This window comes from Synechococcus sp. C9 (genome assembly GCF_022984075.1).
GTDB lineage: Bacteria > Cyanobacteriota > Cyanobacteriia > Gloeomargaritales > Gloeomargaritaceae > Gloeomargarita.
Genome location: NZ_JALAAD010000002.1, coordinates 1 through 86,895, shown reverse-complemented (window position 1 = coordinate 86,895; position 86,895 = coordinate 1). Strand labels below are relative to the sequence as shown.

Below are 86,895 nucleotides of genomic sequence, written 5' to 3'. Positions count from 1 at the left end.
CACTGCCCAGTTGCAGGGCTTTCGGGAGCAATTCGGCACCTACGGACCCACCCACTCAATCTGGATGTCCGCTACGCTTGACCCCAAGTTTTTAGATACCCCTGATTTCCGGCAGAATAACCGCAATCCCAATGTGTTGACTCTGACCGAAACGGACGAGCAGTCCCCTGTGGTGAAACAACGGTTAGGGGCAGTGAAAACGTTAAGGAAGCTAGCAACCACTCTGAGTCAGCGGCAGGATGCGAAGGGGAAACCTTTACCTGCTCCTAAGCAGGAAGCGGCCTACGCCAAAGCACTGGCAGCGGAAGTTGCAGAAATTCATGAACCAGGAACCTTGACACTTATCATATGTAATCGGGTTTCTCGCGCACAGGCTGTTTATCAGGTATTAAAAAAATTAATCCCAGAAACGGAATCTATCACGTTGATTCACTCCCGGTTTCGTTTGGCTGAGCGGCGCATACAAAACTCTAAAATTAACGAGTATCGTAGCGGCAAAAGCGGCATATTGGTCACGACCCAAGCGGTGGAGGCAGGGGTTGATATTTCTGCAAAAAACCTCATCACAGAGTTGGCTCCTTGGTCTGCCTTAGTGCAACGGTTTGGGCGGTGCAATCGCAAAGGAGAATACGCAACGGCATTCGTGTATTGGGTGGATATTCCCGACTTGAATTGGAGAGGTATCGCCCAGCCGTACACCGTTGAAGAACTGAAGATTGCCCGGGAACAGTTAGAAAAACTGGAAGATGTGGGGTTGAATCGTATTAGAGAGATGCAGATAGTAACCCCAGAGATTGAGGGACTGATTCCACGGAAAACCGATATTTTGGAGCTTTTCGATACCTCAGTGGATTTAGCGGGTCATGATATTGATGTTTCACGGTTTATCCGTAATGCGGAAGACCTGGATGTGCAGGTAGCATGGCGTGAATGGGAAGGGACAGTTCCCCCCCAGACCCCCGAAGATGCTGGTTACAAAGGGGCATTACAAAAAGAGGAGCTTTGCTCAGTTCGTGTTTATCGAATCAAGGAGTTTCTGGAGAAGGTGCAAGGGATTGCCTGGGTTTGGGATGGGGAATGGACCCGGGCGCAATCATTTTATCCCGGCCAAAGGTTGCTCTTGCACTGTAGCTTGGGGGGATATAGTGCGGAGCTTGGGTTTACCGGGAACCCCAAAGACAAACCAGCACCAGTAGAACTCGAGGACAACAGCTTGATTGAACCGGATGGCGACGGGAGAGACCCGCTCAGCTTCTCCGCCCAGTGGGAATCTTTGCAAGAGCACTCCATCAAAACGGCACAGGTAATGGATGAACTTTGCCAAAAATTACATGGGGTTTGGGGGCAATCGCCGTTGCCGAAAACGCTACTGTGCAGAGCCGCCCAATGGCATGATGCGGGAAAAGCTCATGAAGAATTCCAGAAGATGTTGCGCTGGGAACAGAATCCTCCCGTACCTACGGATCAGCTCTGGGCTAAGGCACCGCCAAGGGATAGACAAAAGCAATACATCTGGCCACACGACCGCCGGGGGTTTCGGCATGAATTGGTCAGTGCCTTAATGGCGCTACAGAACAATGAGGATTTTTTGCTGGCTTACCTGGTCGTTTGTCACCACGGAAAAGTCCGTATGAATATTCAGCCCCGTCCCCATGAAATTAAACCTCAAGGCAAAGAGTTGTACGCCCTGGGTGTCCATGAGGGAGACTGCGTGTCTGAAGTGGATTTGGGGGGCGGCGTGACCATCCCTTCTCTGCAACTCACCCTCAAGTGTATGCAGTTGGGGGCAGATTCTTGGACCGAGCGGGCTTATGCCCTGCTGGAACAATACGGCCCTTTCAAGTTGGCCTTTTTGGAGATGCTGGTTCGTATAACAGACTGGCGAGCCTCTACCCCTACATCCACGATGGAGTGATGTTTATGAGCAATGTCCTGGCTTTGCCTGGTTGTCAGACTCAACCTTTGGCGAGTTATCTCAAAGCCCTTGGGGTGTTCCGCTTGGTGGCCGAGCAGAAAGACCCGCAAGCCCGGTGCTATTGGCAAGAGAATGGATTTTATCTGGTTTCCAGCCTCGATGCACCGGCTCTGGAGCAGTTTTTCCTACGGGAGTATCAGCCGACGCCCATCCTGGCTCCGTGGAATGGACAAACTGGCTTTTTCCCAAAAGACAAAGGGAATACCCTTACCCAGGTTCGAAATTCCACTACTGTGCGATTTCAGTCCTATCGGGAAGCTATTGAAATTGCCTTGACAATCGTCCACGAGATGGGGTTGCAAAAACAACCCTCGGAGAAGGGAAAGAAGCGACTGTTGGTCAAACTGCGTAACCAATTGCCCGACCCGGCACTCCCTTGGTTGGATACGTGCTCCCTCATTGCTGATGAAGAAATTAAATTTCCTCCCTTGACGGGTTCCGGTGGTAATGATGGCAATTTAGAATTCAGCCGCACCTTTATGCAACGTTTGTTAGACCTCATTAAGAAAGACCAAGGAACTCCCCAACCTGAAGCCGATGTATTGTTACAGGCTTCCTTATTTGGCGAGATTCTTCCAGGTTTATCATTTAAGGGTTCGATTGGACAGTTTCATCCCCTAGCGGCGGGGGGGGTGAATGCTCATCCCGGCTTTCAGGCCGATTCACGGGTCAATGCCTGGGATTTCGTCTTGATGATGGAGGGGCTGATTCTATTTCGGGCGGGGAGTACCCGGCGTTATGAGCACACCGCACCGGGGGAACTAGCCTATCCATTTACGGTACGGGCTTCTGCTGTGGGCTATGGCAGTGCCAGTGCGACGGATCGGGCTAGGGCGGAACTTTGGGTTCCTGTATGGACAACGCCTGTCGGGCTAAAAGGACTGCAATCCCTGTTCTCGGAAGGCCGAGCCAAGGTGAAAAAACGGACAGCGCAGACGGGGGTTGATTTCGCCCGGGGGTTGTCCAACTTGGCACGCCAACGGGGTATCCACGCTTTTGTCCGGTACAGCTTCTTGGAGCGTAATGGCTTATCCTATTTTGCGATTCCCCTTGGTCAATTTGCACCCCAGCAACAGCCGCAAGTAGACCTGCTGGCCGATATTGATTCTTGGTTGATGTCTTTGAGAAGAACCAATTCCGAAACGTCCCCGGCTTCCGTGCGCAATGCCTATCGGTATTTGGAGGAGAGTATTTTTCAACTGGCTTGTGGGAAGGAGTCTCTCCTGGAGGTACTGATAGCACTTGGGGCGATGGAAGCGGCCTTGAGTCGGTCGCTCAAATTTACCCTGGAAAAGGGCATAAAACCTTTTCCTACCATTTGGGGGAAGGCTTACGAACGAGCAAAGCAGTGGCTGGTAGCCCTAGCTACGGATGAACCTGAATTCCGGTTGGCTTTGGCACTGGCAGGCAGGCCATTGATGCGCCAACGCTTGGTCAAAGTCCGCGAAAAAAGACGCGGTAAAACCATTCGTCTGGAATGGGCTGAAGAAAATGACCCTATCACCACCTGGCAACAAGGGTCGCTGACCACCAATCTATTGCACTTGCTCCAACGGGAAGCAATTGAGCAACAACAGCAGAGTAAAGCCGAATCCTCCCAATCCTCAGAGGAGCAGGCGGATATGGCTTCTCAAGCTCAGGAAAGCTCACAGGCTTCGATGAGACCGAAAGCTTATGCGTCTTTGAGCGATGTTGCCGCTTGGATCAATGGGAACGTGGATGAAGTGCGGTTGGAGGCAATTTTGCGGGGGCTATGCCTGCTGAAGATTCCTGACCAACCTGTACCTTTCGAACCCCACCTGCCGCCGGATTTGCCCCCAGCCTTTGGGGTCTTGGTCAATGTCCACAGTGGCTTGGTCAAATGGGGGGAGCAGAAGGTAGAGGTGAAGCGTGTTCCCAATTTGCTCGGACAACTCACAGCCGGTGATTGCTTTTCCGCAATGACGCTTGTCCTCCATCGCCTCCGTGCCGATGGTTTGCCCATCGGTTTGCATGAAGGGATTCACGAACCGCCTGAGCGAACCCGACGAATGGGGGCAGCCCTGGCGTTCCCCCTTACTCTTGGGCAAAGGGAAAAATTAATTCTTCCCTTGCTTAAGGCGAATCATGACCTTTCCCCTGCCAATTGTTCTTTTGCCAATTGTTCTTTTTTGTAAAGGAGATACCTTGATGTTTACTGAGATGTTTACTGACCTCAAATCCGCCTCTCGTTTGTTGCTCGAAGCAAAACTGGCTCCAGTACAAGGAACTCGCTTCCAACCCACTGGGTTCCCTGATTTAGGAGCCGCAGAATATCGTCTCCCAGATGGTACCGTGATGCTCCTTGTCGAGTCCCCCCAAAGTGTGGCCAATCGCCTGGAAGCAACTATTTGGGATACAGCCAACAAAACGGTGGTTAAGGAGTTGCAAGGCATCCCCTACGTGGAAGTGTATGACCAAAGTGGTGACTTCTTAACCAATTCTCTCTTGGAAGCTCATCGTCTTAATTCCAACTATATCTTGGAAAGCAAAGATGATAGCTTTCTAAATATACTCAAACAGGAACTAGAAATTGCGCCCGATAAGCCCCTAAAGTTTGAGTGCTTTGCTAAGCTACTAGTTAAGTATGATCTGAATTGCTTGTTACATGGGCTGTTTCTAGCCAAGAGTGAAATCGCTGGAGGACGTTATAAAATGCCCCGGGCACTTTCGGGATTTATTGAAGCGCACGGGGTTGAGAAAGTGGTCTCAGGGGGTGTAAAACTTGACCGGATTAATGCCAAAGGAGATGCGGAACAGGGGGCTGGCAATATCCCCTATCATCGGGTTGAATACACGGCCAGGGAAATCAAGGCTTATTTCAGCTTAGATTTAGCGCAAATTTATGGGTATAGCTTGGGGGATGACGTAGAGAATTTGTTGATTGCCATAGCCCTATGGAAGATACAAAAGTTTTTGGAAAATGGACTACGACTCCGTACCGCCTGTGACTTGGAAGTGGTTGCATTAAACGTGAAGAAGCCCGCAGGGTTTGAACTCCCCAGTATTGAGGTTTTATCTGAAGCGTTGCCAAAGTTAATAGAAACTGCCCAGCCAGCTTTTGCAAACCCTGCAATTACTAAGGTGACATACATACCAAAACCAAAGAAGAAGAAAGGGAATGGGGCAACGGGTAATGCCCCCGATACGGAAGCAGTGGAGGGATAAAACGATGACCCTAAACTTGAAAATTTGGTTTTTAGCCGGGCGCTATCATGCCACGGATTGGAATCACCAAGTGAATGAGGGGGTGTTGGAGTGGCCCCCCTCGCCCTGGCGCCTGTACCGAACGTTTGTCTTTAGCTACTACCGCCTCCCGGAACGCCCTGACCGTTCGGTTTTATTGGGGTTGTTGGAGCGTTTATCCAGTGTTTTACCCCATTACTATCTCCCACCCACTGCTCAGGGGCATACCCGCCACTATATGCCTGTATGGAAGGAAGGCGAAAATTGCAAGACCTTAGTGTTCGATACATTTCTGGCGTTGGGAAACGGGGCTGGCTCTGAGGATGCTGTGATTTGGATGACCTGGCCGGGACTGGTGTTGTCCGAGTCACACCGCAGGCTCCTTGCCCAACTGTGTGAACGTATCAGCTACCTGGGGCGTGCCGAATCCTGGGCGGAACTCTCTATCCAGGATCAACCTTCCCTCGGGGGACAGAAGGCTTTCCCTTTATTAGAAGCAGTGGGCGGAACGGGCACCCACACGGTCAAGGTTTTGGTGCCGATGCAAGAAGAGTTAGCAAAACTCAAGTCGCAGACGCTTCCGCCCCCGAAACGAGGGAAAGCCAGATACAAAATACCGCAGGACATTCTATCTGCTTTGGAGCTGGATATTGGCGACTGGCACCGCCAGGGGTGGAGTGGCATTCCAGGGGCGCGGTGGGTTGCTTATATCTTGAATGACCCCCCCAAACAGAGCGAATCTAGCCCTCGCAAGGGCTTTTCCCTCGCAGGCGAACAACAGAGCGAATCTAGCCCTCGCAAGGGCTTTTCCCTCGCAGGCGAACCTGCTTTCGCACGCTTTGCTTTATCTGGTAATGTACTGCCGAAATTGACTCGTGCCTTGTCCATCGGGGAACGCTTCAGAGAGGCTTTGATGTCCTGGAGCAAAGGTCATGTTCTATTTTCTGGTCGGGACCCGGAAAATTTAGATGATACGGGCAATCCACTGCCTGTCCAAGGCCATCCCCATTGCTGGTATTTATCGGAAGATGTGGATGGGGATGGGTTTATTGACCATGTTTTGGTTTATGCGGCTAAGGGGTTTGATGAAAAAGCCCTCAAGGCTTTGCGTGACTTAAAGAAGGTCTGGAGCAACGAAACCAGTGAGGGGGAACTCCAAACCATTTTGATTCAACTAGGGCGGGTCAAGGACTACGCCACAACCCTGGAAAGCCGCATTCCGGGGGTATCGCCTCTGATAGCCAAGGCAACCACTTGGCGTTCGCTGACCCCGATGGTTTTGCCACGCCATTTTAAGAGAAATCCCAAATTAGACCCAGCCTCACAACTGCTAATTGACAGCCCGGAACACCAGGTATTATCCCAAATTCGTTGTTTGCGGAAACATGACTTGCTGAAATTCTCGGAACCACCAGGCTGGACTTGGAAAAACCATATCCTTGTCACCCAGGAAGGTTTTGATGGGCTATATCCCTGGTATGCCTACCAGCGGCTACGTCAGAAGGGAAATGGCTCCCATGCGGGCAATAAAGCCTACTGGGTCGAGATAACTTTTCCAGAAGCGATTGTCGGCCCGTTAGCGCTGGGCTATGCGGCGCACTTTGGTTTAGGTGTTTTCATGCCCTGCCTGAAAAAATGGCAAACCACCAGCGAGGTTTTGAGTGCAGACGAAAAAATTGGCTGAAAGCCTCATGTCCACGCTTTTTCGAGGAATGCCCCTGAAAACCAGGTTTGCCAACCCCTCAAACCCCTATGGCTCAAGGATTTTTGCTCAAACCCTGCTAGAGAAAAGGAGAAAAATCGCTACAATAGGTCAGGTTTGCCAATTTGCCCCCGCTAATGCCCATCCCATCAGCATCCTAACCCCATGCCCTCTCACTGTGGTTTTCCCCCACAGCCCCTTTGAAGGTTCGGGCAGGTTCATCACGCTGTGCACCTCGTTTAGGGCCTCTCACTGTGGTTTTCCCCCACAGCCCCTTTGAAGGAATTATGATCAAATTGAACTTGTCCGGGCACCCGACTCTCACTGTGGTTTTCCCCCACAGCCCCTTTGAAGGAGTCCATCCGGCGGCAATAAATCGGGAATTTCTATAGGGACTCTCACTGTGGTTTTCCCCCACAGCCCCTTTGAAGGAAGGCTTCCAGAAGATGGAAGAAAATCAACCGGAGAGCTCTCACTGTGGTTTTCCCCCACAGCCCCTTTGAAGGCTTAGAGCATCTTTACCGTTCGCACCGGTTCCGTACTCTCACTGTGGTTTTCCCCCACAGCCCCTTTGAAGGCGTTCATCTAAGCTACGGCTGGAGAGCACTTCCGACACTCTCACTGTGGTTTTCCCCCACAGCCCCTTTGAAGGTCGTCCTCCCCGTATAGGTTGGTTTCCGGAAACAGCTCTCACTGTGGTTTTCCCCCACAGCCCCTTTGAAGGATTTCTAGGGATTTAGAGTTCGGGGAGTTCCAGGGCTCTCACTGTGGTTTTCCCCCACAGCCCCTTTGAAGGCAAACAATTTCCCCCATAACCGCTCCAAATTTCCGTACTCTCACTGTGGTTTTCCCCCACAGCCCCTTTGAAGGACCTATCCTGAATGTCTGTTCTTACTGGTTAGATTTGAGCTCTCACTGTGGTTTTCCCCCACAGCCCCTTTGAAGCTATTTGCCAGCATCTGAGAGCAAACAGGTTGGTTTCTCTCACTGTGGTTTTCCCCCACAGCCCCTTTGAAGGATGATTGGATCGATAATGATGTACTCCACGGTTGCCCGCTCTCACTGTGGTTTTCCCCCACAGCCCCTTTGAAGACGCCCCCGTAAAGTCCGCTCCCATCATATCGAGCCAGGCTCTCACTGTGGTTTTCCCCCACAGCCCCTTTGAAGGTGCCATGCTTCCATTTCCAACTCCCCCCCAGCTTGCACTCTCACTGTGGTTTTCCCCCACAGCCCCTTTGAAGGCAAACAATTTCCCCCATAACCGCTCCAAATTTCCGTACTCTCACTGTGGTTTTCCCCCACAGCCCCTTTGAAGGTGTTGCCCAGGCTCCAGCCAATCCAGATATGAAGCACTCTCACTGTGGTTTTCCCCCACAGCCCCTTTGAAGGTCCAGATGGCTAGGCTCTACTCCCACAAGCCCCTACTCTCACTGTGGTTTTCCCCCACAGCCCCTTTGAAGGACCTATCCTGAATGTCTGTTCTTACTGGTTAGATTTGAGCTCTCACTGTGGTTTTCCCCCACAGCCCCTTTGAAGACGCCCCCGTAAAGTCCGCTCCCATCATATCGAGCCAGGCTCTCACTGTGGTTTTCCCCCACAGCCCCTTTGAAGGTGTTGCCCAGGCTCCAGCCAATCCAGATATGAAGCACTCTCACTGTGGTTTTCCCCCACAGCCCCTTTGAAGGTCCAGATGGCTAGGCTCTACTCCCACAAGCCCCTACTCTCACTGTGGTTTTCCCCCACAGCCCCTTTGAAGGTGTTGCCCAGGCTCCAGCCAATCCAGATATGAAGCACTCTCACTGTGGTTTTCCCCCACAGCCCCTTTGAAGCTATTTGCCAGCATCTGAGAGCAAACAGGTTGGTTTCTCTCACTGTGGTTTTCCCCCACAGCCCCTTTGAAGGCAAACAATTTCCCCCATAACCGCTCCAAATTTCCGTACTCTCACTGTGGTTTTCCCCCACAGCCCCTTTGAAGGATGATTGGATCGATAATGATGTACTCCACGGTTGCCCGCTCTCACTGTGGTTTTCCCCCACAGCCCCTTTGAAGACGCCCCCGTAAAGTCCGCTCCCATCATATCGAGCCAGGCTCTCACTGTGGTTTTCCCCCACAGCCCCTTTGCGATTTAGGAAGCACTGTTTTCAGTGAGCAGTTCCATACCACTCCAACGCAATACTAAGTTCATCGTTGCTCGCACATCTGCTTCACAGTAGCGAGCAATTTTTTCATAATTATCTCCACTCCAGTACAAATCTCCCACATGGCTACCGTCCATATCCATTTTCGGGCTAGGAATATCAAATAACTTAGTTAAAAGTACCAGCTTAGTATAGTTTTTGAAATCACCAAATCTCCATAATTCCATTGTGTCTTTAAAGGGTATTTCCCAGGGTTTTTTGTCATAAACATGAAGAATTTTTGGTAAGGGTAAGACCTGATTGATGAGCATTCGACGAGCCAATACCGGAATATCAAAACCTTTAATATTATGACCGCATAAGGTATATCCAAGAAGCTTGGGACTACTCAATAAACTAGCTGTTTCAATAGTATAGCCTTTTCATCAGAACCATAGAATGACCTAGTACGACCTACCGCTTTACCATCATCAGACCAGCGGATATATCCAGTCGACACACATACCACTCGGTTAAATTCGGCAAAAAGTCCTGCTTTTTCTTTATAAGAATAAGGGGTATCAAAATCTGGATCATCCTCTGCTTTATAGTATTGTCGAGCTTTATCTTCCCAAAAGCCCTGCATATCTGCATCTAGTTCCTCAAATTTATCCTGATTACGAGCTGTTTCTACGTCAAGGAACAGCAATTTTTCAATTTCTGCACGAGTGAACATGATGACCTCCTTTCACAATTCTGCTGAAAATAATTGACAGAAAAAACGTGCAAACATTAGTTTCGACTTAGTTATTTTAGCTTTTGAATATAGTTTAGCACTTTGATAGCTGTAGTTTAGAGCCACAGAAATAGTTTGCTCTTTCACTTTCAATAGAAGTGCAGATACAGCTTCAATGGAGCTATGGCTCAGAACTACAGGCGATTTTTATGGTATCACATCTTCGCTAATTCATTTTTCAATGTATGTTAATGTACTAACGCTCGACCTGTGTTTACCAGCATTTCAGAGTTACTTTCGGGACTGATTGCCTGCAATCCCCTCAGATTTAATCACAAGCTCTCCGGCAGTTGCCCCTCACCGGTACTGTATTCCCTCAGTACTGGCAACCCCCGGAACCCAGTATGTCTGAAACCGAGAGACAACTACTTTTGTCCGCCCCTACGTTCCCCCTTCTGAAAAATTCTCACCCAGACCGCCGGGTAGTGCTATCCAAGTAATTGTTTGTTATTATAAAATAACTACAAATGACACGCTAGGTTGCCAACGAAGTCCCTGCCGTTGACGAGGGCGGGCGGTCTAACTCCCTAGGCAAATTAGGGGAGCAATTCCCAAAAAACTTTATCTCATGGGCATGGGAGCAATCCACCATCCCCCGTTGCCCTCCCGCTGGCTCCTCGTTGGTTGCCTTAAATACCACACGACTCATCCCCCTAAAAATCCTTGTGACTCTTTTTTGAGCATTACAAAGATAGCACTACCGACCGCCGGGAACACTGCCCCTGTCCGTTGCACCCATTCCCGAAAATCCTCACCAATCCGAGGCTCACGCTCTCAGGTATAGTTTGATTACTTTAAATCAAACATTTCGAGACTATATCTTTAAATTATTCCTCTAAGATATTTTCCATTTGCAGAATTGACATAACTTTGTAGTGACAGTTTGCCGGATTATCACCCTTATCAACAAGCTGTTTTCAGGCTTTTATTAATGCAATACTCATTGCTTAAAATAGGGTCACAATATTACCGACTGACACGCCTGCCAAGGAGCTTAACGCCAGTAAATGCGACACTTTATGACTAAAATAGAGTTACACATTTTTAGGGGATAAACCGAGGTGAAAAGGGGCAGGGGCAACCCGAACTGGGTTGAGGGGGGATGGGGGGAAGAAACCAGAACCTACCGGCTACCCGTGAGAATTGGCGAGCGCATCCAACAGTTGCGGAAAGAGGGGAACCATGTCGAGGACATCCTAATACTTCTAAATATTAAAAAATTTGACTTTAGACCCTACTTTAATGAATACCTGTACCAAATCGAGCGTGGAACCATCAAGCTACCACTCAGGCTTAAAGAAACCGCCAAACGTGTTTTGTATGCCTTCCTTGACTACTGGAATAATCCGCCGTCTTAACTTATTCAACTTTAAGGAGCAGTGGCAGAAGCGGAACCAAGGTTGCCCCGTTTTAGTTGAGCGCACCACTATCGTATCCCCAAAACTAAACCCGGTGAGTGGATACATATAGAACCCATTTGACATCTTATAGAATACAGAGAAATTGCATGGACACAGTGGAGATAGTATGGCGTATTCCAGCGACCTTAGTGATGCAGAATGGGAGATTGTTGAACCGCTGTTATTGGAATTACTACCCAAGAAGAAAAAAACTCGTCCCCCCAAATGGACAAATAGACAAATCATTAATGGCATCTTGTATCAACTCAAAAACGGTTGTAATTGGTGTGACCTACCTAGAGATTTACCCCCTTATTCAACGGTTTACTGGCACTATAAACAATGGCGAGATGCTGGAGCATTGACTCAATTGATGCACCGATTACACCAACAAGTACGAGAACAGGTAAAAAAAATCCCAATGGACAACCCTAATCATCATTGACTCCCAAGCGGTAAAAAATACTTGTAATGCGAGTATTGATTCTAAAGGATATTGTTTCTACAAAGCCACTAATGGTATCAAGCGACATCTAGCTGTAGATACCCTTGGGTTTCCTTTTTTCACTCATTGTACGCCTGCCCATGTATCGGATGATGTGGGATTAGTGGAAATGCTGACCCTAAATATGGATTATTTTAGAGCCAAGCCGGTGACGATTCCCAAAATTACGATTTTGTTAGACCGGGGGTATCATATTAACTTTTTAATCAAAGAATTGGAGCAGATTTATCCAGAAATTATGACTATAGCTAAGCATACAAAGGTTGACATGATATGGGTCGCTGGGCGTAGCCCCACATTGGTTCCCCAGAATCTTAAGGCGACAACCTTAACCTACCTAGCTATAAAATCCGCTTTGAATTGTCAACGAAGCCGTCAAAACAAAAGAAATCAGGCTTTGTGCCTGTGACAGCCAGGTGGGTAATTGAGCGGTCGAATGCTTGGATGGAGCGGTGCAAGAGTCTGGTCAAGAACTTTGAACGAACTCTGACCCATGCCGTCACCAAAATAAACCTATGTTTTATTCGCCTTATGTTGAAGCGTCTCGCATCTCCTCCTTGAAATCTCAAATGGGTTCTATATCATCCTACAAACTATTTTATTATCCCTAACTCTTCCTAAGTAGCTTTACCGCTCCCTAACATATTTCATTTCCACCTGCTTTTCATCTCTATCCAATTACTACTACTCACTAATTTCTAAACTATATGCTCACTTACTGTAATTCTATTGTTACTTCTTGTGCCACTCATACTGTCATTTTTAACTTCAATCTTTGACCACTTATTAGTCTTGAACATATTTTGTTGTAGTTCCTAATAAGTTGCATCTCTAAGTATCTCTTTATGCCTAAGTATAATTAAATTTGCTTGATACTATAATTTACTCTATATTTTTAGCATACTTACATAATATGCCCACTTAACAGTTCACTTTAGTGTATTTCTGAATTCCTCTATGGTTTCTGGTATATGCTGACAATATGCTTAAGTTTGTGCAATCTATTACTTTCAGTATATATCCTATCAATGTTTCATGTTTAGGCTTAAAGCTTGTTTATTAAAATGCTAACTTGTTCATTAACATAAGCACCAATGCAACTATGCCCTGTCTAGTGTGTCAGTATCCTCATCTGGTATTGCTCCTAGAGTGCATATACTAGTTATCTCTGTCTTTGAATGTTCAGGAAACTTCTAATTTCATTATCCAGTATCATTCCTAAAGTCTACGTGTTAGTCATCTCTTTGCTTCACCTCCTGATCATCCTCTAAACTCATTTCGATGTCACTCTCTCAGGAGTTATAGATTCAGTATGATATGTTGAAGTCTATTTAAATTTTACAGGTGGGTCAAAAGTCAGGCATTGCGCAGGATCAATAAGCGACCGGACAGTTGTCATACGAGCGACCATACGAGCAATCTTAGAGTAGGATTTGCTAGTCTACCATTGCAACTATCAGACTAGCTGCGAAGCTTCTACATCTTAATGTAACATACAGTTAGCAATGTAGAAGGAAATTAGATGGATAAGCAATTGTCATATAATTGAAATATACTTTAATAACAACGCAACCATAAAAACTAGTCAATCTCTGCACATTAATTTAGATACTTATCAGTGAGTTACTAGACATATAAGTGACAGCTAAACAACCAAAAGTATAACATATACAGAAAAAGACATTAGCAAGTTTTTCAACAAAACATAAGGCATTAAGAATGCTAACAGTAGAGCAAAGTAAGGCACCATAATTAAGGAAGAAGCGACAATTGCAATACAAATAGATACAACAAGTGACCAAGATAAGACAGAATAAATTATAGGATATTGGAAGGGCAATAGTTTACTATTAAGGCGAACAATAGTTAAGGATTAACTAAAATAGAGATAATGACAAGAGTAGGATAGTCAATTAACCATTGATAGGTTTAGTGAAGAGCAAATTAGCAATCATTGAATTAAGTATAGATCGGATAAGAGTAGGTACATACAAAATAGATACAGATGAAGTTACAAAAGGTCAAACGGGATGAAGTAGAGTTAAATTGCTAAAAGTCAATCAAATAGAGAGAGAGGTGGAGGGAAGAGAGGGTAGTAAAGTTTCTAGGTAGGGAGTTGTTATAGAGGGGGTAAGACTATAAGGGGGTGGAGGGAGAGAGACAATTGACTTAGAGATCGAACCCCTATAGAACCCATTTGAGATTTCAAGGAGGAGATGCGAGACGCTTCAACATAAGGCGAATAAAACATAGGTTTATTTTGGTGACGGCATGGGTCAGAGTTCGTTCAAAGTTCTTGACCAGACTCTTGCACCGCTCCATCCAAGCATTCGACCGCTCAATTACCCACCTGGCTGTCACAGGCACAAAGCCTGATTTCTTTTGTTTTGACGGCTTCGTTGACAATTCAAAGCGGATTTTATAGCTAGGTAGGTTAAGGTTGTCGCCTTAAGATTCTGGGGAACCAATGTGGGGCTACGCCCAGCGACCCATATCATGTCAACCTTTGTATGCTTAGCTATAGTCATAATTTCTGGATAAATCTGCTCCAATTCTTTGATTAAAAAGTTAATATGATACCCCCGGTCTAACAAAATCGTAATTTTGGGAATCGTCACCGGCTTGGCTCTAAAATAATCCATATTTAGGGTCAGCATTTCCACTAATCCCACATCATCCGATACATGGGCAGGCGTACAATGAGTGAAAAAAGGAAACCCAAGGGTATCTACAGCTAGATGTCGCTTGATACCATTAGTGGCTTTGTAGAAACAATATCCTTTAGAATCAATACTCGCATTACAAGTATTTTTTACCGCTTGGGAGTCAATGATGATTAGGGTTGTCCATTGGGATTTTTTTTTACCTGTTCTCGTACTTGTTGGTGTAATCGGTGCATCAATTGAGTCAATGCTCCAGCATCTCGCCATTGTTTATAGTGCCAGTAAACCGTTGAATAAGGGGGTAAATCTCTAGGTAGGTCACACCAATTACAACCGTTTTTGAGTTGATACAAGATGCCATTAATGATTTGTCTATTTGTCCATTTGGGGGGACGAGTTTTTTTCTTCTTGGGTAGTAATTCCAATAACAGCGGTTCAACAATCTCCCATTCTGCATCACTAAGGTCGCTGGAATACGCCATACTATCTCCACTGTGTCCATGCAATTTCTCTGTATTCTATAAGATGTCAAATGGGTTCTATAAAATTAAAACAAATTTGAGTCATTTTGCTAAAGCATTAACTTTCTGCTAACAAATGGTGGGGTAGATCAACTTACAAAGTCTCTCAATTATCCTTGTAATGGTCATACTATATCCAATCATTTCGGAGAATATGCACTTGGGTGCCTGGTCTAAACTGGATGCCTGGTATATCCTGAGATTAGAAACTGTTTAATGCTCTTGCTTCTTACGAATTGCTATATGGTTCTCAATCCTGCTGGTTTTGCAAACGCTACTGCCGATAGGGATTCTCTTAGTAGCAGATTAGGAAGTATTCCAGAGCAGGGTCAGCTTGTGGAAGTGAGAGGTCAGCGTTTCGTGGTCAACAACGTCAAAGTGTCCGCCTTAACCACGAATTATCTGTTGCCCCTTCACAAGCAACCGATTCAACATTTAGTGAGCCTTTCATCTGTTGAAGATGATGCTTTGGGAGAGGAACTAGAAATTATCTGGGAACTTGAACCGGGAGCCGTGCTATTTGAATCCAGAAAATTGCCTTATCCAGATGGGTTCGACCCACCGGAGCGACTTGATGCTTTTTTGGATGCGGTGGGATGGGGGGCGGCTTCCAGTGCTGATATGAGAAATGTGCAGTCACCGTTTCGTAGTGGGATTGATATTGAAGACTACCAACTGGATCCGGTGGTACGGGCGGTTCGGATGCCGCGGGTAAATTTGTTGATCGCCGATGACGTGGGGTTGGGAAAAACCATTGAAGCGGGTCTGGTGATCCAGGAACTGATCCTGCGGCACCGTGCCCGCCGGATTTTGGTCATTTGTCCCTCCTCGCTCCAGGTACAGTGGCATGACCAGATGCGGGACAAGTTTGGTCTGGAGTTCCGGATCGTGGATAGTGAGTTATTGCGTCAACTCCGGCGTAGTCGGGGTTTACATATCAATCCCTGGACTCATTTTCCCCGCTTAATTACCTCAATTGATTTTCTAAAACGAGACCGCCCCTTGCGGCTGATGCGGGAGGTGCTACCCGCTGAAGGAGAGTCCATCTACCCACGGCGCTTTGACCTCATGATCCTGGATGAAGCTCATCATGTGGCTCCCGCAGGGGGTGGCAACTATGCGATTGACTCGCAAAGAACGGCAACCATCCGTCTTTTGGCACCCCACTTCGAGCACAAACTGTTTTTGACCGCCACTCCCCATAACGGTTACCCAGAAAGCTTCACCGCTTTATTGGAACTTTTGGATTCCCAGCGGTTTGCCCGGGGTGTCCCGCCCGACCGTAACCAACTGCAGGTGGTCATGATCCGGCGGCTCAAGCAGGAACTTCCCCCTCGCTGGGATGGCACGCCCCGTTTCCCATCCCGTAAGCTGGAAGCCATTGAAGTATCCTACCCCCAAGCAGAGCGGCAGGTTCATCATGCCCTGAAGCGTTATATGGAACTGCGTCGGGAAGGTGCTAGGGACAAAGTTGAACAGACTGCTACTGAATTTGTCCTCAAATTGCTCAAAAAACGTTTATTCTCGTCACCCCAGGCGTTTTTGACCACGCTGGAGAAGCATGAGCAGACCATTCAAACGGCACAATACCGCCAAATTCGCCCTTTTGCCCAACCCAAAGTTGAAGTTTTACGTCGTCGTTTGGCAGAGGTTGAGGAAGATAGCGATGACGATGATTTCATCGAAGCAATGGAGAATGATACGGTCACGGAAACTTCGACTTTGTTGCGAGCATTAAGCCCTGAGGAGCAAGCCCTACTAACGTTTATGAGGGAGTGGGGGACCCAGGCGGTCTGTCGTCCAGACGCAAAGGCACAAGAACTCTTGAATTGGATTAATCATCACATTCGCCCCCAAGGGCAATGGTCAGACCAGCGGGTGATTATTTTTACGGAGTACCGAACAACTCAAAAATGGCTCTATGAGCTTCTTGCGGGTCAGGGGTTAGCTCAAAATGACCGCTTGATGATGCTCTATGGGGGGATGAATTCTGATGAACGGGAAAAAGTAAAGGCCGCATTTCAAGCGAGGCCAGATGTAGCAGATGTCCGCATCTTGTTGGCGACGGATGCCGCATCGGAGGGTTTGGATTTACAAAACTACTGCGCCAACCTCATCCACTATGAAATTCCGTGGAATCCCAATCGGATGGAACAGCGCAACGGTCGCATTGACCGCCACGGGCAAAAGGCATCCGAGGTGATGATTTATCACTTCGTCGGCAAGGGCTATTCTACTCAGGGGATGGGCCGGCCCGGTGACCTGGAAGGGGATTTGGAGTTTTTGATGCGAGCCGCCCTTAAGGTCAACACCATCCGAGAAGACCTCGGGAAAGTCGGCCCGGTGATTGCCAGCCAAGTGGAAGAGGCCATGTTGGGTAAAAGGGTCACGCTGGAAACCCGCGAGGCGGAACAGGAAAGCGAGCCGGTGCGCCGCCTACTGAAATTTGAGCGTAAAGTCAGAGAACAAATCGAGCAACTCAGACAACAACTGCAAGAGACCCGCACAAACTTGAGGTTAACACCCGAAAATATCGAGTCGGTCGTGCGGGTGGGTCTTGATGTCGCCCAGCAACCGGCACTGCAACCCATTCCGGGAGCACAAGGGCTGTTTCACCTGCCTGCTTTGCGAGGGAGTTGGTCGGCCTGTAGCCAAGGGTTGGCACACCCCCACACCGGGGAAATCCGGCCTGTTACTTTTGACCCAGACCTTGCTCACGGGCGAGATGATGTGGTGTTGGTTCATCTGAACCACCGACTGGTACAAATGTGCTTGCGCTTGTTGCGGGCTGAGGTCTGGGCCAGTGGTGCAAACAAGTCCCTCCATCGGGTCACCGCCCGCTTGGTACCTAGTTCGGCATTGGACGTTCCGGCGGTGGTCGCTTTCGGTCGGCTGGTCATCCTCGGCGGCGACCACCAGCGGCTCCACGAGGAGGTCATCACCGCCGGGGGGAGGATTCGCGAGGGGCGCTTTCGGCGTTTCGACAGTCTCTTGGAAATGCGTCAGGCTCTCAATTCAGCATTGCCCGACCCGGTTCCCGATGCCACCAAGGAACACTTGGCCTCCCTCTGGGATATTTATTCCGAGCCGCTCATGCAAAGCTTGGATGTCCGCAAAGAGGAGCGGGCGGTTTCTTTGAAAAACACCTTGAGTGAACGTTGCGAGAAAGAGGTGGCCGACATCACCGCCATCCTGAACGAACTCAAAAACAGCATTCTGCGGGAGCTAGAGGAGGTGAAACCCCCATTGATGCAACTGTCGCTGTTTAATGAAAATGAGCGGGAGCAATTTGAACGCAACCGTCGGAGTTTGGAGGAGCGACTCCAACAGATTCCCATCGAAATTGAGCAGGAATCGAACCTGATCCGCAAACGCTTTAGCGACCCCACGCCCCGGCTATTCCCGCTGGCAATCACGTTCCTGGTTCCCAAAAAGTTTGCCCATCCCTAGGTCTGTCCCATGTCAATCGCCCGCCACCACGCCGAATGGCTCTCACTGGTCGAAGCGTCGGGGCCATTCCTGAGCCTCCAGGTGCTCATGGATGCCTTTCCCCAGGGGCTGGAACCCCATGACTCGGAACGGTTCAGGGTTTTGAGGCTGGCTTATGAGGAATGGTTGGCGAACCATCACGATCCCGGCATTCACCGCACCTGGGTCGAGTGGGTGCTTTCGGAGGTGCTGGGTTTTCCCGCAGAGATACTGTACCAGGGACAGGCCATCCCCACCAGCCTGCACGTCAGGCTCAGCGAACACCAGGTCACCCTGCGCCCCGATTGGGTGGTGGTGGAACCGGAAACGAACCAACCCCGCTTGCTGATCCAGGCGATGCCACCGGGGCAGGGACTGGAGCAAACCTTGAAGGATTCTCGCTGGAAGGCTTCTCCCGCCACCGGGATGATGGAGTTACTCCACGCTACGGGCGTGCGGCTGGGTCTTTTGACCAACGGCGAACAATGGATGCTGGTAAACGCCCCCCGGGGCGAGTCCACGGGGTACATCTCCTGGTACGCCAACCTGTGGCTTGAGGAGAAAATCACCCTGCGGGCTTTTTGCACGCTCCTTGGTGTGCGGCGATTCTTTGGGGTAGAACCCCATGAGACACCGGAAGAGTTGCTGAGCCGGAGTAAGGATGACCAAAAGGAAGTCACCGACCAGTTGGGTTTGCAGGTGCGTAAGGCGGTCGAGGTGCTGGTGCAGGCGTTCGACCGGATTGACCAGGATCGCCAGCGGGAGCTTCTCCGGGGCATTTCCGAAACCGCACTCTACCAGGCCGCTTTGACGGTGATGATGCGGTTGGTTTTTCTGTTCTCGGCGGAGGAACGGGGGTTGCTGTTGCTGGGCGACCCGCTCTATGACCAGTTCTATGCCGTATCCACCCTGCGGGCGCAACTGCGGGAGATGGCTGACCAACACGGGGAAGAATTGCTGGAGCGGCGCTGGGATGCTTGGGTACGGTTGCTGGCAACATTCCGGGCGGTTTTTGGGGGCATTCACCACGAAGCACTGCGACTGCCTGCCTATGGGGGCGAGCTGTTTGACCCGGATCGGTTTCCCTTTTTGGAAGGGCGGGCTATGGGCACCCATTGGCTGGACACCCCGGCGAGACCCATCCCCGTCAACAACCGCACGGTGTTGCACCTACTGGAAGCCTTGCAAATTCTTCAGGTCAAGGTGCCCGGTGGCAGGGTGGAACCCCGCAAGCTCTCGTTTCGGGCGTTGGACATCGAGCAGATCGGCCATGTGTACGAGGAGTTGTTGGATCACACGGCGGCCAGGGCGCAGGTGACCTATCTGGGATTGGTAGGCACGAAAAACAAAGAACCGGAAGTCCCCCTCGATGAGTTGGAGTCATGGCAGGCCAAGGGAACCGATGACCTGGTGCAATTTCTCCGTGAGCAAACCGGGCGTTCCGAATCGGCACTGCGTAAGGCACTCACCAACGGTGGCGGCGACCGGGCAACTCCAGAAAGCCAGAAACTGCTGATCGCCTGTGGCAATGACCGGGCGTTGTGGGAGCGGGTAGTCCCCTGGGCAAATCTTCTGCGACAGGACACCTTTGGCTATCCGGTGGTCATCCCGGCGGGCGGTGTTTTTGTCACCGAAGGAGTCAATCGGCGGGAGACGGGCACCCATTACACGCCCCGTTCTCTGACTGAAGAGATTGTCAAGTACACCCTGGAACCCCTGGTTTATGGCGGCGTGGTAGAGGGGGAACCGAGGGAGGCGTGGCGGCTGAAAGCGGCGGCGGAATTGCTCCGACTCAAGGTGTGCGATATGGCGATGGGGAGTGGGGCGTTTTTGGTGCAAACCTGTCGCTACCTGGCTGAACGGCTGGTGGAGGCATGGGCAGAGGCGGAACGCTCGCATCCGGGGCAGGTGGTGGTGGCTCCCGATGGCACCTTGTCCGATTCCCGACCGGAGGAATGCCCGATACCCAAGGATGCGGATGAACGATTGACCGTCGCCCGGCGGATTGTGGCCGACCGTTGCCTATACGGGGTGGACAAAAACCCGATGGCGGTGGAGATGGCGAAATTGTCCCTGTGGCTGATCACCTTGCAAAAAAATCGACCGTTTACGTTTCTGGATCATGCCCTGCGCTGTGGGGATTCGTTGCTGGGGGTGACCCGTGCCGAGCAGATTTATTTTCTGAACCTGAACCCGGACAATCAAGCCGTGCAACTGCGGACGGTATCGGAGATTTGGCGACCCCTTTTGGAGCAAGCCATTGCCAAACGGAGAGAACTGGAGAGTTTCACGGTCAACGACATTTACGACCTGACCCGCAAGTCAGCCCTGCAAGCGGAAGCGGAAGAACTGACTGGGAATATCAAAATTGCGGCGGATTATCTGATCGGGGAGGCGTTGGCGCAAGCTGGGAGTACGGGAAACCTGAAAGCGGCGGAACTGAGCGTCCTGTCGGGGCTGGTGACGGATGCACTGGGGGAAGCGGACGGGCGGGAGCGGGAAAACAAACTGCGGCAGATTCGGGAAAAGGCTCGGGGGATGCTGAATGCGGGCAAACCGGAAGGACAGCCGCCAAGACAGCCGTTTCATTGGGCATTGGAGTTTCCTGAGGTGTTTTTGGCAGGGGATGCACCCCAGGGGTTTAGCGCAATTGTGGGCAATCCGCCGTTTCAAGGGGGACAAAAAATCACCGGCACGGTGGGGAAGGACTATCGGGAATTTCTGGTGCAATACCTTGCCGGGGGGCAACGGGGCAGTGCCGACCTGTGTGCCTATTTTTTTCTAAATGCGGGGAATTTGCTGGCCGGGGGCGGCAATGTTGGACTGGTGGCGACGAATACGATTGCCCAGGGCGATACCCGTGAGGTGGGGTTAGATCAACTCACTGCCCAAGCTTACACGATTTTCCGTGCGGTGCCCAGTCGTCCTTGGCCGGGAACGGCGGCGCTGGAGGTGGCGTATGTGTGGCTACACAAAGGAAAATGGCAGCAAAATTATGCGCTGAATGATATGTCAGTCTCAGGGATTACGGCATTTTTGACAGTGCCAGGGAAATCAGCGGGTAAGCCTTTTCGACTGGTGGCAAATGAGGGCAAGTCTTTTATCGGCTCTTATGTCTTAGGAATGGGTTTTGTCCTGGATCCCGCAGAAGCCCAGGCATTGATCGATAAGGATCCAAAGAATAAAGATGTGCTGTTTCCCTATCTGAATGGCGACGACCTCAACTCCCGCCCCGACCAATCCCCCAGCCGTTGGGTGATCAATTTCTTTGATTGGCCGTTGGATGCAGACCACGACGATCCCAAAAATCCCAAAGGTGCGCCCTATGCCGCCGATTATCCCGATTGTTTGGCAATTGTGGAAGAGAAAGTTAAACCGGAGCGAACACGGCGCAAAGAAAATGGTCAGTTTGCCCTACGAAAGCCCTTACCACAAAAATGGTGGATATATGCGGAAAAGCGACCAGCACTTTACTCAGCAATCGCGGGGTGTGAGCGGGTTTTATTGACATCTCGTCACAACAAGATGCTGATTTTTGAATTTGTCATTGCACGACAAGTTTTTAGTGAAGCTCTAGTCATTTTTACATTTGACAAAGCCATTGACCTTGTTGTGCTGCAATCCTCAATACATGATCTTTGGGCATGGCATAACTGCTCAACAATTAGAGACGCTGGGATTCGGTATTCCCCAACAGATGGCTTTGAAACCTTCCCCTTCCCCGAACGCACCGACACCCTCGAAGCCATAGGAGAGGCATACTACACCCATCGCCAAGCCATCATGCTTGCCCGCCAAGAAGGGCTGACCAAAACCTACAACCGCTTCCACCACCCCGACGAAACCGACCCCGACATTCAAACCCTCCGCCAGCTACACATCCAAATGGACAACGCCGTTGCCGCCGCCTACGGTTGGCAGGATTTAGACCTCGCACATGGCTTTCACCAGACCAAACAGGGGTTACGCTTCACCCTCAGCGAACCTGCCCGTCGGGAAATCCTAGACCGATTGCTTACCCTCAATCACCGTCGTTATGCCATCGAAGTTGCCCAGGGACTTCATGATAACAAGAACAAAAAGAACAGCAAATCTAAAAAAAAAGACAGCCAAAAAACTCCTGAAATTCAGATAGGACGCTACATTTCTCAGGGCGTTCTTTTGGGCGATCCCGACCCCACCCAGGGCGAGTTGTTTTGAAAACCACCCGTTACTTTGCAACCCCTACCTCAAGCGAAAATGGTGTGAAGCCGCCATCCAAAACCCCCATTATCGCCAGGTGCAACCCGATGGACGTATCCGTCACTGGCTATAATTTCCGAGTCGTTACCCTAGAAGATGGAGAAACCATGCACAACGCCTTTCCAGACCGCAGCTTCAAACCAGATCAATCATGAAATTGCATTACTACCCCGAAACGGACTCCCAAGCAATTAGCGAGGGTATTGTTCTCGATTTTGACGACCAGGGCAAACTCATCGGTATTGACATTGACCACGCCAGCCAAACCGTTGACCTCACCCGCCTAGATGCCCAATCCCTGCCCCTGACCAGCCCCATCCCCAGTTAGGATAAATAGCAATACCCCGGAATACCGCAAGGCGATCCCGACCCCACCCAGGGGCAATGGTTTGGAAAACTACCTATTAAGTTCCCCACCATGAAAAGCTTAGAAGTAATTGTTACAGTTTCCAATGATGGGCAGCTTTCCATCAATCCCCCTCTCGACATTCCCACAGGAGCTTACAAAGCGATCCTGGTGATCGATGAGCAACCCCTACTGTCCGCTCCAAGTTCTGTCGAAAGTGCCCAAGCCATTGTTAGACAATACATTTCAGCCAATCGCAACCTTTCCCAAGAACTGATCCAAGAACGCCGCCAGGAAGCCAGCCATGAGTAGGGTGGTTCTCGATGCCTCCGCCGTCTTAGTCTTACTCAATCAGGAAGCAGGCAGTGATGGGATTGCACCCCTCATTCCCCAGTCCGTTATCAGTGCTGTGAATTTATCCGAAGTAATTGCCAAACTAGCAGACGCAGGTATCCCTGAAGCCAGCATTCACCAAATTCTTAAACACTTAAATTTAGAAGTCATTGCCTTTAACGATCAACAAGCACTGACCACTGGTCTGTTACGACCACTCACCAAATCCCAAGGGCTTTCCCTCGGCGACCGAGCTTGCCTTGCTTTAGGGATGAGCCTAAATTTGCCCGTCATAACCAGTGATCAGACGTGGAGCAGGCTGTCCTTAGCAATAGAAATTCGAGTAATTCGGTAGCCTTAGCAATTTCATTAAGTCAACTCAAACCAAAAACCTCACCCTAGAAGAAAGCTCGAAAAACGCTCCCCCTGACCAGCCCCATCCCCAGTTAGGATAAATAGCAATACCCCAGAATATCGCCTTGGGTTGATTAATTTCATAAATTCAACCGAAAGTCTTGATATGACAACCACATCCCTAGAACAAGCCATCCTCACCCACCTGCGCCAACTACCCCCGGAAAAACAGCAAGAAGTTTTAGACTTTGTGGAATTTCTCCGAAAAAAAGTCTCCCCGTCACCCCCACGACCCATTCAGCCCTCTCTCCAGCAGATAGCGAGACTACCCCTATCCCAACGCCATCAGGCATTAGCTCCCTTTATCGCCGATACTGCCACAGACTTCCAAACCGATCCAGCCCTCACCGAATTTGCTGTCTTAGATAGCGAAGACTGGGAGTTTCCTGGTGTTGAACCCTAAGCGTGGCGAAATCTAGCTCGTCAATCTCGACCCCGCCCGTGGTCAAGAAATCCAGAAAACCCGTCCTGTCCTGGTCATTAGTACCGATCTCTTTGCCCCAATTCCCCTTCGCATCGTCATTCCGGTCACCACCCGGCAAGATAAATTTGCTCATCGGGACATATCCCCCCAGGCAGACCCAGGATAAGTTGGCTATCATACCGTTAAGTTAAAGATGCCGCCAGCCCCATTTCCCCAGCATGGAACGGATCAAACTCCCACCCATTCTCCCCGGCGACCTTGACCTCAATGAGGTAAACCAAAAACTCCTGTCCGGGTCTGCCCGTTTGGATTGGGGGTCAGTGATCTCCGCTCCCGACCATGCCCTTGCCCAACTGCTTAACGGTATTCGCCCCGATGATTCCTGTTTAGGAATTGAGGAACATCCCCCCGCCGAATACATTATTAATGCCATCGCCCAATACTACCAAAGACACAGCGAGCCATTGCCATCCGACCCACTCATTCAAGACCTTAACATTCCCGAACCGAGTGAAGAAATAGAAGAAATAGAAACAGATGATACCCTAGACGAACATTTTGAACCGGCACCGATGCCAGATCAGCTACCTTCAAAAATCCTCAACCCCCCCACCCCGAGTGAACTGAGAGCCGAGCTAGAATCTGCCATCATCAAAGACCTGTATGGTCCCGCCGGTGGTGAAGAAGAGGAAGTGAACGAGGCGCGGATGACCGAACGGTACCTCCTTGGGGTGATCGCCCCCCAAAAACGTAACCAGACTGGGGATGGGGAGCCGGAACAGCTTGATGACATTGCCATCGCCGACAAGGAAAACCCCGAAGAGGGTGCTACCGATGCCCTTGTGTCCACCAGTAGCATCTTCCCGTCCTCACTGGGGATGACCTTCTGTGTGGATAAACGAGCTAAAGCCCTCTGCATCACTGCTTCCTGGGGGCGGTACGAGCGGCAAACCAGCGAGCAATTCCTCACCGACAAGGGCAATCCCAAAACCGTCTGGAAGCGTTATCCCATCAGCGGCACCATCGTTCAACCCCTGGTCGAGGGAGATACGGCTACCCCCCCTGCGCCAGATCAAGCCCCTGCCGTTGTTTTGCGAACCCGGATGCGCCCACTGGCAGATGGGGATTGGATCGTCACCATCTTTTTAGTCAATGAGCAAACCGAACCTAATGAGTCCAAAGATACGGCTTGGCTGTTCCAACCGGAAATTTCCGTCAGTTCGGCAGATGCCAATGTCGCAGACATTTTTCAAAAAAAGCCCCTGGACGACCGTGCTTCCGTCCTTGATCCGGTGATCCGTGACGAAAATCGGGCGATGGCGATGCTCTACCGCCACCATGTAGAATTTGCCGTCGGTCATGGGGTTGGGGTTCATGCTGAGGTCGCCCCTGGCAACCCCTGCCGAGCCGTCCGGCTATCCACCAGAGTCGTTCCCACCTACGAAGTACCAGCCACCAAACCCCCCACAGTACGGGAAATTCCCGGATTAGCGGGTCTGGTCTTGGACATGAAGCACCTTTCTGAGATTGCCAGCCCCACAGACCTCCGCACCGTCCTGCAACCCCTAGCCGCCGCCTACGACACCTGGATCACCCAACAGGAAAGCCGCCTTAGTGATCCCGATGAGGGACTGTCACCCTACCAGGATGTGGCGCAGAAGGCACTCGACCGTTGTCGTCACACCCTCCGCCGTATCCAAGAGGGTATCACCACCCTGGAGAACAACATCCATGCCTTTAGGGCGTTTCGCTTCATGAATCGGGCAATGTACCTCCAGCGCATCCACACCCTTTATGCGGAGCAACGGCGGCGGGGTGAAAATGTATCCCTTAACGACCTTGACCGACCCGAAAACCGGAGTTGGTATCCCTTCCAACTGGCATTTATCCTGCTCAATGTGCCGTCTATCACGGATGTACACCACCCTGACCGTTCCCACCCAACCGAAGCGGTGGCTGATTTGCTGTGGTTTCCCACCGGTGGGGGCAAAACCGAGGCCTATCTGGGATTGACCGCCTACACTATCGGTCTCCGTCGCCTCCAGGGGCGGGTGGCGGGTCGAGATGGGGAACACGGGGTGGCGGTTCTCATGCGCTATACCCTGCGACTGCTCACCCTCCAGCAATTCCAACGGGCGACCGCCCTGATCTGTGCCTGTGAAGTGATCCGTCGGGAAGACGAAGCCCAGTGGGGGCAAGAACCCTTTCGCATTGGGCTATGGGTGGGGCAGAAAAACACCCCCAACAAGACCGCCGACAGCGATGAGGCGATCAAACAACATCGGGAATCCCGACCCCGTGGCCGGGGAACCCCCCATCAACTCACCAACTGTCCCTGGTGTGGTGCCAAGATTCATCCCGGTTGCCATATTCAGGTCGAGCTTTTTGAAAGAGGTCGGGGGCGCACATTTATTAAATGCGGGGACGATCTAGGGAAATGCCCCTTTTCCAAGGGTGAAGGACTGCCTGTGATTGTTGTGGATGAGGAAATTTATCGCCGCTTGCCCACCTTAGTGATCGCAACGGTAGATAAATTTGCCCAAATGCCCTGGAAAGGGGAAGTGCAAATGGTGTTTGGTCAGGTCAACGGCTACTGCGAACGGCACGGGTTTCGTTCTCCTGACATTGAAGATAGTGACCGACACAACCGGGTGGGTAATTTCCCTGCCGCCAAGACTATCCCTCACCCTAAACTGCGTCCTCCAGACCTGATTATCCAGGACGAGTTGCACCTGATCAGCGGCCCGCTCGGCACCTTAGTTGGGCTGTACGAGACTGCGGTGGATTACCTTTGCACCTGGGACGTGGATGGGCAGCCCGTGCGTCCCAAAGTGATTGCTTCCACTGCCACCATTCGCCAAGCGGAGGCGCAGGTCAACAACCTGTTCGTGAGAAAACTGGCCGTATTTCCCCCCCAGGGACTCGACATCAGGGATAACTTTTTCTCTCGACAACGGGACAACGACCCTACTTCCGCACGCTATAGTCCTGGGCGACGCTATGTCGGTATCTGTGCCCCCGGGCGTCGGCTGAAAGCCACCATGATTCGGGTCTATTTGGCTGTGCTCTCCGCCGCACAAATGCTTTACAACAAGTACGGGATTGCCGCTGACCCCTGGATGACCCTGGTGGGTTATTTCAACTCGGTGCGGGAATTGGGAGGCACCCGTCGGCTGGTGGAAGATGATATTCGCACCCGCTTGACCAAGATGCACCAACGGGGCTTGGCTAACCGTCGTCTGCAGGCAACGGATGTGGATGAACTCACCGCCCGCAAAGACTCTACGGAAATTCCGGGGATTCTTGACCGCCTGGAAACCCCGTTTGACCCTGAATTACTCCAGAGAAATCAAGCCAGGCGCAAGGCGGGGCAACGACTGGAACAACCTGACCCTCTGGATGTCCTCCTGGCTACCAACATGATCTCGGTGGGCGTTGACGTGCGCCGTCTTGGGGTGATGGTGGTCTGTGGGCAACCGAAAAACACCGCCGAGTACATCCAGGCGACCTCACGGGTGGGGAGAAGCCATCCTGGACTGGTTCTCACCGTTTACAACTGGGCACGCCCGCGGGATCTCTCCCATTACGAGCGGTTTGCCCACTACCATGCCACCTTCTATCAAAATGTGGAGGCTTTGTCCGTGACGCCCTTTTCGTCGGGTGCCCTTTACCGGGGTCTCAGTGCCATCCTCGTTGCTCTAGTGCGCCTCGCCAGTGAGGAACTGAATGGCAACGAGCAGGCGGGGGCGATTGAGCGGAACCATCCCTACGTGCGGGCGGCGGTGGATGCCATTGTGCGCCGTGCAGAACTGGTGGGCAATGCCCAAACTGCACAACGCCTTCGCAGTGAATTGGAGGGGAAAATTGATCGCTGGCTGGCGTGCGTGCAAAGGGTTGTCGGCGGTGCACAATTGAAGTATCAGGTCACCGCCAGAGATGGCATTTCGGTCAGCTTACTCACCTCTGCGGGTAGAAGAGACTGGGAAGAATTTACTTGCCTCAACTCCCTTCGCAACGTCGAACCCACAGTCAATTTAGTGCTGACGGATCAGCCCCCTGACGATGACTTTGCCCGGATTCCCCAGCCCTACATCGCCAAACCATGACCGGCTCCCCGTACCGCTATAAGGTGGGAGAACTCCGCCCCAGCCAGATTCTTTACACCTTTGGGATTGGCTCGATTGCCGATCTGCCCCACCTCTCGGTGATGGTCATGGGACTTGATGGATGGGATAAAAACCCCGCCACCACCACCCTACTGAGCGAACCCCGCCTGCTCGCGGCAGTGCGAAGAGAGTTAGGTACCCAAGTCAAGGAACTCTGTTCTCCCCCAATCCCGCAGGAGGATGAAGAATCTGCCAATCCTTTTGACGAAGCCGCTCGTATCGGCGTACCCGTATCCCCATTTCCGACCTGGATGGTTTGTCCCCAGTGTCGCTTACTCGCTCCCCTCCAATCGGGATTATTTGAACTGAAGTCTTCGCCCTACCGCATCAATGAGACTCGCTATGTTCACAAAAACTGCCCAAAATCTCGCAAACCTCCAGCAGTCGTTCCCGCCCGTTTTTTAGTGGCGTGCCAACATGGACACCTAGATGACTTCCCTTGGCATTACTTTGTCCATCAGGGGGCATCCGATTGCCAGGGGGTACTGCGGTTTGAAGAGTACGGGGTGACCGGCGCCGCTTCAGACATTGTGGTCCGCTGTGAGGGCTGTCAAAGGTCACGCCGATTATCTGACGCATTTGGGGAAAACGGCAAACAAAATATGCCCAAATGTCGCGGGCGGCATCCCCATCTCCGGGATTTTGATGATGAGTGTGACCAACAGATGGAGGCGATGCTCCTGGGGGCTTCCAATAGCTGGTTTCCCATCACCCTCTCAGCCCTGTCTATCCCGCTTCATGCCAGTCCTTTAGCCCAGTTGGTTCAAAAACATTGGGACATTCTGGGGGACGCTCCAGACCCACAGACCCTCGCTTTTTCCCTGGGGATGGCACAGAGAACGGGTCAGTTACTAGAATTTCTCAAATACACGCACGAGGAAATTTGGGCAAGCATCGAGCAATTCCGTCAGGGGCAAAATAAGCAGGATCATGCCCAAGACCTAAAAACGCCGGAGTGGCAAGTGTTATCTCTCTCGGTACCCACCCCCACGAGCCAGGAATTCCAGTTACGTCCGGTCAGCTCTCCCAAGGGCTACGAACAATTCTTCACTCGCACCGTTCTTGTGGAGCGCATTCGGGAAGTACGCGCCCTGATTGGATTCACCCGCATCCAATCCCCTGGCGACTTCGATGATACTGGGGAAATTCCCTCGGAATATCGAGTTCGCATCAGTCGCAACGCCCCCTCCTGGGTACCTGCCTCGGAAGTCAAAGGAGAGGGGATTTTTCTCCAGTTCAATGAATCCCAACTCCAAGCATGGGAGACCTCTCCCGCAGTGCTCAAGCGCGCCCAACTGACCCTCGAGGCGCAGAAACGATGGCTACGGATTCGGAACCTTGACCCCGCCAAGATCCCAGTGCCATCCATGCGATATGTGCTGATTCATTCGTTTTCCCATGCCTTGATGCGCCAACTTGCCATTGAATGTGGATACAATGCCGCCAGTTTGCGTGAACGTCTCTTTGCCAAATCACCCCACGAGGAACATGGTCCACAGGCAGGATTATTGATCTATACTGCCGCCCCTGATAGCGAGGGAACCCTGGGCGGGCTGGTCAATCTGGGCGAACCCGACACCCTGGGGTACCACATCTCCCAAGCCCTGACAAGCATCCGCCTCTGTGCCTCCGACCCACTCTGTGCGGATCATGATCCCAATCAAGGCATTCCCTCCCTCCACTGGGCAGCTTGTCATGCGTGCCTATTCAGCCCTGAAACATCCTGTGAGCGGGGCAATAAATACCTCGACCGCTCCACCTTAATACCAACCTTTGCATCAGATAACCTTCACTTCTTCGCCCTCCCAGATGGTGAATTCTAAACTACTTGCTGAAATTTATCGAATTACCGATTTACTTCCACCTTCTATTTTGAGCCAAGTTGTAAAAATATTGGCTGAAAATGATGAATTTTATAATGAAGCTTTAACCAAGCGTGTACTCAATTCACTGGTCAATTTACAGTTTAGACGAGCTGTTGTTGATATGTTCAATGTCTGGAAAAATGAACAACCAGAATCCACTAGCAGAGCAGTTGCAATGGCTTTGGAAAGTGCCTCATATACAAGAAACTCAATTCAAAAAGACCTGGCCATTGAACTTGTCTGGACTGGTCCTGAATTTGCCAATGTTACCATCCGAAGGACGGAGCAGGTTTTATTACAACTAATTGAAGAATGCCATCAGCATATGACCTTGATCAGTTTTGCGTTTTATAAAATTCCTGAAATTACCAAAGCTCTGTTGAAAGCCTTGGAGCGCGGTATCCACTTGCGGATTATTGCGGAAACCCCTGCATCAGGGGACAACAAAATTAAATTCGGAATTGAATCTACCCTAGGAAGTGATGTTCTTAATCAATCCGAAGTTTTCATTTGGCCCAAGGAGCGGCGTTTATTGGATAGAGAAGGACGTTATGGTTCATTGCATATAAAAGGGGCAATAGTTGACCAAAAAAAACTTTTTATCACTAGCGCAAATTTGACTGATTATGCTCTCTCTCTGAATATGGAATTGGGTGTTTTGATACAAAGTGAAAAACTAAGTAAACAAATGATTGATTATATTGACTTATTGATCTATCAGGGGATTTTAGTGATTTGGACAGAATGATACCATATAAGGTACCTCTATTTATTGTTTTCTGGGTAATGCTATCTTTATAATACTCAAAAATAGGGCAACAAGGACTGTCAGAGAGTTAGGTTGTTCCGTACATCTAAGTAACCCACCAGAAGTAACCATATGTGAACCATAGGGTTAGATATTGCTCAAATGTGTACGGGATGAAGGTTTCCGGGAATTGAACCCCTCGTTTTACTAAGAGATTGAGAAAGTCTACCCCATGCAACATACCCACTCTGTTAACAACGTATAGTGCTATGTATCAGATATATGTGGGTACCTCTACTTATTGATTTTTGTACTTACACGGCAGGCTCGGAAGCCCCATTCTCTCGTTGGTAATTATCAATAACACAGGGGTCATTCTCAATAATCATGAATTATGTAGAGGTACCCATCATTATTTACTTGAAATTCTCAATGCTTGAACGCAGATTGTACCAACGGCGTAAATGTCGCTACTTAGTTGTGGGTAACCGGCTAGTTGTTCGCTTGGCATATAGCCTGGAGAACCAACCGCTACAGTAAGTGCAGTCGTGTCGGGACAGTCACTGTCCACTGCCCGCAATGCCTTCACTGCGCCAAAATCAATCAACACAATTTTACTGTCACAATTGCGCCAAATTAGATTTGCTGGTTTGATGTCACGGTGAATTACCCGGGCTTGATGTACCACTGACAAAGGCTCTAAAATTTTTCCTAAAAGTTCCATGACTTTGCTTTCCGAGAACCGTTCGCCTGGGAGGATGATGCTGTCCAAGGTTCTACCCTGAATGTATTCTTGCACTAAATAAAACTCGCCACCTTCATCAAAGTGAGCCAACAAGCGAGGAATAGCATCACAGCGATCCCCCAAAATATAAAGCATTTTTGCTTCTCGTTCAAACAATTGTTTTGCTACTTCAAGTATTCGAGGATCATTCGAGCGGGGCTTGAGTTGCTTGACGACACAAAGGGGTTGCTCAGGCAGATAGCGATCCTTTGCAAGGTAAGTTTGTCCAAATCCCCCGCCTCCAAGAGGCTTCACAATTTCATAACGTCCACTTAGTACAAGTTCATTCATAGGGTCTAAATTTGTATATCTTAGTAGATTGAGTCGAGGTGCCTTGAAAAGTGAATAGAAGATTAACTTTTGTTGTGGATTGAATGGAAACATATTTTAGCATTAGACTAGAATCACTACCAATGCTTAGTTGGTTCCAATTCCTCACCCGTGGGGGTGAACCGATGCTACCATGAAAGGCCTGCTATGGCTCTGAGCGTTGTCTCCACACCCGTGGGGGTGAACCGACTAAATAACAGCTATGGAAACCAAGACGATCACAATTCGCGTTAATGCTGAGGTCGCCCGTATTTTTGAGGCGGCATCTGAAGAGGAACGTCGCAAATTAGAAGCATTACTCAGCCTCAAACTTGGGGATGTAACGCGACGCAAAAGACTTCTGGAAGAAGTGATGAGTGACATTAGTCGAAATGCTCAAGCACGAGGGTTAACCCCAGAAATCTTGCACTCAATTCTAGATCAAGAATGAAGTGCGCTGCGTTTTTGATACAAATGTGCTGATCAGTGCGCTTTTGTTGGAGAACAGCAAACCTGCTCAAGCATTTCGATATGCTCTAGCGAATGGAGAAGTATTACTATCACTTGACCTATTGGAGGAGTTGGATGAAGTTCTTGGGCGCAAAAGACTTAATCGGTATTTAACTACGGAAGAGCGGGAGGAATTTTTAGAAGCTTCAATAGAGCGAGCCGTTTTGGTCGAAATAACCGAAAAGGTGCAAGAATGTCGTGACCCGAAAGATGATTTGGAGTTAGGGTTGAATGGGCAAGCCCAGTCCATCATCAGTGGCGATCAGGACTTGCTGGTATTGCATCCATTCCGTGAAGTGGTAGTGATTAGCCCAGATGAGTTCTTGAAGACGATTGAGTTCAAGTAGCTGACCACCATTATCTCTAACAACAAGAGTCTCCTACCCCACTACCGGTCTGCCCACACTAGAACAGTTAACGAGTACGCAAAAGTTCAGGTACTCATCATGCTGAGTTTTTCCATACGCAAATATTTGGTAACATAACGGCATGATTATCACGCTAGCGGGTTTCAAGGGTGGCGTCGGCAAGACCACCACAGCCATCCACCTGGCGGGGCTACTGCATCGGCGCGGCAAAACCTTGCTTGTGGATGGGGACCCAAACCGTTCCGCCCTGCGTTGGGCGCAACGGGGACAACTCCCCTTCTTGGTCGTGACGGAGAATCAAGCTCCCAAACGAATGCGCGAACACGAATATATTGTGATTGATACCCCGGCACGTCCCTCAATGGAAGAATTAAAAGACCTGAGCGAAGGATGCGACCTGTTGATTCTGCCAACCACCCCCGATGCCTTGGCTCTGGATGCCCTGCTGATGACCATCACCACCCTGCGACAACTGGCGACGGAACGCTACAAAGTCTTGCTGACGGTGGTGCCCCCCTATCCCAGCCAAGCGGGAGCCGAAGCCCAGCAAACCCTCAAAAGACAAAAAATACCAGTTTTTGAACAAGTCATCCGCCGCTACGTTGCCTTTCAGAAGGCGGGATTAGAGGGCTGTCTGGTATGCGACGTGGCGGATGGGAATGCCATCAACGCCTGGTGGGACTATCAACAACTGATGAAGGAGATTAACCTATGAGCCGGTTTGGGAAACTGTTTGAGACCTCAGAGCATCCACAATCTCCAGGAGATGGAGACATTGCCCCTGTTGAAGATGCACCAACTCAAACATCCAAAGGTGCGACAACGCAACAATACAGCAAGGCGAGTAGGCGAAAGGGCAAAAGTCCAGATATACGGCATGACGAACATTCGAGTACGCAAACATCTGATGGGGTGAAAACGCAAATATACACAAGTCCGACATTGCAGACAGATGACAATGCAAGTAGTCAACCTGCTGAACGTTCAGATATGCAAATATCTGATGGGGTGAAAGAGCAAATACGCAAAAGTTCAACATTGCAAACATCTGACAACGGGAGTAGTCAACCTTCTGAAAGTTCAGATACGCAAATATCTGACAGTATGGAAACTCAAAAGTGGAACAAGGCGAGTACGCAAAAAGATGAAAGTCCGGTTTATCGGGTAGCTGACAACTCGGATGTACCGGGTGGCGGGAGAGCGAAAAGGGGGAAACGTTCTGACCCGGCTTATGAGCAAGTGACGGCTTACATCCGCAAGGAGACCTACCGGCGGGTCAAAATGCGCTTGTTGGCACAGGACGGGGGTGACTTTTCCACGCTGATGCAAGAGTTGCTCGAAGGCTGGCTCACCAGGGAATAGAAACCGCCTCTTATTCACAAGGTTGAGGATTTCTACTCATCAGCAGGCGCAGGGTCATGCAGGGGTTGGGTGATATTAGGAACCGGCTCTAACTCAATCCCACTATAAATGTCTGCCAGGGAAAAGGTGACATTCAGAGATGGCAGTGCAACCGTGTCATCCAGGGCGTGATAGTCCCTAAATATCCACTCGACATTCCCCTGGCGGCGATAGTGCTCTACCCGAAGTTGGGATTGGTCAACCAGTAAATACTCCTGTAAAGTCGGGATAGAGCGATAAGCCGCAAACTTCGCCCCCCGGTCGTAGCTTTCTGTAGCAGGAGACAGCACTTCCATAATCAAGATGGGATTGATAACCGTATCTTTGCGCCCTTCTTTGAGCTGTATCGGATTTTGGATCACCATGCCATCGGGATAGACATACTGCTCAAAAGCCGGTATGTAAAGCCTGAGATCAGGAAAAAAGACCGAGAAACCCGTGCCCCTGAGTTTGAACCAAAGTAGGGCATTAATACTGGTAATTAGTTGGCTGTGAACGGGTGTTCCTCCAGTCATTTCGATAATTACTCCATTGTAAAATTCACGGCGGATGCCCCCGGTGCGTTCTGATTCAGCTTCCAGGGCAAAGTATTCCTCTAGGGTGTAGGTTTTGCGTAGGGTAAGTGTCGTAGTCATCGCATCTCCTTAGGCAACAGTATGGAGTAGTTGGTCAATCAAAGCCTTGAAGTCATCATCAATATCAAACACCCCTTGGGTTGATGCGGACGGAAGTGCCTTGACCGTGCTAGGCTCCAGCTTGAAAAACCTGCTCTGCCGTGAGGTTTAATTCCGGGAAAACTTTAGAGCGAATCCGGTCATGACCCCGAAATAATTGCGTTTGATATTCTTCATTGACCAATTGAAAAACCGAAATTGTGGGGACTTTCGGCTCACCAATGTACCGACGACCCCCCAACGCTTGGTAGTCAACAATCCAGTATTCGGCAATGCCTAACGTCTCGTAGTCACTGAGTTTATGCCAGTAGTCATCTCGCCAGTTGTTGCTGGTGATTTCAATGACAAGAGGAATGGAGGTGCCGTGGATGAGCGTCGAGGATTTCTGCCACAGGGGTTCCCGCGCCAAGGCGGTACGGTCAATCACCACTCCATCAGGAGCGTAGGCGCTATCCCCTTCCGGTGCTTTGATTAAGGTGTCCCGACCTAGAAAATAAGGGAGGTTGCACCTGCGGATTTCTAATGCTAATTCGCTGGCAAGAAAACCACTGATTTCATCATGTTTCCCGGTGGGTTGTAGCTCAACCGCAACTCCGTTGTGTAGTTCGTAGCGTCTGTTGGGCTTCCACGCTAAGAACTCGGCAAACGTCATTGGCTGAGAAGACACAGCAGCAGTCATAGTTTTTCTTCCCTTGAATTAGCTAGACCGCCGAGAAGCCCCGCCCTGTACCCGCAGGGTCAGAGTCGGGATGAGAGGCGGGGATGTTTTGGTTCTCAATATACTGACGCAACACCGAAACTGTCACGCCTCCGCATGAAGTGATGAAGTACGACTCATTCCACAAAGCATCTTTCCAGTCAATTTTGTCGAGGTACTCCTTGAACTCACCTCTAATCCTGCGACTATAAAAATACCGTGATAGCCCTTGGTGTCTCATCTATTTCTGCAAATAGCAATTACTCTATACACCGCAGATAGCCTTTTCCTAGACACTAATCAAGAACCATCACCCTTGCTCATCGCTAGTTAACCATACTTCATGTCTAGGAAAGACTATTGGAACAGTTCTCTGTTACTTGCCCTTTCCTAGAACATCACAGGTAACCTTTTCCTAGACACCAATAGAGAGCCATCACCGTTGTATAGGTCTTTCAGAGCGGGTACCGAAGGTGCGTAGCAGGGACAGTGCGGCGGGTTCGATTTGATAAACCACTGTCAGTTTCAAAAATTAATGCGACGGCACTATCGGTTGCTCTAGGGTGGTAGCACTGCGGAGCAGAAATAAGTGCGACTCCATCGCCTATTTACTTGAAATAAATGCAACGCTCGCAAGTGTTTCTGCCGATAATACCGAAGTTCTAGCCCTTGGTGTCTCATTTATTTCTGCAAAGTCGCATTTATTTCCGCAAATGACAATGGAGGTCAAGCCTTGGAAACACAATTTTTTGTATCCTTTAATTTGTGAACAGGCTGTATGCTACAATGATATTAATCGCACTAGTAAATACCTAGATTTTCTCAGGAATCAAAATAATTCTGGGTACAGTTGGATGAAGCACAGACATTTAGAATTAAACGAAAAAAATAGATGGTGTTTGGCGGCTATAGATGATGTGATTAGTCGGGGTTCTTTAAGTGATTGGATAGAATTATTACGGGCACTGCAATCCCAAGCAATGGTTCGTAATAAACTGAAGCAGGTCATTCGCAATTATCCTAGTGAAAGTGAACAATCCTATCGTTTTTTTGAGCGAGTTCTTGAGGGGGAACCCCGTGGAAAACCACCTGAATTAGAATGGAATTGGTTAGCTACCATTTTACATTTAACAATGACCGACTTTACTTGGGAAGACTTATTATCAGTGGCTTCTCGCTTGCAAGGTGTTCTTCCCGATGCAGTTCTAGTAGGTGGTACAGCAAGTGCTCTGTATGCCCAGCATCGTATCTCTTTTGATACTGACCATATTCTCCCTAATTTGCAGAGTATTTTTGATGAAGTTCTCAGCGATTTGGAAAGTGTATCGGGATGGCAGACCGCACGATGCAGGCGACCCGTTCTCATCCTCGGTTCTTTGGATGGCATTGAAACAGGCATTCGACAATTAATACGTTCCCGACCTTTAGAAACCCAAGTCATGGACACGCCAGGGGGTATGGTTAGGGTGCCAACCCTACCGGAAATGTTGCGTATCAAGAGCTTTTTGGTCATCCGCCGTAATGCGACGCGGGATTATCTGGATACGGTTGCTCTGGCGAATCTATTGGGAACACACCAAAGTTATCTAGCATTACAACAACTTGATGAATACTATCCACAGCCGAATCATCAATCAGTTTTACAGCAATTATTACGTCAGCTTGCCCAGCCATTACCTTTTGATTTGGATAGTACAGATTTGTCAACCTATAAACAACTTATTCCCTACTGGCAAGACTGGAAAAATGTGGAAAAACATTGTCACGAATTGGTGCAATTTTTTGCCAAAGAACTCAGTGAGTTTGAGCATGATTGCCCCTAGGGTAGTGCTATAGCAATCCTAACGGCTGGTAGCTTTGGCGGAGGGATTTACTCTGATAATGATGTCACCCTCACCAACGCCACCGTGTCGGGCAATACGGCTAGTTTCAGTGGCGGGGGGATTTGGACTAATAATGGCGGCACAATTCGCAATAGCATCATAGCTTTTAATACCGCTGGCAATGGTGGTGTCATTTCCAGAAATAGAAGCGACATTGCAGAAATAAAAGCGACAGAGGTGAAGGATAGGTTGGTATGAAGGGCATCCAGTTTGAGTTTTGTCGCATTTATTTCGGAAGATATAGCTAGGTAGGTTAAGGTTGTCGCCTTAAGATTCTGGGAAACCAATGTGGGGCTACGCCCTGCGACCCATATCATGTCAACCTTTGTATGTTTAGCTATACCTACTGAAATCGAAGCCGGATGGGGCAACCTGTCGCATTAATTTCCAAAACTGACATGGGTATTAAAACCTTTGCTGTTGCGAGCAACGGAGTTAAGTACCACAGCCCTAACTACGAGCCTTTGTACCAGCGCATAGCCCGGTTGCAGAAGCAACTGGCTAGGCGGGTGAAGGGGTCCAAGCGGTGGGAGCGAACCCGGTTCAGGATTGCCAAGCTGCACGCTCGCATTGCCGACATGCGGTTAGACTTCCTGCACAAGGTCTCAACCAAGCTCGCGGTCGAAAACCAAGTCGTGTGTTTGGAAGACCTCAATGTGAGAAGGATGTTGAAAAACCGCAAATTGTCGAAGGCAATTAGTCGGCAAGGGTGGGCAGCGTTTCGTGCTTTGTGCCATGCCAAAGGCAACAAGTACGGCAGAGAAGTACGGGTCATTGATCGTTGGGTAGCGACAAGCCAAACCTGCTCGAAGTGTGGTTGGCACTGGGGCAAGCTCGATCTGGCTACCCGTGTTGTGGTTTGTGACGGATGCGGGGCCGTCCATGACAGGGATGAGAACTCCTCGGAACATAGAACAAGTCGGGATGGGGCAAAGCGCTCCGCGCCGCCAGAGGCGAACGCCCGACTCTAAAACGGACGTGGAGACTGAGTCAGACTGGCTTGCCAGCGTCGGTCTGCGAAGCGTCAAGAATCCCTGTCCTTTAGGACAGGCGAGTATGTCAAACAGATCAATCCTGCAACAGTAGACAAGAGCTTTAAGGCAGAATGGATTGAGTACATCGATATTTCTAGCGTTGGTGAAGGTGGAATTACGGAAAGTCGGTAGTGCTATCCAAGTAATTGTTTGTTATTACAATAATACCACAATCAGCACCATGCCTTCCCAAGGGAGTGGATACCATTCCAGACGGTAGGCTCTCTAAGTTCTAGGGAGTTAATTCCCGCAAAGCCTTATCTCATGGATATTTGAGCAATGTCTAACCCTACCCCGTGATGCTTCTCCCTGGAGAAGTAAAGCTACCTACCCGCTACAGAGTCCTTGTCACCATTTCTTGAGCATTACAAAGAGAGTACTACCCCTTTTCAATAACAACAGCGAGTTGGTGCATCGTTGCCTCCTTATTTACGTGAATCAATGAGTTGTGGGTCTTGCAATCATGTAGCTGACAGTTTGGGGGTCATCAATACGTTTAGAAGCATCTAACACTTCCAATCCAATTACATTACCCTGGTCATCAAAGTCAAAAATGATACCAGTTTCATCTTCGTCACTGTCACTAATGGGTATGTCTTGAAATAAAATTCTCAACACATCCACTTCTGGGTCGTAAATGATTTTCATGGCATCCTCCAATACTTTTGAATTTTGCTGGTGCGGTAAACGGTAATTACCAGACTTGGGGACTCCCTTTCATCTACGAATACTCGCAGTAAATAGGGTTTGCCACTGCCCCATTCCATCTTTGACTGATAGATCATGCGTTGATTTCGTCCTGGTAAGATTTGTCCCGGACTGGCAAGAACCGCTTTTACCTGTTCTTGAGTGATACCCCGACGGCGCATTTCTTCCAAGGCATGAGTTGTAAATCGGATTTGATTCATACTTCTTCCTCTGTTTCTTCAACCGGTATGTCTGGAGATGATGCCACTCCCCAGAAAGTTTTAGCCCACTTGTCTTGGATAAATTGATCAGGAGGATCCCAATTTCTCAAATCGGCGATGAGTTCGGGATAATAAACCTCTATTTTTCTATCCTTTTTGCTCTTGATTTGTCGTACTAGAGCCGTGATCGGTGATTGAATATCCACCAAGTCAGTATCGAGTAGCGAGCGGAACCGTCGTTCTGGTCCCTTGGAGTCACCGCTGTTGTGTAAATCTAAGCAACTCTGGGCAAAGTTACGGGGAGCAGGCTCTTTTTTTTGGTCATGGTAATTAGTATCACGATAATCCAAGTAATGTTTCAAGGCAAAATATTCTCCAAGAATTATATAATTAGACTCAGAATGTTGCGTAAGTACATTAAGAATACCTAGAGCAATTGGGTCAAGATTTTGGGGGATAAATGGTTGCATGAATTTAGATCATATGTTCACAAGGGTCAGGATAACATCTACCATCAATGTTATCTACCTCTTTCCAATAATCTTTCAATCCGTAATACACATTGGTATCCTCCAATAATTCCCAACCAAAGTATTCTTGAAATGCTTGGTAAGCTGGGGAGCCATAACAAGGATATTTGCGGAAAATATGCTCCCAATTCGCAAATAATTTGAAGGTATCCTCTGTAGGCAAAATACCAAAGTCCCAAGCGGCACAAATCCGGTGCAGGTAATCCGCCTTGTCCTCGTCCGTATCTAAACTAACCAATTCCTGATCTGGATATACAGAGTAATCTATATTCATCTCCCTAATTCACCTTCCTGATATACGACTTACAACTTGAGATTTTCCAACTCCTCCAGGGAAGAGATGTCAATGATGGCTTCCGCAAATGCCCCCAGTTGCTCTAAGGATAACTGTTCTAGTTTAGTGCTGATGCTATCTGGCACCCTGCCAAACTTGCGGGCGATTTGGCGGTAAAGGGTTTCCCGTAATGCTATGGTTCTACCCCTCTGCTCCCCTGCGTGCCACCCTTCCTTCCACCCTTCTTTCCAGCCTTCTTGGTGTCCTTCTTGCTTGGCTTCTTGATACACCCGCGTCTGCCGTAAATCTCCTAGGGTAAACATCCGCTCTATCTCCTCTCGGCTCAAGGTCTTTAACTTGTAAATCAATATCGTCTCCACAAATTCTAGCAAACCATCCACCCCCTGCCCCATTGCCACCAACGCCTGTGCCGCTTTAATAACTTCCGTTTCTGGGGTAACGACTAATTTCACCAGCCCCAATATCACCGATGTCCCCGGTTCTAATTCATTCAGATAAATAGCCCGCACTCTCCCCTGCAATTCCCGATATTGCTTACTTAGAGCTGGTTCCGCCTGCCGGTCTGGAAACAACACCAACACCCCCCAATCCTGCACCGGGCGGTACTGTTGCAAAAATAGAAATATCTCGCTAAATAACTGGCTGTAAAATTCATTCACCTTTTGGAACTGCACTTCTACAAACCAAATAGTTTTATCCTCACTTTGGGGCAGGAATATCCCATCGAAGCGAAAGGCTTTTTCCTTCACTTCTACCGAGGTGAACTGATAGCTGGCGATGCTGGCAGGGTCTTCCCCCAATAGCTCCATCAATAGGGTGGGAAAGGTCTGAGACAGTTGATAGAAAATCGTGTCAGTACGCAACGGATTTGTTTAAGTTGTTAGGTTTAATCCCCAAAGTCAATGCCTGCATAAATTTCAGCAATAGGAATCTCCAGATTGATGCTCTGTAGTTGAATGGTTTCCCCTGTAGTGTAGGTTTGCAGAAGCCATAGTTTGCTATTGTAACGGCGAAAGACTTCTATTCGTTGTGCTGATTGACTGATGAGAACATATTCTTGTAAAGATTCAATGGTTTGATAGTGGGCAAATTTCACACCCCGGTCCCGTGCTTCTGTGGATTCCGATAGTACTTCCATAATCAGGCAAGGATAGCTTTTGTGATTTCTATGCAGGCGGTCCCGCTCGTCACAGGTAATTAGCAGGTCGGGATAGTAATAGATGTTTTCGGTTATGTTAACCCGCATATCTGAGGAAAAGGAGCGACACGGACCACTTCGCAGTTTCGGGACAAGGAAGGCGGTGCAGTTATCGGTGATAATGATGTGATTTTCGCTGGCTCCCGCCATGGCATAAATTCTGCCGTCTTCGTATTCATGTTTCTCTTCTTGTTGCTCCTCCCATGCCAAGTATTCGGCGGTGGAAAGATGTTGGGTGAGTACTTCCTGCATGGATATTTATTAATCCCAGCCAAGTATGTTTTGACATAAATTAGCATATTCTCTGTGGACATTTTCGAACTTCCACATCCTTGCGCCCTTCTTTAAGCCGCCATCTCACACCTCCACCCTCACTCCTCTATTCTGACTACTTCCATGAGAGAAAACCCCATGTTTTGCCGATGGGGATTGCCCGTTGCTCCCCCAACCTAGGTGAACAGATGCACCGGTGACGACATACATCCTTGAACAGGGACCCAACCCACACATTCCCCTGGTCCCCTCAGCTATCCAGCAGGGGGAAATCCCTTCAAATTCCCTTGTTTGGGGTCTCAACAGGGAGAAATGTCTTCCCTCCCCGGCGGTGGATTGGGCTGTTGTACTGCATTTTCCGTTCCCCCACCCGGATGTGGGAGTTCTGTACTGACACCCCGTCCACGATTTAGGTTTACCTCCAGATTATTGGATGAAAACGGTGGACGTAGGCTGGACAACCGACTGCGGTAGGCGGACAACAAGGCACGCCGCAATTCGCTCCCTACCACTTGGTAATGCCGTTCCCGCTCTTTGGTGCCCGGGCGGGCAATCGCTTTTGGCTCTAACCCCAAACGTCTCAGGAGTTTATTGACGATATGCACCCCGGTTTGCTCTGGCTTGATGTGCAAATGCAGGTATCGCTCAATCAAGCGCCGGTGATGCAACGCCAGTGCCTTTATCTCCTGCACCAGGGCACTCTGGTTGCTGTACGTCTTGTCCAACAGTTCCAAGACCCGCAAGGTGTTAATGAGCAGGGCGCAGATGGTGCCCTTGGGCAGTTTGTGGATGCCCTTGAGGGTTTGGTTGTGCAAAATCTCCCGCACTTTGTAGGCATCCTGGAGTTTCACCAGTTCCGGGTTTTCGGCGTGCACCTGCAACTTCACCCCCTTGAGGAGGGCACTGTAGTCCTCCACCACCGCTTGCAGGCAGATACCCACATCGTTGAAATCCACCCCGGGAAAGTCCTGTTGCAACAACACCTTTTGGGCACGGTAGCGGTCCGCCAAACTGCACTGGGATTGGAGCGTTTGCTGTGCCCAGTCCACCGTGTGTTCTGGCTCCAGGTGGGCGTTTGCCAGGTTTTCCGCTTTCTGGTACTCGATGGCACGGTGCACGGTGCCCATCAATTCCCTGATTGGGGCAGACAGTTGCAGGGCTTGGTAGGTGATTTGATGTCCGTCCTGTTGCAATCGCTGAACCAGGTAGTCCAAACTCGCCCGCCGCATGGCACCGTGAACCGCATGGGATTGGGCGTAAAACTCAAACAGGGCATTTTGGATGCGCTCGGTTGCTTCATCCGGGATGTCCAGTAAATGACTCAAACCCAGCCATTGGGTGAGTGCCTGGGCTGTCTTGCGTAATTCCCGCCCAATCACCTGGGCAGACAGGCTACTCTCATCCGAGTCGGAGAACACCACCGGCGGACAATAAATATGACGAGGCACGGCAGGACGGAATCGCCCCAACAATTGCAGATGAATATCGGTGGTGCCCGAGGGGAAATAACCCCACACCGAATGGAAGTAGGCTTGTTCTGGCGGCAGACCCCCCTGGATACTCACCCCCGATTTCACCGACGGGGAACAGATGAGTATATCGGGTTGCTGGTCTTCCAGCCATTGGTCGGGTTGCTCAAAAAAGTCCGTGAAGGCACTGCCCTCATTAGTATCCGAATCAATCCGCACCACCTTCAGCTGGGGGAGTACCGCCTGCACCATCCCCTCGAGCCTCTGCCCCGCAAATTTCGAGCTACTCACAAACATCAGCTTGTGACCCGCTTGCAATTGCGCCAGCAATTCGGCAAAGAACCCAGAGTTGTGCTGACTACAGCCGGTATAAAAGGTGATTTGCCAGGGTTGTTGGTGTTTCCTATGCGTAAACAGCCGCACCGTCTCTTTTTTGCTCAGCACTTTGAGCAGGTCGAGGGCACGGTCGGGCAAATTGGCTTCGGAAGCGACGATGGCTTGGGCACTCTGCGCTAGTTGGACAAACCGACAATTAATCCACGACCAACGCTTGCCCAAGGTTTGCCCCCGCACCAGGTGTTCCAAAACCTGGTTGGCCTCATCCAGCACCAGCAAGATTTGCTGACTCCACACCCACTCCGGGAGCCGGTGCAGGGAATCGGGGCACAACACCAACCCCCCTGCATGGCGCATACAGGCTTCCAACCCTTTTTGCCCCGCCTCGCTGTTGGGGAAGCTGTGGATGTGGGGCAAGCCCCAGTGCTGTGCCGTCTGTTCCCCCAAACTGTTCAAGGGAGTCAGCACAATCACAAAATGCTCCCGTTGGGCTTTCCAAGCCGACACCCAATCCTGCCCAATCCGATAGGTTTTGCCGCTGTTCATGGGGGCGCATAACCCGTGAATGGCATGGGCAGACAAAGCAGGCAATTCCGGCAGATAGGCTGACTCCGTATGCCGTTCCACCGGGTAGGTTAATTTTTGTGAAGATTCCAGGCGGGTCAGAGCCGTTTCCACCGCCTGTTCCCGGTTGAGTTGGCGGATGTTGCGGGTGTTGTCCAACAGGGTGCCCAACCACTCCCAGCGGTGTTCCGGGGCAATCGTGAACAGTACATCATCAATGCCTTTGCCGAGGGTCGGTTCCCAGGTGACGGCACGGAAATCACAACCGTGGCGGGTGAAGGCTTGCCCCAGTTTCACCGCCTGCTTGAACACATTTCTACGGGTCTTGGGGGCGCTGTCCTGGTCAAAAAACAGGAAAATCCGGCGTCCCTTCTGGGCAAAGGTTTCCAATTCATCGCTAAGGAAATCCGTGCCTTTCAACCGCCACATGGTCACCCCCCGGATGGCAATGGCAGGCAGACCCTGGGCAATGGCGGTTAGGGCTTTTTTGGGTCCCTCGTGAATGGACAAGGGGATGGCGGGATTGGCTAAAACTGCCTGCCAGAAGGGTATCTCCCGGGGAATCCTCACCCCAAATCGCTGTTCAATGAGTTGAATATATTTCTCTGGGACAACGGGTAGGATGGGCGTGCCTTTGGCACCGACGGGCGTTTCATACTTGATGACCTTCTGTTTTTGGGTGATGCCGGTGCCCTGGGTGACCCTGCGGGGGCGAAAGGGTTTGATGACCGGGATGCTCCCCTTCTCCCCGTCGAGCGTCTGCCCGTAACAGACCCAGGCTCCCCCTGCCGCTACCGTTTCATATTTGGCGAGGATTTTCTTGACTGCCTGGGTGCAGTACTGCTGGCTGTGACCGCCCAACTCGCCGAGCGCACTCCCGGTCAACTCCTCGAGTAAAGGCTCCCCGGTGAGGATTGCGATATTGGCGAGGGTCAGGTCATCGGGGATGGCGGATGCCCGAAACTCCCGCAGTACCGGCTCGGGTAGGGCAGGTGCGACAACACTCTCTATGGTTTGGGGAACAATTCTGGGAAGCATCACTGGTGACTGGTCAGGATTTTTGCCTGCGTCACGCCACCACTACGAAAAGATGCTTGCTTATGCTATAGTGCAAATAACACCTAAATCCCCTGGCAAAGAGATTGGTGTTTTTTTGCAAGCCCTTTCACTGGTGGGCGCAACCTAATCGGGAGAGAGTGTCTGAACCAGACCTAATCTCTTCCCCCTATTTCAAAAGAATTTTTCAATCTACCCGCTCATCGCCTCGCTCCTTGTTGATACGAAATGCTAAATACTCTTTGACAAAGACTACCACATCCTCCCGGTTCACCGCAAAGAGGCTACCACCTTTTTCATAACGAGCTGACAAAACCTTCGCTTCCCCAAAGGTTTCATACAATTCCTCCCGATGTTGTGCTAAACGGCTGGGCTTCCAGATCACCAGGATGCGGGGCAAAGGTCGTTTGGCAGCGCGGGAAGTCCCGCCGAAAAATGGGCGGTAGTGTTTTTGCAACCAGACAACGTGTTGCATTAAAGTGTCAACCGGGTCTAAAAGAATTGAGCGTAAACCCTTGTCATCGGGCTTTTTTTGGAAGAATCTTTGCCGCTTTTCATTAAAAACCACCTCCGCATCCCCATAAGAACGGATGCAAAGCAAAAAGAAATGCTTGCCGGGAAACCTCAGCAAAAGGTCCACAGGCTCGTTGGTCGGATGTTCCACCAGGGCGGTCATTTCTATCCCTTGTTCTTTGAACGCCTCATCCAACTCCTTCATCAACGCCACAAGTCGCCGCACCTTCTCATAGCGCACCCCCTGTCGCCAACCCAACAGCAAAAACAGTAGGGATAGAGGTGTACTAAAGGGGAGGGAGGCTACCCCCGCCGCTTCTAGGACTGCAAAAATGCGTTCCTCTCTGAGTTTTGCATCTTCAATCTCACGGATGGCGAGATGCGTTTCCTTGGGAATGGTAACATCCCCTATTTTCTCCAAATCCTGCAGCGCTTGCTCCAGGGTGCGGATGACCTGCTGGTTATCAATCGGTTCCGGGTACTCCCGCCACTCCGTTGGTGGCTTGGTTTTTCCAAGTTGCGATGCGCTCATGGATGATGGTGAAAATTAAAGTAACATTTTTCCTATCAATTTTATCGAAAAACTATCATAGGCTTTGATAGCAAGGTTACATGGCTACGCCACACAAGCCATCAAAATAGGGCAACGCCTTGCAACATACGCTCTGAGCATAAAAGTTTTATTCACAATTTAAGTGAGATTGCTACAAGCTTTCTGCACTATCCCGGCTGAAGGGACGAGGCTAAAGCAAACCTATCGGAGATTGAAACAGTAACCACATGGGAAGCGCGCCGGAACCTGATTTCTGTGAGTACCTGTTATCAAAGAATTGGGTCTAAAATCCCGTCCAATGCCTCCGGCACGGCTACGCCTAGCAGGACGGCTTTTCTTGATTTTGGATGTAAGCAATCAGAACATGGAGAGGAGCGCCACCAACACTAGAAGCGAAATAGCTAGGACTCCACAGAGCTGTTTTGCCATAGGGTTTTGGTAACTTAGCCTGTCCGTATTTCCTACTAGAAACTCCTTTCAAGGCATTCACTATTTGGGAAATAGACCACTTAGGTGGGTAGGCAATCAGAAGGTGGATATGGTCTGTTTCCCCGTTGCACTCCAATACCGCAAAATCCATCTTTTTTGCCACACCTTGGAAGGATTCCTCTATCAGTCTCAAACTTTCTTAAGTAAGTACTTTCCTTCTGTACTTGGTGACGAATACCAGGTGAGCTTGCAGGCTAGATATGCTGTTGCGGTTTCTTCTAAATTCCATGTGCTACAATAGACATACCGACTCAATTTTAGCGTATGGTAGCCCGATATAAATACCGGTTCTATCCTACAGACCAACAGAAAAACAGCCTAGCTAAACTATTTGGTTGTGCTCGGTATGTTTGGAATGAGGCTTTAGCTCATTGCCAGGCTGTTGGAAAGTATTTAGGGTACAACCAGCTATCGAGTCGGCTAACTAAGCTAAAAGAGTCGGTGCAGTGGTTGAAAGAGGTGTCGAGTGTGGCACTTCAACAATCATTGAGGCATTTAGAGGAAGCGTACCAAAAGTTTTTCAACAAGGAAGGAGGGGCACCACGATACAAGAAGAGAAAGACTAACCAATCCGCAACCTTAATGAGTAATGCGTTTTCCCTGCAGGGGGAAGGCGTGTACCTTGCCAAGATAGGGGTCGTTAAGCCTATCTGGAGCCGACCATTACCCAGCAAGCCAAGCTCTGTTACGGTCATCAAAGACAGTGCGGAGCGGTATTTTCTGAGTTTTGTCGTGGAGGTAGAACTGGAGAACATTGAGGCTAAATCTCCCAGCATTGGAGTAGATTTAGGCATCAAAACCTTTGCTGCTTGTAGCGACGAGACTAAATACCATAGCCCGGACTATGCTCCTTTGTACGACCGGATTGCTCAACTGCAAAAGCAGTTAGCCCGCCGGGTCAAAGGGTCAAATCGGTGGGAGCGTACTAGGTTGCGAATTGCTAAACTGCATTGTCGTATTGACGATATGCGGACGGATTTCTTGCACAAATTGTCAACCAAACTCACGAGCGAAAACCAAGTTATTTGTTTGGAAGACTTGAATGTGCGGGGAATGATGAAGAACCGCAAGTTGTCTAAAGCAATCAGCAGACAGGGATGGCGTAGGTTTCGTGAGTTGTGCAAGGCAAAAAGTGAAAAGTTCCAGCGGGAACTTCGCATTCTCGACCGATGGGAGGCAACGAGCCAACATTGTTCTAAGTGCAACTGGCACTGGGGAAAACTAGACCTTTCCACCCGCATAGTGGTATGCGATGGATGTGGTGCAGTACATTGTCGGGACGAGAATGCTTATGTATACTCCATATCGTGAAAGTCTTGTGTAGCCAAAAGAATAGTCTCTATTTTCCACGATGTAGCCCCTTCTGATGTAGCTTTCCTCTAGAGCATGGACTGATAACCCTCAGAATGGCTCTTATCCAGTTGCCAATGCTAATAAACGCCCTGTGATAGAAAATATAGTAATTTCAAACAAGTTTGCGACATTCGCCTTTACCTGCAAACCCTTTCCTAGAAGGGGATACAGTGATTACCAGTGCTTCAAAGTGTTGCATTTTCTTGTGAAACGACTATAACCCTCGATTATCGGTACACCTGAAGAACTTTTAGGAGATGACCATGTGGAATGATCCAATTATCGAGGAACTACATAAAATCCGAGCCGATCGAGATGCTCAATTTAACGGTGATCTAACTGCAATGCTGGAATCTCTTAAAACGATCGAGCAGGAATGGCTATTAAAATTTCCCAAGCTAATGTCAGGGGAGATTCGGGTAGCAGAGCAACCGGTGAAGGATGTGCTGTAGTGCCAACCGTTCTATATTTGCGTGGCTGGAGATTTCATTTCTATTCCAACGAAGGAGCAGAACCAATCCACATCCACGCCCAAAAGGGAGAAGCTGAATGCAAATATTGGCTCGATTTGGAACTATAGCAGTCCTAAATGAGAATGGAATAGGGGTCGCAGGGGCACCGCCCCCGTCCTTGGTTCTGGGGAATCTCTGTTCACTAATCAAGTAGGATTGCTATATATGACATTCGAGAAGCCTATGCTTATAATATGACTAAGCGAGATACTAGAGAGGTGCGTAAAATTATTCTACAAAATTTTGATGAAATTGTGGAAGCTTGGAACACTTATTTTGGAGATCAGCTATGAGTAAACATCACATAGTGCAAAGCCTCACTTTTGACCAAGAGAATATGATTTTAACGGTGGATGGCTCGACCTATCACATTCCTATTGATCGAACATCCAAACGGCTAGCTCAAGCTACCGAAGCAGAACGAAACCTCTATAAAATTTCCCCATCTGGCTATGGTATCCACTGGTTCACCATTGATGAAGACCTATCCATTGACGGTTTGATTCGCTTAGCTAATAACCTACAACCGCAAAACATATCCCAATGGTGAAAGATATTACTGCCGTAAAACCAATAAAAGACTATCAACTGCATCTTACCTTTGAAGATGGTATAGAGGGCATTGTTGATCTAGCAGAAATTATTAAATTTAGCGGCATCTTTGAACCACTACAAGACTCAGTATATTTTGCTACTGTTAGAGTCAATCCAGATTTAGGAACAATTTGCTAGGAGAATGGCGCAGACCTCGATCCTGTTGTGCTTTATGCAAAAATCGCTAACCATAACTACCAATAGAGGAAATAAGCGATCGCCTGTTACCCAAGCTGATGTCAGGGGAGATACGGATAAAAGATACAGAGAAAATGGCGGAGGATGTGATGGGTTACAGTCACACTTATTATACGTCATAGAATCTAAGATTCCTATATCTTAACATCTAAAACTTTGTTGTTGGTGTTCTTTTTTCCTTGTCATGTAGTAAGACATTGGGGTCTTCAGAAAAATTCAGCGAAATATATAGAACAAGTCGGGATGGGGCATCGCCCGACTCAAAAACGGACGTGGAGATTGAGTAAGACCACTGAGCCGAAAGGTTCGGTGGCGTCGGTCTGTGAAGCGTCAAGAATCCCCTGTCTTTAGGCAGGGGGGTATGTCAACTGAGGATGTCATTAACCTACTCAAGCAACAAGCTGGGGAAGACTGATGCTGTCGAGTTCTGTCGAAAGTGCCCAAGTCATTGTTAGACAGACACTTACAGAAACCAGCTGACAGCATACCTCTCATGCAATTACTGTTGTACTCTCCAATAGGATTGCTATACAATCTTTTAAGTAATTATAGGATACATTGGTCAATCATGCTAATTTTATTAGAATTAGAATAATCAAGGCTTTTTGTATCCTTTAATTGACAAATAAACTGTATATCCTTCAAGCGATTCTACTCCACTCTAAAGACTTTCAAGACTTCATCGCCCAGGTGGTTGATGACTTTCACAGCGATATTACCCGATGTGGGTTTGGGGAAGGGGCGGGAGGTGTCGCTTCTCAGTGTGTCCCAGGTGGCTTCGTCTATTTCGGCTCTGAGGGAGTTTTTCAGGGCTTTGTAGGGGTCGCTACTGGCTCCAATAAAATAGGCATGACGGACAAAAAAGCTCTCATGGTTGTAGTTGGTGTCTAGGAACCAACAGGCAATCTCATCCCCATTGCTGGAGCGTACTTCCCCAGTTTGGGGGTGAAAGACATCCACGCCACGAATTTGCACTTGATAAAATTTTTTAGGACTGACCATATCATCTCAATTGGATTAAATTCTGGTGAGTAAACAGGGAGAGACAGCCTTTTAAGTGGTTACAGGATACGGCTGTAAACCTCTTTTCCCAGATAGAAATAGACGAATGCCTGCGAGACGACAGACTAAGTATGGCGCAAAAGCATCCTCCGCCTTACCAGGGGCTACCAATCATACTAAACCCAGACCAGAAGTAGGGGTGGGCAAAGTCTAGTCCTTTCACTTGAGCCAGTTCTGGGGGCAAAGGAATGCTCTGTCCTCTCTGGGTCACCAAACGCAGTTGACCGCCTTCCACTTTGGTTTGACCCCGTAGTAATGCCAGTTGGGCTTGCCGTAGAGCTTCTGCTTTAATCGGGGTACTCTGGAGGTTGGTGTAAAATTCTGCCATCAAAGCAAAAGTAGAGGTATCATCCACATTCCATAGCGAGGCCACTGCGGTTTGCACACCGGTTTTCACCGCCAAACCCGCAAAGCCAAATTCTACCGTTGGGTCAGTTATGTCTCCGATCAGTGTGCGACACGCCCCCAAGGTCAGTAATTCTACCCCCTGTAGGGAGAGTTGGGGCAATTGGGTGACGGGCAGGTTCTGATTGTTGCCAAATACGATGTAAGAATCACGCAAATCCCCAGGTTTGAAGGTGGCGTGGGTGGCCAAATGCACCATCCGAAATTGCCCCGACTTGCGCTCTTGGATCAACCGCTCTGGGGTAAAGTCTTGGTTGAGGAAATAGCGACCCGGCCAGACGCTGGTAATGGTCTTCAATTCTGTGGGCACGGAGGGCAGGGGGCTTTCATTTGTAAAGGTGGAGGCTCCCATTGCCAGCACCTGCGCCCCCTGGAGAGGACGATACTGGGTCGAAATGAGGTTGATACTGGGGGTGATTGCCAGATTGTACTTCTCAATTAAGAATTGCTTACCGTCATGGAGAGCGGCCAACGGCAGGAGGCGAATCCCCCTATCCGGTACCACCAGTAGGCTATCAATCCCTTGCGCTTGCAATTCTGGCTCAATCGGCTCAATTAGCCAGCGGTAGAGGGTTTGCGCATCTTGGAGGTATTTTTTGCCCCCTACCCAGCGACGGTCTGCCACTTGATTGCGGAAGCGACTGATCACCCTGAGAACTTCATCCCGGCGGGCACTGGGCACCCCCCGATAGACAAGCGGTGCAGTTTTCGGTTGCTGAACCAGACCTGTTGCCAAATCAACCGAGGCCACCGTGACGCCCTGGTTTTGGGCAACGCCTTGGGGAATGCCTGGGGTGAGCATTACGATACTTAGGTTGATCTGATCCAACACCCAATAGACAATAGCCGTTTTGCGCCCCGTTTGTTTGTAGATGTTCTGTAGAAGTGCCTGGACATCCGCAGCGGAACGCAGGGTGTTGGCGGCTTTCACCCCCAAATAGTTGGCAAACTCCGCACCGAAGGCCACATCCAGGGAGAAAATCCCCTCCTCGGTTGCCACGTCCAGTTCTGTCCTGAGAACTTTGGTACTTTTATCGGTGACATCACTCAAAGTGATGGTATTGCCAATGAAAGCGAGAAGATTATTCTTGTCCTCACCATTGCTGACGAACGTGGAACCAAATTCAGAAATACGGAGAACCCCCGGCGCACTTCCAGCTCCCGTGCCATAGAATCAGCAATGCCGGAAAATGACTACTAACACTCCATAGAAACTGTTTTCCCCTGTAGCTTGATCGGTAAAACAGGCACCTCAACTGCAATAAAAGCTGTAGGTGTAGTGGGAGATTGGGTAACTAGGCAATTTCTACCAGGCACCAACTCCGTGTAATGTAGTATCCAGGAATCACCCTCAGCACTTGTTACAACTTCAATTTTATCAATGCGTAGGGCATAACCTCCTGTTGAACGGGAGCCAGATGTCAGTCCAATAAGAGTTTGTCGCTTAAAATCAAACTGAGGAGCTGGTGGTTTTTGTAAATTGAGGTCTAAAATTTTACTACTTTGCCACAACTGCTCCCATGTTACATGGTTCGTAAAAATAAACACTTGTGGTTGGGGGATAAATTGCTCTTCCAGGGGTGTGTAACCGAAATCAATCGTTTGAAAAGGAATTGTTGCAGACATAGAAACCTCAGCAGAAGAAAAATGCGATCCGAGACTTGGAAACTTTCTCAAAAAAGATGGATGACAGCTACTTAAAGAGACTGTAATTCCAATGATGGAAATAAATCTCAAAATTTTTGCAAGAAGTGAATAGCTCTCCTGTAATTTGAGACTAAACCTCTTCCTCTCGATAATCTTTTGGGCATTCCTTGGTTGAGACATTGGCTCGATCAGCTTTGGAGTTTTACGTTCACAATTTAGGGAGGAATAGAGCAGGGGTGAACAGTGGTGCCCACCCCATTTTGTAGCTAAGCAGTGAAGGTTAAACTAGGCAGACCCACGAGCCATTGCCATCGCCCTCCGCACAGCAGCATCAGCATTGACTACCCCTTCCCCATAGTAGCGTTTGCTATAGTCAGGAACACCCTTATAGGCAGTGTCCGACATGATGGTTTTGAGTTGAGCGGCTGTGAGATTGGGGTTGACGCTCCAAATGAGGGAAGCTACACCAGTCACATGAGGTGCCGCCGCTGATGTGCCATTAAATTTTTCGTCGTAACTAAAGCTGACAGAACCCGTAGGATTACGAGTAGCCTTCGTGGTATAGACTTCCGAGGGAGCCATTAGGGTTAACCCAGTGCCGTACTGGGAACCCCACCACCCAGAGTATTCAATACGAGTACCTGGAGTGGTTGCCTGACCATAGGCGTTTTTCGTCCCGTGAACTGCTCCCACTGCCATCACATTGTTGTACTTACTAGCCAAGAAGGCGGGGTAACCGATACCTTCTCTTTTGTGCCCATCATTACCAGAGGATATGACAAACAACACATCCTGATTATTCTTCACAACATCTCCTATTCGCCAACCCAAGTCCTCTCCAAAAGTAGTAGGATTAGCACCCAAACTCATGTTGATGACCAACTTCTGACCTGAATTTTTGGCACTGTTAATCATCCGTTGTGCCGCATCGTGGAGGGATAAATCGTTGCCATCATTATCCAGCACATCAATGTGGAACACATTAGAGTTCCAGTTGATTCCAGCTATCCCGCTACCATTGTTACTTTTTGCGGCGATAATCCCCTGAACGGCTGTTCCGTGAGAACTTGGCTTCCCAAACTCATCCCGATAGTTAGAAGGAAGAAAGGTTGTCCTTCTTATATCTATCTCTTGGTGAACTTTGTCCTGATCCTGACTATCAACTCCCAAGCCACTGTCTTGGATGCCAATCAGTACATTACTGGAGCCAGTGGTAAAGCGCCAGGCGTGGTGCACCCCGATCATGTGCAGGTTCCACTGCTGGTTAAAGTGCGGGTCGTTGGGTGTCACAGATAGGTCAAGGGTTCGATCAGCAAATCGGATGCGCTCGATGCCCTCAAACAGAATTTCTTTGCCGTCATTGAGCGTGAGTGCATCGAAAATGCGATTGCCATTCCCTGGATTGAACACTACGCCCCCTCCATTCGTGTTGGCAAGGTTAAAGGTGACTGTTCCGTAGGACACTGTACTCAGGTCTATTTCATCCCGTCTTCCAGCGCCGTAGTCCACATTGCCATTCCCGATGAAAACGGTGCGGGCATGGGTTGGAGTATAGGTGAAGGTATCAGCTCTAAGTGTCCCTCGAATGATATTGGGGGAAATAATCACGGTGGGGACATCATTATCCAGGATGGTCACCGTGGCAGTCTTACTGGTGCCAATTTGGTAGGTAGAACTGCCCAGAAGGGTGAGAATAACCGTCTCCGAGGGTTCAACCAGAGTGTCATCAATGGGGTTGATGTCAATGACCGCCGTGCTAGAGCCTGCGGCAAAGGTGACCGTCCCAGTTCGGTTAATGAAGTTTACGCTGGTGGACGTACCCCCGATGGTGTAGTCTGCGTTGTTACCTGTACCCCCAGTAGCCGTCCCACCGATGGAGTAGTTCACCGTCAGCGCATGGGTGGTACTCCCCGTGCGGGTCAAGGTAAAGCGACCAGGGTTGGGGGTTTGCCCAGGGTTAGTTTCTGCCGCTTCCGCATCCGTCGCCGCAATGGTTACCGTTGGCAGGTCATTATCCAGGATGGTCACCGTCGCCCTGTTGCTTGTCCCAACTAGGTAATTCGAGCTATTGACAAGGGTGAGGATGACGGTTTCCGGGTCTTCAAACTCACTGTCATTGATGGGATTAATGTCAATGAACGCCGTACTTGCACCTGCGGCAAAGGTGACCGTCCCGGTCAAACGGTTGAAGTCACTGCCATTGGTCGCCGTCCCACCGATGGAGTAGTTCACCGTCAGCGCAGAGCTGGTACTCCCCGTGCGGGTCAAGGTAAAGCGACCAGGGTTGGGGGTTTGCCCAGGGTTAGTTTCTGCCGCTTCCGCATCCGTCGCCGCAATGGTTACCGTTGGCAATACATCATTATCCAGGATGGTCACCGTCGCCCTGTTGCTTGTCCCAACTAGGTAATTCGAGCTATTAACAAGGGTGAGAATAACCGTCTCCGAGGGTTCAACCAGAGTGTCATTGACGGGATTGATATCAATGAACGCCGTACTTGCACCTGCGGCAAACGTGACCGTCCCGGTCAAACGGTTGAAGTCACTGCCATTGGTCGCCGTCCCACCGATGGAGTAGTTCACCGTCAGCGCATGGGTGGTACTCCCCGTGCGGGTCAAGGTAAAGCGACCAGGGTTGGGGGTTTGCCCAGGGTTAGTTTCTGCCGCTTCCGCATCCGTCGCCGCAATGGTTACCGTTGGCAGGTCATTATCCAGGATGGTCACCGTCGCCCTGTTGCTTGTCCCAACTAGGTAATTCGAGCTATTGACAAGGGTGAGGATGACGGTTTCCGGGTCTTCAAACTCACTGTCATTGATGGGATTAATGTCAATGAACGCCGTACTTGCACCTGCGGCAAAGGTGACCGTCCCGGTCAAACGGTTGAAGTCACTGCCATTGGTCGCCGTCCCACCGATGGAGTAGTTCACCGTCAGCGCATGGGTGGTACTCCCCGTGCGGGTCAAGGTAAAGCGACCAGGGTTGGGGGTTTGCCCAGGGTTAGTTTCTGCCGCTTCCGCATCCGTCGCCGCAATGGTTACCGTTGGCAGAGTTGGGGTTGCCGAAGCAGTGAGGTTGTAGTTGGTAAACCCGCTCCATTGCCGCACCTCAATAAAGTAGGTACCCGCATTCAAATCCTGAGTAATTCTTTCCGACTCAGTTCCTGACCGCCAATCCCACGCCAGCCAACGCCCGTTAGCATCGAGTAAACCCAACTGGGCATCGGCACTCAAACCCGTCAAGGAGAGATTGACAGTGCTGGTCTGATTTAGGGTGAACCGATAGTAATCCAGCATATCCGTACTGCCCACCCAATCTCTGAAGGTCGTGGGGGGCGAACCTAAGGTAATATTGCGGGCGGTCGCAAAGGTATTTCCGGCCAAGTCAGCAGGCAGTGGGTCAGCTGAAGCAGTGAGGGTGTAGGAGGTGTCCCCACTCCCTTGTTGTACCTCAATAAAGTAGGTACCCGCATTCAAATCCTGAGTAATTCTTTCCGACTCAGTTCCTGACCGCCAATCCCACGCCAGCCAACGCCCGTTAGCATCGAGTAAACCCAACTGGGCATTAGCACTCAAGCCCGTCAGGAAGAGATTGACCGTGCTGGTCTGATTTAGGGTGAACCGATAGTAGTCCAGCGTATCCGTACTGCCCACCCAATCTCTGAAGGTCCTAGGGGTCGAACCCAAAGTGATATTCCGGGCAGTTGCAAAGGTGTTGCCAGCGAAATCACTTGAAAGTTCCACAGGCGTAGCTTGCCCGTTCAGCCAGAGAAGCCCTTGGTCTTGCTCTTGACCAATTCGGGCTAATTCTTCCCCACTAGGTGTGACCCCAAAGATGAGATGACGAGCCAGTTCGCCCTCATCCCCAGGGGTATCGTCTCCCACTAAACTATCCAACCAGTGGAAGGTCTCCTCAATCAAAACCCCGGTCGCCCCAAACATACAGTCATCTGCCTCACTCGCCAGGAGCGCAGAAGACAAATAAATCGTTTGAGTGGTCTCACTGTAGGCACCAAAAGCCTCTCCGAGCACCGCCGCATCTAAAATTTGGAGCTTGGGAAAGACCGAAAAATCACCAACCGCCCATTGGGAACGAATCGCCTGGATTTCCGCAGTATTGGTTTTTTCACCAAGTACCCGAGTAAAGAAATCATCACTGCTGGCAATCGCTTGCAAACGTGTTTGGACAGGACTCAACAAATCACTATTCAGTACCCCAAGAGCCACATTGAAGCTATTGCTAGTAATAGTATTTGGATTCGGCTCTAAGGGCAAAACCGTATTTTGGGCGGTGGACAGCATAACCGATTTACTCCTTTGGTAGGACTGTGTTTTTTTCAGGGGTAAAACCCTACTACGCCTAATCTAAAGCCATCTATTTGCGGGATAAGTGATCCAGCCAAGCGACAACCGGTGATGAGGATCACCAAGGATAAGTTTTAGGGTTGAATTAGTGGGATTGCTATTGCTCTTGCCTGACCTCTAGGAGCGCAATAAAATGGGAGAATCGGTCATCGATGGATGTGGTCACAAAAACAGCGGTTTTACGGGTTGGGGAACAAGTTTTCACACCGGCAGAATTAATTATTGCGGGCACTAGCGGAACATCAGTTGTTTATACCACTTCCAGGGGATTGTGACGGAGCAAGCGGTGCGGGAAATACCCTGCACACCGGAAGAAGAGGCACACTGTATTCAGAAACGGAAATTTTTCAGAACCCAGTACCGGGGGCGGGGCCCCTGCGACCCCTGTTCCATTCTCATTTAGGATTGCTATAGAGGTACCCAGAATACATTGGTTGCCCCGGACTAAAATGGTATTTTAATTTACAGTCTTTTGAGTGGATATGAAATACATTTGCACCCCACTTATCGCAGGTTAATCATGTTGAGCCATTGGGATAATCAAGGTTTGTTGTATCCTTTTAATTAATAAAATTAATAAATAGACTGCAGATGCTTAATGCAATAATGCGCCTATGTATGTATATTGTCCAACGTGGGTTCGAGGTGACAGTGCCCCATACAACGTAGAGAAACACTTAAGTAAATTGATCACTCGCCTGGAGAGGGGAGATCGCATCCTGTTAAGTCAGTTATTTGACATCCGCTATCCCTATTGGAAGTACAACCTCCGCAAAAATATTCGTTTGTTGGGTCAGTTGCGCTATCTCGGAGAGGTACCGGTTTTGGTCTTGTTTGCACTCTGGCTAAGAGGTAGTCATGAGTACCACTACTTCCTCAAGCAACGGCAGAATCCTGATTATCAAAAGTGGGTGAAAGACTTGGTGCCCGATGATGTGTTGCAGGTTTGGTTGGCGCAACGGCAACAAGAACATTCGCAAAACCTACTACCTGCTCTGCCGGAAGCACTTTTTGCATGGACACAGTTTTTGAATGCTCCCCATTCCAAAGAGCGGCTAGTGTTGGAAAGCGGGGAATGGGTTCGGCAAGGACAAGCGCTGACGGTGGTACAACGGCGTCAGGCTTATCAGGCGGTGATACAGTTGGTTGACGAGGAGGAGGGTAGGTTATACCAGCAACTCCCCAGCTTTTATCAAGGGGCGGAAATCAGATGTTGGCAGGCGGGGTCGCTCCATCTAGCGGTCAGTTTGGTGCAGGTGCGTGAGTACCAGGGGAAACGGTTTCCGTTCCTCATTGGAATTTATGACCACGCTCCAGAACAAAAGGAACGATTTGCTTTGGGGCGCCAAACCCGTCTATTTGGGATCGGAGCTGACCAGCCCGATATACTTCGGCATCCTCAACCGTTGGAAGTGTGGAAACAGTATAGCTATCGTGCCTACCCAGATTACATGGTGGCGGATGAGACCATTTGGTTGGAGATGCAAGAGACTAAGGAGGGAAACTTAGCTTTGTCTATGGAGGAGGAAGCAGTCCTCCAGAGCCGCTCCATGCCCTTGCTCATCAACGGGCGGGCTGGTAGCGGTAAATCCCTGATGTTGTACTATTGCTTTGCCGAATATTGCAGTCACTACCTGAAAACTGCAAGACAGGAATCGCCCCAGTACTACCCTCTGTTTTTGACCTACAGCCCGGCTTTAGTCCAACAAGCCTGGGAGAAGGTGAGTGTAATTTTGCGCGTCAGCCACCGCTATCGTCAAGATGAACGTAGTTTCTCACCAGCAGAGATTCAGCAGTGTCGCGCTTTTTTCAGCACGTTTCAGGATTATCTGTTCAGGTGTCTCCCAACCGAGCGGCAAGAGCACTATCAACCGGATAAGTATGTCAATTTTTACCAATTTCAGAGCTGGTACCGCGGTCGCCGTGATGTAGAACTCGCTTGGCATACCCTACGCACGTTGATCAAAGGTTATGAGGTCAGCGATTATCTGGACCCCGATAGCTACCGGGAATTGCCCGAAGCGGATCGCAGTGTCGATATAGCCGTTTTCGACCAAATTTACAGCGAATTGTGGCCAGGTTATCTGGAACGAACTACCCACGAGGGTTATTGGGATGACCAAGATTTGGTTAGAGATGTGCTGAAAAATGGCACAATCAACCCGATTCATCCGGTCATTTTTTGTGACGAAGTTCAAGACTTTACTCAGATTGAACTGAATGTCATTTTTTGCCTATCTCCCTGGGGAAAATACAAGCTAGACTGGGCAATCGAGCGGTTGCCTTATGCGTTTGCTGGAGACCCTTTGCAAACGATTAATCCTACAGGCTTCCGTTGGGCCGCCCTAAAAAAATATCTCCATGAGCATATTCATGCGTACTTGCTACCGAGCCACCACTTTGAGATTCAAGATCCCCAGGAATTAAAAAATAACTATCGCTCTGGCTCCCAGATTACTCGTTTCAGTAATGTAGTTAACCTCTGGCGACGTATTCTTAGCAACAATCGGGAAATTGGTCCACAATTGCCCTGGCGTCCGCAAGAACAGAGCAGGTCAGTACAAAAATTTGTACTGGATGGGCAGGGCAAAAACTTAACTGATGGGGAACTGAAAAATATGCTCAGCAAAAGCACTGGTACGGTGTGTATCTTACCCTGTTGTGTGGGAGAGGAGCTAAGTTATGTGGCGCAGGACCGAGAACTTCAGAAGATATTTGCTGAAGAATTGGCACAGAATCTGAAGCCAGCACAGCTACAAACCGTTACGGCTGTCAAGGGGATGGAGTTCAAAAAAATAATCCTCTACAAGTTTGGGGACTACTATAAGCACAGTTTCAAAAAACAGCTTAAGCATTATGCCAAAGGGACTGAAAACGAGGTGTCCCTGCAATTACAGTATTTTCTCAACCAGTTGTATGTTGGGATTACGCGCCCTATAGAAGCTTTGGCGATTATGGATACCTTTTGTGGTTGGCAAGAGTTCTGGGAGCCGAATTTGGCAACCGACTTTTGGCTCAATCATCCTTCTCTGAAACAGGACCAATCCCAATGGCAAACCCATCCCCCTGTATTGAATAGCACCACCCAAAGCATGGGTATCCAGTATTGGACAGATACCAATCTGCAAGAGGTACTGAGTTTGGCTGTGGAGTTCCTTAAGCGTGGTGTGGCGGAGGGAAACCTAAATTTTTTGGAAGATGCACGCACATTTGCACGGCAGGCAGAGGATTGGCGCTTGGAACAAGAATGTCAGACTTGGCTCCTCAAGCTCCAGCGGGACTACATATCGGCAGGGTATCAGTTTGTGAAGTTAGAGAAGTCAGCTCTACCTGATAAAAATCTTAAGCGAGAAGCCTGGGAGTGCTTCTGGAGAGCGGAAGCTTGGTCGGAGCTACAACAGTACCGTGAAACCTTCGCTAGTTGCCCGGATATTCCTGACTATAGTCCCTTAGTGGCGCTGATGTTGGACATCCGCAATGAAGCTACCAAGCCGTCACGCTTTGACAAACTGGTACGGGTACGAGATTGGTTGCGTGTTGAAATCAGTCCCAAAAATGCGGATGGTACATGGAAAACATGGAAAACCTGTGTGCAGGAATTTTTGACAGAGTTCCAGCACGTGCTAAACAATTTGGAGGCTTACTGTCCTGAGGAAGAGGCACGCAAGCGATTTTTGCAGGAGACTTATGAGGCTTGGATGGGACATCTGGCTTTTCTCGGACAGCGGCAACCGTTTGCGGAGCAGTTTCACATGAGCTTGGTACCGCTAGGGCGTGAGTTGTTGAAGTTGGCGGAATCAGCTCCGCCCGATAAAAATCTTAAGATGATCTTGGTATCGGTAGGGCGTGAGTTCTTGAAGTTAGAGAAGTCAGCTCTGCCCGATAAAAATCGTAAGCGAGTCGCTTGGGAGTGCTTCTGGAGAACGGAAGCTTGGTCGGAGCTACAACAGTACCGTGAAACCTTTAATGGTTGCCGAGATATTCCTGACTATAGTCCCTTAGTGGCGCTGATGTTGGACATCCGCAATGAAGCTGCCAAGCCGTCACGCTTTGACAAACTGGTACAGGTACGAAATTGGTTGAGCGTTAAAATCAGTCCCAAAAGTGCGGATGGTACATGGAAAACATGGAAAACCTGTGTGCAGGAATTTTTGACAGAGTTCCAGCGCGCGTTGAATGATTTGGAGGCTTACTGTCCTAAGGAAAAGGAACGCAAGCGATTTTTGCTAAAGACCTATAAGGCTTGGGTGGGAGATTTGGCTTTTCTCGGACAGCAAGAGCCGTTTGCGGAGCAGTATCGTATGATCTTTGGCAACTTGTCACAGAGAAGAAATTCGCCAGGCACTTGAACGGCTCAACGGAGCACAGCTACAACGAATTGATAGACTCATACAGGATTTCCATAGTTAAAAGGCTAACAGTAGGTTTTTATCGCGCACTGGGTCAAGAACGGCACTCCTCATGGATAAATCCAAGGGGTTCCGCACCGCAAAAAGTCGGTGAAATATAGTCGTTTCACAAGAAAATGCAACACTTTGAGGCACTGGTAATCACTGTATCCCCTTCTAGGACAAGGTTTGCAGGTAAAGGCGAATGTCGCAAATTTGTTTGAAATTACCATACACATGGAATTACGGTTAAACACCCCGACACCCATCGCTCTACCCAGATTAGCTCCCGACCAAACATCCCCAAAAACCAACCTACTTCCCCCAAGTGCAGTACCCAATCTCCAGCTTTGTAGCATTTCCCCTTAGGTGCATCGCTCACTAGTCTGCCCATTCCTAGACAGTTAACGAGTACGCAAAAGTGCAAATATTCATCATGCCGAGTGAAGGAATACAATGAGGTTATCGTGGCACCAAATAAGCAATGCTATGGATGGTAAAACAAACCAGATTGTTGTGGATAGTCACATCCAACATGGTCAAGCGGTCATCAAAGGTACTCGTCTGTCTGTCGCTGTCGTCATTGGCTCGCTCGCCGGTGGCATGACCTATGAAGAAGTTATGCACGAATACGGCATCACCCATCAACAAATTCTGGATGCACTGGCTTATTGTGGTGAACTCCTGAGGATGGAGCAAGCTAGTTGAAATTTCTAGTCGATGAAGATTGTCCCCTCAGTTTAGCAAGGTTACTTATCGATAAAGGCCATTCAGCAATTTATGTTAAAATATCAGGATTAAGTGGTCTAAAAGATAGGGATTTATTCATATCTGCCCAAAAAGAACAGTGCATTATTATTAGTCGTGACCTTGGTTGGGCGAATATATTGACCTATCCGCCAAACACCCATTGCGGACTGGTGATACTGAGAATGCCGTTTAGAGCAGTTGCCACTGAAATTTACCTAGCCCTGGAACAGTTTCTTGACCAGGTTGATGTATCGGAAATCCTTGGCGCAATCGTCATCATCGAACCCAATAAATTCAGGATTAGAAGCAACTGACCCTGACACCAAAACAGATTTCACTGAATGAAACAACCATAAAACCTAACTACTGGTCAAGTTTTCTCTGAGAATTGTCCAAAGCCTTGCGCTTTCCCTCCAACAACCGGGAGTGGCGGATTTTGCGAGCTTCCTCCACCTGGGCTGGGGTGGGGGTATCCTGCCCCCGGATGAGCACATCCACCAGAATTTCGTAGGGCAACCCCGTCTGTAACCGCCACCGCTTCAACCTTTGCACCGCTTCCGCACTCAAGCGCATCGCCACCTTGGCATAAGCATCTTGTTTACCAGAATCTATCATACTGGCATCCTGTTTTATAGAATCTACTTTAGATGAGTCTAGTTTACTTGAATCTGTGATACTTGCTTCTTGTTTTACAGAATCTAGCATCAAAGAATCTTGTTTACTAGAATCTATTATAAATGAATCTGTTTTGCTTGAATCTAAGATGCTTGTTTGATGTTTATTAGAATCTGTTATTGAAGAATCTTGATTACTGACATCTTCTAAACTAGATTCCATTTTTCTAGTTTCTATCTCCTCCGTCCCGCCCGTGCTTGCCCTCGCCTTGCGGATTAAGTCCCCATACTTAGCCATCTGCCAGTACCTCCAGAATTTCTTTACCTAACGCTTGATAGTCTTGCCAGGGGAGCCGGTCACGCCCGGTCATCTCTCGGATGGAAACCCCAGCGAGAGCCGCCTTGCCAAACCCCGCCGCCCGACGAATCATGGTCTGGAATACGGGAATGCCGGATGCCTGCAAGTCGGTCTGCATCTGTTGACCCTCTCGACTGGGGGGCGGGGGCACAATGGTGAGCAAAACTCGGTAGGTAGCTTCCCCCAACGCCTGGGCGGTCGCCAGCATCGGTTCCAGGGAAACCACATCGGGCAGGGTGGGTAAAATCAGCAGGTCACAGCCCTTGGCAAGTTCCTGTAGGTCGCTGGAGTCCGGGCGTGCCGGGGTATCAATCACCAAAAAGTCATTGCCTGCCACCCACTTGAAGCTCTGCCGCTCATCCGCCACCCGATAGGGCAAGGCTCCCCGTTGGCTCCAACTGAGGGCGGTACGGTTGGGGTCCCCATCCACCAGCAGGACTTTGCCCCGCTCGCTCAAGAACGTCGCCAGGTTGATGGCGGTGGTGGATTTGCCACAGCCCCCTTTGAAGCCTGTGACGGTGATGACTTTCATGGGGTTATCCTAGCCTACTGTCAGATTATAGTAAACCATCCTATGGATTACAAGAATCAAGATAGATGGAAAAATAGAAACTAGATTTCTAGTAAAAATGCTGGTTGGGAACCTTAGCAGAATCAGTAGGAAACCTTTGTTTATTGATTTTTGTACTTACATAGTAGGTCTAGACATGAATTAATGGAGGTGACCTAAAGATAGCAATGCCGCAATCAGACTGAGTCAATTTCATGAACAAGCTGTAAAACCCTGTTGTATAAAGGTTCTGCAACCCAAAATCCTGCCTCGTTGACTAGAGCATCCAATAAAGGCTTTACCTTGGCAACCAAACCTCGATTCTTCGCTTCGACCAAGATTCCTAAAATGCCCGTGGGTCGCAGGTTTAGTCTTGTTGCCACTAGCCGCCCCCGACGTTCATCCATCAAAATCTGCTCAGCTTGAACCTCGACTGCCAGAGCAATGGCTTCTGCTTCTCCAATATCCAGTTCGTTGCTCAGGGCTTCAACCAGTGTGCGGTTACTCACAGCACGAGTTTGAATCCAGACCAAGGTTCGTACTTCAGCCGCACCAGCGACGGGAAAACTTGGGTCCGTTAGCTCTCGATAAACAGCTTCAGGAATCAGAACCGTTCCGTAGAGTTGATGGAGAAGATGCAGATGACCAATCGCACTAAGATTATTGATAGGCGATGTGTCACTGACAATAATCACAGTCTGCCCATCTGCCTGAGGGTTTGAATGTCCTGTTCAAAATCTTCTATCCCATAGTGCATTGGGATACGGCGACTGGCAAGGAGGTGCTGAAAGGCAACGGGATGCATCCTCGCAAATCGGCTCGCTTGTGCAAGGGTAAGTTTTTCTCGCTCGAAGAGCATGACAGCAATTTCTTGCCGCATTTCAGCCTCAGTCATGCGAGTTGTCGTTAAAATTTCATCAGGAATAGTAACACTCATAGCTAAAGCCCTTACTACCTTCACTATTTTACGCCGATGAACCCTATAGCAATCCTAAAGGACTACTTGACATACCCCCCTGCCTAAAGACAGGGGATTCTTGACGCTTCACAGACCGACGCCACCGAACCTTTCGGCTCAGTGGTCTTACTCAATCTCCACGTCCGTTTTTGAGTCGGGCGATGCCCCATCCCGACTTGTTCTATATATTTCGCTGAATTTTCGTCCCGACAATGTACTGCACCACATCCATCGCATACCACTATGCGGGTGGAAAGGTCTAGTTTTCCCCAGTGCCAGTTGCACTTAGAACAATGTTGGCTCGTTGCCTCCCATCGGTCGAGAATGCGAAGTTCCCGCTGGAACTTTTCACTTTTTGCCTTGCACAACTCACGAAACCTACGCCATCCCTGTCTGCTGATTGCTTTAGACAACTTGCGGTTCTTCATCATTCCCCGCACATTCAAGTCTTCCAAACAAATAACTTGGTTTTCGCTCGTGAGTTTGGTTGACAATTTGTGCAAGAAATCCGTCCGCATATCGTCAATACGACAATGCAGTTTAGCAATTCGCAACCTGGTACGCTCCCACCGATTTGACCCTTTGACCCGGCGGGCTAACTGCTTTTGCAGTTGAGCAATCCGGTCGTACAAAGGAGCATAGTCTGGGCTGTGGTACTTAGTCCCGTCGCTACAAGCAGCAAAGGTTTTGATGCCTAAATCTACTCCAATGCTAACAGATTTAGCCTCAATTTTCTCCGGTTCTACCTCCACGACAAAACTCAGAAAATACCGCTCCGCACTGTCTTTGATGACCGTAACAGAGCTTGGTTTGCTGGGTAATGGTCGACTCCAGATAGGCTTAACGACCCCTATCTTGGCAAGGTACACGCCTTCCCCCTGCAGGGAAAACGCATTACTCATTAAGGTTGCGGATTGGTTAGTCTTTCTCTTCTTGTATCGTGGTGCCCCTCCTTCCTTGTTGAAAAACTTTTGGTACGCTTCCTCTAAATGCCTCAATGATTGTTGAAGTGCCACACTCGACACCTCTTTCAACCACTGCACCGACTCTTTTAGCTTAGTTAGCCGACTCGATAGCTGGTTGTACCCTAAATACTTTCCAACAGCCTGGCAATGAGCTAAAGCCTCATTCCAAACATACCGAGCACAACCAAATAGTTTAGCTAGGCTGTTTTTCTGTTGGTCTGTAGGATAGAACCGGTATTTATATCGGGCTACCATACGCTAAAATTGAGTCGGTATGTCTATTGTAGCACATGGAATTTAGAAGAAACCGCAACAGCATATCTAGCCTGCAAGCTCACCTGGTATTCGTCACCAAGTACAGAAGGAAAGTACTTACTTAAGAAAGTTTGAGACTGATAGAGGAATCCTTCCAAGGTGTGGCAAAAAAGATGGATTTTGCGGTATTGGAGTGCAACGGGGAAACAGACCATATCCACCTTCTGATTGCCTACCCACCTAAGTGGTCTATTTCCCAAATAGTGAATGCCTTGAAAGGAGTTTCTAGTAGGAAATACGGACAGGCTAAGTTACCAAAACCCTATGGCAAAACAGCTCTGTGGAGTCCTAGCTATTTCGCTTCTAGTGTTGGTGGCGCTCCTCTCCATGTTCTGATTGCTTACATCCAAAATCAAGAAAAGCCGTCCTGCTAGGCGTAGCCGTGCCGGAGGCATTGGACGGGGTTTTAGACCCAATTCTTTGATAACCATAGTCCTGCATTCTGCAAGCGCCGTAGCCCCTCGGTTACAGATGGGATCAAGCCACGCCGTTTTGCCAACACAATCGCACCACCAGTCCCCAAAGTTGCAATGCCTAAGGCACGAGTACAGCGTCTGGCAGCGGCATCATCTATCATGGCACGATAGCCGGGATTCACCAAGGCAAAGCTGAGTACGGCAGACTCCCCGTTACCCAAGTCCCAGGGGAGGATTGCCGGGTTAATCGGGACAGCGGTGCAGTGAGACCAGGGTACGGCTGGGAGTTGGGTGGCGGCGGCATCGGTCTTGACAGCGGTGATTTCGTCATAGACGGCTTGGGGAACGATGATTTGCTCAAAAAGTTGGGGGAGTAAATCGGCTTGACCGCTCTTGAACAGGACAATCAAGGGGGAAGCGTTGATGACGACGTGACTAATCGGCATCAGCGAGTTCTTCAGCCAGTTCGGCGGGGGTGTACTGGAGTACCGAGACCCGATAGCGGGGAAGGGTGTTGATGAAGTCGGCTCGGTGCAGTCCGGCGATTTCGGCGGCTTTTTCCTGAGAGATTTCCCCCAGTTCGTACCATTTAACGGCAGCGGCAATCCGCATTTCCTGGACAAATTCGTTAGGGGATTTACGCAGGGCTGAAAATATCGTGTCTGGTAGCTCGATGTGAATGGTTTGCATCATGGTTTTTGGGTGGAGTGGGTTTTAGCTCTCATTCTATGTGATAAAGGCTTATGACTACACCACATTTTACTAGCGAAGAACTGCATTGTTTGACCATTTGGAAACCGTTCCCCTTATGCCCCTTATGAAGTAGGAATAGAGCGAATTTTGAGAAGTTCCAATTCCTTTGATGCCGTAAGGCGTTGAGCACTTTACCTTGGGAGATTTACGGCAGACGCGGGTGTATCAGGAAGCCAAGCAAGAAGGACACCAAGAAGGCTGGAAAGAAGGGTGGAAGGAAGGGTGGCAGGCAGGGGAGCAGAGGGGTAGAACCATAGCATTACGGGAAACCCTTTACCGCCAAATCGCCCGCAAGTTCGGCGGTGTGCCAGATAGCATCAGCACAAAACTGGAACAGTTATCCTTAGAGCAACTGGGGGTAGTTGCGGAAGCCATCATTGACGTTTCTTCCCTGGAGGAGTTGGAAAATTTGCTGACCTAATTAAACAAAGCCGTTGCGTACCGACACAATTTTCTATCAACTGTTTCAGACCTTTCCTACCCTATTGATAGCGGAGCGTGGCGTTAGCCATTGGAGCTGTTGGGGGAAGACCCTACTAGCATCGCCAGTTATCAATTCACCTCGGTAGAAGTGAAGGAAAAAGCCTTTCGCTTCGATGGTGTATTCCTGCCCCAAAGTGAGGATAAAACTATTTTGATCGGTATGAATCAGCAAGACATCCTCTCTGGTTAAAAATTTAGGACTCAGCAAGGCGATGATAAACCTCCCCTCGTTCCTGCTTGGATTCTTGGTAGGCTCGCCACACTGGGCTATCCATCTCCTCCTCCAGCAAAGTTACGATCGCCCTAGTCGCAACCTTAACTTGCAAAGGCTCTAATGGGCGAATAGTACCGTCTGGTTCAACGATCGCTTCCACAGCTCTTAACATCATGATTTAATCCTCCTTCAAAGAAACCCAACAGCTAGATAAAATTCAGCTAATCCGATCATAGTCACATTAGAACTTGAAACTCAAACGCCAGAGAGTTTCAAGTAAATAATGATGTCGTATGGTGATCAACGCCCAAAATCCTTTCAGGGAGAGAGGTTTGCTAAGATTATGTCCCATGCCAACATTAGTAAAATGAAACTCCCCTACTTAAATTCTAAACTCGGATGATATGGGTTGTCCTTCCATAGTCTGTAATTCTTTCTTGCTGTTCTTTTAACTCTTTCTGGAAGATATTGAAATAGCTCTATAAAATCTGGATTTATCTCCGACTTCATAGATCATCAAATCCCATTTCTTTGGTCTGTCCTTTTTCTGAGTCTGAAATGGCTTTATCAGCAAGCTTTTTGATAATTAAACTATTCTGCGGCTTAGATAATGTTTCTTGCCATTTAATCTCATTCTCTATGTCTTCAATAAATTGCTCTGCTAGTTCATCTTGAACTGCTCTTGGAAGAGTCTGTGCTTTTTGCAATGCGCTAGTTAGAAGTGGGGACATCATATCTTTCTACCTCTCCTCAAAACATAACGGCTGAACTCACCCGCCGTCAATAACTTTGGATGATAAAAACAGTCTAGCATACGGTCGGGTGCAGTGATTTGTTATACCTCATTCACTGCTGTATGCGAATAATAAAGTCGTATACTCAGAAAGCTGGAAATGCCGATTCTGTCGTCCAATTTTCCGTGACTTGCAAAAATAAAGTCGGATACTGGAAGCACCTCTATCCTCTTGAACAAATTAGTTCTAGGAAAATAAAGTCTTATACTGACAGGAATAGTCCACCTAACCAAGCTATCGGTTCTCAGTTTCTGAGAGTTTCAAGTAAATAATGATGTCGTATGGTGATCAACGCCCAAAATCCTTTCAGGGAGAGAGGTTTGCTAAAATTATGCATTCTGATTCTGCCAGAGCAGGGGCAACAGTATCTTCTAAAATCTCTCCAGTTCCTTCCATAGGGGGCACGCTTTTGGGAATTGGTAAGCGATTGAGACAATGCGTTAATTAACTGGCGACGCTCCGCTTCGGTTAAGGTTAGGGCTTGTTTTTGCAGTTCGTCTAGGGTCATGGTATTTTTCTCCGTAAGTGATTGTAGTTTCTTAGTGTAGTCTAATCCGCCCCGTAAGAAGTGCTTGCATCATGCCCTGCTTGAGTGCCTTTGTCTTGTCTCGCCGTTGCTCTAAGGCAGTAATCTCGCTATCCATATCTGAAAGAACTTGAGCGATCGCTTGTTGTTCTTGTGAATCTGGAATTGCAATCTCAAGATTTTGATATTCACTAATCCAATGTCGTTTGTGATCTGCAACTGTGAAATCAATCAATTGCATTAGTTCATAAACTAACCTAAGATTTACTTCCTTACTTTTTGCTTTTAACATCTTCATCGCAGATGATTTTACTTTGAATGGAAAATCTATGAATCTACTAGCTGTCGTAAAATCGTCAAATATAATCACAGGTAAATCTTGAAATACTCCAAAATTCTCATCTGTATAACCAAGAATAAATGTTTTACCAGCAGTCAATACATAGAGCATTCCTCTAAAAAGGATTAACGATTTGAACTCGTTTATCTTGATAAACAATAACTTGCTGGTCTTGTAAATCTTCAGTAATTACCCTATAGCAATCAGCACTCAGGGCAGTAGAAATAATTAAAGAATCTTAGTATCAACAAAAGATTTACCTTGCATTTCGTTCTTCTCTACTTGGCAGATTAAGGTCATCTACTAACACTTTGTGACGATCGCACCAATCTAATAGCTTCTTTATACCTTCATTATTCTTTGGCTCTGACTGATGGTTGGGTCTGCCTGCTATTTCAATAGAGTGAGCCACTGCCTCCAGTTGGTTCTTAATCTTGGCAATGATGCTATCCAACTCTTCAGGGGAGAGGGGATCAGTTATGTCAATCAATATCTGCATAGAGCTAATCCAGATCATCAAAGAGAGTTGATTAGATTATATCAAACTTCAACCCTGACCTAGTTGAGCCATCTATTAAACAGCCTCCAACATGATTTTTTTCAAGGTATCAGGGCTTCGCTGACTCAAAAAAAGTATTTCAATCCCAATAACTTTCCCATCACTGTTAAAGTCTAAGATGATACCTTCACTCACCTCTTCAGACTCGACAATTTCGCCATCATCAAGACGAATATAAAGAGCATCATCTTCCTTATGAACCACGATTTTCATTAGACAGTAACACCGCATCATAGAGTAATGCTGAAGCCGCAACGATCGCATCAGGAAGTCTTAATTTATGACTGCGCCTTAACTCTATAGCTAATTCTTTTACTTCCTTGGTCAAACCAATAAACCTATGTAGCCAGTTTATATCCTCATCGCTCAACATTGGATAAGACAGTAGTTCCATCTCCGTAATTATAGAAATACTATAGAATGCTGGTGGTAGAGATTCGTTCAGAACGCCTTTTTGTAAGTAAATTACAACATTTGTGTCTAGCAAAAATCTCATCGACACGATAGCCTTATATACCCCAGCTTCCTGCTCCTAGATATAAATAAAGAGGGTGATTGCCTAGAGTGATTATCCATTAGTCGCCCCTGTCTAGGAAACGCTAATAAGATGGTTATGTGTTCTTGCTCCTTTCCTAGACACGATAACCTTATATACCCCAGGTTCCTGCTCCTAGATGTACGCAGAAAATTAATTAAAATATTTTGACCACCTGACGAAAGCTGAATCGCCTGACCATCGGGCAAGGTTATAGGAATCATGGACAAATTTTGATTTCTGGCTAGCAACAATTAGTAACTGAAACCGCGTAATTTCTGCGAGCTTCTTCCCACTGCTCAGAGCCATAAACTTGAAGTAGTGATAATGCTTGCTGATGACGAACCCCCAAAAGAAAGGTTTTTACGGCGTTGCTGAACAGAGGTGTCAGTTTTGGAAATTAATGCGACAGGTTGCCCCATCCGGCTTCGATTTCAGTAGGTATCTTCTGAAATACATGCGACAAAATTACTACAAATAGATGCGACATCTCATTCATCTACCATAAATAAATGCGACAAAACTCAAACTGGATGCCCTTCATACCAACCTATCCTTCACCTCTGTCGCTTTTATTTCTGCAATGTCGCTTCTATTTCTGGAAATGACATTAAGCTCACCAATGTACCCTTAGAGCTTTATGATCATCTTTTGACTCATGTCCAAAAAGACAATAGTGATGGCTTGATTTATGTTTGACTTGGTAAACTTCGCAGGGAACTTAATAGCCTTTTGATTTTAATTAATCTTTCCCCCGCCGATTATCACCAACTGGGTCGTTTTCTTACCCAAAAAACTGACTTACACTCGTTTATGATGGCGCATGGGAGGGATTTGCACCTGGATCAGCGGATTTTAGATTTTTTTGAACAAATCCGAGAGCGTGATACTCAAAAAGGATCGCATATTGAGCCACCCATTCTCTATGAACCCTACATCCGCATACTCCCGGAGAAACTACCACGGATTTTTGGCTGTCCGGTTTTCTGCCTTGGTGATAGCGTGTTCAATGGACATCCCAAGGTAGGGAATGGTTTGGGATCGCATTTGAATATCGTTGGTAAATTTCATGACGCTATCCTGGCATTAAGTTAATTAAATTGAACTGCTTTGAAAGGCGCTAAAGATGCACTTAAATTTGGATAAAGGGCATCTCTAAAAATATAGTCATTTCGGTTTAGAATGCGACACTAACTTGTGCAATAATTATGGATGACTTCATCAATGGTGGTGTCAGGGGGAGCGTACATCCTCAATTTTTTTAATGCGCTGAAGTCATGCTCAATATCATTGAGGTCTGGGGAATAAGTTGGCAAAAATAATACGATATGCCCCGCCGCTGTCACTAATTCTCGAATGCGTTTCTTACGATGAATCGGTGCATTGTCCAAAATTATAGGCATTTTGATTTAGAATGCGACATTTTTATATATTTGCAATCGTTCTATCCCCTCCTAAGACAAGGTTTGCGGGTAAAGGCGAATGTCGCAAGCTTGTTTGAAATTAATATGAAGCTACTGAAGCCTTGCTTTGCTTTGAGGGAATTTGAGTACCCTAGCAGTACAGCGGTTGAACTCACCCGCTGTCAGTAACTTTGGATAATGTGGAAAGTCTAGCATACGAGCAGGTGCAGTGATTTGTTATGTGTTCCTTATTTGGGAAATTATCTCATCTAATGAAATATCTCTAAATAACTCTTCTCTTTCTTCTGTATAGTTGCCGTAACCTGTAGAAAACTGACTAATAAACCTTAGGGTATCAGCGACTCCAACTTCTTTGACAAGAATATGGATTGCTTGTTGGGTTAATTGATACAAGGAAGTTGTCTGAATTGTCATAGATTTAACTCCAAAGCAAGCTCTAAGGGACTAAATACTTTGGTTGGTTCTGTGTCAAGAAGTTTTGCCCTTTTTAGAAACCTATCATCACAGGTACAAAAATAGTCTGCTTTTGCTTCTATTGCAGATGCTAAATGTAGCGAATCCATCGGCTTGACTCCCATATCAACAAATTTCCTTGAGCGATTTTCTATTTGATCACTCAAGTCAATAAATTGATCTACCTTTTGCAGTATTTCTAGGGTGTAAGATTTTCTCACGGGATTTGTATTTTGGTTTGCTTCAAATAACAGAGACTGAGAGGCAACAAGCTCTAGTTGTCTTAGTTCCCATAATTTTATTATACCCAAAACTGCTTCTGCTTCCATAGCTATCCTGATCTGGGTCCTAGTATTAAGTGGTCTTTGAAGACTACAGAGGTCTAAATAAACTTTCTGCACAACTTTATATATGTACTTATGTTGAACTACTTAAATTTATTCTGACACATAACGGTTGAACTCACGCGCCACCAGTAGTTTTGGGTAATGACTAAAGTGTAGCGTAGCTCCAAGTCGGGTGCAGTGATTTGTTATGTTGTGTAAATTTTTCACTGATCGCCTGCACTACCCACCAACCCCAGCGCCCCTTCACCAATAACCCTGACTAAGCACAACTCTGGCTCTGGCAACATAACGGTGAAGCTCAACGGCGGCAAATTACCCTTGGGACTCAACCGGGATTTCTGTTCCGTCCGTTGCAGCGCAGTGTTAGGCGGCTGGCAGCTTCAATTACTTGCGACTTTTCCAGTACCCAGGCTTACGGCTGCAATGCATGATCGCCAGAATCAGAATGTAATCTTGCTCAATTGTGTAGAGAACACCATAAGGAAACTTGCGCGCCATACATCGTCGAACATCTTCATCAATTGCCGCATAACGGGTTGGAGACTCCCTGATCCGATAAACTGCATTCTCAATTGCGTTTATGAACGCTTGAGCAACCTCAACTCTCTGCTCTGTGTAGTACTGAACTGCTTCGGCATATTCATTCAACGCTTCAGGATGAAATACATACCTCATCGCTCAATCAGCCGTCTGACTTGCGCTAAAGCATCTTCGCCTGAAATTGGTTGAACAGAACCATTTCGCACCTCATCTCTCCGACGCTTGGCTTCAGTTACCCAAACTGCCTGAATCGTTGGGTCGGTATCGAACTCCAAGCTTTCCACTAACTTGTCAGCCAAGAGCGCTCTTAACTCGCTAGGCAGGGACAGTATTTCTTCAGTTAGTTGCTCGATTGAACGCATAGTCCCTCGCAGAAAACAAAACTCTTTCCACAATTTTAGCAAAATCAGGAGGAGTAGATAAAGCATGAACCTGTTTCAAAGGTTGCGCCAGAAAAGGCAACTACAAAACTTCTGAACAAAAAGTTTGAAGTGATACTCTAAAGATTTGTAAGAAGTTGGCTAAATTTTCAATAGTAAATCCAACATCAAATGATTAATCAGCCTCAAGAACAATAGATCAATCCGATTCAACATAGCATCGAGTGAAACGCTTTGTCTCGTTCCACTCATTAGCTTTACTAAGTTAATGATTGCCATTAAAAGCGGCTCTCAATTGTAAGGACGAGCCATTATTTACTAGCAATACTTTCACATCATCAATAACAAAGATATAGGTGCGGTTCCCAATCTCCTTATAGAACCCATTTGACATCTTATAGAATATAGAGAAATTGCATGGACTTAGTGGAGATAGTTATGGCGTATTCCAGCGACCTTAGTGATGCAGAATGGGAGATTGTTGAACCGCTGTTATTGGAATTGCTACCTAACAAGAAAAAAACTCGTCCCCCAAAATGGACAAATAGACAAATCATTAATGGCATCTTGTATCAACTCAAAAATGGTTGTAATTGGTGCGACTTACCTAGAGACTTACCCCCTTATTCAACTGTTTACTGGCACTATAAACAATGGCGAGCCGCTGGAGTATTGACCGAGTTGATACACCGATTACACCAACAAGTACGAGAACAGGTAAAAAAAAATCCCAATGGACAACCCTAATCATCATTGACTCCCAAGCGGTAAAAAATACTTGTAATGCGAGTATTGATTCTAAAGGATATTGTTTCTACAAAGCCACTAATGGTATCAAGCGACATCTAGCTGTAGATACCCTTGGGTTTCCTTTTTTCACTCATTGTACGCCTGCCCATGTATCGGATGATGTGGGATTAGTGGAAATGCTGACCCTAAATATGGATTATTTTAGAGCCAAGCCGGTGACGATTCCCAAAATTACGATTTTGTTAGACCGGGGGTATCATATTAACTTTTTAATCAAAGAATTGGAGCAGATTTATCCAGAAATTATGACTAAAATCCGCTTTGAATTGTCAACGAAGCCGTCAAAACAAAAGAAATCAGGCTTTGTGCCTGTGACAGCCAGGTGGGTAATTGAGCGGTCGAATGCTTGGATGGAGCGGTGCAAGAGTCTGGTCAAGAACTTTGAACGAACTCTGACCCATGCCGTCACCAAAATAAACCTATGTTTTATTCGCCTTATGGTGAAGCGTCTCGCATCTCCTCCTTGAAATCTCAAATGGGTTCTATATACCCCAGGTTCCTGCTCCTATAGCTAAGCAGGCAAAGGTTGGCATGATATGGGTCGCTGGGCGTAGCCCCACATTGGTTTCCCAGAATCTTAAGGCGACAACCTTAACCTACCTGGCTATAGATATAAATAAAGAGGGTGATTGCCTAGAGTGATTATCCATTAGTCGCCCCTGTCTAGGAAACGCTAATAAGATGGTTATGTGTTCTTGCTCCTTTCCTAGACACGATAACCTTATATACCCCAGGTTCCTGCTCCTAGATATAAATAAAGAGGGTGATTGCCTAAAGTGATTATCCATTAGTCGCCCCTGTCTAGGAAACGCTAATAAGATGGTTATGTGTTCTTGCTCCTTTCCTAGACACGATAGCCTTATATACCCCAGGTTCCTGCTCCTAGATATAAATAAAGAGGGTGATTGCCTAGAGTGATTATCCATTAGTCGCCCCTGTCTAGGAAACGCTAATAAGATGGTTATGTGTTCTTGCTCCTTTCCTAGACACGATAACCTTATATACCCCAGGTTCCTGCTCCTAGATATAAATAAAGAGGGTGATTGCCTAGAGTGATTATCCATTAGTCGCCCCTGTCTAGGAAACGCTAATAAGATGGTTATGTGTTCTTGCTCCTTTCCTAGACACGATAACCTTATATACCCCAGGTTCCTGCTCCTAGATGTACGCAGAAAATTAATTAAAATATTTTGACCACCTGACGAAAGCTGAATCGCCTGACCATCGGGCAAGGTTATAGGAATCATGGACAAATTTTGATTTCTGGCTAGCAACAATTAGTAACTGAAACCGCGTAATTTCTGCGAGCTTCTTCCCACTGCTCAGAGCCATAAACTTGAAGTAGTGATAATGCTTGCTGATGACGAACCCCCAAAAGAAAGGTTTTTACGGCGTTGCTGAACAGAGGTGTCAGTTTTGGAAATTAATGCGACAGGTTGCCCCATCCGGCTTCGATTTCAGTAGGTATCTTCTGAAATACATGCGACAAAATTACTACAAATAGATGCGACATCTCATTCATCTACCATAAATAAATGCGACAAAACTCAAACTGGATGCCCTTCATACCAACCTATCCTTCACCTCTGTCGCTTTTATTTCTGCAATGTCGCTTCTATTTCTGGAAATGACAAGAGGTATGAATTTTACATTTGCCCTTACTCTAACCCTTTTCTAAGGGGCGAGGGAACTAGATTCTGGCTGCTTTCTCTTTAGAGAAAAAGATGGGGATAAGGGAAATCATATATGCCCATCAGCTTACTCTTGGGGATTGTAGAGAACATTTGCCTCTACTGGCAGACAATAGTATAGATTTATTTTTATCAGATATACCTTACGGAATTAATCTAAATAATTGGGATCAGAAGTGTTGAACGATAGGTAAAGAGAGAAAAAATGGGGTCAGAATATGGTATCCTTACCCCTGTAAATTTAAAAATCAATTAACTATGAAATTAAACTCTTTTCCGGGGATTGTCAACTTTTTACTCAAAGACTTGCCGACTAATGATTATCCAGTTCTAAATTCTCGTTTATTTTGTTCAATCTGGTTTACTGGTATTTTAGACAAAGGAATCAACAGTTTAAGGGACTTATTTTACCAATTGAATCATACAGGCACTCAGGTTGACTTATCTACATTTTCTAAGGCCAACAAGACAAGAGACCCACAAATTATTCTTGGTCTTTACCATAAATTATTACATTACATTGAGAAGGCTCACCCTGAGAAGAAACTAGTTTTATGTCCTTTTGATGCTACCGTAATACCACTGATGAGCAAGTTATTTTGGCTCCAAGGCCATCGTCAAGTAAAGCTAATAACTACTTTGAATCAAGACACGAAATCCACTGGTCATTTAATCATTAGTCCTGGGCAGAAACATGAGATTAACTTTGGTGAAGAGATTATGAGAATGTTGCCGGAAAATGGAGTTGCAGTCGGGGATAGAGGGTTTTGCAGTCGCAAATTATTTGATAAATTTATCGAAAATAATACTCTTTTCATTATCCGTATTAAATCTAATTGGAAATGGGATGAAAACTATCATATCGCTACAGGAAAAGACAAGGTAAGAGTGATTTGTTTTGGGAATGTTCAACAGAAGATAGAATATTATTTAGCTACCAATGTTCCCGAGGAAATAATGAGTAATGAAGAGATAGGAGAAGCCTACAAACAACGCTGGGCAATAGAAGTATTATGGAAGTTTCTTAAGATGCACTTGAAGTTAGATAAAATGATGAGTAAAAATTTGAATGGGATTACCATTCAAATTTATGTAATTTTAATAGTCTATTTGATATTGCAACTGTTAAAAGTTCCACAGATGTACGGGAGTAAATTAGTAGGCAAGTTGAGATATATACAAATTGTAATACGGCAGGAGTTGAATTTTGTCAATTGGCTAAATCGGGTCATTCCCCGTCTTAATATGTAAAGTTTTGTTGCAGGATTCAACACTTGTGATACTTGACATCTGTTCTACTCATGGCTAAAGTACAATTTTTAATTAATATCACTCCTTTTGGACTTTGATAAAATAGCTCTCCTAAATTTGTAATTCATATTGTATATGAAAATACATTTTTTGCTTCTAGGGAAGCTGAAACCCTTACCGGGCTTAAATATAAACTCTGCTTACCACCAAATACTCAGGAGGATTGATAGAATTTACTTTAGAAAATGTAATTACAAGGAGCAACTTAATGTTTATCAAAGTTGGTAGCAAATTTATTAACCTTAGTGAAATCTTATTCTTTGAACAAATTGATAATAAGGAACAGGGTTCTTTTACAATAAAGTTATTTTTTTCTGATTCATTAGAAAATTGTGTTTTGCTTGAATCACAGGAAGCGCAAAACTTTCTTAATTATTTAAATGAGCTTGGTGATATTTATCCAACTGAATCTAGTCGCCAAGTAGAGTACTATAGTAATCATAATTCCACTAATCATAGTAAAGAGTTAAGTACAATTGAAGAATCAAGTGATGTTCCACCTCCACCTATTTTAGAAACATTGAAAAAACAAATTCAATCTATAAAAATGCGAATGGAACAAAATTTAGAAATCAAGCCTTGGGATGTAACAAGATTACGAGAATCTGCAGAAAACATTCACGGTAGACATTTCGGTTTCTTTCGAAAGGGACTAGAGAAATACTCGGAAGAGATTAACGAGGTGCAGTCCCAGGCTTTTCTTCTTGCCGACGAAGCTGAAGTTTATATCCATTGCTATAAAATTGATCAATTACTCATGCAAACGGCTATTAACGTACGAGCCAGTGAACAGCGTAAGAAAATTTTAATCCAAGCCCATAGTGAGTTAGAAAAGCGTGGTAAACTAACTGAAGAGTACAAACAAAAAATAAAGCGTATCAAAGAACAAGATGCTTGGTTTAGAGCTAAAAAGAAAATAAGTGAAGCTGAAGTGATGATTAGTGTGGGTAATACTAAGAAGGCACAAAATCTTTATAAAGAAGCTAACGCAGTCCTCAAGCAAGATTGGTCTGTATTCTTCCCCGGTGAGGAACCACCGATTATAGATCAACCTTTTTCAAAGCAACTGGAGTTCTAGTTAGTCGATGGTAAGGAATTACAACACTGCCTATCTGACGTGAGAGCTATAAATACTTTTACATAATAATGTGTGATCCCTGAGAATCGTCGGGTTCTAGTCCTGCGGATGGGTGTGATGTCGTGATGAGGTTCACCCATGCGTTATCCTTTGCAAAAAGAAAGAATTGCCCACCTAAACGACCAGCATAGACAGTATATTCCCATAACAGAAACGGTGTTGACCCAGACCGTATCAAAATTGAAAGTAGAGCATGGGAGGGCTGGAACTCTTTTTTGGGTTTGACTGGCTCCTGTGGTTTGGGCTTGCGTTTCTCCGGTTGGGGCAGAAGGTGCTGGTAAGTGTCCCGGTACTTGGCAATGGCTTTGGCGTTGGCTTGCCCCTCTGTCCACTGGGGTTCTGGCAGGAGGTCGGGCACCCCTGCAAAAGGTTCGAGGGGCGTGGAAGCCAGAGTGATTTCCGCCAGCACCCCGGCGATGACCTTACAACAGCTTTCCGGTTGGCGAATGACCTGCTCCTCGGTGAAGCGGATGACCACCCACCCATATCGCTCGGAAATATGCCGGTTGCGCTCATCGTCACTGCCGATGAAATGGGTGGGCTTGCCCCGCTTGTATTCGTAGGGTTCGTCAATCTCGATGTCCATGAACAGGCGGTACTCCGGCTCAATGAAGGTGAAATCCGGGGTGTAGTAGCGGTCAGAGGGCGGTGGCGAGTTGATGTACCTGCGGGTGAACACCTTACCGGGGAAGTACCGCTCCAGCACAGTCAGGAAGAACCGCTCCGCATTGCCGAGGGGTGCATCGCTGTTATCCCCATCGGGCAGACGGGTGTTGCCGAGAGCCTTCTTGACCTGCTCACGGCGGTATTCAAGAATCCCTTCGGGGGTTTTGAGCCGAGCCATGCGCTCCGCATGGGCTTTCTTCTTCTGTTCCGCCACCCGCATCTCATATTCGTAGCCCCGCACCTTCTCCTCCCAAATCCTGAGCTTGCGGGGGTATTCGACCCGCTGGTTGTTGACCTGTGCCAGGATGACCCCGACCGTCGCCGCCAACAGCACCGCCGCCAGGATGAACTCCCCGAAAAACGCTGGCACCAGGGCGATGACCGTGAAAACCACCCCCTGCGCCACCAGCAAACCTGTCTTGAACCGTTTGGGTTTGGCACCGGGGGAGGGTATCACCGGCGGCTGGTACGGCTCCGACTTGGGCGTAGCCGTAAGTGCCTGCTCCAGCAGGGAAGGCTTGATGATAATAGGGAATTGGGACATGGTGAAACCCGAAGCGTTTGCATCCAGTATGGATTTAGTTGGTTAATAGTAGGTTAAGTGCTTTTTTCTATCAAAACCCTTGAGCATTGGAGAGGCAGTTCATTTAGTGAGTACTTCTGGTATTTAGGTATTCGGAAATTGTTTCATAATTTCTACACAGTCTTTCCACATTTGAATTTTGCCACTAGAATAAATCTTGGCAATAAAAGGGGGCTTATTACCTATACAAAAGTTATTCATCTTAGGAAAGTCTTTAACAAAAGTGTCTGCCATCTGCTGACGTGTTAAATTTCCTGAAACCAAAACAAACATCCTAATTTTGAATTGAGCTACGGCTCTAAGCTCCAGATAGTTTCTGCCAATATTTTTATCCTTGGTAAGAACAACCCAACCGCTTTCAGCAACTTTAGATAACCATTCTATATCAGGAGCATCTGGGGCAAAGTGATCCATGTGTATTTCGACGTTCGCACCTGTCAACTTGAGGGCACTAGGAACGGCACTTCGCCCTAATGCTCTATCAACAAATAGTACAAAACTAAACTTAGATGATCCCATCTAAAAATAAAGTTTTTCAGGCTACTAATAATTCAGCTTCATAATGAATAGCCGCTTTTACTTGCTCTATGCCACAGCTAAATTCATCGGCAATATCTTCAATTTCATCACCAGCATTATAAAGGCTGACAATGGAACTTGTAGGTACACCTGTTCCCACTACAACCGGTTTGCCAAAAGATATAGTAGGGTCTATGACAATAGATTTAATTACAGGATAAAACCTAATCGCCTCTTGAGCGTTATATTCCACCTGGGTTAGTAAGCCTTCCAAGGCAGAACGCATTGCCAATTGACCGGAGCGGGATACATTCAACAACTGATTTAGTGACTCAACAAATAAATCTACCCCGTCGGTCCTAAACTTAACAGTAGCTAAGGGATGAGAAACTCCAAACTCCTGCTCCAAATAATCCAGGGCAGTACGCACTTTGTCTAACCTCACCCCATGTACCTTACGAATAACCCTCAATACATGAACCTCTATCAAATTGGTAAAGGATAGCAATGAACTACCTGCCCCCAAAATCAGCGGTTTGGAAAAATACTCTCCTGCCATGCTGGAATATTTTCTGCCCTTAACCCATGTCCTCACTGTGGCTGGTGGGATGCCTAAAAACTTGGCGACTTCGGTAATAGTATAGGCCGGGAAATAGTTGAGGGAATCATTCATTGGGGCAGTGAAAGGATTCGAGCCTCAAAATTAGGGAAGGATAACCGCCACGGCATTTAACTTCGCCATGGTGGACAGAGATATGATACGTGATGGCAATACTAAAAATCTACCTGTAATTTGAACTCAGGTTTGATTAATCCGAGGTTAAGCCCCTCAGCTTTATTTACCCGGTAAATAGAGGGGTTGCGCTAGGCGGGTGAACTGAGGTAATGCCGCTCACTTTGGGTCTCGGAACTGCGGGTTTAGAATAGGGGCAAGTCAGCAAGGAACAGCGAACGATGAATAGTAGGCATCTTGCGGGATGGGCGTTGGCGGCGAGTGTAATAGTCGGAGTGTCGGTAGGTGTATATCCGTCCCTGCCGGTACTAGCTCAGTCTGGAGTGCTGCAAGAAGCCGACCGGCTGAATCAATTGTGAATTGAGCAATCCCAAAAAGCTCAATATGCTCAAGCTCTGGAGTCATTTCAGCGCAGTTTGGCGATTTGGGAACAAGCCCTGGGTGCCAACCACCCGGATGTGGCTACATCCCTCAACAACTTGGCGGGGTTGTATTGGAGCCAAAATCAAACGGAACCAGCCTTAACCCGTTTGGTGCGGACGTTAGACATCGGAGACATTAACCTAGCACAGAATCTGGTCATTGGCTCGGAAGCGGACAAACGTGCTTACCTCAAGACTTTTGCCAGCTCAACTGATACAGCCATCTCCTTTCACCTGCAATTTGCTCCGACCAACCTCCAATCGGCTCGTCTGGCACTGACCACGATTCTACGACGCAAAGGACGGGTACTCGACACCCTCAGCCAATCCCTCATCCGGCTACGGCAACAACTCAGCCCCGCCGACCAGCAACGTCAGCAATTGCAACTTTTGAACACCCAAGCGGAACAAATTGAAGCGGAACTCAACCGGAGCAGTAGCGCCTTTGCCCAAACCACCCCAAAAGTCACCCTGGAAGCCGTCCAAAAAGCTATTCCTGCCAACGCTGCTTTGGTCGAGTTTATCCAGTACGAACCCTTCAACCCCAAAGCCCCTCAGGGTCAAGGTTTTGGCGCACCTCGCTATGCGGTGTATGTCCTGACTTCCAGTGGGGAACCCCGGTTTGCGGATTTGGGCAGTGCCAGCGAGATAGATGCCTTGGTGGCTCAGTATCGCAGTGCCACCCTTGACCCCAGACGCCCTCTCAGCGAAGCCCAAGCCGCCGCCCGTACCCTCTCAGCCAAAATCATGGCACCGGTACGGCAATTCGTCAGCACTGCTAACCACCTACTCATCGCCCCTGACGGGTAACTCAACCTGGTGGCTTTTGCCGGTTTGGTGGATGAAAAAAACCAATATCTCATTGAAAACTATCTAATTACCTACCTGACTTCCGGGCGGGATTTACTGCGCTTGCAGACCACGCCCCCCAAAGCCAATCCCCCCTTAATTGTTGCCAACCCCACCTTTGACAAACCCGGCAGTAATCCCGTGCAAATTGCCAGTGCCGACCGGAGCAATCCCCGTTCGATAGATTTAGCCACCCTGAAATTTGGTTCCCTGCCCGCCACCGCCATCGAGGGGGAAACCATTGCCAAACTATTACCCAATAGTCGGTTATTCACCCAGACCCAGGCAACGGAAGCAGTGGTGAAAAGCAGTAACAACCCCCGCATCTTGCACCTAGCCACCCACGGCTTTTTCTTGCAATCTGCCCCCACCACCCAAGCCCAAGATGGCAGTCGCAACCTCCCCAGTGAGAACCCGTTGGTGCGCTCCGGGTTAGCCTTTTCCGGGTTCAACGTGCGGCAAGGGGGCGGAGACGACGGCGTATTGACCGCCTTGGAAATCACCGGGATGGACTTGCGGGGCACCCAGTTGGTGGTGCTGTCCGCCTGTGAGACGGGTTTAGGGGACGTGCAGAGCGGGGAAGGGGTGTATGGGTTACGGCGGGCATTTACCCTAGCCGGGGCGCAGTCCCAGGTGATGAGCCTGTGGCGGGTGGATGACAACGCCACCAAGGACTTGATGGTGAACTATTACCAGCGGCTGAGCAAAGGGGAAGGGCGAGGGGAAGCCCTGCGGCAAGCCCAATTGACCATGCTGAGAAGCCCGAATTATGCCCATCCCAAATACTGGTCAGGGATGATCCCCGCCGGGGATTGGCGGGGGATGAGTCCGTGATGAACTTTTGAGAATAAACCTTCTCGTTGAATGTTTTTGTACTGATAGTTAATCGTTATTTTATCCAATTTTAATAGTTGTTGTAGCAGTTTCAAGGATGTAGATTTTTACAAAGTTGATCTGAACCCAGTTGCGCAGGTGCTGACACCAGGCAGACCCCTCCCGGCAACTAAAAAGCTAACGCCAAACTGCTAAGATAATTCGATAAGCGGCTTTAAGGAGTGCGACTAGAACCTGCAAAACCCAGGTGATAATGAACTGTAACAAAAAGAAACTAATAAAAACGGTGCCGACGATCAAGACTCCAATCAACTCCCCGTAACCTTCGTAATTCATGGCAAACTCCCCAGGAAATACGATATTACTATAGTTACTAAACGAATAAGGAGAAAAGCGATGACTGCTAAAGAAAGACTAATCCAAGAGATCGAGCAAACCCCAGAGCCAATTATTCAAGAAGTGCTAGATTTTTTATATCACATCAGAGAAAAGTATAAAAGCAACAACATGGACACAGTGTTAGTCGAAGGCAAGTACCCCTTCCCCGTTTTTAGTCTAGAAATGGATGAACAGTATTTAAGCAGAGAAAATATGTATGAGCTTGATTAAAGTTTTATTTGATACTAATGTTCTAGCCTATGCTCACAATCAAGCCTCCAGTAATCATATTCCCTCATTAAGACTACTTGAAATGGTTTTCCAAAATAAAATTCATGGAATTATTGCTGAGCAAAATATAATTAATCGAACTTTATCGATTGCTTACAAATCAAGTAGTAATGAAAGGAAAAGCTTTAAGGCCTCAAGATGCACAAAAACTAATATTTGACACCTATCTCAATCATTATTTTGATCTACTATTTCCCGATCCGCAAAACTTAGAGCAAACTCTAGTATTAGCAGTTAGCAATAATGTATCTTCTGCAAGAATATTTGACATTCGATTAGCATCACTTGCCACCAGAGCCAAGGTTGATTATTTAGTGACCTATAATATCAAAGACTTTTTAGGCATTGCCAGCTTAAATTGTGCAGTTCCAGAGAAAATTTTAGAGATGTTAGCTTAAGCTATGGCTAAAAATCAGTAGTGCTATCTTTGTAATGCTTGAGAGAAAGTCTTACAGTCTTTTAAGTGCTTATGGGATACAGTTGAACCCCACTTGCCGTGAGTCAATTATTCTGAGCCTTGAGAATGATGGAGGCTTTTTGTATCCTTTAATTGATAAATAGACTGTACCTACATTTATCTTGTTTGTCCGCAGGCACCTAGCCAGTGGTCTAGTAGGTCAGTCCCCTTCTGTCTAGGAAAATACGTACCGACCCCGGAGCCTTCCTGGACAGAGGAACCCCGTGATCGAGAGCAGTTATCCAGGCCGGGCATAGGAAGATTTCCCTGCTGTCCCCCCCCCACTAGGGGCTACCCCCGGAACCCCGTGTTTTGCGAACCTGATGGAAAATCTGACTATTCCCCGTTCCACGCTCGTGGGGATGATGCTCTGCCATATTCAAGCAGGATGGTTATGTATCCCCCCGGTGTTAGGCAGAACAGGCACAACCAGCAGGGCACATTCCCTGGTTAGTCCTGCATACAGGTGGGGAGCTTGAGGATGTCGAATGAAATCACGCCACAACTCCTGGTCGCACTTGCATCCACGAATGTATCTGTGCTAGAAATGATATAGTTGCCCTTCTGCTGGTACTATAGCTAAGCAGGCAAAGGTTGGCATGATATGGGTCGCTGGGCGTAGCCCCACATTGGTTTCCCAGAATCTTAAGGCGACAACCTTAACCTACCTAGCTATAGATGCGTTGATGCCTTTCTGCGACCTGCATTTCTTTCGGCTGTGCGAGTGTAAGTGACATAGAGAGTTTGGAACGAAGGGCAGACTACAGAGATGTGAACCTACAACTTAGGTGATCCACAGAGGATTACCCCTAAATTAACAAGGAGGGTAAACCTAAATGAAATACAAACCCTGTACAGGGCGGGTAAGTCCCCTCACTCTGCGGGACATTGCCTTGGACTACGTCCTAGGAAAAAAGACAGAAGCAAACGAGCTGATGTGGCAATTCTACGGCTCACCAAGGTATCTGTTCATGCCATTGGATCACCCAAATCTGCTCACGCATGTCTATGCAGAGGGCGACCACGCCCAGGATTTCTTCTATCGGCTTCTGGTGGCAATGGAGACCTTGCGTGCCACCTTTGAGCACTTCTACCTAGAAGACGGGTGGAACCGATTTGTCAACCTACGCAAGGAGATTCTCAACGAAACCCGTTGTATGCTCTTTTTCAAGGTGATTGCCTGGCTGAGCATCAGCGACAGGGAGAAGGTAGAGGCGGCCATCCCACAGATGAAGGGGTTAGACCTGAGCTACGGATTGGTGACCCAGTACCCGGAGCCGATCCTACACATAGCATCCTGCTTCACCTGTTTCGAGCAGGAAATGTATGAACAGGCGCTGTCTGAGGAACAGCGACTGGAGTTCAGGAATCAGGCGGCGATTTTAGTCGAAGAGCATGGCATGAGTAGCAGGGAGTCCTGCCTCTATGAGGAAGACCCCTACGAGTACGAACCACCGGAAGAGCTGGAACCCGTCTGCAACCCAGTGATTACCAGGAGCATTGAGCTACCAATAGGGATCGATCAGGTGCTCCAACAGCAGGCTCAAACCCAACTCCTGGACTCTGCCAGACGGCTAGCCTTGTTATCCCTGCCCCGTCCCTTCCGTCAGAGTCTGGCGGAAGTCCTTAAATACCTGGAACAGATTATCAAGGACTGGAAGGCTCAGCTAACCAGTTAGGGTGCAACAGTGGGTGGTGGTGAGTTGGTTGCCCAGCCCCCCAAGGGGGGGGGCATTATTTCTGCTTCTTATGGGGAATGCCCGTTACGCCACCGCCCTCGGTCTCCCCTTAGAACGGGTTCGGTTTTCCGCCCAACCTAGAGTCGAGTTTTAAGTTAGTATGTATCTGAACATCTATTTAAGGTGAACTATGGTTACGCATTTTGAGATTTGGGAAGTGTTGGTGCGGAGATTTCGGGATCAGGTTCCGTTGTTGGTTGGGGTCGCCATTGCCTGTGCCTATGGCAACGGATCTGGCGATCTACTGATTCTGTCCAAGGAGGAGGATCTGCAACCCTACCGCAAGGAGTGGGATCATTGGTTAAACACCTTTTTTGAACTCGTTGGGTTGAATTCCGCCGCTTAAGGCTGTTTTCTAGGCGACTCCTGGGGGGGCTTTGTCCCCCCCAATCCCTCTCCACCAAACCAACCTGTACCCCGGATGACTATGTTTTACGCCGATTTTAGGAGCTTTTTTCAGACCGCCACGGGCCACGAGCCGTTTGCTCATCAAAAGCAGTTCGCTGAAATGCCTGCTCTGCCGATTCTTATCGCCGTCCTAACCGGTCTCGGGAAATTTGCCACCGTGGTGCTCGGCTGGCTCTGGCGGCGGTTCTATGCGTCCCCAGATATTCGCTGTAAAACTCCCCTGCGTTTGATCTACTGTTTGCCGACCCGCACGTTGGTTGAACAAGCGTATGAGGAAGCAAAGGTATGGCTGGAACGCCTCAACCTCGGCAACGAGGTCAATTTAGAGTTGCTGATGGGCGGCGCAGTCGCTAAAAACTGGGATTTGGAACCCGAGAAACCAGCCATTATTATTGGCACCCAAGACCAATTGGTGAGTCGGGCACTCAATCGGGGCTATGCCATGAGCCGCTATCGCTGGCCTATTCAATACGCCCAACTCAATAACGATGTCCTGTGGGTCATGGATGAAGTTCAACTGATGGGGATCGGCGCATCTAC

83 protein-coding genes, 4 pseudogenes and 1 CRISPR repeat array are annotated in these 86,895 nt (G+C 48.1%); of the genes and pseudogenes, 45 read left to right on the top strand and 42 right to left on the bottom strand.

Annotated elements, in window-relative coordinates:
- The 4 genes from cas3 to csb2 all read left to right on the top strand — a co-directional run.
- Window positions 1-1,915 (top strand): CRISPR-associated helicase Cas3' (gene cas3, locus MLD66_RS14250; protein ID WP_247219368.1); only part of this gene is annotated, 1,915 nt, incomplete at its 5' end.
- Window positions 1,916-1,920: 5 nt separating this feature from the next.
- A complete protein-coding gene (gene csx17 / locus MLD66_RS14245; RefSeq protein WP_247219363.1) occupies window positions 1,921-4,131 on the top strand; it encodes a type I-U CRISPR-associated protein Csx17 in 2,211 nt (736 codons plus the stop codon).
- On the top strand, window positions 4,082-5,161 hold the full coding sequence (gene cas7u, locus MLD66_RS14240; RefSeq protein ID WP_247219361.1) for a type I-U CRISPR-associated RAMP protein Csb1/Cas7u: 1,080 nt from the start codon (window positions 4,082-4,084) through the stop codon (window positions 5,159-5,161). The genes csx17 and cas7u overlap by 50 nt, the downstream gene beginning before the upstream one ends.
- A 4-nt stretch (window positions 5,162-5,165) precedes the next feature.
- On the top strand, window positions 5,166-6,863 hold the full coding sequence (gene csb2, locus MLD66_RS14235; RefSeq protein ID WP_247219359.1) for a type I-U CRISPR-associated protein Csb2: 1,698 nt from the start codon (window positions 5,166-5,168) through the stop codon (window positions 6,861-6,863).
- A 188-nt stretch (window positions 6,864-7,051) separates the two neighbouring features.
- Window positions 7,052-9,007: a CRISPR direct-repeat array (repeat unit 36 nt; unit sequence CTCTCACTGTGGTTTTCCCCCACAGCCCCTTTGAAG).
- Here csb2 and MLD66_RS14230 read toward each other — a convergent pair.
- The 3 genes from MLD66_RS14230 to MLD66_RS14220 all read right to left on the bottom strand — a co-directional run bounded on the left by MLD66_RS14230 (window position 9,008) and on the right by MLD66_RS14220 (window position 10,444).
- Entirely contained in the window at window positions 9,008-9,412 is a 405-nt protein-coding gene (locus tag MLD66_RS14230; RefSeq protein WP_247219357.1) for a hypothetical protein, read from the bottom strand. It abuts the feature before it with no gap.
- Entirely contained in the window at window positions 9,409-9,735 is a 327-nt protein-coding gene (locus MLD66_RS14225; RefSeq protein WP_247219355.1) for a hypothetical protein, read from the bottom strand. The genes MLD66_RS14230 and MLD66_RS14225 overlap by 4 nt, the downstream gene beginning before the upstream one ends.
- A gap of 535 nt (window positions 9,736-10,270) precedes the next feature.
- Window positions 10,271-10,444: a hypothetical protein gene (locus MLD66_RS14220; protein WP_247219353.1), complete on the bottom strand. Its 174-nt coding sequence runs from the start codon at window positions 10,442-10,444 to the stop codon at window positions 10,271-10,273.
- 878 nt (window positions 10,445-11,322) lie between these two features.
- On the opposite strand from MLD66_RS14220, the gene MLD66_RS14215 reads away from it, so the two are divergent.
- Window positions 11,323-11,640, top strand: a complete 318-nt coding sequence (locus MLD66_RS14215; protein ID WP_247219352.1) for a transposase — start codon at window positions 11,323-11,325, stop codon at window positions 11,638-11,640.
- Window positions 11,630-12,109: a transposase gene (locus MLD66_RS14210; protein WP_339397083.1), complete on the top strand. Its 480-nt coding sequence runs from the start codon at window positions 11,630-11,632 to the stop codon at window positions 12,107-12,109. The genes MLD66_RS14215 and MLD66_RS14210 overlap by 11 nt, the downstream gene beginning before the upstream one ends.
- A gap of 1,948 nt (window positions 12,110-14,057) precedes the next feature.
- On the opposite strand, the gene MLD66_RS14205 is transcribed toward MLD66_RS14210, so the two are convergent.
- On the bottom strand, window positions 14,058-14,630 hold the full coding sequence (locus tag MLD66_RS14205; protein ID WP_339397075.1) for a transposase: 573 nt from the start codon (window positions 14,628-14,630) through the stop codon (window positions 14,058-14,060).
- Window positions 14,631-15,199: 569 nt separating this feature from the next.
- Here MLD66_RS14205 and drmD point away from each other — a divergent pair.
- From drmD to drmC, 9 genes are all read left to right on the top strand, one after another.
- Window positions 15,200-18,334: a DISARM system SNF2-like helicase DrmD gene (drmD, locus tag MLD66_RS14200; RefSeq protein ID WP_339397081.1), complete on the top strand. Its 3,135-nt coding sequence runs from the start codon at window positions 15,200-15,202 to the stop codon at window positions 18,332-18,334.
- Window positions 18,335-18,343: 9 nt separating this feature from the next.
- Window positions 18,344-22,552, top strand: coding sequence for a DNA methyltransferase (locus MLD66_RS14195; protein ID WP_247219347.1), 4,209 nt, complete (start codon window positions 18,344-18,346; stop codon window positions 22,550-22,552).
- A gap of 193 nt (window positions 22,553-22,745) precedes the next feature.
- Window positions 22,746-22,922, top strand: a complete 177-nt coding sequence (locus MLD66_RS14190; RefSeq protein ID WP_247219345.1) for a DUF2283 domain-containing protein — start codon at window positions 22,746-22,748, stop codon at window positions 22,920-22,922.
- 90 nt (window positions 22,923-23,012) lie between these two features.
- Complete coding sequence (locus MLD66_RS14185) at window positions 23,013-23,252, top strand: hypothetical protein (protein WP_247219343.1); 240 nt, start codon at window positions 23,013-23,015, stop codon at window positions 23,250-23,252.
- Window positions 23,245-23,628 carry a type II toxin-antitoxin system VapC family toxin gene (locus tag MLD66_RS14180; RefSeq protein ID WP_247219341.1) on the top strand — a complete coding sequence of 128 codons (384 nt, stop codon included), beginning with the start codon at window positions 23,245-23,247 and terminating at the stop codon, window positions 23,626-23,628. Before MLD66_RS14185 ends, MLD66_RS14180 begins: the two co-directional genes overlap by 8 nt.
- A gap of 165 nt (window positions 23,629-23,793) precedes the next feature.
- Window positions 23,794-24,090, top strand: coding sequence for a DUF2281 domain-containing protein (locus MLD66_RS14175; RefSeq protein ID WP_247219339.1), 297 nt, complete (start codon window positions 23,794-23,796; stop codon window positions 24,088-24,090).
- Window positions 24,091-24,329: 239 nt separating this feature from the next.
- Window positions 24,330-28,217, top strand: a complete 3,888-nt coding sequence (drmA, locus tag MLD66_RS14170) for a DISARM system helicase DrmA (RefSeq protein WP_247219337.1) — start codon at window positions 24,330-24,332, stop codon at window positions 28,215-28,217.
- Entirely contained in the window at window positions 28,214-30,100 is a 1,887-nt protein-coding gene (locus MLD66_RS14165) for a DUF1998 domain-containing protein (RefSeq protein ID WP_247219335.1), read from the top strand. Before drmA ends, MLD66_RS14165 begins: the two co-directional genes overlap by 4 nt.
- On the top strand, window positions 30,087-30,890 hold the full coding sequence (gene drmC / locus MLD66_RS14160) for a DISARM system phospholipase D-like protein DrmC (RefSeq protein WP_247219332.1): 804 nt from the start codon (window positions 30,087-30,089) through the stop codon (window positions 30,888-30,890). The genes MLD66_RS14165 and drmC overlap by 14 nt, the downstream gene beginning before the upstream one ends.
- Window positions 30,891-31,302: 412 nt before the next feature.
- On the opposite strand, the gene MLD66_RS14155 is transcribed toward drmC, so the two are convergent.
- The gene (locus tag MLD66_RS14155; protein ID WP_247219330.1) at window positions 31,303-31,965 is read right to left on the bottom strand and encodes a serine/threonine-protein kinase; all 663 of its coding nucleotides are present in this window, start codon (window positions 31,963-31,965) and stop codon (window positions 31,303-31,305) included.
- 241 nt (window positions 31,966-32,206) lie between these two features.
- On the opposite strand from MLD66_RS14155, the gene MLD66_RS14150 reads away from it, so the two are divergent.
- The 4 genes from MLD66_RS14150 to MLD66_RS14135 all read left to right on the top strand — a co-directional run bounded on the left by MLD66_RS14150 (window position 32,207) and on the right by MLD66_RS14135 (window position 34,223).
- A complete protein-coding gene (locus MLD66_RS14150) occupies window positions 32,207-32,434 on the top strand; it encodes a hypothetical protein (protein ID WP_247219328.1) in 228 nt (75 codons plus the stop codon).
- A gap of 1 nt (window position 32,435) precedes the next feature.
- Window positions 32,436-32,840, top strand: a complete 405-nt coding sequence (locus MLD66_RS14145; protein WP_339397073.1) for a putative toxin-antitoxin system toxin component, PIN family — start codon at window positions 32,436-32,438, stop codon at window positions 32,838-32,840.
- Window positions 32,841-32,982: 142 nt separating this feature from the next.
- Window positions 32,983-33,576 carry a ParA family protein gene (locus MLD66_RS14140; RefSeq protein ID WP_247219324.1) on the top strand — a complete coding sequence of 198 codons (594 nt, stop codon included), beginning with the start codon at window positions 32,983-32,985 and terminating at the stop codon, window positions 33,574-33,576.
- Window positions 33,573-34,223 carry a hypothetical protein gene (locus MLD66_RS14135; RefSeq protein ID WP_247219322.1) on the top strand — a complete coding sequence of 217 codons (651 nt, stop codon included), beginning with the start codon at window positions 33,573-33,575 and terminating at the stop codon, window positions 34,221-34,223. The genes MLD66_RS14140 and MLD66_RS14135 overlap by 4 nt, the downstream gene beginning before the upstream one ends.
- 32 nt (window positions 34,224-34,255) lie before the next feature.
- On the opposite strand, the gene MLD66_RS14130 is transcribed toward MLD66_RS14135, so the two are convergent.
- The 3 genes and pseudogenes from MLD66_RS14130 to MLD66_RS14120 form a co-directional block, all read right to left on the bottom strand.
- The gene (locus MLD66_RS14130; RefSeq protein WP_247219320.1) at window positions 34,256-34,897 is read right to left on the bottom strand and encodes a Uma2 family endonuclease; all 642 of its coding nucleotides are present in this window, start codon (window positions 34,895-34,897) and stop codon (window positions 34,256-34,258) included.
- A 109-nt stretch (window positions 34,898-35,006) separates the two neighbouring features.
- Window positions 35,007-35,615: a Uma2 family endonuclease gene (locus tag MLD66_RS14125; RefSeq protein ID WP_247219319.1), complete on the bottom strand. Its 609-nt coding sequence runs from the start codon at window positions 35,613-35,615 to the stop codon at window positions 35,007-35,009.
- Window positions 35,616-35,637: 22 nt separating this feature from the next.
- A pseudogene (locus MLD66_RS14120) lies at window positions 35,638-35,841 on the bottom strand (transposase); the annotation flags it as partial.
- Window positions 35,842-36,196: 355 nt separating this feature from the next.
- Between MLD66_RS14120 and MLD66_RS14115 the strand changes: the two are divergent.
- Together MLD66_RS14115 and MLD66_RS14110 are read left to right on the top strand one after the other, a co-directional pair.
- On the top strand, window positions 36,197-37,456 hold the full coding sequence (locus MLD66_RS14115) for a hypothetical protein (protein ID WP_247219317.1): 1,260 nt from the start codon (window positions 36,197-36,199) through the stop codon (window positions 37,454-37,456).
- A gap of 422 nt (window positions 37,457-37,878) precedes the next feature.
- Entirely contained in the window at window positions 37,879-38,487 is a 609-nt protein-coding gene (locus MLD66_RS14110) for a transposase (protein WP_247219315.1), read from the top strand.
- Between the two features lie 501 nt (window positions 38,488-38,988).
- Here MLD66_RS14110 and MLD66_RS14105 read toward each other — a convergent pair.
- From MLD66_RS14105 to tnpA (MLD66_RS14065), 9 genes and pseudogenes are all read right to left on the bottom strand, one after another.
- On the bottom strand, window positions 38,989-39,198 hold the full coding sequence (locus MLD66_RS14105) for a DUF2283 domain-containing protein (protein ID WP_247219313.1): 210 nt from the start codon (window positions 39,196-39,198) through the stop codon (window positions 38,989-38,991).
- Window positions 39,195-39,458 (bottom strand): DUF4258 domain-containing protein, encoded by a 264-nt coding sequence (locus MLD66_RS14100; RefSeq protein ID WP_247219311.1) that lies wholly within the window; start codon window positions 39,456-39,458, stop codon window positions 39,195-39,197. The genes MLD66_RS14105 and MLD66_RS14100 overlap by 4 nt, the downstream gene beginning before the upstream one ends.
- Window positions 39,455-39,928, bottom strand: a complete 474-nt coding sequence (gene casB, locus MLD66_RS14095; protein ID WP_247219309.1) for a type I-E CRISPR-associated protein Cse2/CasB — start codon at window positions 39,926-39,928, stop codon at window positions 39,455-39,457. The genes MLD66_RS14100 and casB overlap by 4 nt, the downstream gene beginning before the upstream one ends.
- Before the next feature lie 4 nt (window positions 39,929-39,932).
- A complete protein-coding gene (locus MLD66_RS14090; RefSeq protein WP_247219307.1) occupies window positions 39,933-40,262 on the bottom strand; it encodes a hypothetical protein in 330 nt (109 codons plus the stop codon).
- Between the two features lie 29 nt (window positions 40,263-40,291).
- Window positions 40,292-41,146, bottom strand: a complete 855-nt coding sequence (locus MLD66_RS14085; protein WP_247219305.1) for a DUF2887 domain-containing protein — start codon at window positions 41,144-41,146, stop codon at window positions 40,292-40,294.
- Window positions 41,147-41,169: 23 nt separating this feature from the next.
- Entirely contained in the window at window positions 41,170-41,733 is a 564-nt protein-coding gene (locus MLD66_RS14080; protein ID WP_247219303.1) for a Uma2 family endonuclease, read from the bottom strand.
- A 320-nt stretch (window positions 41,734-42,053) separates the two neighbouring features.
- On the bottom strand, window positions 42,054-45,161 hold the full coding sequence (locus MLD66_RS14075) for a plasmid replication protein, CyRepA1 family (RefSeq protein ID WP_247219300.1): 3,108 nt from the start codon (window positions 45,159-45,161) through the stop codon (window positions 42,054-42,056).
- Window positions 45,162-45,366: 205 nt separating this feature from the next.
- On the bottom strand, window positions 45,367-46,224 hold the full coding sequence (locus tag MLD66_RS14070; RefSeq protein WP_247219298.1) for a hypothetical protein: 858 nt from the start codon (window positions 46,222-46,224) through the stop codon (window positions 45,367-45,369).
- A 340-nt stretch (window positions 46,225-46,564) separates the two neighbouring features.
- Window positions 46,565-46,963 (bottom strand): annotated as a pseudogene (gene tnpA / locus MLD66_RS14065) (IS200/IS605 family transposase).
- Window positions 46,964-46,998: 35 nt separating this feature from the next.
- Between tnpA (MLD66_RS14065) and MLD66_RS14060 the strand changes: the two are divergent.
- The 6 genes from MLD66_RS14060 (at window position 46,999) to MLD66_RS14035 (ending at window position 49,331) form a co-directional block, all read left to right on the top strand.
- Complete coding sequence (locus tag MLD66_RS14060) at window positions 46,999-48,045, top strand: transposase (RefSeq protein ID WP_247219296.1); 1,047 nt, start codon at window positions 46,999-47,001, stop codon at window positions 48,043-48,045.
- 299 nt (window positions 48,046-48,344) lie between these two features.
- On the top strand, window positions 48,345-48,539 hold the full coding sequence (locus MLD66_RS14055) for a hypothetical protein (RefSeq protein WP_247219374.1): 195 nt from the start codon (window positions 48,345-48,347) through the stop codon (window positions 48,537-48,539).
- Window positions 48,464-48,667, top strand: a complete 204-nt coding sequence (locus MLD66_RS14050; RefSeq protein ID WP_247219294.1) for a DUF4160 domain-containing protein — start codon at window positions 48,464-48,466, stop codon at window positions 48,665-48,667. The genes MLD66_RS14055 and MLD66_RS14050 overlap by 76 nt, the downstream gene beginning before the upstream one ends.
- 87 nt (window positions 48,668-48,754) lie before the next feature.
- Window positions 48,755-48,892 (top strand): hypothetical protein, encoded by a 138-nt coding sequence (locus tag MLD66_RS14045; RefSeq protein WP_339397079.1) that lies wholly within the window; start codon window positions 48,755-48,757, stop codon window positions 48,890-48,892.
- Entirely contained in the window at window positions 48,889-49,149 is a 261-nt protein-coding gene (locus MLD66_RS14040) for a DUF2442 domain-containing protein (protein WP_247219291.1), read from the top strand. Before MLD66_RS14045 ends, MLD66_RS14040 begins: the two co-directional genes overlap by 4 nt.
- Window positions 49,143-49,331 carry a DUF2442 domain-containing protein gene (locus MLD66_RS14035; RefSeq protein ID WP_247219289.1) on the top strand — a complete coding sequence of 63 codons (189 nt, stop codon included), beginning with the start codon at window positions 49,143-49,145 and terminating at the stop codon, window positions 49,329-49,331. Before MLD66_RS14040 ends, MLD66_RS14035 begins: the two co-directional genes overlap by 7 nt.
- A gap of 711 nt (window positions 49,332-50,042) precedes the next feature.
- On the opposite strand, the gene MLD66_RS14030 is transcribed toward MLD66_RS14035, so the two are convergent.
- The 4 genes from MLD66_RS14030 to MLD66_RS14010 all read right to left on the bottom strand — a co-directional run bounded on the left by MLD66_RS14030 (window position 50,043) and on the right by MLD66_RS14010 (window position 56,801).
- Entirely contained in the window at window positions 50,043-50,393 is a 351-nt protein-coding gene (locus MLD66_RS14030; RefSeq protein WP_247219287.1) for a hypothetical protein, read from the bottom strand.
- A 154-nt stretch (window positions 50,394-50,547) separates the two neighbouring features.
- Window positions 50,548-51,909, bottom strand: a complete 1,362-nt coding sequence (locus MLD66_RS14020; RefSeq protein ID WP_247219284.1) for a CHAT domain-containing protein — start codon at window positions 51,907-51,909, stop codon at window positions 50,548-50,550.
- Between the two features lie 146 nt (window positions 51,910-52,055).
- Complete coding sequence (locus tag MLD66_RS14015; RefSeq protein ID WP_247219282.1) at window positions 52,056-52,484, bottom strand: protease complex subunit PrcB family protein; 429 nt, start codon at window positions 52,482-52,484, stop codon at window positions 52,056-52,058.
- A gap of 306 nt (window positions 52,485-52,790) precedes the next feature.
- Window positions 52,791-56,801, bottom strand: coding sequence for a Calx-beta domain-containing protein (locus MLD66_RS14010; RefSeq protein WP_247219280.1), 4,011 nt, complete (start codon window positions 56,799-56,801; stop codon window positions 52,791-52,793).
- Window positions 56,802-57,550: 749 nt separating this feature from the next.
- On the opposite strand from MLD66_RS14010, the gene MLD66_RS14005 reads away from it, so the two are divergent.
- The 3 genes from MLD66_RS14005 to MLD66_RS13995 all read left to right on the top strand — a co-directional run bounded on the left by MLD66_RS14005 (window position 57,551) and on the right by MLD66_RS13995 (window position 62,316).
- Entirely contained in the window at window positions 57,551-61,213 is a 3,663-nt protein-coding gene (locus tag MLD66_RS14005) for a hypothetical protein (protein ID WP_247219278.1), read from the top strand.
- Between the two features lie 528 nt (window positions 61,214-61,741).
- Window positions 61,742-61,960: a DUF433 domain-containing protein gene (locus tag MLD66_RS14000; RefSeq protein ID WP_247219276.1), complete on the top strand. Its 219-nt coding sequence runs from the start codon at window positions 61,742-61,744 to the stop codon at window positions 61,958-61,960.
- Window positions 61,957-62,316, top strand: a complete 360-nt coding sequence (locus MLD66_RS13995; RefSeq protein WP_247219274.1) for a DUF5615 family PIN-like protein — start codon at window positions 61,957-61,959, stop codon at window positions 62,314-62,316. Before MLD66_RS14000 ends, MLD66_RS13995 begins: the two co-directional genes overlap by 4 nt.
- A gap of 49 nt (window positions 62,317-62,365) precedes the next feature.
- On the opposite strand, the gene MLD66_RS13990 is transcribed toward MLD66_RS13995, so the two are convergent.
- The 5 genes from MLD66_RS13990 to MLD66_RS13970 form a co-directional block, all read right to left on the bottom strand.
- Window positions 62,366-62,617: a hypothetical protein gene (locus MLD66_RS13990; RefSeq protein WP_247219273.1), complete on the bottom strand. Its 252-nt coding sequence runs from the start codon at window positions 62,615-62,617 to the stop codon at window positions 62,366-62,368.
- A 289-nt stretch (window positions 62,618-62,906) separates the two neighbouring features.
- Window positions 62,907-63,506, bottom strand: coding sequence for a ParA family protein (locus tag MLD66_RS13985; protein ID WP_247219271.1), 600 nt, complete (start codon window positions 63,504-63,506; stop codon window positions 62,907-62,909).
- Window positions 63,507-63,721: 215 nt separating this feature from the next.
- Window positions 63,722-64,219, bottom strand: a complete 498-nt coding sequence (locus tag MLD66_RS13980) for a DUF3368 domain-containing protein (protein ID WP_247219269.1) — start codon at window positions 64,217-64,219, stop codon at window positions 63,722-63,724.
- Entirely contained in the window at window positions 64,216-64,461 is a 246-nt protein-coding gene (locus MLD66_RS13975) for a UPF0175 family protein (RefSeq protein WP_247219267.1), read from the bottom strand. The genes MLD66_RS13980 and MLD66_RS13975 overlap by 4 nt, the downstream gene beginning before the upstream one ends.
- 83 nt (window positions 64,462-64,544) lie before the next feature.
- Complete coding sequence (locus MLD66_RS13970; protein WP_247219265.1) at window positions 64,545-65,702, bottom strand: transposase; 1,158 nt, start codon at window positions 65,700-65,702, stop codon at window positions 64,545-64,547.
- 35 nt (window positions 65,703-65,737) lie between these two features.
- Here MLD66_RS13970 and tnpA (MLD66_RS13965) point away from each other — a divergent pair.
- Window positions 65,738-66,136, top strand: a pseudogene (gene tnpA, locus MLD66_RS13965) (IS200/IS605 family transposase).
- A gap of 32 nt (window positions 66,137-66,168) precedes the next feature.
- Here tnpA (MLD66_RS13965) and MLD66_RS13960 read toward each other — a convergent pair.
- Window positions 66,169-66,624, bottom strand: a complete 456-nt coding sequence (locus tag MLD66_RS13960; RefSeq protein WP_247219262.1) for a DUF3368 domain-containing protein — start codon at window positions 66,622-66,624, stop codon at window positions 66,169-66,171.
- The gene (locus tag MLD66_RS13955) at window positions 66,614-66,871 is read right to left on the bottom strand and encodes a UPF0175 family protein (RefSeq protein ID WP_247219260.1); all 258 of its coding nucleotides are present in this window, start codon (window positions 66,869-66,871) and stop codon (window positions 66,614-66,616) included. The genes MLD66_RS13960 and MLD66_RS13955 overlap by 11 nt, the downstream gene beginning before the upstream one ends.
- Before the next feature lie 196 nt (window positions 66,872-67,067).
- Here MLD66_RS13955 and MLD66_RS13950 point away from each other — a divergent pair, with 196 nt between their 5' ends.
- Both MLD66_RS13950 and MLD66_RS13945 read left to right on the top strand, forming a co-directional pair.
- Window positions 67,068-67,352: a DUF4351 domain-containing protein gene (locus MLD66_RS13950; protein WP_247219259.1), complete on the top strand. Its 285-nt coding sequence runs from the start codon at window positions 67,068-67,070 to the stop codon at window positions 67,350-67,352.
- 90 nt (window positions 67,353-67,442) lie between these two features.
- The gene (locus MLD66_RS13945) at window positions 67,443-67,604 is read left to right on the top strand and encodes an Rpn family recombination-promoting nuclease/putative transposase (protein WP_247219257.1); all 162 of its coding nucleotides are present in this window, start codon (window positions 67,443-67,445) and stop codon (window positions 67,602-67,604) included.
- Between the two features lie 530 nt (window positions 67,605-68,134).
- On the opposite strand, the gene MLD66_RS13940 is transcribed toward MLD66_RS13945, so the two are convergent.
- The 5 genes from MLD66_RS13940 to MLD66_RS13920 form a co-directional block, all read right to left on the bottom strand.
- Window positions 68,135-68,362, bottom strand: coding sequence for a hypothetical protein (locus tag MLD66_RS13940; protein ID WP_247219255.1), 228 nt, complete (start codon window positions 68,360-68,362; stop codon window positions 68,135-68,137).
- Window positions 68,363-68,961: 599 nt separating this feature from the next.
- Window positions 68,962-69,387 (bottom strand): restriction endonuclease subunit S, encoded by a 426-nt coding sequence (locus MLD66_RS13935; protein WP_247219253.1) that lies wholly within the window; start codon window positions 69,385-69,387, stop codon window positions 68,962-68,964.
- A 157-nt stretch (window positions 69,388-69,544) separates the two neighbouring features.
- Window positions 69,545-69,808, bottom strand: a complete 264-nt coding sequence (locus tag MLD66_RS13930; protein WP_247219251.1) for a hypothetical protein — start codon at window positions 69,806-69,808, stop codon at window positions 69,545-69,547.
- Between the two features lie 54 nt (window positions 69,809-69,862).
- Window positions 69,863-70,060, bottom strand: coding sequence for a DUF2283 domain-containing protein (locus tag MLD66_RS13925; RefSeq protein ID WP_247219249.1), 198 nt, complete (start codon window positions 70,058-70,060; stop codon window positions 69,863-69,865).
- A complete protein-coding gene (locus MLD66_RS13920; protein ID WP_247219247.1) occupies window positions 70,041-70,241 on the bottom strand; it encodes a PIN domain-containing protein in 201 nt (66 codons plus the stop codon). Before MLD66_RS13920 ends, MLD66_RS13925 begins: the two co-directional genes overlap by 20 nt.
- Window positions 70,242-71,114: 873 nt before the next feature.
- Here MLD66_RS13920 and MLD66_RS13915 point away from each other — a divergent pair.
- On the top strand, window positions 71,115-71,477 hold the full coding sequence (locus MLD66_RS13915; protein WP_247219245.1) for a hypothetical protein: 363 nt from the start codon (window positions 71,115-71,117) through the stop codon (window positions 71,475-71,477).
- Window positions 71,478-71,572: 95 nt separating this feature from the next.
- Here the strand turns inward: MLD66_RS13915 and MLD66_RS13910 are convergent.
- From MLD66_RS13910 to MLD66_RS13890, 5 genes and pseudogenes are all read right to left on the bottom strand, one after another.
- Window positions 71,573-71,779, bottom strand: a pseudogene (locus MLD66_RS13910) (transposase); the annotation flags it as partial.
- Between the two features lie 243 nt (window positions 71,780-72,022).
- The gene (locus MLD66_RS13905; RefSeq protein ID WP_247219241.1) at window positions 72,023-72,220 is read right to left on the bottom strand and encodes a hypothetical protein; all 198 of its coding nucleotides are present in this window, start codon (window positions 72,218-72,220) and stop codon (window positions 72,023-72,025) included.
- A complete protein-coding gene (locus tag MLD66_RS13900; protein WP_247219239.1) occupies window positions 72,217-72,588 on the bottom strand; it encodes a PIN domain-containing protein in 372 nt (123 codons plus the stop codon). The genes MLD66_RS13905 and MLD66_RS13900 overlap by 4 nt, the downstream gene beginning before the upstream one ends.
- A gap of 402 nt (window positions 72,589-72,990) precedes the next feature.
- On the bottom strand, window positions 72,991-73,281 hold the full coding sequence (locus MLD66_RS13895) for a type II toxin-antitoxin system RelE/ParE family toxin (RefSeq protein WP_247219237.1): 291 nt from the start codon (window positions 73,279-73,281) through the stop codon (window positions 72,991-72,993).
- Window positions 73,278-73,508, bottom strand: coding sequence for an addiction module protein (locus tag MLD66_RS13890; RefSeq protein ID WP_247219228.1), 231 nt, complete (start codon window positions 73,506-73,508; stop codon window positions 73,278-73,280). The genes MLD66_RS13895 and MLD66_RS13890 overlap by 4 nt, the downstream gene beginning before the upstream one ends.
- A gap of 671 nt (window positions 73,509-74,179) precedes the next feature.
- Between MLD66_RS13890 and MLD66_RS13885 the strand changes: the two genes are divergently transcribed.
- The 3 genes from MLD66_RS13885 to MLD66_RS13875 all read left to right on the top strand — a co-directional run bounded on the left by MLD66_RS13885 (window position 74,180) and on the right by MLD66_RS13875 (window position 78,416).
- A complete protein-coding gene (locus MLD66_RS13885; protein ID WP_281438645.1) occupies window positions 74,180-74,803 on the top strand; it encodes a transposase in 624 nt (207 codons plus the stop codon).
- A 1,482-nt stretch (window positions 74,804-76,285) separates the two neighbouring features.
- Entirely contained in the window at window positions 76,286-77,278 is a 993-nt protein-coding gene (locus MLD66_RS13880) for a transposase (RefSeq protein WP_247219226.1), read from the top strand.
- Window positions 77,279-77,546: 268 nt separating this feature from the next.
- The gene (locus MLD66_RS13875; protein WP_247219219.1) at window positions 77,547-78,416 is read left to right on the top strand and encodes a hypothetical protein; all 870 of its coding nucleotides are present in this window, start codon (window positions 77,547-77,549) and stop codon (window positions 78,414-78,416) included.
- A gap of 58 nt (window positions 78,417-78,474) precedes the next feature.
- On the opposite strand, the gene MLD66_RS13870 is transcribed toward MLD66_RS13875, so the two are convergent.
- The 3 genes from MLD66_RS13870 to MLD66_RS13860 form a co-directional block, all read right to left on the bottom strand.
- Window positions 78,475-79,686 carry an endonuclease domain-containing protein gene (locus tag MLD66_RS13870; protein ID WP_247219218.1) on the bottom strand — a complete coding sequence of 404 codons (1,212 nt, stop codon included), beginning with the start codon at window positions 79,684-79,686 and terminating at the stop codon, window positions 78,475-78,477.
- A gap of 123 nt (window positions 79,687-79,809) precedes the next feature.
- A complete protein-coding gene (locus tag MLD66_RS13865) occupies window positions 79,810-80,244 on the bottom strand; it encodes a hypothetical protein (protein ID WP_247219217.1) in 435 nt (144 codons plus the stop codon).
- Between the two features lie 16 nt (window positions 80,245-80,260).
- Window positions 80,261-80,917 carry a DUF433 domain-containing protein gene (locus MLD66_RS13860; RefSeq protein WP_247219216.1) on the bottom strand — a complete coding sequence of 219 codons (657 nt, stop codon included), beginning with the start codon at window positions 80,915-80,917 and terminating at the stop codon, window positions 80,261-80,263.
- A gap of 419 nt (window positions 80,918-81,336) precedes the next feature.
- Here MLD66_RS13860 and MLD66_RS13855 point away from each other — a divergent pair, with 419 nt between their 5' ends.
- Both MLD66_RS13855 and MLD66_RS13850 read left to right on the top strand, forming a co-directional pair.
- Window positions 81,337-82,209, top strand: a complete 873-nt coding sequence (locus MLD66_RS13855) for a tetratricopeptide repeat protein (protein WP_339397077.1) — start codon at window positions 81,337-81,339, stop codon at window positions 82,207-82,209.
- 9 nt (window positions 82,210-82,218) lie between these two features.
- Entirely contained in the window at window positions 82,219-83,082 is an 864-nt protein-coding gene (locus MLD66_RS13850) for a CHAT domain-containing protein (RefSeq protein ID WP_247219214.1), read from the top strand.
- A gap of 177 nt (window positions 83,083-83,259) precedes the next feature.
- On the opposite strand, the gene MLD66_RS13845 is transcribed toward MLD66_RS13850, so the two are convergent.
- Complete coding sequence (locus MLD66_RS13845) at window positions 83,260-83,418, bottom strand: hypothetical protein (RefSeq protein WP_247219213.1); 159 nt, start codon at window positions 83,416-83,418, stop codon at window positions 83,260-83,262.
- Between the two features lie 60 nt (window positions 83,419-83,478).
- Between MLD66_RS13845 and MLD66_RS13840 the strand changes: the two genes are divergently transcribed.
- From MLD66_RS13840 to MLD66_RS13815, 6 genes are all read left to right on the top strand, one after another.
- Window positions 83,479-83,691, top strand: a complete 213-nt coding sequence (locus MLD66_RS13840) for a DUF2281 domain-containing protein (RefSeq protein WP_247219212.1) — start codon at window positions 83,479-83,481, stop codon at window positions 83,689-83,691.
- 170 nt (window positions 83,692-83,861) lie between these two features.
- Window positions 83,862-84,149 carry a hypothetical protein gene (locus tag MLD66_RS13835; RefSeq protein WP_247219211.1) on the top strand — a complete coding sequence of 96 codons (288 nt, stop codon included), beginning with the start codon at window positions 83,862-83,864 and terminating at the stop codon, window positions 84,147-84,149.
- 1,117 nt (window positions 84,150-85,266) lie between these two features.
- A complete protein-coding gene (locus MLD66_RS13830) occupies window positions 85,267-85,887 on the top strand; it encodes a hypothetical protein (RefSeq protein WP_247219210.1) in 621 nt (206 codons plus the stop codon).
- Window position 85,888: 1 nt separating this feature from the next.
- Window positions 85,889-86,041, top strand: a complete 153-nt coding sequence (locus tag MLD66_RS13825) for a hypothetical protein (RefSeq protein ID WP_247219209.1) — start codon at window positions 85,889-85,891, stop codon at window positions 86,039-86,041.
- A 36-nt stretch (window positions 86,042-86,077) separates the two neighbouring features.
- Window positions 86,078-86,293 carry a hypothetical protein gene (locus tag MLD66_RS13820; RefSeq protein WP_247219208.1) on the top strand — a complete coding sequence of 72 codons (216 nt, stop codon included), beginning with the start codon at window positions 86,078-86,080 and terminating at the stop codon, window positions 86,291-86,293.
- A gap of 75 nt (window positions 86,294-86,368) precedes the next feature.
- The coding region (locus MLD66_RS13815; protein WP_247219207.1) for a DEAD/DEAH box helicase at window positions 86,369-86,895 on the top strand (527 nt) is incomplete at its 3' end.

Coding starts and splice junctions, on each gene's coding strand:
- csx17 (WP_247219363.1), top strand. CDS start 1,921: ATGAGCAATGTCCTGGCTTTGCCTGGTTGTCAGACTCAACCTTTGGCG.
- cas7u (WP_247219361.1), top strand. CDS start 4,082: ATGACCTTTCCCCTGCCAATTGTTCTTTTGCCAATTGTTCTTTTTTGT.
- csb2 (WP_247219359.1), top strand. CDS start 5,166: ATGACCCTAAACTTGAAAATTTGGTTTTTAGCCGGGCGCTATCATGCC.
- MLD66_RS14225 (WP_247219355.1), bottom strand. CDS start 9,735: ATGTTCACTCGTGCAGAAATTGAAAAATTGCTGTTCCTTGACGTAGAA.
- MLD66_RS14220 (WP_247219353.1), bottom strand. CDS start 10,444: ATGAGTCGTGTGGTATTTAAGGCAACCAACGAGGAGCCAGCGGGAGGG.
- MLD66_RS14215 (WP_247219352.1), top strand. CDS start 11,323: ATGGCGTATTCCAGCGACCTTAGTGATGCAGAATGGGAGATTGTTGAA.
- MLD66_RS14205 (WP_339397075.1), bottom strand. CDS start 14,630: ATGGCGAGATGCTGGAGCATTGACTCAATTGATGCACCGATTACACCA.
- MLD66_RS14195 (WP_247219347.1), top strand. CDS start 18,344: ATGTCAATCGCCCGCCACCACGCCGAATGGCTCTCACTGGTCGAAGCG.
- MLD66_RS14190 (WP_247219345.1), top strand. CDS start 22,746: ATGAAATTGCATTACTACCCCGAAACGGACTCCCAAGCAATTAGCGAG.
- MLD66_RS14185 (WP_247219343.1), top strand. CDS start 23,013: ATGAAAAGCTTAGAAGTAATTGTTACAGTTTCCAATGATGGGCAGCTT.
- MLD66_RS14180 (WP_247219341.1), top strand. CDS start 23,245: ATGAGTAGGGTGGTTCTCGATGCCTCCGCCGTCTTAGTCTTACTCAAT.
- MLD66_RS14175 (WP_247219339.1), top strand. CDS start 23,794: ATGACAACCACATCCCTAGAACAAGCCATCCTCACCCACCTGCGCCAA.
- drmA (WP_247219337.1), top strand. CDS start 24,330: ATGGAACGGATCAAACTCCCACCCATTCTCCCCGGCGACCTTGACCTC.
- MLD66_RS14165 (WP_247219335.1), top strand. CDS start 28,214: ATGACCGGCTCCCCGTACCGCTATAAGGTGGGAGAACTCCGCCCCAGC.
- drmC (WP_247219332.1), top strand. CDS start 30,087: ATGGTGAATTCTAAACTACTTGCTGAAATTTATCGAATTACCGATTTA.
- MLD66_RS14155 (WP_247219330.1), bottom strand. CDS start 31,965: ATGAATGAACTTGTACTAAGTGGACGTTATGAAATTGTGAAGCCTCTT.
- MLD66_RS14150 (WP_247219328.1), top strand. CDS start 32,207: ATGGAAACCAAGACGATCACAATTCGCGTTAATGCTGAGGTCGCCCGT.
- MLD66_RS14140 (WP_247219324.1), top strand. CDS start 32,983: ATGATTATCACGCTAGCGGGTTTCAAGGGTGGCGTCGGCAAGACCACC.
- MLD66_RS14135 (WP_247219322.1), top strand. CDS start 33,573: ATGAGCCGGTTTGGGAAACTGTTTGAGACCTCAGAGCATCCACAATCT.
- MLD66_RS14130 (WP_247219320.1), bottom strand. CDS start 34,897: ATGACTACGACACTTACCCTACGCAAAACCTACACCCTAGAGGAATAC.
- MLD66_RS14125 (WP_247219319.1), bottom strand. CDS start 35,615: ATGACTGCTGCTGTGTCTTCTCAGCCAATGACGTTTGCCGAGTTCTTA.
- MLD66_RS14110 (WP_247219315.1), top strand. CDS start 37,879: ATGGGGCAACCTGTCGCATTAATTTCCAAAACTGACATGGGTATTAAA.
- MLD66_RS14105 (WP_247219313.1), bottom strand. CDS start 39,198: ATGAAAATCATTTACGACCCAGAAGTGGATGTGTTGAGAATTTTATTT.
- MLD66_RS14100 (WP_247219311.1), bottom strand. CDS start 39,458: ATGAATCAAATCCGATTTACAACTCATGCCTTGGAAGAAATGCGCCGT.
- casB (WP_247219309.1), bottom strand. CDS start 39,928: ATGCAACCATTTATCCCCCAAAATCTTGACCCAATTGCTCTAGGTATT.
- MLD66_RS14090 (WP_247219307.1), bottom strand. CDS start 40,262: ATGAATATAGATTACTCTGTATATCCAGATCAGGAATTGGTTAGTTTA.
- MLD66_RS14080 (WP_247219303.1), bottom strand. CDS start 41,733: ATGCAGGAAGTACTCACCCAACATCTTTCCACCGCCGAATACTTGGCA.
- MLD66_RS14075 (WP_247219300.1), bottom strand. CDS start 45,161: ATGCTTCCCAGAATTGTTCCCCAAACCATAGAGAGTGTTGTCGCACCT.
- MLD66_RS14070 (WP_247219298.1), bottom strand. CDS start 46,224: ATGAGCGCATCGCAACTTGGAAAAACCAAGCCACCAACGGAGTGGCGG.
- MLD66_RS14060 (WP_247219296.1), top strand. CDS start 46,999: ATGGTAGCCCGATATAAATACCGGTTCTATCCTACAGACCAACAGAAA.
- MLD66_RS14055 (WP_247219374.1), top strand. CDS start 48,345: ATGACCATGTGGAATGATCCAATTATCGAGGAACTACATAAAATCCGA.
- MLD66_RS14050 (WP_247219294.1), top strand. CDS start 48,464: ATGGCTATTAAAATTTCCCAAGCTAATGTCAGGGGAGATTCGGGTAGC.
- MLD66_RS14040 (WP_247219291.1), top strand. CDS start 48,889: ATGAGTAAACATCACATAGTGCAAAGCCTCACTTTTGACCAAGAGAAT.
- MLD66_RS14035 (WP_247219289.1), top strand. CDS start 49,143: ATGGTGAAAGATATTACTGCCGTAAAACCAATAAAAGACTATCAACTG.
- MLD66_RS14030 (WP_247219287.1), bottom strand. CDS start 50,393: ATGGTCAGTCCTAAAAAATTTTATCAAGTGCAAATTCGTGGCGTGGAT.
- MLD66_RS14015 (WP_247219282.1), bottom strand. CDS start 52,484: ATGTCTGCAACAATTCCTTTTCAAACGATTGATTTCGGTTACACACCC.
- MLD66_RS14010 (WP_247219280.1), bottom strand. CDS start 56,801: ATGCTGTCCACCGCCCAAAATACGGTTTTGCCCTTAGAGCCGAATCCA.
- MLD66_RS14000 (WP_247219276.1), top strand. CDS start 61,742: ATGGATGGTAAAACAAACCAGATTGTTGTGGATAGTCACATCCAACAT.
- MLD66_RS13990 (WP_247219273.1), bottom strand. CDS start 62,617: ATGATAGATTCTGGTAAACAAGATGCTTATGCCAAGGTGGCGATGCGC.
- MLD66_RS13985 (WP_247219271.1), bottom strand. CDS start 63,506: ATGAAAGTCATCACCGTCACAGGCTTCAAAGGGGGCTGTGGCAAATCC.
- MLD66_RS13975 (WP_247219267.1), bottom strand. CDS start 64,461: ATGAGTGTTACTATTCCTGATGAAATTTTAACGACAACTCGCATGACT.
- MLD66_RS13970 (WP_247219265.1), bottom strand. CDS start 65,702: ATGGTAGCCCGATATAAATACCGGTTCTATCCTACAGACCAACAGAAA.
- MLD66_RS13960 (WP_247219262.1), bottom strand. CDS start 66,624: ATGCCGATTAGTCACGTCGTCATCAACGCTTCCCCCTTGATTGTCCTG.
- MLD66_RS13955 (WP_247219260.1), bottom strand. CDS start 66,871: ATGATGCAAACCATTCACATCGAGCTACCAGACACGATATTTTCAGCC.
- MLD66_RS13940 (WP_247219255.1), bottom strand. CDS start 68,362: ATGATGTCCCCACTTCTAACTAGCGCATTGCAAAAAGCACAGACTCTT.
- MLD66_RS13925 (WP_247219249.1), bottom strand. CDS start 70,060: ATGAAAATCGTGGTTCATAAGGAAGATGATGCTCTTTATATTCGTCTT.
- MLD66_RS13920 (WP_247219247.1), bottom strand. CDS start 70,241: ATGGAACTACTGTCTTATCCAATGTTGAGCGATGAGGATATAAACTGG.
- MLD66_RS13905 (WP_247219241.1), bottom strand. CDS start 72,220: ATGACAATTCAGACAACTTCCTTGTATCAATTAACCCAACAAGCAATC.
- MLD66_RS13900 (WP_247219239.1), bottom strand. CDS start 72,588: ATGGAAGCAGAAGCAGTTTTGGGTATAATAAAATTATGGGAACTAAGA.
- MLD66_RS13895 (WP_247219237.1), bottom strand. CDS start 73,281: ATGAGGTATGTATTTCATCCTGAAGCGTTGAATGAATATGCCGAAGCA.
- MLD66_RS13890 (WP_247219228.1), bottom strand. CDS start 73,508: ATGCGTTCAATCGAGCAACTAACTGAAGAAATACTGTCCCTGCCTAGC.
- MLD66_RS13885 (WP_281438645.1), top strand. CDS start 74,180: ATGGCGAGCCGCTGGAGTATTGACCGAGTTGATACACCGATTACACCA.
- MLD66_RS13880 (WP_247219226.1), top strand. CDS start 76,286: ATGAAATTAAACTCTTTTCCGGGGATTGTCAACTTTTTACTCAAAGAC.
- MLD66_RS13875 (WP_247219219.1), top strand. CDS start 77,547: ATGTTTATCAAAGTTGGTAGCAAATTTATTAACCTTAGTGAAATCTTA.
- MLD66_RS13870 (WP_247219218.1), bottom strand. CDS start 79,686: ATGTCCCAATTCCCTATTATCATCAAGCCTTCCCTGCTGGAGCAGGCA.
- MLD66_RS13865 (WP_247219217.1), bottom strand. CDS start 80,244: ATGGGATCATCTAAGTTTAGTTTTGTACTATTTGTTGATAGAGCATTA.
- MLD66_RS13860 (WP_247219216.1), bottom strand. CDS start 80,917: ATGAATGATTCCCTCAACTATTTCCCGGCCTATACTATTACCGAAGTC.
- MLD66_RS13845 (WP_247219213.1), bottom strand. CDS start 83,418: ATGAATTACGAAGGTTACGGGGAGTTGATTGGAGTCTTGATCGTCGGC.
- MLD66_RS13840 (WP_247219212.1), top strand. CDS start 83,479: ATGACTGCTAAAGAAAGACTAATCCAAGAGATCGAGCAAACCCCAGAG.
- MLD66_RS13835 (WP_247219211.1), top strand. CDS start 83,862: ATGAAAGGAAAAGCTTTAAGGCCTCAAGATGCACAAAAACTAATATTT.
- MLD66_RS13830 (WP_247219210.1), top strand. CDS start 85,267: ATGGAGACCTTGCGTGCCACCTTTGAGCACTTCTACCTAGAAGACGGG.
- MLD66_RS13820 (WP_247219208.1), top strand. CDS start 86,078: ATGGTTACGCATTTTGAGATTTGGGAAGTGTTGGTGCGGAGATTTCGG.